This window comes from Pantoea sp. Ep11b (assembly GCF_040783975.1).
Taxonomy (GTDB): Bacteria; Pseudomonadota; Gammaproteobacteria; order Enterobacterales; family Enterobacteriaceae; genus Pantoea.
Genome location: NZ_CP160631.1, coordinates 1,599,596 through 1,714,938 on the forward strand (window position 1 = coordinate 1,599,596; position 115,343 = coordinate 1,714,938).

Annotated in this window: 101 protein-coding genes (2 of these 101 running past the window's edge); 62 read left to right on the plus strand and 39 right to left on the minus strand. The window is 57.8% G+C overall.

Features of this window, described 5'->3' with window-relative positions; translation table 11 throughout:
* The 3 genes from AB1748_RS07515 to hutH all read right to left on the minus strand — a co-directional run.
* Positions 1–189 carry the start of a M20 aminoacylase family protein gene (locus AB1748_RS07515; RefSeq protein WP_367396196.1) on the minus strand. 969 nt of this gene lie to the left of the window's left edge, so 189 of the gene's 1,158 nt are visible here — the first part of the coding sequence; its start codon is at positions 187–189; its stop codon lies off the left edge, out of view.
* Between the two features lie 195 nt (positions 190–384).
* Positions 385–2,070, minus strand: a complete 1,686-nt coding sequence (gene hutU / locus AB1748_RS07520) for a urocanate hydratase (RefSeq protein WP_367396197.1) — start codon at positions 2,068–2,070, stop codon at positions 385–387.
* 15 nt (positions 2,071–2,085) lie between these two features.
* The gene (gene hutH, locus AB1748_RS07525) at positions 2,086–3,636 is read right to left on the minus strand and encodes a histidine ammonia-lyase (RefSeq protein ID WP_111140577.1); all 1,551 of its coding nucleotides are present in this window, start codon (positions 3,634–3,636) and stop codon (positions 2,086–2,088) included.
* A gap of 326 nt (positions 3,637–3,962) precedes the next feature.
* Between hutH and hutC the strand changes: the two genes are divergently transcribed.
* Entirely contained in the window at positions 3,963–4,718 is a 756-nt protein-coding gene (hutC, locus tag AB1748_RS07530; RefSeq protein ID WP_128086764.1) for a histidine utilization repressor, read from the plus strand.
* Here hutC and AB1748_RS07535 read toward each other — a convergent pair.
* A complete protein-coding gene (locus AB1748_RS07535) occupies positions 4,702–5,244 on the minus strand; it encodes a HutD family protein (RefSeq protein WP_367396198.1) in 543 nt (180 codons plus the stop codon). The two genes, hutC and AB1748_RS07535, sit on opposite strands and share 17 nt — an antisense overlap.
* Positions 5,241–6,596, minus strand: a complete 1,356-nt coding sequence (locus tag AB1748_RS07540) for a formimidoylglutamate deiminase (protein ID WP_367396199.1) — start codon at positions 6,594–6,596, stop codon at positions 5,241–5,243. The genes AB1748_RS07535 and AB1748_RS07540 overlap by 4 nt, the downstream gene beginning before the upstream one ends.
* A gap of 80 nt (positions 6,597–6,676) precedes the next feature.
* Between AB1748_RS07540 and hutI the strand changes: the two genes are divergently transcribed.
* Both hutI and hutG read left to right on the plus strand, forming a co-directional pair.
* Positions 6,677–7,894, plus strand: a complete 1,218-nt coding sequence (hutI, locus tag AB1748_RS07545; RefSeq protein ID WP_367396200.1) for an imidazolonepropionase — start codon at positions 6,677–6,679, stop codon at positions 7,892–7,894.
* Positions 7,891–8,682 carry an N-formylglutamate deformylase gene (hutG, locus tag AB1748_RS07550; RefSeq protein WP_367396201.1) on the plus strand — a complete coding sequence of 264 codons (792 nt, stop codon included), beginning with the start codon at positions 7,891–7,893 and terminating at the stop codon, positions 8,680–8,682. The genes hutI and hutG overlap by 4 nt, the downstream gene beginning before the upstream one ends.
* A gap of 127 nt (positions 8,683–8,809) precedes the next feature.
* Here the strand turns inward: hutG and AB1748_RS07555 are convergent, their stop codons facing one another.
* Positions 8,810–9,442 (minus strand): flavin reductase family protein, encoded by a 633-nt coding sequence (locus AB1748_RS07555; RefSeq protein WP_111140571.1) that lies wholly within the window; start codon positions 9,440–9,442, stop codon positions 8,810–8,812.
* 140 nt (positions 9,443–9,582) lie between these two features.
* Between AB1748_RS07555 and rlmF the strand changes: the two genes are divergently transcribed.
* Positions 9,583–10,542 carry a 23S rRNA (adenine(1618)-N(6))-methyltransferase RlmF gene (gene rlmF / locus AB1748_RS07560; RefSeq protein WP_367396202.1) on the plus strand — a complete coding sequence of 320 codons (960 nt, stop codon included), beginning with the start codon at positions 9,583–9,585 and terminating at the stop codon, positions 10,540–10,542.
* Positions 10,543–10,603: 61 nt separating this feature from the next.
* On the opposite strand, the gene glnQ is transcribed toward rlmF, so the two are convergent.
* The 5 genes from glnQ to rhtA form a co-directional block, all read right to left on the minus strand.
* Complete coding sequence (gene glnQ, locus AB1748_RS07565) at positions 10,604–11,326, minus strand: glutamine ABC transporter ATP-binding protein GlnQ (RefSeq protein ID WP_111140569.1); 723 nt, start codon at positions 11,324–11,326, stop codon at positions 10,604–10,606.
* Positions 11,323–11,982 (minus strand): glutamine ABC transporter permease GlnP, encoded by a 660-nt coding sequence (gene glnP / locus AB1748_RS07570; RefSeq protein ID WP_111140568.1) that lies wholly within the window; start codon positions 11,980–11,982, stop codon positions 11,323–11,325. The genes glnQ and glnP overlap by 4 nt, the downstream gene beginning before the upstream one ends.
* A 77-nt stretch (positions 11,983–12,059) precedes the next feature.
* On the minus strand, positions 12,060–12,806 hold the full coding sequence (glnH, locus tag AB1748_RS07575) for a glutamine ABC transporter substrate-binding protein GlnH (protein WP_111140567.1): 747 nt from the start codon (positions 12,804–12,806) through the stop codon (positions 12,060–12,062).
* 317 nt (positions 12,807–13,123) lie between these two features.
* Positions 13,124–13,627: a DNA starvation/stationary phase protection protein Dps gene (gene dps, locus AB1748_RS07580; protein WP_111140566.1), complete on the minus strand. Its 504-nt coding sequence runs from the start codon at positions 13,625–13,627 to the stop codon at positions 13,124–13,126.
* A gap of 324 nt (positions 13,628–13,951) precedes the next feature.
* Positions 13,952–14,866 carry a threonine/homoserine exporter RhtA gene (gene rhtA, locus AB1748_RS07585; protein ID WP_111140565.1) on the minus strand — a complete coding sequence of 305 codons (915 nt, stop codon included), beginning with the start codon at positions 14,864–14,866 and terminating at the stop codon, positions 13,952–13,954.
* Between the two features lie 368 nt (positions 14,867–15,234).
* Between rhtA and ompX the strand changes: the two genes are divergently transcribed.
* Positions 15,235–15,747, plus strand: coding sequence for an outer membrane protein OmpX (ompX, locus tag AB1748_RS07590; RefSeq protein WP_111140564.1), 513 nt, complete (start codon positions 15,235–15,237; stop codon positions 15,745–15,747).
* A 226-nt stretch (positions 15,748–15,973) separates the two neighbouring features.
* Here the strand turns inward: ompX and AB1748_RS07595 are convergent, their stop codons facing one another.
* Positions 15,974–16,165, minus strand: coding sequence for a hypothetical protein (locus tag AB1748_RS07595; protein ID WP_111140563.1), 192 nt, complete (start codon positions 16,163–16,165; stop codon positions 15,974–15,976).
* A 252-nt stretch (positions 16,166–16,417) separates the two neighbouring features.
* On the opposite strand from AB1748_RS07595, the gene mntR reads away from it, so the two are divergent.
* The 7 genes from mntR (at position 16,418) to AB1748_RS07630 (ending at position 25,428) form a co-directional block, all read left to right on the plus strand.
* Positions 16,418–16,876 (plus strand): manganese-binding transcriptional regulator MntR, encoded by a 459-nt coding sequence (gene mntR / locus AB1748_RS07600; protein ID WP_003850512.1) that lies wholly within the window; start codon positions 16,418–16,420, stop codon positions 16,874–16,876.
* A 20-nt stretch (positions 16,877–16,896) separates the two neighbouring features.
* Positions 16,897–18,006 carry an SLC13 family permease gene (locus tag AB1748_RS07605; RefSeq protein WP_293773828.1) on the plus strand — a complete coding sequence of 370 codons (1,110 nt, stop codon included), beginning with the start codon at positions 16,897–16,899 and terminating at the stop codon, positions 18,004–18,006.
* Positions 18,007–18,155: 149 nt separating this feature from the next.
* On the plus strand, positions 18,156–19,301 hold the full coding sequence (locus AB1748_RS07610; protein ID WP_111140561.1) for an HlyD family secretion protein: 1,146 nt from the start codon (positions 18,156–18,158) through the stop codon (positions 19,299–19,301).
* Positions 19,298–20,866: a DHA2 family efflux MFS transporter permease subunit gene (locus AB1748_RS07615; RefSeq protein WP_111140560.1), complete on the plus strand. Its 1,569-nt coding sequence runs from the start codon at positions 19,298–19,300 to the stop codon at positions 20,864–20,866. The genes AB1748_RS07610 and AB1748_RS07615 overlap by 4 nt, the downstream gene beginning before the upstream one ends.
* A gap of 1 nt (position 20,867) precedes the next feature.
* Positions 20,868–22,397, plus strand: a complete 1,530-nt coding sequence (locus AB1748_RS07620) for an efflux transporter outer membrane subunit (RefSeq protein WP_367396203.1) — start codon at positions 20,868–20,870, stop codon at positions 22,395–22,397.
* Positions 22,398–23,256: 859 nt separating this feature from the next.
* Complete coding sequence (locus AB1748_RS07625) at positions 23,257–23,658, plus strand: H-NS family nucleoid-associated regulatory protein (RefSeq protein WP_111140558.1); 402 nt, start codon at positions 23,257–23,259, stop codon at positions 23,656–23,658.
* A 177-nt stretch (positions 23,659–23,835) separates the two neighbouring features.
* Positions 23,836–25,428 carry an ABC-F family ATPase gene (locus AB1748_RS07630; protein WP_111140557.1) on the plus strand — a complete coding sequence of 531 codons (1,593 nt, stop codon included), beginning with the start codon at positions 23,836–23,838 and terminating at the stop codon, positions 25,426–25,428.
* Between the two features lie 284 nt (positions 25,429–25,712).
* Here AB1748_RS07630 and moeB read toward each other — a convergent pair whose 3' ends face one another.
* Positions 25,713–26,471 carry a molybdopterin-synthase adenylyltransferase MoeB gene (moeB, locus tag AB1748_RS07635; RefSeq protein ID WP_111140556.1) on the minus strand — a complete coding sequence of 253 codons (759 nt, stop codon included), beginning with the start codon at positions 26,469–26,471 and terminating at the stop codon, positions 25,713–25,715.
* Complete coding sequence (moeA, locus tag AB1748_RS07640) at positions 26,472–27,707, minus strand: molybdopterin molybdotransferase MoeA (protein ID WP_293773834.1); 1,236 nt, start codon at positions 27,705–27,707, stop codon at positions 26,472–26,474. It lies immediately after the preceding gene.
* 255 nt (positions 27,708–27,962) lie between these two features.
* Here moeA and AB1748_RS07645 point away from each other — a divergent pair, with 255 nt between their 5' ends.
* The 8 genes from AB1748_RS07645 to AB1748_RS07680 all read left to right on the plus strand — a co-directional run bounded on the left by AB1748_RS07645 (position 27,963) and on the right by AB1748_RS07680 (position 37,036).
* Entirely contained in the window at positions 27,963–28,922 is a 960-nt protein-coding gene (locus tag AB1748_RS07645) for an isoaspartyl peptidase/L-asparaginase family protein (RefSeq protein ID WP_293773836.1), read from the plus strand.
* A 9-nt stretch (positions 28,923–28,931) separates the two neighbouring features.
* Positions 28,932–30,788 carry a dipeptide ABC transporter ATP-binding protein gene (locus AB1748_RS07650; protein ID WP_293773838.1) on the plus strand — a complete coding sequence of 619 codons (1,857 nt, stop codon included), beginning with the start codon at positions 28,932–28,934 and terminating at the stop codon, positions 30,786–30,788.
* A gap of 54 nt (positions 30,789–30,842) precedes the next feature.
* Complete coding sequence (gene gsiB, locus AB1748_RS07655) at positions 30,843–32,375, plus strand: glutathione ABC transporter substrate-binding protein GsiB (protein WP_293773840.1); 1,533 nt, start codon at positions 30,843–30,845, stop codon at positions 32,373–32,375.
* 46 nt (positions 32,376–32,421) lie between these two features.
* Complete coding sequence (gene gsiC, locus AB1748_RS07660; protein ID WP_111140551.1) at positions 32,422–33,351, plus strand: glutathione ABC transporter permease GsiC; 930 nt, start codon at positions 32,422–32,424, stop codon at positions 33,349–33,351.
* Positions 33,348–34,253, plus strand: a complete 906-nt coding sequence (gene gsiD, locus AB1748_RS07665; RefSeq protein WP_111140550.1) for a glutathione ABC transporter permease GsiD — start codon at positions 33,348–33,350, stop codon at positions 34,251–34,253. The genes gsiC and gsiD overlap by 4 nt, the downstream gene beginning before the upstream one ends.
* Positions 34,254–34,255: 2 nt before the next feature.
* The gene (locus AB1748_RS07670) at positions 34,256–34,705 is read left to right on the plus strand and encodes a DUF4385 domain-containing protein (RefSeq protein ID WP_111140580.1); all 450 of its coding nucleotides are present in this window, start codon (positions 34,256–34,258) and stop codon (positions 34,703–34,705) included.
* A 440-nt stretch (positions 34,706–35,145) separates the two neighbouring features.
* Positions 35,146–35,781 (plus strand): carbonic anhydrase, encoded by a 636-nt coding sequence (locus AB1748_RS07675; protein ID WP_128085280.1) that lies wholly within the window; start codon positions 35,146–35,148, stop codon positions 35,779–35,781.
* A 118-nt stretch (positions 35,782–35,899) separates the two neighbouring features.
* A complete protein-coding gene (locus tag AB1748_RS07680; RefSeq protein WP_367396204.1) occupies positions 35,900–37,036 on the plus strand; it encodes a PQQ-dependent sugar dehydrogenase in 1,137 nt (378 codons plus the stop codon).
* A 111-nt stretch (positions 37,037–37,147) separates the two neighbouring features.
* Here AB1748_RS07680 and AB1748_RS07685 read toward each other — a convergent pair whose 3' ends face one another.
* Positions 37,148–37,804, minus strand: coding sequence for an HAD family phosphatase (locus AB1748_RS07685; RefSeq protein ID WP_293773845.1), 657 nt, complete (start codon positions 37,802–37,804; stop codon positions 37,148–37,150).
* A 271-nt stretch (positions 37,805–38,075) separates the two neighbouring features.
* Between AB1748_RS07685 and AB1748_RS07690 the strand changes: the two genes are divergently transcribed.
* A complete protein-coding gene (locus AB1748_RS07690) occupies positions 38,076–39,278 on the plus strand; it encodes a serine hydrolase (protein ID WP_367396205.1) in 1,203 nt (400 codons plus the stop codon).
* A gap of 234 nt (positions 39,279–39,512) precedes the next feature.
* On the opposite strand, the gene ybjG is transcribed toward AB1748_RS07690, so the two are convergent.
* Both ybjG and AB1748_RS07700 read right to left on the minus strand, forming a co-directional pair.
* Positions 39,513–40,118 (minus strand): undecaprenyl-diphosphate phosphatase, encoded by a 606-nt coding sequence (gene ybjG, locus AB1748_RS07695; RefSeq protein WP_111141210.1) that lies wholly within the window; start codon positions 40,116–40,118, stop codon positions 39,513–39,515.
* A gap of 412 nt (positions 40,119–40,530) precedes the next feature.
* Positions 40,531–42,219 carry an aspartate:alanine antiporter gene (locus AB1748_RS07700; protein WP_293773849.1) on the minus strand — a complete coding sequence of 563 codons (1,689 nt, stop codon included), beginning with the start codon at positions 42,217–42,219 and terminating at the stop codon, positions 40,531–40,533.
* A gap of 259 nt (positions 42,220–42,478) precedes the next feature.
* Between AB1748_RS07700 and ybjM the strand changes: the two genes are divergently transcribed.
* Positions 42,479–42,844 (plus strand): inner membrane protein YbjM, encoded by a 366-nt coding sequence (gene ybjM / locus AB1748_RS07705; protein WP_367396206.1) that lies wholly within the window; start codon positions 42,479–42,481, stop codon positions 42,842–42,844.
* Positions 42,845–42,927: 83 nt separating this feature from the next.
* Here the strand turns inward: ybjM and AB1748_RS07710 are convergent, their stop codons facing one another.
* On the minus strand, positions 42,928–43,191 hold the full coding sequence (locus AB1748_RS07710) for a GrxA family glutaredoxin (protein ID WP_111141213.1): 264 nt from the start codon (positions 43,189–43,191) through the stop codon (positions 42,928–42,930).
* Between the two features lie 255 nt (positions 43,192–43,446).
* Here AB1748_RS07710 and AB1748_RS07715 point away from each other — a divergent pair, with 255 nt between their 5' ends.
* The 10 genes from AB1748_RS07715 (at position 43,447) to rlmC (ending at position 52,206) form a co-directional block, all read left to right on the plus strand.
* A complete protein-coding gene (locus tag AB1748_RS07715) occupies positions 43,447–43,698 on the plus strand; it encodes a DUF1418 family protein (RefSeq protein ID WP_293773851.1) in 252 nt (83 codons plus the stop codon).
* A 16-nt stretch (positions 43,699–43,714) separates the two neighbouring features.
* Positions 43,715–44,437, plus strand: a complete 723-nt coding sequence (gene nfsA, locus AB1748_RS07720; RefSeq protein ID WP_111141215.1) for an oxygen-insensitive NADPH nitroreductase — start codon at positions 43,715–43,717, stop codon at positions 44,435–44,437.
* 20 nt (positions 44,438–44,457) lie between these two features.
* Entirely contained in the window at positions 44,458–45,360 is a 903-nt protein-coding gene (rimK, locus tag AB1748_RS07725; RefSeq protein ID WP_111141216.1) for a 30S ribosomal protein S6--L-glutamate ligase, read from the plus strand.
* An 87-nt stretch (positions 45,361–45,447) separates the two neighbouring features.
* Positions 45,448–45,927 carry a YbjN domain-containing protein gene (locus tag AB1748_RS07730; RefSeq protein WP_111141217.1) on the plus strand — a complete coding sequence of 160 codons (480 nt, stop codon included), beginning with the start codon at positions 45,448–45,450 and terminating at the stop codon, positions 45,925–45,927.
* 383 nt (positions 45,928–46,310) lie between these two features.
* On the plus strand, positions 46,311–47,420 hold the full coding sequence (gene potF, locus AB1748_RS07735) for a spermidine/putrescine ABC transporter substrate-binding protein PotF (protein ID WP_111141237.1): 1,110 nt from the start codon (positions 46,311–46,313) through the stop codon (positions 47,418–47,420).
* A gap of 123 nt (positions 47,421–47,543) precedes the next feature.
* The gene (gene potG, locus AB1748_RS07740; RefSeq protein WP_111141218.1) at positions 47,544–48,677 is read left to right on the plus strand and encodes a putrescine ABC transporter ATP-binding subunit PotG; all 1,134 of its coding nucleotides are present in this window, start codon (positions 47,544–47,546) and stop codon (positions 48,675–48,677) included.
* A 9-nt stretch (positions 48,678–48,686) separates the two neighbouring features.
* On the plus strand, positions 48,687–49,649 hold the full coding sequence (gene potH, locus AB1748_RS07745; protein WP_111141219.1) for a putrescine ABC transporter permease PotH: 963 nt from the start codon (positions 48,687–48,689) through the stop codon (positions 49,647–49,649).
* Positions 49,646–50,491: a putrescine ABC transporter permease PotI gene (gene potI / locus AB1748_RS07750; RefSeq protein ID WP_111141220.1), complete on the plus strand. Its 846-nt coding sequence runs from the start codon at positions 49,646–49,648 to the stop codon at positions 50,489–50,491. Before potH ends, potI begins: the two co-directional genes overlap by 4 nt.
* 75 nt (positions 50,492–50,566) lie before the next feature.
* Positions 50,567–51,034, plus strand: a complete 468-nt coding sequence (locus tag AB1748_RS07755; protein ID WP_111141221.1) for a YbjO family protein — start codon at positions 50,567–50,569, stop codon at positions 51,032–51,034.
* A gap of 41 nt (positions 51,035–51,075) precedes the next feature.
* Positions 51,076–52,206 (plus strand): 23S rRNA (uracil(747)-C(5))-methyltransferase RlmC, encoded by a 1,131-nt coding sequence (gene rlmC / locus AB1748_RS07760; RefSeq protein WP_367396207.1) that lies wholly within the window; start codon positions 51,076–51,078, stop codon positions 52,204–52,206.
* Between the two features lie 35 nt (positions 52,207–52,241).
* On the opposite strand, the gene AB1748_RS07765 is transcribed toward rlmC, so the two are convergent.
* The 6 genes from AB1748_RS07765 to AB1748_RS07790 form a co-directional block, all read right to left on the minus strand.
* Positions 52,242–52,973 carry an arginine ABC transporter substrate-binding protein gene (locus AB1748_RS07765; protein WP_367396208.1) on the minus strand — a complete coding sequence of 244 codons (732 nt, stop codon included), beginning with the start codon at positions 52,971–52,973 and terminating at the stop codon, positions 52,242–52,244.
* A 116-nt stretch (positions 52,974–53,089) separates the two neighbouring features.
* Complete coding sequence (gene artM / locus AB1748_RS07770; RefSeq protein ID WP_111141224.1) at positions 53,090–53,758, minus strand: arginine ABC transporter permease ArtM; 669 nt, start codon at positions 53,756–53,758, stop codon at positions 53,090–53,092.
* Positions 53,758–54,474, minus strand: a complete 717-nt coding sequence (gene artQ / locus AB1748_RS07775) for an arginine ABC transporter permease ArtQ (RefSeq protein WP_367396209.1) — start codon at positions 54,472–54,474, stop codon at positions 53,758–53,760. Before artQ ends, artM begins: the two co-directional genes overlap by 1 nt.
* A 6-nt stretch (positions 54,475–54,480) precedes the next feature.
* A complete protein-coding gene (gene artJ / locus AB1748_RS07780; RefSeq protein ID WP_111141226.1) occupies positions 54,481–55,212 on the minus strand; it encodes an arginine ABC transporter substrate-binding protein in 732 nt (243 codons plus the stop codon).
* A gap of 15 nt (positions 55,213–55,227) precedes the next feature.
* Positions 55,228–55,956 (minus strand): arginine ABC transporter ATP-binding protein ArtP, encoded by a 729-nt coding sequence (artP, locus tag AB1748_RS07785; protein WP_367396210.1) that lies wholly within the window; start codon positions 55,954–55,956, stop codon positions 55,228–55,230.
* A 221-nt stretch (positions 55,957–56,177) separates the two neighbouring features.
* Complete coding sequence (locus tag AB1748_RS07790; protein WP_367396211.1) at positions 56,178–56,717, minus strand: lipoprotein; 540 nt, start codon at positions 56,715–56,717, stop codon at positions 56,178–56,180.
* Positions 56,718–56,823: 106 nt separating this feature from the next.
* Here AB1748_RS07790 and AB1748_RS07795 point away from each other — a divergent pair, with 106 nt between their 5' ends.
* Positions 56,824–57,144 carry a heavy metal-binding domain-containing protein gene (locus tag AB1748_RS07795; RefSeq protein WP_111141229.1) on the plus strand — a complete coding sequence of 107 codons (321 nt, stop codon included), beginning with the start codon at positions 56,824–56,826 and terminating at the stop codon, positions 57,142–57,144.
* Positions 57,141–57,965 carry an N-acetylmuramoyl-L-alanine amidase gene (locus tag AB1748_RS07800; RefSeq protein ID WP_111141230.1) on the plus strand — a complete coding sequence of 275 codons (825 nt, stop codon included), beginning with the start codon at positions 57,141–57,143 and terminating at the stop codon, positions 57,963–57,965. The genes AB1748_RS07795 and AB1748_RS07800 overlap by 4 nt, the downstream gene beginning before the upstream one ends.
* A gap of 5 nt (positions 57,966–57,970) precedes the next feature.
* Here AB1748_RS07800 and ltaE read toward each other — a convergent pair whose 3' ends face one another.
* The 3 genes from ltaE to AB1748_RS07815 all read right to left on the minus strand — a co-directional run bounded on the left by ltaE (position 57,971) and on the right by AB1748_RS07815 (position 61,899).
* On the minus strand, positions 57,971–58,975 hold the full coding sequence (ltaE, locus tag AB1748_RS07805) for a low-specificity L-threonine aldolase (RefSeq protein ID WP_293773866.1): 1,005 nt from the start codon (positions 58,973–58,975) through the stop codon (positions 57,971–57,973).
* Positions 58,976–59,040: 65 nt separating this feature from the next.
* A complete protein-coding gene (gene poxB, locus AB1748_RS07810; RefSeq protein WP_111141232.1) occupies positions 59,041–60,762 on the minus strand; it encodes a ubiquinone-dependent pyruvate dehydrogenase in 1,722 nt (573 codons plus the stop codon).
* Positions 60,763–60,999: 237 nt separating this feature from the next.
* Positions 61,000–61,899 carry a lysine exporter LysO family protein gene (locus AB1748_RS07815; RefSeq protein WP_111141233.1) on the minus strand — a complete coding sequence of 300 codons (900 nt, stop codon included), beginning with the start codon at positions 61,897–61,899 and terminating at the stop codon, positions 61,000–61,002.
* 127 nt (positions 61,900–62,026) lie between these two features.
* Here AB1748_RS07815 and AB1748_RS07820 point away from each other — a divergent pair, with 127 nt between their 5' ends.
* Positions 62,027–63,664, plus strand: coding sequence for an ATP-dependent endonuclease (locus AB1748_RS07820; RefSeq protein ID WP_293773871.1), 1,638 nt, complete (start codon positions 62,027–62,029; stop codon positions 63,662–63,664).
* A gap of 71 nt (positions 63,665–63,735) precedes the next feature.
* Here the strand turns inward: AB1748_RS07820 and cspD are convergent, their stop codons facing one another.
* Positions 63,736–63,957 (minus strand): cold shock-like protein CspD, encoded by a 222-nt coding sequence (gene cspD / locus AB1748_RS07825; RefSeq protein WP_111141235.1) that lies wholly within the window; start codon positions 63,955–63,957, stop codon positions 63,736–63,738.
* A gap of 315 nt (positions 63,958–64,272) precedes the next feature.
* Here cspD and clpS point away from each other — a divergent pair, with 315 nt between their 5' ends.
* On the plus strand, positions 64,273–64,593 hold the full coding sequence (gene clpS / locus AB1748_RS07830; RefSeq protein WP_003849318.1) for an ATP-dependent Clp protease adapter ClpS: 321 nt from the start codon (positions 64,273–64,275) through the stop codon (positions 64,591–64,593).
* A gap of 52 nt (positions 64,594–64,645) precedes the next feature.
* Positions 64,646–66,922, plus strand: a complete 2,277-nt coding sequence (clpA, locus tag AB1748_RS07835; protein ID WP_293773874.1) for an ATP-dependent Clp protease ATP-binding subunit ClpA — start codon at positions 64,646–64,648, stop codon at positions 66,920–66,922.
* A gap of 85 nt (positions 66,923–67,007) precedes the next feature.
* Here the strand turns inward: clpA and infA are convergent, their stop codons facing one another.
* From infA to trxB, 5 genes are all read right to left on the minus strand, one after another.
* Positions 67,008–67,226: a translation initiation factor IF-1 gene (gene infA / locus AB1748_RS07840; RefSeq protein ID WP_002211347.1), complete on the minus strand. Its 219-nt coding sequence runs from the start codon at positions 67,224–67,226 to the stop codon at positions 67,008–67,010.
* A 342-nt stretch (positions 67,227–67,568) separates the two neighbouring features.
* Positions 67,569–68,261, minus strand: coding sequence for a leucyl/phenylalanyl-tRNA--protein transferase (aat, locus tag AB1748_RS07845; protein WP_111138825.1), 693 nt, complete (start codon positions 68,259–68,261; stop codon positions 67,569–67,571).
* 33 nt (positions 68,262–68,294) lie between these two features.
* Positions 68,295–70,025 (minus strand): cysteine/glutathione ABC transporter ATP-binding protein/permease CydC, encoded by a 1,731-nt coding sequence (cydC, locus tag AB1748_RS07850; RefSeq protein WP_367396327.1) that lies wholly within the window; start codon positions 70,023–70,025, stop codon positions 68,295–68,297.
* Positions 70,025–71,794, minus strand: a complete 1,770-nt coding sequence (gene cydD / locus AB1748_RS07855) for a cysteine/glutathione ABC transporter permease/ATP-binding protein CydD (RefSeq protein ID WP_367396212.1) — start codon at positions 71,792–71,794, stop codon at positions 70,025–70,027. Before cydD ends, cydC begins: the two co-directional genes overlap by 1 nt.
* Positions 71,795–71,937: 143 nt before the next feature.
* Positions 71,938–72,906, minus strand: a complete 969-nt coding sequence (trxB, locus tag AB1748_RS07860; protein WP_111138822.1) for a thioredoxin-disulfide reductase — start codon at positions 72,904–72,906, stop codon at positions 71,938–71,940.
* 520 nt (positions 72,907–73,426) lie between these two features.
* On the opposite strand from trxB, the gene lrp reads away from it, so the two are divergent.
* The 6 genes from lrp (at position 73,427) to AB1748_RS07890 (ending at position 82,625) form a co-directional block, all read left to right on the plus strand.
* On the plus strand, positions 73,427–73,921 hold the full coding sequence (gene lrp, locus AB1748_RS07865; RefSeq protein WP_006118610.1) for a leucine-responsive transcriptional regulator Lrp: 495 nt from the start codon (positions 73,427–73,429) through the stop codon (positions 73,919–73,921).
* 118 nt (positions 73,922–74,039) lie between these two features.
* Entirely contained in the window at positions 74,040–77,630 is a 3,591-nt protein-coding gene (locus tag AB1748_RS07870) for a DNA translocase FtsK 4TM domain-containing protein (protein WP_367396213.1), read from the plus strand.
* Positions 77,631–77,808: 178 nt separating this feature from the next.
* The gene (gene lolA / locus AB1748_RS07875) at positions 77,809–78,420 is read left to right on the plus strand and encodes an outer membrane lipoprotein chaperone LolA (RefSeq protein WP_367396214.1); all 612 of its coding nucleotides are present in this window, start codon (positions 77,809–77,811) and stop codon (positions 78,418–78,420) included.
* Between the two features lie 7 nt (positions 78,421–78,427).
* Entirely contained in the window at positions 78,428–79,771 is a 1,344-nt protein-coding gene (locus AB1748_RS07880; RefSeq protein ID WP_111138820.1) for a replication-associated recombination protein A, read from the plus strand.
* A 91-nt stretch (positions 79,772–79,862) separates the two neighbouring features.
* On the plus strand, positions 79,863–81,155 hold the full coding sequence (serS, locus tag AB1748_RS07885; RefSeq protein WP_111138819.1) for a serine--tRNA ligase: 1,293 nt from the start codon (positions 79,863–79,865) through the stop codon (positions 81,153–81,155).
* Positions 81,156–81,473: 318 nt separating this feature from the next.
* On the plus strand, positions 81,474–82,625 hold the full coding sequence (locus AB1748_RS07890; RefSeq protein ID WP_111138818.1) for an MFS transporter: 1,152 nt from the start codon (positions 81,474–81,476) through the stop codon (positions 82,623–82,625).
* Positions 82,626–82,675: 50 nt separating this feature from the next.
* On the opposite strand, the gene pflA is transcribed toward AB1748_RS07890, so the two are convergent.
* The 4 genes from pflA to ycaO form a co-directional block, all read right to left on the minus strand.
* Complete coding sequence (gene pflA, locus AB1748_RS07895; protein WP_111138817.1) at positions 82,676–83,416, minus strand: pyruvate formate lyase 1-activating protein; 741 nt, start codon at positions 83,414–83,416, stop codon at positions 82,676–82,678.
* A 162-nt stretch (positions 83,417–83,578) separates the two neighbouring features.
* Positions 83,579–85,861 carry a formate C-acetyltransferase gene (gene pflB, locus AB1748_RS07900; RefSeq protein WP_111138816.1) on the minus strand — a complete coding sequence of 761 codons (2,283 nt, stop codon included), beginning with the start codon at positions 85,859–85,861 and terminating at the stop codon, positions 83,579–83,581.
* Positions 85,862–85,932: 71 nt separating this feature from the next.
* A complete protein-coding gene (focA, locus tag AB1748_RS07905) occupies positions 85,933–86,793 on the minus strand; it encodes a formate transporter FocA (RefSeq protein WP_111138815.1) in 861 nt (286 codons plus the stop codon).
* Positions 86,794–87,170: 377 nt separating this feature from the next.
* Positions 87,171–88,934 (minus strand): 30S ribosomal protein S12 methylthiotransferase accessory factor YcaO, encoded by a 1,764-nt coding sequence (ycaO, locus tag AB1748_RS07910; RefSeq protein WP_111138814.1) that lies wholly within the window; start codon positions 88,932–88,934, stop codon positions 87,171–87,173.
* A 312-nt stretch (positions 88,935–89,246) separates the two neighbouring features.
* Here ycaO and serC point away from each other — a divergent pair, with 312 nt between their 5' ends.
* From serC to AB1748_RS07970, 12 genes are all read left to right on the plus strand, one after another.
* Positions 89,247–90,332 (plus strand): 3-phosphoserine/phosphohydroxythreonine transaminase, encoded by a 1,086-nt coding sequence (gene serC, locus AB1748_RS07915; RefSeq protein WP_367396215.1) that lies wholly within the window; start codon positions 89,247–89,249, stop codon positions 90,330–90,332.
* Between the two features lie 82 nt (positions 90,333–90,414).
* Positions 90,415–91,701: a 3-phosphoshikimate 1-carboxyvinyltransferase gene (aroA, locus tag AB1748_RS07920; RefSeq protein ID WP_367396216.1), complete on the plus strand. Its 1,287-nt coding sequence runs from the start codon at positions 90,415–90,417 to the stop codon at positions 91,699–91,701.
* Positions 91,702–91,898: 197 nt separating this feature from the next.
* Positions 91,899–92,585, plus strand: a complete 687-nt coding sequence (cmk, locus tag AB1748_RS07925) for a (d)CMP kinase (protein WP_111138811.1) — start codon at positions 91,899–91,901, stop codon at positions 92,583–92,585.
* Between the two features lie 108 nt (positions 92,586–92,693).
* Positions 92,694–94,367, plus strand: coding sequence for a 30S ribosomal protein S1 (gene rpsA, locus AB1748_RS07930; RefSeq protein ID WP_003849352.1), 1,674 nt, complete (start codon positions 92,694–92,696; stop codon positions 94,365–94,367).
* A gap of 82 nt (positions 94,368–94,449) precedes the next feature.
* Positions 94,450–94,734 (plus strand): integration host factor subunit beta, encoded by a 285-nt coding sequence (ihfB, locus tag AB1748_RS07935; RefSeq protein WP_003849360.1) that lies wholly within the window; start codon positions 94,450–94,452, stop codon positions 94,732–94,734.
* A 197-nt stretch (positions 94,735–94,931) separates the two neighbouring features.
* Positions 94,932–97,187, plus strand: coding sequence for a DNA internalization-related competence protein ComEC/Rec2 (locus tag AB1748_RS07940; RefSeq protein ID WP_367396217.1), 2,256 nt, complete (start codon positions 94,932–94,934; stop codon positions 97,185–97,187).
* A 34-nt stretch (positions 97,188–97,221) separates the two neighbouring features.
* Positions 97,222–98,970, plus strand: coding sequence for a lipid A ABC transporter ATP-binding protein/permease MsbA (msbA, locus tag AB1748_RS07945; RefSeq protein ID WP_111138809.1), 1,749 nt, complete (start codon positions 97,222–97,224; stop codon positions 98,968–98,970).
* Positions 98,967–99,953, plus strand: a complete 987-nt coding sequence (lpxK, locus tag AB1748_RS07950) for a tetraacyldisaccharide 4'-kinase (RefSeq protein WP_293773895.1) — start codon at positions 98,967–98,969, stop codon at positions 99,951–99,953. The genes msbA and lpxK overlap by 4 nt, the downstream gene beginning before the upstream one ends.
* A 39-nt stretch (positions 99,954–99,992) precedes the next feature.
* Positions 99,993–101,207 (plus strand): winged helix-turn-helix domain-containing protein, encoded by a 1,215-nt coding sequence (locus AB1748_RS07955; protein ID WP_293773897.1) that lies wholly within the window; start codon positions 99,993–99,995, stop codon positions 101,205–101,207.
* 104 nt (positions 101,208–101,311) lie between these two features.
* Positions 101,312–101,494, plus strand: a complete 183-nt coding sequence (locus AB1748_RS07960) for a Trm112 family protein (protein WP_009091101.1) — start codon at positions 101,312–101,314, stop codon at positions 101,492–101,494.
* Positions 101,491–102,240, plus strand: coding sequence for a 3-deoxy-manno-octulosonate cytidylyltransferase (gene kdsB, locus AB1748_RS07965; protein ID WP_111138806.1), 750 nt, complete (start codon positions 101,491–101,493; stop codon positions 102,238–102,240). Before AB1748_RS07960 ends, kdsB begins: the two co-directional genes overlap by 4 nt.
* Before the next feature lie 106 nt (positions 102,241–102,346).
* Positions 102,347–103,240 (plus strand): phosphotransferase, encoded by an 894-nt coding sequence (locus AB1748_RS07970; protein ID WP_111138805.1) that lies wholly within the window; start codon positions 102,347–102,349, stop codon positions 103,238–103,240.
* Here the strand turns inward: AB1748_RS07970 and elyC are convergent.
* A complete protein-coding gene (gene elyC / locus AB1748_RS07975) occupies positions 103,220–104,005 on the minus strand; it encodes an envelope biogenesis factor ElyC (protein ID WP_367396328.1) in 786 nt (261 codons plus the stop codon). The genes AB1748_RS07970 and elyC overlap by 21 nt on opposite strands.
* A gap of 125 nt (positions 104,006–104,130) precedes the next feature.
* Between elyC and cmoM the strand changes: the two genes are divergently transcribed.
* The 7 genes from cmoM (at position 104,131) to AB1748_RS08010 (ending at position 114,780) form a co-directional block, all read left to right on the plus strand.
* Positions 104,131–104,916, plus strand: a complete 786-nt coding sequence (gene cmoM / locus AB1748_RS07980) for a tRNA uridine 5-oxyacetic acid(34) methyltransferase CmoM (protein ID WP_293773903.1) — start codon at positions 104,131–104,133, stop codon at positions 104,914–104,916.
* A complete protein-coding gene (gene mukF, locus AB1748_RS07985) occupies positions 104,913–106,235 on the plus strand; it encodes a chromosome partition protein MukF (RefSeq protein WP_111138802.1) in 1,323 nt (440 codons plus the stop codon). The genes cmoM and mukF overlap by 4 nt, the downstream gene beginning before the upstream one ends.
* Positions 106,216–106,941: a chromosome partition protein MukE gene (mukE, locus tag AB1748_RS07990; RefSeq protein WP_111138801.1), complete on the plus strand. Its 726-nt coding sequence runs from the start codon at positions 106,216–106,218 to the stop codon at positions 106,939–106,941. The genes mukF and mukE overlap by 20 nt, the downstream gene beginning before the upstream one ends.
* Positions 106,938–111,425, plus strand: a complete 4,488-nt coding sequence (gene mukB, locus AB1748_RS07995) for a chromosome partition protein MukB (RefSeq protein WP_367396218.1) — start codon at positions 106,938–106,940, stop codon at positions 111,423–111,425. The genes mukE and mukB overlap by 4 nt, the downstream gene beginning before the upstream one ends.
* Before the next feature lie 149 nt (positions 111,426–111,574).
* Positions 111,575–113,386 carry a L,D-transpeptidase gene (gene ldtD / locus AB1748_RS08000; protein ID WP_111138799.1) on the plus strand — a complete coding sequence of 604 codons (1,812 nt, stop codon included), beginning with the start codon at positions 111,575–111,577 and terminating at the stop codon, positions 113,384–113,386.
* 176 nt (positions 113,387–113,562) lie between these two features.
* Positions 113,563–114,111 carry a YcbK family protein gene (locus AB1748_RS08005; RefSeq protein WP_111138798.1) on the plus strand — a complete coding sequence of 183 codons (549 nt, stop codon included), beginning with the start codon at positions 113,563–113,565 and terminating at the stop codon, positions 114,109–114,111.
* Positions 114,112–114,150: 39 nt separating this feature from the next.
* Positions 114,151–114,780 carry an MBL fold metallo-hydrolase gene (locus AB1748_RS08010; RefSeq protein WP_111138797.1) on the plus strand — a complete coding sequence of 210 codons (630 nt, stop codon included), beginning with the start codon at positions 114,151–114,153 and terminating at the stop codon, positions 114,778–114,780.
* A gap of 68 nt (positions 114,781–114,848) precedes the next feature.
* Here AB1748_RS08010 and AB1748_RS08015 read toward each other — a convergent pair whose 3' ends face one another.
* A protein-coding gene (locus AB1748_RS08015; RefSeq protein WP_111138796.1) for an amino acid aminotransferase crosses the window boundary here: on the minus strand, positions 114,849–115,343 show its 3' end. The gene runs 696 nt beyond the window's last position; 495 of the gene's 1,191 nt are visible here — the last part of the coding sequence; its start codon lies beyond the right edge, outside the window; it ends in the stop codon at positions 114,849–114,851.

The window sequence follows — 115,343 nt, forward strand, 5'->3', positions numbered from 1 at the left end:
GGGGCCGTTTTCCAGCGTGCCGATCACCCCGGTGCCCGCCAGACCACGAAACACCTGCAATCCGGCCCGCGCCAGCTCTTCTGCAATAAACTGGCTGGTGCCATGTTCCTGGTAACCGAGTTCAGGCTGGCGATGAAAATCACGGCGCCAGCGCAGGGCATCTTCAAGCAGGGCAGGGGAAAGGGTCATGCAGAGTCGCGCTCCATACAGAATGAGAAGATTTCACTTTAGAGATCGGGTGGCGCGGCGTCTATCGCCGTCGGGATGAAATCGGGCTATAGGCTAAACCAAAATGGAATAAGTAATAAGAAAGCGATGTCAGAGGCGGGCGAAACGGCGACGGGGATCAGAAGCGGGGTAAGCGGCTGCTTACCCCGTAAACAGCTATTTCAGCATCGGCAGGTTCAGGCCATGCTCTGACGCGCACTGCTGCGCCAGCTCATAGCCGGCATCGGCGTGACGCATCACCCCGGTAGCCGGGTCGTTCCACAGCACGCGGCCCAGACGCGCATCCGCCTCTTTGCTGCCGTCGCAGACGATCACCACGCCGGAATGCTGCGAGAAGCCCATGCCAACCCCGCCGCCATGATGCAGGCTGACCCAGGTCGCGCCGCCAGCGGTGTTCAGCAGCGCATTCAGCAGCGGCCAGTCAGAGACCGCATCCGAGCCATCTTTCATCGCTTCGGTTTCGCGGTTCGGTGAGGCGACAGAACCACAGTCGAGATGGTCGCGGCCAATCACCACCGGCGCTTTGAGTTCGCCGTTGCGCACCATTTCGTTGAAGGCCAGACCGGCCAGATGCCGCTCACCCAGCCCCAGCCAGCAGATACGGGCAGGCAGCCCCTGGAAAGCGATGCGCTCCTGCGCCATATCGAGCCAGCGATGCAGCGTTTTGTGGTGCGGGAACAGCTCTTTGAGTTTTGCATCGGTCTTGTAGATATCTTCCGGGTCGCCCGACAGTGCGACCCAGCGGAACGGGCCTTTACCTTCACAGAACAGCGGACGGATATAGGCCGGAACAAAGCCAGGGAAATCGAAGGCGTTGCTGACACCCTCATCCAGCGCCACCTGACGGATATTGTTGCCGTAATCCACGGTCGGGATGCCCATATGACAGAAGTCGAGCATCGCCCGGACGTGGACCGCCATCGAAGCGCGCGCCGCTTTTTCAACCGCTTTCGGCTGTGAAACGCGCGCCTGCTGCCAGCGCGCCAGATCCCAGCCAATCGGCAGATAGCCGTTGATCGGGTCATGCGCCGAGGTCTGGTCGGTCACGATGTCCGGCTTCGGCCCGCCCGCCTGCGCGCGTTTTACCAGCTCCGGCAGGATCTCCGCCGCGTTCCCCAGCAGGCCGACCGAAATGGCTTTCTTCGCCGCGGTCGCCTCGCCGATCATCGCCAGCGCCTCGTCCAGGGTCGTAGCCTTGTAGTCGAGATAGCGGGTTCGCAGGCGGAAATCGATGCGCGACTCCTGACATTCGATCGCCAGCACACAGGCCCCGGCCAGCACGCCCGCCAGCGGCTGCGCGCCACCCATGCCGCCCAGTCCGGCGGTGAGGATCCAGCGTCCGCTGAGGTCGTTGTTGTAGTGCTGACGTCCCGCCTCGACGAAGGTTTCATAGGTGCCCTGCACGATGCCCTGCGCGCCAATGTAGATCCAGGAGCCGGCCGTCATCTGGCCATACATCATCAGGCCCGCTTTATCGAGTTCGTGGAAGTGATCCCAGGTTGCCCAGTGGGGCACCAGGTTGGAGTTGGCCAGCAGCACGCGCGGGGCATCCGCATGGGTGCGGAAGATGCCGACCGGCTTGCCGCTCTGGATCAGCAGCGTCTCGTCGGGCTGCAGAACCTGCAGCGAGCGCAGGATCTGTTCGAAACAGGCCTGGTTACGCGCGGCCTTACCGATGCCGCCATAAACCACCAGATCTTCCGGCCGCTCGGCGACGTCGGGATCGAGGTTGTTCTGAATCATGCGGTAAGCCGCTTCGATCAGCCAGTTGGCGCAGTGCAGCGTGGTGCCGTGCGGCGCACGAATCTCGCGCGCTACAGCCTGAGAAAGGGTTTCGCTCATGAAAGATTCCTTTAATTAAGAAGTCGTGCGCATGCTCGGCAGCAGCGCGGTCAGTGCCTGAGGCCAGTCAGCGCGGCTTGCCCACTGACGCATGGCCTCAATATCAGGTGCCATCAGGCGGTCCGCCTCCAGAAAAGCGACCTGCTCGCGGAGGGTGGCCAGCGCCTGCTCAATCAGCGAGGAGCTTTGCAGCGGCCGGTTAAATTCAATGCCCTGTGCGGCGGCCATCGCCTCGATGCCGACAACCGCCGCACTGTTGAAGCACATGCTGCCGAGACGGCGCGCGGCGTAGGTGGCCATCGAAACGTGGTCCTCCTGGTTCGCGGAGGTGGGCAGGCTGTCGACGCTGCCGGGATGCGCCAGCGATTTGTTTTCCGAGGCCAGCGCGGCGGCGGTCACCTGCGCGATCATAAAGCCGGAGTTGACGCCGCCATCCCGCACCAGGAAGGGCGGCAGGCCTGACAGGCCGCTATCCAGCAGCAGCGCCAGTCGCCGCTCAGAGATGGCGCCCACTTCAGCAATTGCCAGCGCCAGGATATCTGCGGCAAAGGCCACCGGCTCGGCATGGAAGTTGCCGCCGGAGATCACATCGCCGCTGTCGCTGAAGACCAGGGGATTGTCAGAGGCGGCGTTGGCCTCAATTTCCAGGATCCGCGCCGCGTGGCATATATTGTCCAGGCAGGCACCCATCACCTGCGGCACGCAACGGATGGAGTAGGGATCCTGAACCCGGCCGCAATGGGTATGTGAAGAGAGGATCTCGCTGCCTTCGATCAGGGCGCTGACCGCCGCCGCCACGGCAATCTGCCCCTGCTGACCGCGCGCCTGATGGATGCGGGCGTCGAACGGTTTCAGCGAACCTTTAATCGCTTCCAGCGACAGGGCACCGGCCATCAGGCCCGCGGCAAACAGATTCTCGCCCTCAAACAGGCCGCGCAGCGCCAGCGCGGTCGAGACCTGGGTGCCGTTGAGCAGGGCCAGTCCCTCTTTCGGGCCGAGCACAAATGGCGACAGCCCGACGCTGGCCAGCCCCTGGGTTGCCGGGATCAGTTCGCCATTGTGGCGGACCTGACCTTCCCCCAGCAGCATCAGCGACATGTGCGCCAGCGGTGCCAGATCGCCAGACGCGCCCACCGATCCCTTCTCCGGGATGCAGGGCATCACACCCGCGTTAAACAGCGCCAGCAGCGCCTCGACCAGCTCGATGCGCACGCCAGAGTGGCCGCGCGCCAGGCTGATAATTTTGGTCGCCACCACCAGTCGGGTGACATTGTCGGGCAGCAGGTCGCCCAGGCCGACGCTGTGTGACAGCACCAGATTACGCTGCAGCTCCGCCAGACGACTGGCCGGGATCTGCGTCTGCGCCAGTTTGCCAAAACCCGTGTTGATGCCATACACCACGTTGCCGGAGGCAACAATCGTCTCTACGGTCTGCTGGGCTGCGGCAATCGCCTGACGCGCGCCCTCATCGAGTGTCAGTGTGACCTGACCCTGATAGATAGCGCGTAATGTGGCGAGATCCACCTCGCCTGGCACCAGGCGTAATGCCTGAAACGAACCTGACATAGTCTGCTCCTCTCTGTACGTGTGTGCTGGCGTGGCTGAGCTGCTCTCCTTGCCCTGACCAGCGGGATAATGCGAGTGAATCATAAGCCGTCATTCCTGTCTATGCTTGTCTATACAATTAAACAGATTAAGCAAGAGGCATGCCAGACCGATCACAAAAATGGATCGCCCGGCAGCGGCGGGGAAAGGGAGGATCGCCTTGCTGGCGCTGCACGATAAGGAGGCAGACGCTGCCCTGAAAAAGGCACAGCGCCCGCTACTGGATGTATATACATTCATGCTATGAGACAGTAAACTGAACGTATTATCAGCATAAGGAACAGCACATGGTTGAGCACACGGCACTGGCACAACTGGCGGCGGCGATGAGCGACGAACCCGCGCCGATCTATCAGCGGGTCAAGCAGGCGATTATCAGTCAGATCCGCGAAGGATTATGGAAGGCGAATCAGCGCGTGCCGTCAGAGAGCGAACTGGTCAATGAGCTGGGCGTCAGCCGGATGACCATTAACCGGGCGCTGCGGGAACTCACCAGCGAAGGCTTTCTGGTGCGGATGCAGGGCGTGGGAACCTTTGTGGCGGAGATGAAGGGATATACCGCGATGCTGGAGGTGCACAATATCGCCGATGAGATCGCCCAGCGTGGTCACCAGCACAGCTGTAAAATTCTCGCTATCGGCCAGACCAAAGCCGATCCTGAGCAGGCCGCCGTGCTGGGCATGACCACCGGGCAGATGCTCTATCACTCGCTGATTGTGCACTATGAAAACGAGCTGCCGGTGCAGCTGGAGGATCGGCTGGTCAATCCACTCGTCGCGCCTGACTACCTGACGCAGGATTATCAGCAGATGACCCCTTATACCTATCTGATGCGGGTCGCCCCCCTGACCGCGGGTGAGCACATTGTTGAAGCCGTGCTGCCCGATGCGCGTCAGCGTAAACATCTGTCGCTGGATGAGCACGAACCCTGCCTGCTGATTCGGCGTCAGACGTGGAGCGACACCCGCATCGTGACCTATGCGCGGCTGCTCTATCCCGGCTCACGCTATAAGCTGCTGGGGCGCTTCAGGGGACACGGCTGAGGCGGGTAAACAGCACTCGGGCATCCGCTTCGCACGGGCTGAGGCGGGTCTCTTCATCCACCCACCACACGCCCTGCTGCGCGGTCAGCTTTTCCCCGTCCGCCGTCTGCCATCTGCCAGCCAGCACCCAGGCGACTCCGTGCAGACTCTGTACGGAGGTGGTGACCACATCCACGCTGGCCTGCCACGCATCCCGCCGCGTCATGATATTAAAATCTTCGCTGACGCCGCCCTGCAGCTGAGCCGTTAAAGCCAGTTCACCGGCAAACGCCCAGGGCTGGTGAGGGAGCAGCAGCTGCTGCACATCGGGTGCGGTCAGTAACACCGGGTCGCCGTGCAGCAGGGTAATGACCCGATCGATGCCCGGAAAGGCGGAGAAGGGGCCATCCTGCGCGAGGGTGGCGATGCTGGCGCGCCAGCCGAAGCGTTCCTCACCTGGCGGAAAAGTGACGATTTCGCGGGTCTCGCCGCCGCCGTTACGCCAGCGGCTGACCTTCAGCGCCGGATAGGCAAAGCGGGCGATCATCGCAGCACCGCCATTGCCTGAGCAAAGCGCGCCGCACATGCCGCCTGCTGCGGATGAACCCCCTCTTTGATCACCGCCTTGCCCGCGACATAGACATCCCGAATCTGGTCGCGCTGCCCGGCAAAGAGCCAGCGGTTCAGAAGCGCCGGGGAATCCACGCTGCCAAGCCAGGCCTCATCCCGCAGCACCAGCCAGTCGGCGCGCTGTCCCACCGCCAGCGTGCCCTGCCGGATCCCGCACGCCTGCGCACCGCCTGCGGCCGCCTGCTGCCACAGCAGATCACCTACCGATGGCTGGTCGGGCAGGGTAATCCGGTTACGGCGCTGGTCGCGCAGCCGCTGAGCATACTCCAGCCAGCGCAGCTCCTCCTGCGCACTCAGCGAGACGTGGCTGTCGGAGCCGATGCCCCAGCGTCCGCCCTGCGCGATATAGGCCACCGCCGGAAAGATGCCGTCACCGAGGTTAGCTTCGGTGGTCGGACAGAGACCCGCCACCGCGCCGCTGCGGGCGAGGCGGGTGCGTTCATCCTCATCCAGATGGGTGGCGTGGATCAGGCACCAGCGCGCATCCACCGCAAAGCGGTTCAGCAGCCAGGCGACCGGACGCTCGCCGCTCCACGCCAGCGAATCGTTGACCTCTTTCTGCTGCTCAGCCACATGAATATGCACCGGCAGCGCGGGATCGCTGGCCGCCAGCACCTCCCGCATCTGACTTTCACTTACCGCGCGCAGCGAATGGAAACAGAGGCCGCGATTCAGCAGCGGTCGCTGCTGCTGCCACTTCTCCAGCCTCGCCTGCTGTTGCAGATAACGATCGGTCTGCTGGATAAAGCGTTTCTGACCGGCCGTCGCGGGCTGGCTGCCAAAACCGCTGTAGCTGTAGAGCACCGGCAGCAGCGTCTGACCGATGCCTGCGATCCCGGCCGCGTCGATCAGCTGTTGCAGCATCCTGTCGTCGCTGTAAGGCGTCCCCTCGGGGTCGTGATGCAGATAGTGAAACTCCGCCACCTGGGTGTAGCCGCCTTTCAGCATTTCGATGTAGAGCAGGGCGGCGATATCCCCCACCTGTTGTGGCGTCAGGCGCTGCACCATGCGGTACATCCGGTCCCGCCAGGTCCAGAAGCTGTCCTGTGGATCGCCCGCGACTTCCGCCAGGCCCGCCATAGCGCGCTGGAAGGCGTGAGAGTGCAGGTTGGCGATCGCCGGGATCACTTCGCCGTCGAGCCGGATCGCCTGGTCCGCGTGGCTGTCCGGCGTGATCGCGTCGATAAAACCGGTCTCACTGACCGTGATCCGTACCTGCTGCTGCCATCCCGTCGCCAGCAGGGCGCGGGAAGCAAAAAAAGTCGCCATGGTTGATCCTCACTGGATGTGGTTGTATATACATATACATACTTTGAAGCAGCCTGTAAACGACGAGGCGGGAGCGCGCGATGGGAAATGAGATGCACGTAGAGACGGTGTGGACCGGGGCCGACCTGGTTACCATGCGTGACGGGAAGTACCATCTGATACCAGCGGGGGCGCTGGCGGTGCGGGCGGGCAGGCTGGTGTGGGTCGGGCCGGAGGCGGAGATGCCCGCTTTTGTCGCCGATCGGCACCATCATCTGCCGGGCGGCATCGTGACGCCGGGGCTGGTGGATTGTCACACCCATCTGGTCTTTGGTGGTGACCGCAGCCAGGAGTTTGAGCAGCGCCTGAATGGCGTCAGCTATGCGGAGATCGCCGCACAGGGCGGGGGTATCCTCTCTACCGTGCGCGCCACCCGTGCCGCCACCGAAGAGGCGCTGGTGGCGTCGGCCCGCTGGCGTCTCGATCGCCTGCTGGCGGAAGGGGTCACCACCGTGGAGATCAAATCCGGCTACGGGCTGGATGAAGAGAGCGAACTGCGGATGCTGCGGGCAATTCGCCAGCTCGGGGAGCGCGTGCCCGCCGATGTCCGGGCCACCTGTCTGGCGGCCCACGCCTTTCCGCCGGAGTTCAGAGAGGATCCGGAGGGCTGGGTCGATATTATCTGTGAGAGGCTGCTGCCGCGCGTCCAGGCGCTGGGGCTGGCGGACGCGGTAGATGCGTTCTGCGAGCACCTCGCTTTTTCGCCGCAGCAGGTAGCGCGGGTGTTTGATCGGGCAGTGGCGCTGGGGATGCCGGTGAAGCTCCATGCGGAACAGCTCTCCGCTCTGGGCGGGGCGGCGCTGGCGGCCCGCTATGGTGCACTCTCGGCGGACCATCTTGAATATGCCACCGAAGAGGACGCGCGGGCGATGGCGCAGCATGGCACTGTCGCGGTGCTGCTGCCCGGTGCCTTTTATCTGCTGCGCGAAACGCAGCGTCCGCCGGTCGATCTCTTCCGGCGCCACGGCGTGCCGATGGCGCTGGCCAGCGATGCCAACCCCGGAACCTCACCTGCGCTGTCGCTGCGCCTGATGCTGAACATGGGCTGCACCCTGTTTGGCATGACGCCGGAAGAGGCGCTGGCGGGCGTGACCCTGTGGGGCGCAAAGGCGCTGGGGCTCGCAGAGAGTCACGGCTCGCTGGAAAGGGGCAAGGTGGCAAACTTCGTTCACTGGCCGCTGGCCCGTCCGGCGGAACTGGTTTACTGGCTGGGCGGTGAACTGCCCTGTACCGTTGTCTATCGTGGAGAAATGCAATGAATCCCTTTGATTTTACCCAGGGCACGCTGCCGCTGCTGGTCAGTATCCCCCACGCCGGCACCCGGCTGACGCCGGAGGTGGAGGCGGGATTAAGTGAGGCCGCGCGCGGCTTACCCGACACCGACTGGCATATTCCGCTGCTCTACGATTTTGTCCGCGATCTGGGCGCCAGCGTCTTGATCGGTCACTACTCCCGCTTTGTGGTCGACCTTAACCGTCCGCCCGACAACCAGCCGCTCTACAGCAGCGCCACCACCGGCCTGTTTCCGGAGACGCTGTTCGACGGCACGCCGACCTTTGCGCCAGGCAAAACGCCGGATGCCACCACGCGGCAGGGCTACATCGACGGGATCTGGCAGCCTTACCATCAGCAGATGCAGCAGGAGCTGGCGCGGCTTAAGGCGCAGCACGGCTACGCGCTGCTGTTTGACGCGCACTCTATCGCCAGCGAAATTCCCCGGCTGTTTGAGGGACGGCTGCCCGACCTCAACATGGGCACCAACGATGGCGCCAGTTGCACGCCTGAAATGAGCGCGGCTATTGAGGCAGTATGTGCAGCGCAGCAGGCGTACAGCTGGGTGATCAACGGACGCTTTAAGGGCGGCTATATCACCCGCGCTTACGGCCAGCCGCAACAGCGGATCGAGGCCGTACAGCTGGAGCTGGCGCAGCTCAACTACATGGATGAGAGGCCGCCTTACGCCTGGCAGCAGGCACGGGCGGCGCAACTCCAGAAAGTGCTGAAGGCGCTGATCCACGCCATGCTGGCACAGGCGGAATCGCGCTGAATCGTGGGCGGTCCACGTTCAGGATAAGCATGCTGACTGGCAGCCGGAAGCGGGGCCGCCAGTGTCAGACATCACTGGAAAGAGGGCAGGAGAAGCGCATCGGGCCGATGCGCTTGTGGCACGAGGATTACTTAGGGCGCGCGTCCGGGCGGACCAGATCAAAGCGCTGCGCCTCGCTGATGCCGTAATAGGCGCTGGGGCCGCCCGCGCGCAGAACCGGCTCGGCTCTGGCCGTCTGGTAGATCCCCTCTTCCAGCAGCGACTCATCGATGTGGATCGCCACCGCTTCACCCAGCACCAGCCAGCTGTCGAGCGGATTGCCGCTGGCATCCTGCAGCTGAATCAGCTGTGTCAGGCGGCACTCGAAGTTCACGGGGCTTTCGGCTACCAGGCTGGCAGCGACCTGAGAAGCCGCCAGCGGCGTTAAGCCGGCAAAGGCAAACTCATCCTGGTCGGCAGGCAGTGACGCTGAGGTTTCATTCATCGCTTCAGCCAGCGAGCGGGTCGCCAGGTTCCAGACAAACTCTTTCGTTTCTGCGATATTCCTGACGCTATCCTTCCAGCCGCTGCTGGCGAAACCGATAATCGGCGGCTGATAATTAAAGCAGTTAAAGAAGCTGTAAGGGGCCAGATTGCGCTGGCCGCTGGCACTGATCGAACTGATCCAGCCTATCGGTCGTGGCCCGATAATCGCATTCAGGGGATCGTGCGGCAGACCGTGCCCGGCACGGGGTTGATAGGAATAGCGCTTGGTGGTCATAACGTCTCCGGCAGAGGATTTTATTTATCTTAGCCCGACAGCATCGCCCACGAAAACAGAAAGCGGTTAGCGGATGGTGCGGGTTTATTTTCCGTCGCCTACAGCGTATTGTACGCGCGCCTGAATAACTGAGAGAACGTATGAAAAAGTCAGCCCGCACGTCGCCTTTCCACGCCCGCAATCGCCATCAGGGTGAATACGATTTTGCCGCGTTAACCGCTGCTCATCCGCCGCTGGCGGCGAAAGTGCGGCCTAACGGTTACGGCGTGCAGTCCGTGGATTTTGCGGATCCGGACGCGGTGATGCTGCTGAATCAGGCGCTGATTAAGCTGTTTTACGATATCGACTGGCAGCTCGCACCCGGTTCACTCTGTCCGCCGGTGCCAGGCCGTGCCGACTATCTGCACTATCTTGCCGATCTGCTGGCGCTGGACAATAACGGGGTGATCCCTGCCGCAGACATACTGGATATCGGCTGCGGGGCCAACTGCATCTATCCGCTGATCGGCGCGGCGGAATATGGCTGGCGCTTCACCGGCACCGATATTGACGAGGCCGCCATTAAAGCCGCAAACCGCATTGTCGCGGCCAATCCGCGCCTGACACGGCAGATCCGCTTGCGCCGGCAGAAAAACAGCGACGCGATTCTGGCCGGCGTGGTCAGCAAGAATGAGTTTTTCAGCGCGGTGATGTCTAACCCGCCGTTCCATGCATCGGCCGAGGAGGCGGCGATGGGTACACAGCGTAAGGTGCGCAATCTCGGTCTGGATAAGAGCGCGCCGCTGAACTTTGGCGGGCAGCACAATGAGCTGTGGTATCCCGGTGGCGAAAAGGCGTTTATCGGTAAGATGATTGCCGAGAGCGTTGCGCTGGGTCGCCAGATTGGCTGGTTTACCTCGCTGGTGTCGCGCAAAGAGAACTTACCGGCGCTGGAAAAACAGCTGCAGGCGCACGATGTGGCTGAACTGCGGGTAGTGAATATGGCGCAGGGACAGAAGCAGAGCCGCTTCCTGGCGTGGAGTTTTATGCCTGCCGCCGCGCGCAGCAAACTGCTGAGTCGCACGGGAAACCCGGGGCAGCCCGGAGCAGGCAGGGTCTAACCGCCGCGTCAGGCAAATGTCGTCACTCAACAAAACGGGCCGCTTAGCGGCCCGTTTTTGATCAGGAGACGTGCTGCAGGAATTCGCGCAGACGTTCGCTGGGCGGATTACTGATCAGGCTGTCGGGGTCGCCATCTTCCGCAATCCGTCCTTTGTCGATGAAGAGCAGGCGCGAGGCCACTTTCTGTGCAAAGCCCACTTCGTGCGTCACAATCACCATCGTCATGCCTTCTTCCGCCAGATCCTGCATCACCTTCAGTACTTCATGGCGCAGCTCCGGGTCCAGCGCAGAGGTCGGCTCATCGAACAGCATCATCTTCGGCTTTACCGCCAGCGCACGGGCAATCGCCACACGCTGCTGCTGACCGCCAGAAAGTTCAGACGGGAAGTGGTGCGCCCGCTCGGCGAGACCCACTTTGCCCAGCAGCTCACGCGCCAGCTGGCGTGCCGCCTCTTTGCTGGCGCCGCGCACCCGAATCGGGCCAAACGCGACGTTATCCAGGGCGCTCATCTGAGGGAACAGGTGAAACTGCTGGAACACCATGCCCGCTTCCTGACGGATCAGGCGATCGTCTACCTTCGGATCGTTAACGTGCAGACCATCAACAATCAGGTCACCGCTGGTGATCTCTTCCAGCTTATTGATGCAGCGCAGCAGGGTTGATTTACCGGAACCGGATGGGCCGATAATCACTACCACTTCGCCCTGGTTAATCTTCAGATCGATATTGTGCAGCACCTGGGTCTGGCCAAAGTGCTTGGAAACGTTTTTAAACTCAATCACAGGATTTTCACCCTTTTCTCAATGCGGCGCAGCACAAAGCTCAGCACCAGCGTAATCACCAGATAGATAATCGCTACGGCGCTCCAGATCTCCAGTGCGCGGAAGTTGCCGGCAATGATCTCCTGACCCTGACGCGTCAGTTCAGCCACACCGATAACGATGAACAGCGAGGTATCTTTGATGCTGACAATCCACTGGTTGCCCAGCGGCGGCAGCATACGGCGCAGCGCCAGCGGCATAATCACGTAACGCAGCGTTTCGCGGCCCGACAGGCCCAGCGCCAGTCCGGCTTCACGGAAGCCCTTATTGATCGACAGCACCGCACCACGGGTAATCTCGGCAATATAGGCGCCGGAGTTGATCATGATAGTCACCACGGCCGCGGTGAAGGGGTCGATACGCAGGTCGGGGAACGCCATCGGCAGCGCAAAGTAGATGAACATTACCTGCACCACGATAGGCGTACCGCGGATAATTTCGATAAAGACCAGGGCGATATTGTTGGCAATCCAGCCACCGTAAGCGCGCGCAAAACCGGCGATCAGTCCGATGATCAGTCCACCAATCAGGCCAATGATTGAGATAATTAAGGTCAGTTTGGCGCCTTCAAGCAGCGCTGGCATGGCGGGCCAGATGACGCTCCAGTCAAACTCCATGGTGTCACTCCAGATAGGTTGCAATGGAAAAAAGCAGGGAAAAAGTTTCCCTGCCGAAAGCCGGATACAGACATTTATTATTTAGGTTCGGTGCCGAACCATTTTTTATAAAGCGTGTTGTAGGTACCGTTCTCTTTCAGGGTCTTCAGCGCGCCGTTGACCTTTTCACGTAAATCGTCGCTGCCTTTCGGGAAGGCGATGCCGTACTGCTGTGCTTCGATCGAGTCGCCTACTGCTTTAAAGCGACCTTTACCGGCGGTGTGGATGAAGTAAAGGATGTTAGGCGTATCGTGCAGCACGGCGTCGGCACGGTTTGTACCCAGCTCCATGTAGGCGCTGTCGATGTTCGGGAACTGACGCAGATCTTTAGATTTGATATGGGCTTTCGCGTATTCCACCGAGCCGGTGCCGCTTTTCACTGCCACTACTTTGCCGTCGAGATCGCTGATGCCTTTAATATCGTTTTCGTTGTTACGCACCATCACCTGCAGACCACTTTTGTAGTAGCCGTCAGAGAACGCGATTGCTTTTTTACGCTCTTCGGTGATGGTGATGCCCGCCAGCGCCAGATCGACATTGCGCGTCTGCAGTGCAGGGATGATGCCGCTGAAATCCATCGGCTTCAGGGTGTAATCGAGCTTCAGCTCTTTCGCAATGGCATCCCACAGATCCACATCGAAACCGACATATTTGTCACCCTGTTTAAATTCAAACGGAACAAAAGCGGTATCTGTTGCAACAACCAGCTTCTTTTCTGCTGCAGTCGAAGAGAGGGAGAAGGCCAGCGCCAGCGCGGCCACAGAAACGTTAAACAGTGACTTCATCATTTTTTCCTTATAAGGATCAGGCGGCAGGGCCTGCGTTTGCGGCTTGTCATATGAAAGAATTATGCCAACTTTGCAAAATCCGCGAAATCAGAGAGTTAAACAACACAGCTGACACGATTTTGCAGTTAATTCTGCCTTTGCACCATTATGGTGATCAAGTTTGGTGCAGGTGACTGTTTTGGTGCAAGCGGTAGTTTGCCTGAGATGTTAAGGCTGTGAAGCAGAGGAGGGAAGAACTGTTAACAGGGTCATAAAATGCGGTAACGCAGACGTAAAAAAGGCGGGTTTCCCCGCCTGATAGCTTCTGCTTACGCTTATTCAATGTTGGCTTCGATGAACCACAGGAATTTATCCAGGTCACGTGATGCCGCGGTGAAGATGTCAGCGGTATCTTCATCTTTGACTTCGTCGATCGCTTTGCGGGTGTCGTTAGCCACGACGCTGTAGCGGTCGGCCAGCGCTTTCAGGTGATCCTGAACGCTGTGAATATTCAGCGGATAGCTTTTCAGCGGGGTCTGGTCGTTAACCACCTGAGTCGTACCCAGTGCCACGCCGCCCAGCTGAACAACACGTTCTGCAATGGTATCCTGGTGATCGGTGATGGTGGTGCGGAAACCATCCAGCATCTCATGCACACCGATAAAGTTGGCACCGCGCATGTTCCAGTGCGCCTGCTTAGTGATCAATGACAGATCGATAAATTCGACAACCAGACGGTTCAGCACCGCAATCGTGGCTTTCTTTTCTTCATCGCTCACGTCGTTGCGGGTGTAAATCAGGTCGGAAGATTTAGTTTTAACCAATTTAGCGGTACTCATCGTTTCAGTCCTCTCTTTGATGGTTGTCCTAATCAAGTACCGGATAAGTATAGCAGCGCTTTTCGGTTTTGCAGGAACGGCTTCAACGATGACTGAAATAGCGTATTTCTTTACTCAGGACGCTGCGGAATCCGTAGGGTTAACTATTTGTTAAAATATAATAGCCTGTTTTATGTAATCAAATCAAAGCGTTATATTTAGTTGTCGCGTAAGAGTAAATGTCTGTTTCAAATAGAAAAAGTCGTTGAGGATGCAGAGGCGGGAATAATTCTCATGATAATCATGATTGTTATTCAGCCCATCGGGGGGATGGGCTGAAAGGCGTTATTGAGGTTTATCGTCTGATAATTCAACGCTGTTTAACTGGCTCTTTTTGGGTCGCATCGTCAGCGTTGATCCGGCCGACGCGGCAATGATCGCCAGCAGGGCAAGCCACTGCAGCGCAGTCAGGGTCTCACCCAGAAAGAGCATACCTGAAAAGGCGGCCATCGCCGGCTCCAGGCTCATCAGCGTGCCAAAGATACGCGCCGGTAAGCGGGTCAGTGCAATCATCTCCAGAGAGTAGGGGATGGCACTGGAGAGCAGAGCAATCAGCAGGGCGAGCGGCATGACTTCCCACTGCCAGAGGCCACTTTCTGCGAAAAACACGCCCAGCGGCACAAAAATCACCGAAGCGATCAGTGAACCGAGGGCGACCGTGGCCGGGCCATGCTCTGCGCCCGCCCGCTGACCTGCCAGAATATAAACCGCCCAGCAGGCACCGGCGCCGACGGCCAGCGCCGCGCCCAGCGGATCGATTGCCGTCATATCGGAGCCAAACGGCAGCAGAAACCATAAACCCGCCACAGCGAGCAGCACCCAGATGAAATCCAGCGGCCGGCGCGACCCAAACAGCGCCAGCGCCAGCGGGCCGGTAAATTCCAGCCCGACGGCAACACCCAGCGGCACGGTGCGGATCGCCAGATAGAACATAAAGTTCATTCCACCTAATGCCACGCCATACATCAGCAGCGGCAGACGCTGTTCCCGCCGGAAGTGCAGACGCCAGGGTTTGAAGATGACGCAGAGAATCAGGGTGCCAAAGGTCAGACGCAGCGCGGTAATGCCGGTGGCCCCGACGGCGGGAAAGAGGCTTTTCGCCAGCGACGCGCCACCCTGAAGCGACAGCATCGCGATCAGCAGTACGGCCACAGGCATCACTATCGGGGTAAGATTTTTAGAAGCGGGAGAGGCAGACATCCTGTGTACTTTTCCTGGTCATCAACATAGTGAGAGAGCCAGTGTAAAGGAAATAACGAACAAAAAATCACAGTTTTGCGTTTTAAATTTGCGTTAACTGTACGATTTTTAGTCAGGATCAGGGCCATCAAGGTAAAGAAATGTCAGGATTTTTTAGGAATTTACTTAAAGCACGAAATGAGCACAAAATGATTGTTGCAGGAAGATGACGGATTTTATAAGAAAAATGAATGACATAGGATGTCGCATTAACTTCCTGTTACACCAAACATTCCATTAGACAACAAAATCCGGGCAGAGTTTCTCGCTATTTTTTGTTATATTTTTAGCGTTGTCAGGAGAGAAGTACTTTCACATTTGAGGTGGTTATGAAAAAAATTGCATGTCTTTCAGCATTAGCCTGTGTACTGGCAGTATCTGCAGGTTCAGCAATGGCACAGAGCACCGTAACTGGTGGCTATGCTCAGAGCGACTATCAGGGCGTGGCTAACAAAGCTAACGGCTTCAACCTGAAATACCGCTACGAAGACGGTTCTAACCCACTGGGCTGGATCGGTTCATTCACCTACACCGAAAAAGATCGCACTGACGCTGGCGTATACAACAAAGGTCAGTACTACGGTGTGACGGGTGGTCCTGCTTACCGTCTGAACGACTGGGCAAGCATCTACGGTGTTGTAGGTATCGGCTACGGTAAATTCCAGCAGAACGATACTGCATCACGCGCTAAAACTGATTCAAGCGACGTAGGCTTCTCTTACGGCGCAGGCCTGCAGTTCAACCCAATCGAAAACGTTGCACTGGATGTGGGCTACGAGCAGAGCCGTATCCGCAGCGTCGACGTGGGTACCTGGATTGCTGGCGTAGGTTACAGCTTCTAATCTTAGCTGACCTGCCAGAAAACGGCCCCTTGCGGGCCGTTTTTTATTGCCTGCAATTTATGTCCGCCTCTGGCGCGCACCGCTTTTTCCCTGTGCTACCTCAACGTACTTTTTGGACGTGACTGTGCCGCCGCTGAACGCGTTACCTTGTGCACTGAGAAAGAAATCTGAGAATGAGAAAGAAGAGGGGCCTCTCAGCCAGGGGCTGAAAGGCGCTGAATCATGCTTAGCCGCGCCAGATCAGATTCTGACAGCGGGGGTCGGCAGGCTTATGGCCCAGCAGTTTTTCAATCAACATCAGACGCAGTGTAAAGGGGGAACGCGTCAGCAGGCAGAGCCAGGATTTCATCTCTGTGGATGTTTTCTTCTCCATCTGGAAGCATTTGCTGCAATCCAGGCAACATTTCAGGGTGCTCATAGAATCACCTCCCAATCATTGTCGACGCAATCGTCAGCAGCCGGGGTGAGAGACATGCTCAACACCATTGTTACCGGGGATCCCGCAGGATCGTCGTTTTGCTGCTTACATTATCATCAAATATAGCACTGGCTATATCCCTTAGCCAAGGCTAATGACGAAAAATTTGAGCTTCTTTGCGGCTGGTTTACAATAAGCGCAGCTAAATCCGTACAGCCGCAGTCGTACGGAAAATAATAATGAGGAAACTTAATGAGTCGTCGTGCTAAGAGCGTGGTTTCTGCGCCGAAAGGACCACTGAAAGATATTGAAGAGCATGTCGAAGGGTTTCGGCAGGTGCGCGAAGCGCATCGTCGCGAGTTAATTGATGACTACGTTGAGTTAATCTCTGATTTAATTGGCGAATTTGGCGAAGCGCGTCAGGTTGATATGGCGGCCCGTCTGGGCGTTTCGCAGCCTACCGTAGCAAAAATGCTGAAACGGCTTGGCAGCGCCGGGCTGGTTGAGCAGGTGCCTTACCGCGGCGTCTTTCTGACCAGTGAAGGCGAAAAGCTGGCGGAAGAGAGTCGCGCCCGTCACCATATTGTGGAAAGTTTTCTGCTGGCGTTGGGCATCAGCCCTGAAACGGCCCGACGCGATTCAGAAGGTATTGAACATCACGTCAGTGATGAAACTCTGGCTGTATTTAAGAAATTCTCCGAAACCCGCTAACGCTAAGGCGTACCCTCATCATGCCTCAACTGCTTCGATCTTTTTTGCATGACTCAATTTTGCATTTATTAATCGTGATTGGTGTTGTTCTGGCATGTCTGGCGGATTTTCGCTGGGCTGATCTGCCGGGCGCCGTAGACTGGCACACCATTATTACGCTCACCGGCCTGTTAATTCTGACTAAGGGGCTGGAAACCAGCGGCTATTTTGATGTGCTGGGAAGCCGGCTCATTGCACGTTTCCGTCACGAACGGGCGCTGGCACTGTTTATGGTGCTGGCGGCGGCGCTGCTCTCTACCTTTCTGACCAACGACGTGGCGCTGTTTATCCTGGTGCCGTTAACGCTGACGCTGCGCAAGTTTTCGCATCTGCCGATTTCGCGTCTGATCATCTTTGAAGCGCTGGCGGTGAATGCCGGATCGCTGCTGACACCGGTCGGCAATCCGCAGAATATCCTGTTATGGAGCCACGGCAAACTCAGCGTGATCGCGTTTATCGTGCAGATGCTGCCGCTGGCCGTCTGGCTGCTGCTGAGTCTGGTGGTGTTGACCTGGTTCAGCTTTTCAAAGCGTTCGATTGATAAACATGAGAACCCGGAACAGCCTCAGTGGCAGAAACCGCTGTTTATCGTCAGCGTGGCTCTCTATCTGCTGTTTATCGCCGGACTGGAGCTCGAAATCACAGGCTGGATCCTGCTGCTGATTCTGGCCACTTTCCTGGTGATGGCCCGTCCGGTGCTGATGCGCATCGACTGGAGTCTGCTGGCGGTGTTTATCGCCATGTTTATCGATGTCTTCCTGCTGACGCGCCTGCCGGTGATGCAGGCTCATTTTGATGCGGTGTCACACTTTGGTCAGGGACAACTCTACCTGCTGGCGATTGGCCTGTCGCAGGTGATCAGTAATGTGCCCGCGACCATTCTGCTACTGCAAAAAGTGCCGCCAACGGATCTGCTTGCCTGGGCGGTTAACATTGGTGGTTTCGGTCTGCTGCCGGGATCGCTCGCGAATCTGATCGCCCTGCGAATGGCGAAAGATCGGGCCGTCTGGTGGCGCTTCCATCTCTTTTCCCTTCCTCTGCTGGCCTGGTCAATGGCCAGCGGCTGGCTGCTGCTGCGGCTGCTCAATTAGCACTGACACGTCCTGCCACCCCGCACAGGTGGCAGGATGTGCGCCATTTCTCAAGTTTCGTAAAGTTGCGCTGGATTTTGTCAGTTTCCGATATAAGGTTAACAGGACCTTTATGCCCGGAATCAGGGCCTTAGCCAGTGATGGAAACTATGAGCGAGAACAAGCAACGCGATCCACACCAGCAGGACGCAGATAACGAGACGGAGAACAACTCTCAGTCAGACGATAATCAGGACAACGACCAGCAGCCGGAGCGTAAACGCCCCGGTAAAAAGCCGCTGATTATTCTGGCGGTAGTGGTGGTGATTATGCTGATTGTCGGCTTCTGGTTCTGGTTTGCTAACCGGAATCTGGAAACCACCGATGATGCTTTCACTGAGGGCGATGCGGTGACCATTGCGCCTAAAGCGTCTGGCTACGTCGTGAAGTTACTGGTGAACGATAACCAGCGGGTGAAGAAGGGCGATCTGCTGGTAGAGATCGATCCCAGCGACAACCGTGCCCAGCGTGAACAGGCGCAGGCGCAGCTCGGTCTGGCCGTGGCGCAACTGCATCAGGCGCAGGCGCAACTGGCCCTGTCGCGGGTTCAGTATCCGGCGCAGCGCGATCAGGCGCTGGCTGAGCAGGCGAAAGCTGAGGCTAACCTGCTTAACGCGCAGGCGGATTACCGTCGCCAGCGCGGTGTTGATCCCCGGGCCACAAGCCAGCGCAATATCGACAGCGCCTCTGCGCAGTTACGTTCGGCGCAGGCGCAGCTCCAGAGCGCCAAAGCGCAGGTCGAAGTCGCCTCTCAGGTTGCCCTGCAGATTCGTCAGCAGCAGACCAATGTTGAAGCGCGTCAGCAGCAGGTTGAGCAGGCGAAAGCCCAGCTGAGCACCGCCGATCTCAATCTCTCTTACACCCAGGTGCGTGCGCCCTATGACGGGTTCATCACCAAACGTAACGTCCAGCTGGGTACGCTGGTGCAGGCGGGCTCCTCGCTGTTTTCACTGGTTTCACCCGATATCTGGATCACCGCGAATTTTAAAGAGTCGCAGCTGGAGCGCATGAATCCGGGCGACAAAGTGGAAATCAGCGTGGATGCCTGGCCGGACATGAAGCTGGAAGGGCATGTCGACAGCATCCAGATGGGGTCCGGTTCACGCTTCTCCACCTTCCCGTCTGAAAACGCTACCGGCAACTACGTGAAGATCGTACAGCGCGTGCCGGTCAAGATCGTCATCGACAAAGGTCTGGACCCGAACCATCCGCTGCCGCTGGGCCTCTCTGTCGAACCTAAGGTCACAGTGGAATGAGTACGGCGCAGAGCTGGAAACCCGCCAGCAATCCGTGGTTAGTGGCGATCACGGTGACGCTGGCAGTGTTTATGGAGATCCTCGACACCACCATCGTTAACGTGGCGCTGCCGCACATCGCCGGTTCACTCTCCTCCAGTTACGATGAGTCAACCTGGGTGCTGACCTCCTATCTGGTGGCGAACGGCATCGTCCTGCCTATCTCTGCGTTTTTCAGCCGACTGTTTGGCCGGAAACAGTTTTTCCTGATCTGCATCGTGATGTTCACCATCTGCTCTTTCCTGTGCGGTATCGCCACCGAACTGTGGCAGATCATTCTGTTCCGTGTGCTGCAGGGCTTCTTCGGCGGCGGTCTGCAGCCGGTTCAGCAGTCCGTGCTGCTGGACTACTTTAAGGCGGAGGATCGCGGCAAGGCCTTTGGTCTCTCCTCTATCGCCATTATCGTTGCGCCGGTCATCGGCCCGACATTAGGCGGCTGGATCACCGACAACTACAGCTGGCGCTGGGTATTCTTTATTAACATTCCGGTGGGCGTGCTGACGGTGCTGGCGATTTATCAGCTGCTGGAAGATCCGCCGTGGGAGCGTAAATGGGCCAAAGGCAAACTGAATATCGATTATATCGGTATCGGTCTGATTACCCTGGGGCTGGGCTGTCTGCAGGTGATGCTGGATCGCGGCGAGGATGAGGACTGGTTCGGCTCACACTTTATCGTTCTGTTTGCGGTGCTGGCGCTGGTCGGTATCGTCGGTGCGATCTACTGGCTGATGTATGCCCGCAAACCGGTGGTTGATATCCTGGTGATGAAGGACCGCAACTTCTGGGTCGCCGGGCTGCTGATGGCGGGTATGGCGATGATTCTTTATGGCAGCTCCGTGGTGCTGCCCCAGCTGGCGCAGCAGGATCTGGGGTATACCGCTACCTGGTCAGGTCTGGTGCTCTCGCCGGGTGCGATACTGATCGTTCTGACCATCCCGCTGGTCCTGAAACTGATGCCAGTCGTGCAGACGCGCTACATCATCGCCTTTGGTTTCAGCTGTCTGGCGATGGCGTTTTTCTACTCCTCGACCCTGACGCCGGATGTGGATTTCACTACGCTGGTGATGATGCGCAGCGCGCAGTCTATCGGACTGGGCTTCCTGTTTGTGCCGCTGACGACCATCGCCTTTATCACCATCCCGCAGCGGCTCAACGCTGACGCCTCGGCGCTGTTCACCATGTTCCGTAACGTGGCAGGATCCATCGGGATCTCGCTCTCAACGGCGGCAATTACAGAGCGCGAACAGGTACGGTCGGCTCACATGGTGCACAACATGACGCCACTGAACGAGCCGTTCAACATTACGCTGCAGCACTGGGCACAGGCGATCCGTGACTTTACTTCAGCGGTGGGCGATCCGATTACGCTGGCCACCGGTCAGCTCTATAAGGAGATGATCGTCCAGTCGCGCATTCTCGCTTATATCGATGTCTTCTCAGGCCTGAGTATTGTCGCCCTGATTTTGATTCCATTTTGTTGGCTGCTGTCGCCGATTAAGAGCGAAGGCAGTGCAGGAGCACACTAACATGAAGGTTTTTTACTCTCATCGCCTGAAACCCCTGAGCCTTCTGCTCGCCCTGGTGCTGGCGGGGTGCGCCGTCGGACCGGACTATCAGGCGCCGAAACCGGTGGTGCCGGGAAGCTATCACGGCCTGGATTCACAGGAGGGGTCGAAGCCGCAGACCCGCGCGATCAACACCCGCTGGTGGCGCAGCTTCAACGATCCGCAGCTCGACAGCCTGATCGAACGGGCAATAGCGGGCAACCTGAGCCTGCAACAGACGGTACTGCGCATTGCCGGTGCGCGTGAACAGCTGACACAGGCGCAGGGCAGCCTGTTCCCCAGCCTGGGCGGCTCAGCGAAGGTGACGCGTCAGCAGCTCGGGCTGAAAGGATTACTGGAGGCCAATGGTGCAACCGACCAGCTGGACAGCAGTGTGGCCAGCCAGCTTAACGGATTAACCCAGCCGGTTAACCTTTACCAGGGCAGTTTCGATGCCAGCTGGGAGCTCGATCTGTGGGGCAAAGTACGCCGCCAGGTTGAGGCTGCCAATGCTCAGCAGCAGGCGGCGATTGAGCAGCGTAACGACGCGCTGGTTTCACTGGAGGCGGAAGTGGCGCGCGCCTGGCTACAGCTGCGCGGCGCGCAGAGCACCATTCAGACGCTGCAGCAGCAGATTGATGTGGCACAGCAGACGACCGAGCTGACCCGGAGTCAGCAGCAGAATGGTCTGGCTCCGCTGACTGATGTAGAAAATGCGCGTGCCCAGCTCAGTTCGCTGCAGGCGCAACTGCCGCAGTATCAGTCACAGGCGCGGCAGGCGATGAATGGATTAGCGGTATTGCTCGGGAAAACGCCCGGAGCGCTGGATGCAGAGCTCGCGACCCCGAAAGCCCTGCCGACGCTGCCACAGTTTGTGCCGGTGGGCATTCCCGCCACGCTGGCCCGGCGTCGGCCCGATATTCGTCAGGCTGAAGCGACCTTGCATGCACAAACCGCGGAGATCGGGGTTTCTGTGGCGCAGCTTTTCCCAAGCCTGTCGCTGACCGGGCAGCTTGGGGTCCGCAACACCGACGTCAGTTATCTGGATAACTGGAGCAGCCATTTCTACAGTTACGGTCCATCGTTATCGATACCCATCTTCCAGGGGGGACAGCTGGTATCGAGCGTGAAGCTGGCGCGGGCGCAGCAGGCCAGCGCCGCGCTGGAATATCGGAAGACGGTTCTGACGGCGTTGCAGGATGTGGAGAACGCGCTGGTGAGCTACCGCGCCGATCAGCAGCGTGTTACGGCGCTGGATGAGACTACCGGCGCCCTGCAGCGCACCTTCGATCTTGCCAGCGACAGTTATCGTCAGGGGCTCTCCACCTTCCTGGAGGTGCTGGATGCGCAAAGGCAACTCGCCCAGGCGCAGGAGCAGGCGACACAGGCACGGATGCAGAGCGCGCTCGACCTTGTGGCGCTCTATAAAGCCCTGGGTGGCGGCTGGGAAACCTATCAGAACGTTGATATGCCGCAGTTCCCGGTCTTTGGCCCGGCCACGCAGGCGAATTAACCCTCTGGCGGTCGCGGCTGACAGGCCCTGACCGCCCGACCTCCTTCGCTTCACTCTCCCCGCTGATTTTCCAGGTTATTCTTACGCGAGTATTGATCTAACCTGTTGAATAAAGGGCCATCTCAGTGCAACTGCCCCGGCAGGTGACGAAAAATAACGCCGTGTAACGCACCCGTTTATTATCCGTCTCTGCCGCCCGGATTTATTTTTAAGTCACCGGCCTGTGTCGATTCAGGATTTTGAACCCTGTCACTTTTCTGAATTTATTTGACTGAAGATTTGTTCAGTGCGCCTTAAGACTCCGTGAAGAGGAAGCCTGGCGCTATTCGTTCTGCGGCACCGGATGCGACTGTTATTGTCCTGCTTAGCAAACTGCGAATAATCTGACCCTGCCGGAAACCGCAGCGGCAGGAAAAAGTTAACAGGCGGTAAGTCGTATTATAAAAAAACCGCACAGCGTTAATTCTTTTGCGCTATTTACCGGCAGCGGGGGCGGTTTTTTAAGCATAATATGTAAGGTATTGTGACTGAGATCGCGTTTGCTACGCTTTTTTTATCGGTGCAGACCGGGCCGTTGCACGAAATATTCTGGCTGCGCAGCCCGCTTTTTGCCACGCCGTTTTAAGACCCGCAGGCGGGATAAAGAGGCTGAAATCGTTTTCAATCCCGGAGCAGAAACGCAGTTCGTTGTTAATTAGCCGTTAATAAAACGTCAGGCCAGCGCGATTTTAATAGTCCTGTTTCAGCGCAATTAATAGTTAAGAATTATCTGTAGCGTAAAAATAATTTATTTTTTTATTTGAATTAGGTAGTCTTGGCGCTACAGTTTTATTAACCTCCCTTAATCAAGGACATTGTGATGAGTGACGCATTTAAGGTTCTGAACAATATTCGCACATTACGTGCCCAGGCTCGTGAACTTCCACTTACCGATCTCGAAGAGATCCTGGAAAAATTAACCGTCGTTGTTACTGAACGCCGTGAAGAAGCAGAAGCGGAAGAGACGCAGAATCGCGAAAAAGAAGAAAAGCTGTCGAAATATCGCGAAATGCTGCTGGCTGACGGCATCGACCCTAATGAATTATTAGGCGCGCTGGAAAGCGGAAAAAAACGTACCAAGCGTGCGCCGCGTCCGGCTAAATATTCTTACACCGACGAAAACGGTGAGCAGAAATCCTGGACGGGTCAGGGCCGTACCCCGGCAGCGATTAAAAAAGCGCTGGATTCCGGCAAAACCCTGGAAAGTTTCCTGATCGATTGATCGACACAATCCTTGTAAGCGGGAGCCGGGGGGCCACAATGGCCTCCCGGCTTTTTTATTTCTGCCGGGATATCAATCGCCCCGCGAGGAATCCACGCCTGGCGCTGGCGTGCGCTGCGTCACATCTGGCATAATAGCCGCCGTTTTTTCATCCATTTCTTCACAAAGGTCAATGCCGTGTTAGTTAGCAGCAATATCACCATGCAGTTTGGCAGCAAGCCACTGTTCGAAAATATCTCCGTTAAATTTGGCGGCGGTAATCGTTACGGTTTAATCGGTGCGAACGGCAGCGGAAAATCCACCTTCATGAAGATTTTGGGTGGCGATCTGGTGCCGACAGGCGGCAACGTCTCTTACGATCCCAATGAACGCATTGGTAAGCTGCGTCAGGATCAGTTCGCCTTCGAAGAGTTCAGCGTTCTCGACACCGTTATCATGGGTCACCATGAATTATGGGAAGTGAAGCAGGAGCGCGACCGTATCTATTCTCTGCCGGAGATGAGCGAAGAAGAGGGATATAAGGTTGGCGATCTGGAGGCGCTTTACGGTGAGATGGATGGCTACAGTGCCGAGTCTCGCGCCGGTGAGTTATTACTCGGCGTGGGCATTCCGGTTGAGCAGCATTATGGCCCGATGAGTGAAATTGCGCCGGGCTTTAAATTACGTGTGCTTCTGGCGCAGGCGCTGTTTTCGAATCCCGATATTTTGTTACTCGATGAACCGACGAACAACCTGGATATCGATACCATTCGCTGGCTGGAGCAGGTGCTGAACGAGCGTGACAGCACCATGATTATCATTTCGCATGACCGTCACTTCCTTAATATGGTCTGCACGCACATGGCCGATTTGGATTATGGCGAGCTGCGCGTCTATTCCGGTAATTATGACGAATATATGACCGCGGCGACCCAGGCGCGTGAACGTCTGTTAGCCGATAACGCCAAGAAAAAAGCGCAGATTGCCGACCTGCAATCGTTTGTCAGCCGCTTTAGCGCCAACGCCTCTAAATCACGTCAGGCGACATCACGCGCTAAACAGATGGATAAAATTAAGCTGGATGAAGTCAAAGCCTCCAGTCGTCAGAACCCGTTTATCCGCTTTGAGCAGGACAAAAAATTGTTCCGTAATGCGCTGGAAGTGGAAGGAATAACCAAAGGGTTTGATAATGGTCCGCTGTTTAAAAATTTAAATCTGCTGCTGGAAGTGGGTGAAAAGCTGGCGATCATCGGGGCGAACGGTATTGGTAAATCGACACTGCTGAAAACGCTGGTGGGTCAGCTTACGCCGGAGAGCGGCAGCATTAAATGGTCAGAGAATGCGCGTATTGGTTATTACGCTCAGGATCACGCCGACGATTTTGCTAATGACCTGACGGTATTTGACTGGATGAGTCAGTGGAAGCAGCCCGGCGATGATGAGCAGACCATTCGCGGTATTCTGGGGCGTCTGCTGTTTTCCCAGGACGATATTAAGAAGCCGGCGAAAGTGCTGTCGGGTGGTGAAAAGGGTCGTATGCTGTTCGGTAAGCTGATGATGGAAAAACCGAACATCCTGATTATGGATGAGCCGACCAACCACCTCGATATGGAGTCGATTGAATCGCTCAATATGGCGCTGGAGATGTATGAAGGCACGCTGATCTTTGTTTCGCACGACCGTGAGTTTGTCAGCTCGCTGGCAACCCGCGTGATCGAGCTGAAAGAGGATCGCGTGATCGACTTCACCGGTAATTATGAGGATTACCTGCGGAGTCAGGGCATCGTCTGATGAAAACGGGGTGGCGCGGGCCACCCCGTTTTTTTGGGCTGATGAGTGGGGCAGCACAGGCTTTTCCCGGTTTAGTTGACCCAGGCTGAGCAATCGGCTGCTCCTGTGCGGGCTTCAGGAAGCATACGCCTTCCGCAAAGACGCAGTAGCGCCATCCCTGGCCCGCTATGCTTTTCTTCAGGCGTATGCTTCCCTGGCTTTGGACATTGAGCTGGCTGAAAAGGGCAGTGCGGGCGATGACATATCCCATCCCTGAGTTGCGCCTGTGGCCGGGCCCACGCAGGTTAAGCCCCATTGCCACAGACTTCACAGTGCGCGTCCTGCGCCACCTTCATGCTGCGGAATTCCGCGCTCATGGCATCGTACATCAGCAACCGGCTGGTGGCGGGTGAGCCAAAGTCGGTCAGCACCTTAATCGCCTCCATCGCCTGCATCGCGCCGACGACACCCACCAGCGGCGCCATGACCCCCGCTTCCACGCAGCTCAGCGTTTGCTCGCCAAACAGGCGGCTGATGCAGCGATAGCAGGGGGTGCCGGGCTGCCAGCTGAATACGCTAATCTGACCTTCCATCCTGATCGCCGCACCGGACACCAGCGGAACCTGCTGCTGACGACAGAGCCGGTTAAGCTGTTCGCGCACCGTAACGTTGTCGGTGCAGTCCAGCACCACCTGCTGTCGGGCAATCAGCGCCAGCAGAGCCGCATCGTCCAGCTGCCCGTTGATCGGACTGAGCTGGCAGTGGGGATTGATGGCGGCCAGACTCTGCGCGGCTGAATCCACTTTGGCACGGCCGATATCGGCATCATGATGCAGGATCTGCCGTTGCAGGTTAGAGTGCGAGACGGTGTCAAAGTCGAGCAGCGTCAGGTTGCCGACACCGGCCGCCGCCAGATAGGGCGCAGCGGCACAGCCCAGTCCACCCAGTCCGACGATAAGGGCATGACTCGCTTTCAGCCGCTCCTGCCCGTCAAAATCGAAGCCGCGCAGGACAATCTGCCGGTTATAGCGCAGCATCTCCTCATCGCTGAGTTCGGGCAGCATTTACGCCTCCAGCAGGGTGTTGAAGGGTTCTACTTCCACCCACTCGCCCGGTTCCACGTTGCCGCGATCCCGTTCCAGCACAATAAAGCAGTTAGCCTGAGCGAACGAGCTGAAGACGTGGGAACCCTGCATTCCGGTGGTTTCCACTTCCGGTTCACCCCGGGCGTTCTGCCGCAGGATGCCGCGCTGGAAGTCGAGCCGGCCGGGTGACTTTTTCAGGCGCGAGGCACAGCGCACTTTCTGACGCGGCGGCAGAGCCGGTTTCTGCTGGCCGGTGAGGGTGGCAAGCAGCGGCTGCACCAGCTGATAGAAGGTGACGGCGGCAGAGACCGGATTGCCCGGCAGTCCGCAGAACCAGCTGCTGCTGAGGCGGCCAAAGGCAAAGGGCTTACCGGGTTTGATCGCCAGTTTCCAGAAGCTGATGGCGCCCAGCTCTTCCAGCATACTTTTGGTGAAATCCGCTTCACCGACGGAGACGCCGCCGGTGCTGATCACCACATCCGCCTGCCGATCCGCCTCTTTAAACGCGGCGCGAAGCGCGGCGGGTTCGTCTTTGATGATGCCCATGTCGATCACGTCGCAACCCAGCTTCTGCAGCATCAGCGACACCGCAAAGCGGTTGGTGTCGTAAATCTCGCCTTCCGCCAGCGGTTCACCGACCGGCCGGAGTTCATCACCGGTGGAGAAAATCGCGACCCGCAGTTTTCGCAGCACGCTGACCTGGGCGATGCCGAGCGAGGCGAGCAGCGGCAGCTCTGCTGCGCCCAGGCGCGTTCCCGCCGCCAGCACCACGTTGCCGGGCTGAATATCGTCACCCGTCAGGCGGATATTCTGTCCCGGACGCACCGGGGCGGTAATCACAATCGCGTTGCCCTCGGTTTCGGTCTGCTCCTGCATCACCACCGCTTCACAGCCTGCGGGAACCGGCGCGCCGGTCATAATGCGGATCACGCTGCCCGCTGGCCATTCACCGCTGAACGGAGCGCCGGCAAAGGCTTTTCCTGCCACGGGGAGCGGCTGACCGCTGCTGGCGTCGGCCAGCCGGACGGCGTAACCATCCATCGCGGAGTTATCAAAGGGTGGCACAGCAATCGGGGAGGTGACGGCACTGGCCGTAATACGGCCGGCGGCCTCCGCCAGCGTCACGCTGAGCGAGTCAGTGATGGGCGTCAGCTGTGACAGCATTTTTTGTTGCGCCTCCTCAAGGGAGATTAAACCTGCGGTAAAACTTTCCATGAACAGTCCAGCCTGGTGGTTTCAGATGCTGCCTATTATGGTGGGAATTGGCCGCTGAGTCACATCGGTGTCGGCCTGATGCCGCTGTTGTTATGGCAAAAATAACCGGGATGGTAAGAAAAGGTTATAACCCCGGGGAGAGTTTCCGCTTTACAACACTTAGCAGGCTTCCTATAGTCAAAATCCACCCAAAAAAGATGAAACTCATTTTAAATCAGTGTTTTTCGTCCGGATGCAACCACAGGACAGAGCCTTATGGTCAATGCAGTGATCGCCATTCATGGGGGCGCAGGTGCCATCACGCGCTCAGCAATGAGCGCCGAAAAGGAGCAGGCATTTCGTCAGGCGTTACAGGATATCGTCACCCAGGGGCAGCAGATCCTGGCGCAGGGCGGCAGCGCACTTGATGCGGTGACTGAGGCGGTGCGTCTGCTTGAAGAGTGTCCGCTGTTTAACGCCGGAAAAGGCGCGGTGTTCACGCATCAGGGCACGCATGAACTGGATGCCTGCGTGATGGATGGCCGGACGCAGAATGCGGGCGCGGTCGCGGGCGTCACGCGGGTGCGTAACCCGGTGCTGGCGGCGCGCGCGGTGCTGGAACACAGCGAGCATGTGCTGTTTATCGGCGAAGGCGCTGAGCAGTTCGCCCTGGCACAGGGACTGGAGCCGGTGGCGACTGACTTTTTCTCGACGCCGGCGCGCCGGGAGCAGTTACAGCGCGCTCTGAACAGTGATGCTGCGGTGCTGGACCACGATGGCGTCGCGCACAGCGATGACCCACTCGACCCGGACCTCAAGTTTGGCACCGTCGGCGCGGTGGCGCTGGATCTGGCGGGCAATCTCGCCGCAGCCACCTCGACGGGCGGCATGACCAATAAGCAGGCCGGACGGGTCGGCGACTCGCCCCTGCCGGGTGCGGGTTGCTATGCCAGCAACGACAGCGTGGCCGTCTCCTGTACCGGCACGGGCGAAGTCTTTATGCGTACGCTGGCCGCCTACGATGTTGCCGCGCAGATGCGCTACGCCGGACGCTCGCTGCAGCAGGCCAGCGTCAATGTCATTCATGACAGCGTGCTGGAACTGGGCGGCAGCGGCGGGCTGATAGCCGTGGATCGCGCTGGCAACGTGGCGCTGCCGTTTAACAGTGAAGGCATGTACCGGGCCGTGGCGCGGGTCGGCGAAGCGGCGGACGTCGCTATCTATCGCGAAAATTAAGGAGCTGAGATGAGCGACAGGCAAACGTTACCGCCGCTGGCACCGGATCAGGTGCTGGCAGTGCGCGATCTCAGTGTGCGCTTCCGGCACGAAAGCAGCGTGACGGACGCGGTGCGTCACCTGTCGCTCGATCTGTTTCGCGGCGAAACGCTGGCGCTGGTGGGGGAGTCCGGTTCCGGGAAATCAGTGACCTCGCTGGCGCTGATGCGCCTGATTGAGCAGGCGGGCGGAAGCGTCAGCGGCGATGTCCGGCTGCGCCGTCGCAACGGCGAGGTGCTGGATCTGATGCGGGCTTCTACCGCTCAGATGCGGCGGGTGCGTGGCGCAGACATGGCGATGATTTTTCAGGAGCCGATGACCTCGCTGAATCCGGTCTTCTCTGTGGGCGAGCAGATCGCCGAATCAATCCGGCTGCATCAGGGGCTGAGTCACGCCGGGGCGCTGGCGGAGGCGCGCCGGATGCTGGACCTGGTGCGCATTCCCGATGCGCAGCGTGTCCTGTCCCGTTTTCCGCATCAGCTGTCGGGCGGGATGCGCCAGCGCGTGATGATCGCGATGGCGCTCTGCTGCAAACCGGCGCTGCTGATTGCCGACGAGCCGACGACCGCGCTCGACGTGACGATTCAGGCGCAGATTCTGCAACTTATTCGCGTACTGCAGAAAGAGATGCAGATGGGCGTGATTTTCATCACGCACGATATGGGCGTGGTGGCCGAAATGGCGGATCGGGTGCAGGTGATGTATCGCGGCGACGTAGTCGAAAGTGCCCCGGTCGCCGATCTGTTCAGCGCCCCGCAGCAGCCCTATACCCGGGCGCTGCTGGCGGCGGTGCCAAAGCTTGGCTCAATGCAGGGCCAGCCTCTGCCAGCCCGATTCCCGCTGCTGCACGGCAACGCGGCGGATGAGCCCCCTCAGGACACCGTCCGTCGCCAGCAGCCGCCCATCCTGCAGGTGCGCGATCTGGTCACCCGTTTTGATATTCGCGGCGGCCTGCTGAATCGCGTAAAAAGCCGGGTTCACGCCGTGGAAAAAGTCAGTTTTGATCTCTATGCCGGTGAGACGCTGGCGCTGGTGGGGGAGTCGGGCTGTGGTAAATCGACCACCGGACGATCGCTGCTGAAGCTGGTGGCCAGCCAGGGCGGCACCCTGACATTTGATGGACAGCGGATAGACCACCTCTCAGGGGCGGCGCTGGCACACCTGCGGCGCGATATTCAGTTTATTTTTCAGGATCCCTACGCCTCTCTCGATCCGCGGCTGACGGTTGGCTTTTCGATTATGGAGCCGCTGCTGGTACACAAGGTGATGCCGCGCCGCGAGGCCGAACAGCGTGTCGCCGCGCTGCTGGAGAAGGTCGGACTGCTGCCGGAGCACGCTCAGCGCTATCCGCATGAATTTTCCGGCGGACAGCGTCAGCGCATCTGTATTGCCCGCGCGCTGGCGCTGAACCCGAAAGTGGTGATCGCTGATGAGTCTGTTTCCGCGCTGGACGTGTCGATTCAGGCGCAGATTATTAATCTGATGCTCGATTTGCAGCGTGAGCTGGGCATCGCCTTCCTGTTTATTTCTCACGATATGGCGGTGGTGGAGCGTATCAGCCATCGCGTGGCGGTGATGTATCTCGGTCAGATTGTCGAGATGGGGCCGCGTCAGGCGGTGTTTGAGCGGCCTCAGCACCCCTATACCCGAAAACTCATGGCGGCCGTGCCGGTAGCCGATCCGGCTCACCGGCGTCGTGAACGAGCCTTACTGGTCGATGAGATCCCCAGCCCGATCCATGCGTTAGGGGATGAACCTGAAGTGGCGCCGCTGATAGAGGTGGCTCCGGGCCATTTCGTCGCCCGCCATGTTATCAGCGCGACCTGAACAGTGACGATGTCGCCCCGGCGACCAACCCGACAGGGATTACAGGAGAACAAGATGCAGATGACGATGCGTAAAGGGGTAGTGGCGGCTGGCGTGTTGAGCGCAATGACCCTGCCCGCCTGGGCAGCACAGGATGCGGTGATTGCCGTGGCCTCCAGCTTCACCACCCTCGACCCCTATGATGCCAACGACACGCTGTCGCAGGCGGTGGCGAAATCTTTCTATCAGGGACTGTTTGGCTTCGATAAAGAGATGAAGCTGACCAATGTGCTGGCAGAGAGTTATCAGGCGAGCCCTGATGGCCTGACCTACACCATAAAATTGCGCCCGGGCGTGAAATTCCAGGATGGCACCGACTTCAACGCGGAGGCGGTGAAGGTCAACCTCGACCGCGCCAGCAACCCGGACAATCACCTCAAGCGCTATAACCTGTTTAAAAATATCGCCAGCACGGAAGTGGTGGATCCGACCACGGTGAAGGTGACGCTGAAGACGCCATTCTCTGCCTTTATCAACAACCTGGCGCATCCGGCGGCGGCGATGATTTCGCCTGCCGCGCTGAAGAAATATGGCAAAGAGATCGGTTTCCACCCGGTGGGCACCGGCCCGTTTATTTTCGACACCTGGAACCAGACCGATTTCGTTAAGGTGAAGAAGTGGGATGGCTACTGGAAGAAAGGCTATCCGAAGCTGGACAGCATCACCTGGCGTCCGGTGGTGGACAACAACACCCGTGCCGCGATGCTGCAGACTGGTGAGGCGAACTTTGCTTTCCCGGTGCCCTATGAGCAGGCGAAGCGTCTGGAGAGCAACAGCAAGCTCGATGTGGTGACCACGCCGTCCATTATGCAGCGCTACATCAGCCTGAACGTGACGCAGAAACCGTTCGACAATCCAAAGGTCCGTGAAGCGCTGGAGTACGCCATCAACCGTCAGGCGCTGGCGAAAGTGGCCTTCTCCGGTTACGCCACGCCGGCCACCGGCATCGTGCCGCCCGCCATCGATTTTGCCCAGACCTATCCGGCCATCAGCTACGATCCGGCCAAAGCCCGGGCGCTGCTGAAAGAGGCGGGCTATCCGAATGGCTTTGAAACGACGCTCTGGTCGTCCCATAACCACAGCACCGCGCAGAAAGTCTTGCAGTTCACCCAGCAGCAGCTGGCGCAGATTGGTGTGAAGGTAAAAGTTACGGCGATGGATGCAGGTCAGCGTGCCGCCGAAGTGGAAGGCAAAGGCCAGAAAGAGAGCGGGGTGCGGATGTTCTACACCGGCTGGTCTGCATCCACCGGTGAGGCGGACTGGGCCCTGACGCCGCTGTTTGCGACCGCGGCCTGGCCACCGGCGATCTTTAATACCGCGTTTTACAGCAATCCAAAGGTCGACAAAGATCTGGCCGATGCGCTGAAGACCACCGACCGGGCAGAGAAAGCGCGCCTCTATAAAGACGCACAGGACACCATCTGGCAGGACCATCCGTGGATCCCGCTGGTGGTCGAACAGCTGGTTTCTGCCAACAGTAAAAACCTCAGTGGTTTTTATGTGATGCCCGATACCTCATTCAATTTCGATGAGGCCACTCTGAAGTAACGGAGCCGGCCAGCCCGTGTGGCTGGCCGCAGCTGCAGGATGTTACATGCTTAACTATTTTCTCAAACGGCTCTTAGGGCTGATCCCCACGCTGCTGATTGTGGCGGTGCTGGTGTTCCTGTTTGTCCATCTGCTGCCGGGCGATCCGGCACGTCTGATTGCCGGACCGGAAGCCGATGCCTCGGTGGTGGCGCTGGTGCGTCAGGAGCTGGGGCTGGATCTGCCGCTGCCGCAGCAGTTCGGGCACTTTATGCTGAACGCGCTGCAGGGCGATTTTGGTCAGTCGATGGTTTCGAAGCGGCCGGTTGCCGAAGAGATCGCCACACGCTTTATGCCGACTCTGTGGCTGACGCTGGCCAGCATGGTCTGGGCTGTGATCCTGGGTATGGCTATCGGCATCATCTCCGCCGTCTGGCGTAACCGCTGGCCTGACCGGCTGGGCATGACGCTGGCGGTGTCGGGCATCTCCTTTCCCGCCTTTGCGCTGGGGATGCTGCTGATGCAGGTCTTCTCAGTGGAGCTGGGCTGGCTGCCCACCGTCGGGGCGGAGAGCTGGCAGCACTACATCCTGCCCTCCATTACCCTGGGTGCGGCGGTGGCGGCCGTGATGGCGCGCTTTACCCGCGCCGCCTTTGTCGAGGTGATGCAGGAAGATTATATGCGTACCGCCCGGGCCAAAGGGGTCCGGGAGTCGCTGGTGGTTGTGAAACATGGCCTGCGCAACGCCATGATCCCGGTGGTGACGATGATGGGGCTGCAGTTCGGCTTTCTGCTGGGCGGCTCGATCGTCGTCGAAGTGGTGTTTAACTGGCCGGGTCTGGGGCGTCTGCTGGTGGACTCGGTGGCGATGCGCGACTATCCGGTGATTCAGGCCGAAGTGCTGCTCTTTTCGCTGGAGTTTATTCTGATCAATCTGTTTGTCGACATGCTCTATGCGGTGATCAACCCCGCTATTCGCTTTAAGGAGTCGCGATGAAAAACTGGCGACGTGAAGCGGCACTGAAAACGATGCCGCCCATCGCGGAGAACCGGGTGCGTACGCCGTGGCGTGAGTTCTGGCGGCGCTTCAGGCGTCAGCCGGTGGCGATGCTGGCGGGAGCCTTTGTCCTGCTGCTGATTGTCCTGGCAGTGATCGCGCCGTGGATTGCCCCTTATGATGCAGAAAACTACTTCGATTATGACCGGCTTAATGACGGGCCGTCGCTGATGCATCTGTTTGGCGTCGATTCACTGGGGCGCGATATCTTCAGCCGGGTGCTGGTGGGTACGCGCATCTCCCTGATTGCCGGCTTCTTCTCGGTGGTGATCGGCGCGCTGATTGGCACGCTGTTCGGGCTACTGGCAGGCTATTACGAAGGCTGGTGGGATCGCATCACCATGCGCATCTGCGACGTGCTGTTTGCCTTTCCCGGCATCCTGCTGGCGATTGCGGTGGTGGCGATCATGGGCAGCGGCATGAGCAACGTGATTGTGGCGGTCGCGATTTTCAGTATCCCGGCCTTTGCCCGTCTGGTGCGCGGCAATACGCTGGTGCTGAAGCATCAGACCTATATCGAGTCGGCGCGCAGTATCGGGGCCTCAGACTGGACCATTCTGATGCGCCATATCCTGCCCGGCACCGTCTCGCCGATCGTGGTCTATTTCACCATGCGGGTCGGCACCTCGATTATTACGGCGGCCAGCCTGTCGTTTCTCGGCCTGGGGGCGCAGCCGCCCACGCCGGAGTGGGGCGCGATGCTCAATGAGGCGCGGGCCGACATGGTGATCGCCCCGCACGTCGCCATTTTCCCCAGCCTGGCGATCTTCCTCACTGTTCTGGCATTTAATTTACTCGGCGACGGGCTGCGCGACGCGCTTGATCCTAAACTGAAACGATGACAATAAAACCTTTTGATTATGACCAGGACTTCAGCACGATCGACTTCCGCCAGCATCCCGAACGTTATCAGGTCGGGCGTGGCGAGCAGGGTGTGCTGATGGTCGAGCCCTATAAGAGCGAAATCCTGCCGCACTGGCGATTTCGTACCGTTCCCATTGCTGAAGCGTCGGCAGAAAAGATCATGGCGCTGTTTGAGGCGTACCGGCGTCAGGATGATTTTGTTGGCATGGATATGGCCCGCAAATTTATCCAGATGGGCTACACCCGAGCGCGCCGCTACAGCAACCATAAAGGGGGACGAAAATATGATGCCGACGGCAGGGAGCTGCCGCGCGGCGTCAACGAAGAGAAGGCGGCGGCGGCGGCAATTTTCAAAAGCTACTGGGACAGACTGCGTGAGGATGAGGACTACCTGCGCCGCAAGAAGGCGCACCAGCAGCAGTATGGCTAACGGCGGAACCGGCTGGCTCTTTTCCTCCGTGCACGCGACGCCTCTGGCCGTGCGTCTCTGCATTCTCCTCTTTTCGCAGCCCCCCATGACCGTCTGAGCCAGCCACGCTGTCAGGGCCAGGGTGGCGCATAAAACGTTCCCCTGCGACCCTCCACGGCGTAAAGTAGTGAAAAAACGCGTAAAAGCCCGTCACCTGACCGGGAGAGCGATGAGGCAGGATTGCATCCCCTCATGTCCAGTAACCTGCGGTGCTGTAAAAAGAAATTGGTGCGAAAGCCTCTGAACGGCGGATAAGCGAAACGCTGACCGCCGTGGCGTTTTCGCGCTTACTGAAAAACGCGGGTTGATATTCACTTGTTTTCATTAATAATAAACCGGCTAACCCCACTGAGGGGGCTATGCCCCTCAGGTAATGAAATGGATAATGTGAGAGCTAAATAATGAAAGAGATCATCAACGGATTTCTGAATTTCCAGCAGAATGTGTTTCCTGAAAGGAAGGATCTTTTCAAAAGCCTGGCGTCAAATCAAAATCCGAAAGCGCTGTTCATCTCCTGTTCAGACAGCCGTCTGGTGCCTGAACTGGTCACGCAGCAGGAGCCAGGAGAGCTGTTCGTTATCCGCAATGCGGGCAACATCGTTCCCTCTTTTGGTCCCGAGCCAGGCGGTGTCTCGGCCACGATCGAATATGCCGTGGTGGCGCTGGGCGTGTCTGACATCATTATCTGCGGTCACTCCAACTGCGGCGCGATGAACGCTATCGCCTCCTGCGCCTGCATGGATACCATGCCTGCCGTTGAGCACTGGCTGCGCTACGCTGATGCGGCGAAAGCCGTGGTCGAGCAGCGTGAGTATGACTCGCCAGAGAAGAAGCTGAACGAGATGGTTAAAGAGAACGTTATCGCTCAGCTCAACAACATGAAAACCCATCCTTCGGTTTCCGTTGCGCTGCGTAACGGCAAGCTGCGCCTGCACGGCTGGGTTTACGATATCGAAAGCGGCACCATTATGGCGCTGACCCAGGGCGGCAAGCAGTTCATCACCCTGTCTGACAACCCTGACACCTGCTTCGAATAGTGCCTCTTGCCCGCTGCAACCGGCAGCGGGCTTCCTGTTTAATCTTTTGTAAATCCTCAGGTTCACTGCACGGCGCGTGACTACGCTTAAGGGCACGCTATCCCGTCAGGAGAACCCTATGTCCCGTCTTTCAACTATCCTGCTGCTAGGCAGCACGCTGTTCTGCGTCTCGCCGCTGTTTGCCGCTGACGTCAACGTGGAGGTATTGCAGGATAAGTTACAACATCCATGGTCGGTTGCCTTCCTGCCCGATAATAAGACCCTGCTGATTACTGAACGCAGCGGCCAGCTGCGCAGCTGGAACCCGCAGGAGGGGCTGTCGCAGCCGATCGGGGGCGTGCCTGCGGTCTGGGCAGAGCGGCAGAGTGGCCTGCTGGATGTGGTGCTGGCACCCGATTTCGCCACCAGTCGTCACGTCTGGCTGAGCTACACCGAAGCGAACAGCAACGGCAAAGCGGGCGCGGTGGTCGGCGTGGGCACGCTGAGCCAGGATAACCGCAGGCTTAACGATTTCCGCGAGGTGATCCGTCAGACGCCACAGCTCTCCAGCGGCAATAACATCGGCACCCGGCTGGCATTTGATACCCAGGGCTACCTCTGGATCGCCTTTGGCGACAACTTCGTCAGCAGCGCAGCGCAGGATCTCGATAAGCTGCAGGGCAAACTACTGCGGCTTAACGCGGATGGCAGCGTGCCGGACGATAATCCGTTTGTGAAACAGCGTGGTGCGCGGCCAGAGATCTGGGCGTATGGCCTGCGTAATCCGCAGGGGCTGGCGCTTAATCCCTGGACCGGGATGATATGGGAGAGTGAGCATGGCCCGCGCGGCGGCGATGAAGTGAATATCATGGGCCGGGGAAAAAATTATGGCTGGCCACTGGCAACCTACGGCATCGATTACAGCGGTGATAAGGTGCCGGAGTCGCAGGGCACTCACGTTGCGGGCACCGAACAGCCTCTCTGGCACTGGAAGGTGTCGCCCGCGATCAGCGGCATGGCCTTCTACAACAGCGCCCGTTTTCCGCAGTGGAAAAACTCGCTGTTTATCGGCGCGTTAAAAGAGAAAAACCTGATCAGGCTGACGCTCAACGGCGAAAAAGTGGTAGAGGAGCAGCGCCTGCTGGACGATCAGAAGGCGCGGATCCGCGATGTGCGACAGGGGCCGGATGGGTATCTCTATGTGCTGACCGATGAGGCCAATGGTAAGCTGCTGAAGGTGGGTTTAGCGCAGGATGCTGGCGCGTCACGCGGCTAATCGCCTGTTTTATCTGTCAGTCCGGGCCGGACAGTGTTCACCCTCCCTGCGTGCAGGACGGGCTGTTTTGCGCGCTTCCTGCCCGGACCGTTTGCCAGTGCAGACTTCAGGTCAGCGCGACCAGTGGCAGACCTGCCATCCACGGTTAACGGCTTCCTGATGCAGTTGTTCATCCGGGTTGATGACATGGGCGTGGTCGGCCTGCTCCAGCAGCGGCAGATCGTTCATCGAATCGCTGTAGGCCCAGGTGCGATCGAAGATCTCATCCTGCTGCAGCGCTTTCCAGTCGCCCAGCCGCGTCACTTTGCCCTGTTTGTAGGTCATAGTGCCGTAAGTGTTGCCGCTGTAGCGTTCGTCGACGATCTCCACGCCAATCGCCAGCGCGCCGCAGGCACCCAGTTTCTCCGCAATCGGCACCACCAGATGTTCACCGCTGGCGGAGATGATCATCACTCTGTCACCGCGCGCGCGATGCCACTCAATCCGTTCACGGGCGGCAGGGAAGACGCGGGGCAGGATGTCACGATGGATAAAGCGGCGCACCCAGCCTTCGACGGTCAGCGTTGCCATACCGGCCAGCGGGGAGAGGGTTGTGTTCATATACTCTTCAATCGACAGCGTACCGGCATAATAGTGACTCATTAATGCCTGTTCCTGATCGATCAGTTCGCTGGGGGCGAAACCCTGTGAGACCAGCCAGCGCAGCCACAGACTGGTGCTGTCTTCACAAATCAGGGTTTCATCGAGATCAAAAAGGGCTAAGTCCATGGTCGGTCTCCTCGGCTGAGTGGCTTTCAGGTTAGCCGAAAATTGTGACGGGCTTAACTCTTCTGCGAAAAATCGGAATTTCACGCAGTTCTGATGGCGCTACTATGGTGGCTGAGTACCCTGCAGCGGCGACCCTGTCAGGCTGATTCGACCGAACTTTAAAAAACTTTACGATTCGACGGTTTTTTTCGCCGCCGCCAACGGTTAGCGTTTGAGTAAGAATTTTCTGCCTCGGGAATTTCGTTTCAACAAGGACAATCCGGCCAAACCCATGACAAACACTCGCTTTACATCTCGCCTCCGGCAGCTCGCTGCCACCTCCATACTGATCCTTGCCCCCGTCAGCGTATTTGCTGAGCAGGCTCCCGCCGCGCCAGGCATCGACGCGAAGGCGTGGATCCTGATGGACTACGCCAGCGGCAAAGTGTTAACCGAATCGAGCGCCGATCAGCGTCTCGACCCCGCCAGCCTGACGAAAATGATGACCAGCTACGTCGTCGGTCAGGCGATCAAGGCGGGCAAAATCAAGCCGGATGATATGGTCACCGTCGGTCAGGATGCCTGGGCTACCGGCAACCCTAAGCTGCGCGGCTCTTCGCTGATGTTCCTCAAGCCGGGCGATCGCATCCCGGTACACGAGCTGAATAAAGGTATCGTGATCCAGTCCGGCAATGACGCCTGTATCGCGCTGGCGGACTATGTGGCGGGCAGCCAGGACTCCTTTATCGGCCTGATGAATAACTACGTGAAGGCGATGGGGCTGCAGAATACCCACTTTATGACGGTGCACGGTCTGGATGCCGAGGGGCAATACAGCACCGCGCGCGACATGGCGCTGATTGCGCAGGCCCTGATCCGCGATGTGCCCGAAGAGTATGCGCTGAACAAAGAGAAAGAGTTTACCTTCAACAAAATCCGCCAGATTAACCGTAACCGTCTGCTGTGGAGCACCAACCTCAACGTGGATGGTGTCAAAACCGGGCATACTTCCGGCGCGGGCAATAACCTGGTGGCGTCGGCCACCGAAGGCGACATGCGTCTGATCTCGGTGGTGCTGGGCACCGCCAGCGATGCAATCCGCTTCCGGGAGAGCGAAAAGCTGCTGACGTGGGGCTTCCGTTTCTATGAAACCGTGACGCCGATTAAGGCCGATGCGCCTTTTGCGCAGCAGCGGGTCTGGTTCGGCGATCGCAGCCAGGTCAATCTGGGCGTGGCGAAAGATGCCGCGCTGACCATCCCGAAAGGGCAGATGAAGAACCTCAAGGCAAGCTACAAACTCACTACGCCGCAGCTGGAAGCGCCGCTGAAGAAAAATCAGGTGGTCGGCACCATCGATTTCCAGCTGGATGGGAAGACGATCGAACAGCGGCCGCTGGTGGTGATGCAGGATGTGCAGGAAGGGGGGTTCTTCAGCCGGATGTTTGACTTCGTGATGATGAAGTTCAACGGCTGGTTCGGGAAGTGGTTCTCATAAGTGAACAGGGACGCTGAGGCGTCCCTGCACCGGTGTAATTTCCCGATCAGAATCTGGTAACAGCGCAGGCGTTTATTATGCAGGTAATCGGGTCAGATGAGGAAAGCGGCCTGCGACAGTAACAGCACTTTCGCCTCCTTCCAGCCTGATCCCATTTCCGGTGCGGGCGTCACCTTACCGCCAGATGACGCCCCTTTTCCCGACAATCCAGGGGGACGCTATCGCGTCCCTTTCTTAATTCTGCGTCCAGCCTTTGCGAATCGGCACGGCAAACAGCGCCCGATAGAGCGGGTTGATCACCGCCAGCAGGCGTTCGCCGTAGAACTGCCACGCCAGATGCGAAGCCAGACAGCTCAGCAGACCCACCAGGAAGCCGCCCAGCATATCCATTGGCCAGTGCACGCCCAGATAGACCCGCGACCAGGCGATCGCGCAACCCACCACCATCAGCACTACACCTGACCAGAGGCGATGCCAGAAGATAAAGGCCAGCGCAAAGGTAAAGATGGTGGTGCCGTGATCGCTGGGATAGGAGTCATCGGCAGCGTGATGCAGGAACTGATAACCAAAACCAATGGCGAAAGGGCGGGGATGCGGTAACAGCTGGCCGACACACCAGGAGATTGCCAGCGCATAGATCAGCGCCATACCGGTTTTCAGGACCAGCACCCGCTGTGAAGAGACCTGATCGCGCGGGCCCCAGAGCCACATCGCCACGATTAACAGCGGAACGATAGCGATCAGATCTTTGGCAATAAAGGTCGCCAGGTGCAGTAACCAGGCAGGCGATGCTGGTGTGGCGTTGATGGCAGTAAACAGGGCGTGATTCAGCTCTTCCATTTCGGGATAAATTCCTCAGCAGGCAGTGCGGTTAACGACAGCGGACGACATGGCGTCGGCCCGCCCGATAACCACGGCAAAAACGATCGGCGACAGCGCGCTCCCCCAATTAATCAGCACAAATTGCTAATCAAACAGCGATCCATCCTGCTTTTAACGGCGCAGTTCGTCCATAGAAAGGCTCTTAATCTGGGGGGAAGTTGTGGAATGGTTTAAGTTTTATGACGGTTCAGAGACAGTAAGATGAGGAGCAGGCGGCGTCAGCGCAGGCTGGCGGCGAAAAAAAGCCATAAAAAAACCCGCCGGGAAAAAGACCAGCGGGCTCCACAATTTGGGGATTTTCAAAGAAAAGCAGTGGCACTTATTATGACTGCGGCTTAACAATAAAGTTCTGGACGCCGTCAAAATAATTTTATAAGGGCAATATCGGCCAGATAATCACAATCAGCGTGCCTGCCAGCGTCAGTAACACATTGGCGATGGCATAGGTTCCGGCATAGCCCAGCGCCGGAATATTACTGCGCGCCGTGTCGCTGATGATCTCCATAGCGGGCGCGCAGGTGCGTGCGCCCATGATAGCGCCGAACAGCAGGGCGCGGTTCATCCGCAGCACGTAGGCCCCAAACAGATAGCAGATGATCACCGGCACCAGGCTGACCAGCAGCCCGCACAGCAGCATCAGCGCACCGTCGCTGCTGATGCCGTGATTAATGCCGCTGCCGGCACTCAGGCCGACGCCCGCCATAAATACCATCAGGCCGAACTCTTTAACCATCGTCAGGGCGCCCTGCGGAATATAGCCAAAGGTCGGATGGTTGGCGCGCAGGAAGCCGAGCATGATCCCGGCGAACAGCAGGCCCGCCGCGTTGCCGATACCAAAACTGAAGTTGCTGAACTGGAACGTAATCAGCCCAATCATCAGCCCGACAATAAAGAAGGCGCAGAAGGCCAGCAGATCGGTCATCTGACTGTGAATGGCGATAAAGCCGATGCGATCGGCCACGCTTTTCACCCGTCGCGCCTCGCCGCTGACCTGCAGCACATCCCCTTTGTTGAGCATGATGCTGTCGTCAATCGGCATCTCAATCTGACTGCGGATAACCCGGTTCAGGAAGCAGCCGTGATCGGTGAGATTTAACTTGCTCAGGCGCTTGTTCACCGCATTGTGGTTCTTCACCACGATCTCTTCGGTGACGATGCGCATATCCAGCAGGTCGCGGTCGAACACCTCTTTGCCGTTGCGGAAGCTGGGGTCAAGCCGGGCGTGGGCATCGGGATAACCGACCAGCGAAATATCATCGCCGAGCTGCAACACCGCATCTCCGTCGGGGCTGGCAAGAATCCCGTTGCGGCGGATGCGCTCAATGTAGCAGCCGGTCTGACGATAGATACCCAGCTCGCGCAGGTTTTTGCCGCCGCTCCACGCCACCAGCTCCGGGCCGACACGATAAGCGCGGATCACCGGCAGGAAGACTTTGCGCTGGCTGTCGGCATCCAGGCCACGCTCACGGGCAATCTGCTGGGCGCAGGTCGGGAGATCCTGATGTTGCAGGCGGGGCAGGTAGCGCGCGCCGAATATCAGGCTGACCAGCCCGATCAGATAGGTCACGGCATAGCCGAGACTCAGCTGATCCTGCATCATGCCGAGCTGTTTCGGATCGCCGATGCTCTGTCGCAGGGTGTCGCCCGCCCCGACCAGCACCGGCGTAGAGGTCATCGACCCGGCCAGCATCCCCGCGGTGAGGCCGATATCCCAGCCAAAAAGTTTGCCCAGTCCCAGCGCCAGTAATAGCGCGCTGACCACCATGACGATGGCGAGCATGAAATAGTTTTTGCCGTCGCGAAAGAAAATAGAAAAAAAGTTAGGGCCGGCTTCCACACCTACACAAAAAATAAACAGCATAAAGCCCAGACTCAGGGCATCCGTATTGATGGTGAAGTGCTGCTGGCCTAATAACAGGGAAACCACTAATACCCCAATTGAATTTCCCAACTGAACCGAACCAAGGCGCAACTTACCCAGACAGAGGCCGAGCGCTAAAACGACAAATAATAACAAAATGTCGTTTCCGCTTAACAATCCTGCGACGTTAATATTCACTGTTTAACTTCTTGTTTACATGTAACCTGTTGAAGAGTGGCCTGTTTTTCGCTATCGTGAGCAGGCCGTTGAGGAACCGTTGTATCAGCACTGCAAAGGGAACCTTGAGTGCGGCGCTATTCTAATCACAAATATCATCCTCAGCCATTGGCTCTTTCTTTTCGTTGCCACGGCGAACTGTTTCTTTTTATTTCCATCTGAACGCATCAGGGTTAACAAGCAGGTTATTGTCAGAATTACTTTTTCTCAGTGGGGTGATATGCCGCAGCGTTCTTATCTCTGGACTACCCGCCTGTGCGGCGTGGTGCTGTACAGTCTGGTGTTTGTCTTTACCTGTCATTTCTGGCAGGTCGGTCCCGACCCGCTTCGGGGTCAGCCCGAACTTCTGCTTTTTATGTTACCCGGCATCGTAATGGCCCTGCTGCAGGTGGAAAGCCCGTTAAAAAGCACGCTGATGATGGGGTTGTGGGGAACGTTGCTGGGCGCACTGCTGTTAAATAACAGCCTGTTTGTTCACAGCAGCCCACTCTTTGTGCTCGCCTGGTGCCTGAGTGCACTCTTCTGGGCGGGCTGCGGTGCTCTGCTGGTACGGCTGATGCAGATCGTGATGGCGTCACTGCATTAATCGCTGCCGCTCATTTCCGGCGGACAAAGAAAAAGGCGAGACAGGATTTCCTGCCTCGCCTTTTCTGTTTCTGAGATCACGGCTTACGCGACAAAGCCCAGATTTTCTTTGGTCCAGGCGGCAAACTCGGTATAGCCACCGATATGCTTCTCATCCACAAAAATCTGCGGCACGGTGCTGACCGGTTTACCGGCGCTTGCTTCCAGATCGGCTTTGGTGATGCCTTCCGCCTGAATATCAACATACTGGTAGCTGAAATCATCACGTTCAGCCGTCAGTTTATCGGCCAGTTCATGAGCACGGACACAGTAGGGACAGCCGGGACGGCCAAAAATTACAGCAATCATTGAGAACTCCTTACAGCGGCTATTATGTGATGGGTATCACACAACAAAACAGAGAATGGCAACCATGATGCCCGCTCGTATCGCTTAAAGAAAGCAGGAATTGCCTGTTAGTCTGATGCCCGCTCGCTATGACCGTGCGATCAGGAAGCGTCTGAATCTGATGCTTTTTCGTCGCGCGGCGCGGCGTATCCCGCGCAATTTTTGGGTTGTTGACCATAATTGACGCTCAGTCACCCGCGAAGGCAGGAGGTTGTGATGCAGAGTGTAGCCCGATTACCGCGTGTTGTGCTGCTGCTGGAGGCGGCTGGCGGCCTGCTCATCCTGGGCGCGCTGCTGCTGATCAATCACTGGCTGCCGCTGCCCGGTCAGATGGATGCCGGAACGCTGGCCACCGTGCTGTTTATGGCTGGCGTGCTCCTGATGTTGCCCGCGGCCTGGCTGTTAATGTGGCGCACCGCGAAAGCGATCGCCCCACAGCTGTTCAATCAGATTGATAAAAAAAGATAATATTGCTGGAGATTTTATGACACCGACCATCGATTTACTGTGTAGCCACCGTTCTATCCGTGCGTTTACTGACCAGCCGGTCAGCGACGCGCAGCGTGAGGCGATCATTACTGCGGCGCAATCGGCCTCCACCTCCAGTTTTTTACAGTGTTCTTCCATCGTCCGTATCACCGATAAGGCCCTGCGCGACAAGCTGGTGCCCCTGACCGGCGGCCAGACCTGGGTGGCGGACGCGGCGGAGTTCTGGATCTTCTGCGCTGACTTCAATCGTCACCTGCAGATCTGTCCGGATGCGCAGCTGGGCCGTGCCGAGCAGCTGCTGCTGGGCTGCGTGGACACCGCGCTGATGGCGCAGAATGCGATGGTCGCCGCCGAATCCCTTGAGCTGGGTGGCGTCTTTATCGGCGGGATCCGCAACAGTATCGCGGAAGTAACCGAACTGCTGGGTCTGCCAAAATTTGTTCTGCCGCTGTTTGGCTTCTGCCTGGGTCACCCGGAGTCAAAACCGGACGTCAAACCGCGTATGCCGCACGCGATGCTGGTGCATGAGAACCGCTATCATCCGCTGGATCCGGCGGTGCTGGCAGAATACGATAGCCGCACCGAACTCTACTATCAGCAGCGCGACAGTAACCAGCGTAGCGAAACCTGGAGCGAGCTGATCCAGCGCCTGATTATCAAAGAGACGCGCCCGTTCATGCTGGATTATCTGCATCAGCAAGGCTGGGCCACACGTTAAGCCTGAAACGGAGAGCGGAGATGAAGATAGCCATTCTGTCACGCGATGAGACGCTCTACTCCAGTCGGCGACTGCGTGACGAGGCGGCGGCGCGCGGCCATGCTGTGCAGATCATTGATCCGCTCTCCTGTTATATGAATATCAACCCGGCCTCTCCGGCGGTTCACTACCGGGGTGAACCGCTGGCCCATTTTGATGCGGTGATCCCGCGTATCGGTAACGCCATTACCTTTTATGGTGCGGCGGTGCTGCGGCAGTTTGAGATGTGCGGCAGCTATCCGCTTAATGAGTCCGCCGCCATTACCCGTACCCGCGATAAGCTGCGCTCGCTTCAGCTGCTGGCGCGGGAGGGGATCGACATGCCGGTCACCGGCTTTGCCTCTTCACCCGATGACACCCACGATCTGATCGCGATGGTGGGCGGGGCGCCGCTGGTGGTTAAACTGGTCGAAGGCACGCAGGGCATCGGCGTCGTACTGGCGGAAACCCGCCAGGCGGCGGAGAGCGTGATCGATGCCTTTCGCGGCCTGAATGCGCATATCCTGGTGCAGGAATTTATCAAAGAAGCTGAAGGGCGCGATATCCGCTGTCTGGTGATCGGCAATCAGGTGGTGGCCGCCATCGAACGGGTGGCGAAAGAGGGCGATTTTCGCTCAAACCTGCATCGTGGTGGCACGGCGCATCCGGTAACGATCACGCAGCAGGAGCGGCAGATCGCTGTGCAGGCGGCGGCAACGCTCGGGCTGGAAGTGGCGGGCGTCGATATTCTGCGCGCCCGTCGTGGCCCGCTGGTGATGGAAGTTAACGCTTCGCCTGGTCTGGAAGGCATTGAGCACTGCTGTGAGCTGAACATCGCCGGCCTGATGATTGCGCATATTGAGCAGCAGGCCATCCCCGGGCTCCGTCCTAAAACCGCTGGCTGACACGCGCTTTTCAGTAGTTTTCGTGGCATCGTCGTGCATTTTTCCGTAAGCTAAGTCGCCTGTTTATCACCCCACTGAGATTTTACGATGGATTCTCTTGTCGTTCCGGATATCGACCTGTTGCGTCGCTGGCTGGATCAGCAAAATATCACCTGGTTCGAATGCGATGCCTGTCAGGCACTTCATCTGCCACACATGCAAAACTTCGATGGGGTGTTTGACGCCAAAATCGATCTGGTCGACAACGTCATTCTCTTTTCGGCGCTGGCGGAAGTGAAACCGACGGCGCTGATCCCGCTGGTCGGCGATTTGTCGCAAATCAACGCCAGTTCACTGACGGTAAAAGCGTTTATCGACATTCAGGATGACAATCTGCCGAAGCTCATTGTCTGTCAGTCTATGGTCACGACTGCCGGATTGACCTTTGGTCAGTTCTCGCACTTTATGAAACAGAGCGAAGAGCAGATCTCTATGGTGATCCTGGAAGCCTTTGCCAACAATCTGCTGATTGTCGGCGAAGAAGAGGAGCACGTTCCGGTGACCAGCGTCCATTCCGTGCTGCACTAAGCCTGACACTGTCATCCACTCAGCCGTCCACGAGACGGCTTTTTTATACCCGCCGCCCGCCGTCGCCTTTTTTTATTCTGCATTTTGCCCTTTAATGCCAGATATTTGTCGTGGTTTATGCCATCAAAGCCGAACCTCATAGCTCAAACATGCATAAAATATCGGTTTCAGGCGTTTTTTACGCTGGGGTCTGGTACAGCCAGACCGGGGGGGCTATGCTTGCGGGGCTGTAACAGGCGCGTAACTTCGCCCCGGCTATAGGTTTTTGCTATTAAACTCCCGCTGAATAATGATTCATTGTGTCACTGACGTCTTGTACAGAACGCAATGCAGGGATCTCTGATTTGCAGCGTTGTAATGACCCGCTCAGGAGGATGGAAAATATGTTCAACTCACGTCAGAAATGGCTGTCAGCTGTGGTAGCTGCTGCGCTGATGGCCACCTCGGCCAGCAGCATGGCGGAAGATAAAACGCTGCATGTCTACAACTGGTCCGACTATATCTCGCCAGACACGGTGCCGAACTTCGAAAAGCAGTCCGGTATTAAAGTGGTCTACGATGTGTTTGACTCCAACGAAGTGCTGGAAGGCAAACTCATGGCGGGCAGCACCGGCTACGATGTGGTGGTGCCATCCTCCAGCTTCCTGGCGCGTCAGCTGCAGTCTGGCGTCTTCCAGCCGCTGGATAAGAGCAAACTGCCGAACTACAAAAACCTCGATCCGGCGCTGATGGAAAAAGTCGCGCAGCACGATCCGGGTAACAAATATGCCATTCCTTATCTGTGGGGCACCACCGGCATCGGCTACAACATCGACAAGGTGAAAGCCGCGCTGGGCGCGGATGCACCGGTCAACAGCTGGGATCTGGTGCTGAAGCCGGAAAACCTGGAGAAGCTGAAAAGCTGTGGTGTCTCCTTCCTGGATGCGCCAGAGGAGATCTTCGCTACGGTGCTCAACTATCTCGGCAAAGATCCGAACACTTCCGATGCGAAAGAGTATTCCGGTGCGGCCACGGATCTGCTGCTGAAGCTGCGTCCGAATATCCGCTATTTCCATTCGTCGCAGTACATTAACGATCTGGCGAACGGCAACATCTGCGTAGCGATCGGCTGGTCAGGCGATATTCTGCAGGCGAAAAACCGTGCCGATGCCGCGAAAAACGGTGTGCATCTGGGTTACAGCGTGCCGAAAGAGGGGGCGCTGGCCTTCTTCGACATGATGGCGATTCCGAAAGATGCGAAAAATCTGGACGGTGCCTACGCCTGGCTCAACTACATCATGGATCCGAAAGTGATCGCTGATGTCTCTAACAAAATGAACTATGCCAACGGCAACAAAGCCTCGCTGCCGCTGATCAACGCCGACATCCGCAACAATCCGGGTATCTTCCCGACGCCGGAAGCGATGTCGAAATTGTTTGTGCTGAAAGTCCAGGATCCAAAACTGGATCGTGTGCGTACGCGCGCATGGACTAAAGTAAAAAGTGGTAAGTAGTTCGTCCCGAGCGGATTGACCTGTCACGCATCAGCAACAGAGGCGCAGTGTCGGCCTCTGTTGTGCCATTTTTAGCGGCGGATTTTGCCGCCATGTTCCGCCTGGCTCCGGAGAGAACCCTTTGTGAACGATGCTATTCCCCGTCCTCACCATAAAACCGCAAAGGCATTAACGCCCCTGCTGGAAATTCGCAACCTGACCAAATCCTTTGACGGCCAGCACGCTGTGGATGATGTCAGCCTGACCATCTACAAAGGTGAGATTTTCGCGCTGCTGGGTGCCTCGGGCTGCGGAAAATCGACCCTGCTGCGCATGCTGGCCGGTTTTGAACCGCCCACCAGCGGTCAGATTGTGCTGGATGGTCAGGATCTGTCGCATGTGGCGCCCTATCAGCGCCCGATTAACATGATGTTTCAGTCCTACGCCCTGTTTCCCCACATGACCGTGGAGCAGAATATCGCCTTTGGTCTGAAGCAGGATCGGCTGCCGAAAGGGGAGATCGCCAGCCGCGTCGCCGAAATGCTGGCGCTGGTGCACATGCAGGAGTATGCGAAACGTAAACCGCATCAGCTCTCCGGCGGACAGCGTCAGCGTGTGGCGCTGGCCCGCAGCCTGGCGAAACGCCCTAAGCTGCTGCTGCTGGATGAACCCATGGGCGCGCTGGATAAAAAACTGCGTGACCGGATGCAGCTCGAAGTGGTCGATATTCTGGAGCGCGTCGGCGCTACCTGCGTGATGGTGACCCATGACCAGGAAGAGGCGATGACGATGGCTGGCCGCATCGCGATTATGAATCGCGGTAAGTTCGTGCAGATTGGCGAGCCGGAGGAGATCTATGAGCATCCGACCAGCCGCTACAGTGCGGAGTTCATCGGCTCCGTGAACGTCTTCGAAGGCTTACTGCGCGAACGTCAGGCGGATGGCCTGGTGATCGACAGTCCCGGCCTGATGCATCCGCTGAAGGTCGACTCCGATGTCTCCGTGGTGGATAACGTGCCGGTGCATGTCGCACTGCGGCCGGAAAAAGTGATGCTGTGCGAAGAGGTGCCTGCCGATGGCTGTAACTTTGCGGTGGGTGAAGTGGTGCATATCGCCTATCTCGGCGATCTTTCCATCTACCATGTTCGTCTGCACAGCGGACAGATGATCAGCGCACAGTTGCAGAACGCGCATCGCTATCGCAAAGGGTTGCCGACCTGGGGAGATGAAGTACGTCTCTGCTGGGAAAGCGACAGCTGCGTGGTGTTGACGGTTTAAGGAGCGGCTATGAGCCAGATTTTTCAACGCGCCAAAGCGCCTGCCCGCCTGGTTGGCACGCCGCTGCAGCGCTGGGCCACGCGGGTTAAAATGCAGCATGGCCGCAAACTGGTCATCGCCCTGCCTTATGTCTGGCTGGTGCTGCTGTTTCTGCTGCCGTTTCTGACGGTGCTGAAAATCAGCTTCGCCGACATTGCGCGAGCGATTCCCCCGTACACCGAGCTGGTGAGCTGGGCCGACGACCAGTTCAGCATCGTGCTGAATTTCGGCAACTATCTGACGCTGACTGACGATCCGCTCTATATCGACGCCTATCTGCAGTCGCTGAAAGTGGCGGCGATCTCCACGGTAATCTGCCTGCTGATTGGCTATCCGCTCGCCTGGGCGGTGGCGCACAGCAAGCCGTCGATGCGTACCATTCTGCTGCTGCTGGTGATCCTGCCGTCGTGGACCTCCTTTCTGGTGCGCGTCTACGCCTGGATGGGGCTGCTGAATAACAACGGGATTCTGAACCGCTTCCTGATGTGGCTTGGCGTGATCGACCATCCGCTGGTGATCCTCTACACCAACACCGCAGTCTACATCGGTATCGTCTACTGCTATCTGCCGTTTATGGTGCTGCCGATCTACACCGCGCTGACCCGCATCGACTACTCGCTGGTGGAGGCGTCGCTGGATCTGGGTGCGCGCCCGCTGAAGACCTTCTTCAGCGTGATCGTGCCGCTGACCAAAGGCGGTATTATTGCCGGCTCGATGCTGGTGTTTATTCCGGCGGTGGGGGAGTACGTGATCCCGGAACTGCTGGGCGGGCCGGACAGTATCATGATTGGCCGTATCCTGTGGCAGGAGTTCTTTAACAACCGCGACTGGCCGGTGGCCTCGGCGCTGGCGGTGATCATTCTGCTCATCCTGATTCTGCCGATTATCTGGTTCCACAAGCATCAAAACCGTGAAATGGGAGAGAAGGCATGACTAATCTGCCCACCATCCGCTCGCCCTGGCGGACCGCCATCCTGGCCTGCTGTTTTCTGTTTCTCTATGCGCCGATGCTGCTGCTGGTGGTCTACTCCTTCAACAGCTCACCGCTGGTGACCGTGTGGGAGAGCTTCTCGTTCCACTGGTATAAGGTGCTGTTCCAGGACAGCGCGATGATCGATGCGGTGCTGCTGAGCCTGAGCATCGCCGGGCTTTCCGCGACGATGGCGGTGGTGCTCGGCACACTGGCGGCGGTGATCATCGTGCGCTTTGGCCGCTTTCGCGGGCACAACGGCTTTGCCTTTATGCTGACCGCGCCGCTGGTGATGCCCGACGTCATCACCGGCCTGTCGCTGCTGCTGCTGTTTGTCGCGATGGGTAACGCTTTTGGCTGGCCGTCTGAACGCGGTATGCTGACCATCTGGCTGGCGCACGTCACCTTCTGTACGGCGTATGTGGCGGTGGTGATCAACTCGCGTCTGCGTGAGCTGGACCGCTCAATTGAGGAGGCGGCGATGGATCTGGGTGCCACCCCGCTGAAGGTCTTTTTCGTGATAACGGTGCCCATGATTGCCCCGGCGATTGTCACCGGCTGGCTGCTGGCGTTTACCCTGTCGCTCGACGATCTGGTTATCGCCAGCTTTGTCACCGGGCCGGGGGCGACCACGCTGCCGATGGCAATCTTCGCCACCGTGCGACGCGGCGTTAACCCGGAAATCAATGCCCTGGCTTCCCTGATCCTGTTTGTGGTCGGCCTTGTCGGTTTTATCGCCTGGCGGTTTATGGCACACGAAGAAAAGCAACGTTTAAGCGATATTCAGAAAGCTAAACGTGGCTGAAATGGCTAACCTTTGCCACTATATGAACGGGCCGGTTTAACCGGCCCGTTTTTTGATCCGGTGGAGCCAGGGACTATGTCAGACATCTTCAAAAGCAGCGTTACGCTGGACAGCGCGCCGGTGCCGGTGACGGTAGCGGGCATTGCGATTATTGCGACCCGCTGCCTGAGCGTTCTGATGCTGGCAAACGAGCTGGGCTACAGCGAACTCGCCAACTTTGTGCACCGCAGCGCCCAGTCCTGGGACGCAACCCTGATCTTTATTGCCAGCCAGCTGATCTTCCTGTTTGAGCTGCGCTGCGCCTTTACCCTGATGCGCGGCAGTAACCGTGGACGCTGGGGCTATGTGGCGACCCAGGTGATTGTGCTGATCTACATGCTGTTTGCCTCGCTGGGTGGGATCTATCCGGAGATATTCAGTATTCATGGCGACAATAACGTCCAGATCATCCACCACACGCTGGCGCAGAAAATCCCCGATCTGCTGGTGCTGATGCTGCTGTTTCTGCCCGCCAGCAGCCGCGCATTTTTCGGAAAGCGGTGATAGAATCGCGCTCCGCCCGACCCGATCGTTAAGGCTTTACCATGCACTGCGCACTTTATGACGCTAACCGTTGCCGCTCCTGTCAGTGGCTGGAAAAACCCTATCCCACGCAGCTGAGCGACAAACAGGCAATCCTGGCGCAGCTACTGGTCGGGCAGCCGGTCGCGGCCTGGCTGCCGCCGGTGGCGTCCCCGCAGCAGGCGTTTCGCAATAAAGCCAAGATGGTGGTCAGCGGCAGCGTCGAGCGGCCGGTGCTGGGTCTGGTCCGGCCCGATGGCGAGGCCGTTGACCTCTGCGAATGTCCGCTCTATCCCGCCTCCTTTCAGCCACTTTTTGCGGCGCTGAAGCCGTTTATCGCCCGGGCCGGGCTGACACCCTATAACGTGGCACGCAGACGCGGCGAACTGAAGTTCCTGCTGATCACCGAAAGTCAGCAGGGGGGCGTGATGCTGCGCTTCGTTCTGCGTTCGGCCGCCAAACTGGACCAGCTGCGCGCCGCGCTGCCGTGGCTGCAGCAGCAGCTGCCACAGCTGACGGTGATCTCGGCCAATATTCAGCCGGTGCATATGGCGATTCTGGAAGGGGATGAGGAGATTGCGCTGACGCCCGCCCAGGCGCTGCCGGAGAACTTCAACGGCGTGCCGCTCTGGATCCGGCCGCAGAGCTTCTTTCAGACCAACCCGCAGGTGGCGAGCGCCCTCTATGCCACCGCGCGTGACTGGGTGCGGGCGCTGCCGGTCAGCAGCATGTGGGATCTCTTCTGCGGCGTGGGCGGTTTCGGTCTGCACTGTGCGACACCGGAGATGACGCTGACCGGTATCGAAATTAGCGCCGAGGCGATCAAATGCGCCCGGCGTTCCGCTGAGATGCTGGGGCTGGAAAAGGTGCAGTTTGCGGCGCTGGACTCCACAGCGTTTGCGACCACGCGTGATGCGGTGCCTGAGCTGGTGCTGGTGAATCCGCCTCGTCGCGGTATTGGTGAGGCGCTGTGTCACTATCTGAGCCAGATGGCCCCGGATTATCTGCTCTATTCGAGCTGCAATCCGCAGACGATGGCGCAGGACATTGCCCGGCTGGACGCCTATGAGATAACCAGGGTGCAGCTGTTCGATATGTTTCCGCATACCGCCCATTTTGAAGTGCTGACGCTGTTAACCCGCCGTCAGCACTGAGCCGGCCATGCGCCCGCATGGGGCGCGGCCTGACATTACTCCGGGAACCACTTCTGATTAAGCTGCTGCCAGCGACCGCTGGTTTTGAGCTCAGCCAGCGCCTGATTGAACTCATTAAGCAGCGCGGTGTTGCCTTTGCGCACGGCGATACCCAGGCCGGTGCCGAAATAGTCTGCATCGGTCACATGATCGCCGACTGTGGCAAGCTCCGGGTTGCTCTTCAGCCACTGATTCACGACTGCGCTGTCGCCAAATACGCCATCCAGCCGGCCACTCTTCATATCCAGAATCGCATTCTGATAGCTGTCATACGCCACGACTTTCACTTCAGGATGCTTATCCTGCAGGTACTTCTGGTGGGTAGTACCGTTCTCAACGCCGATACGCTTGCCTTTCAGGTCAGCGAAGCTGCTGAATTTATCTTTGGGGGCAATCACGATGGCGGAGTTCGCGTAATAGGGCTGGGTAAAATCGACCTGCTTGCTGCGCTCGGCGGTAATATCCATGCCGGAGATCACCGCGTCATAACGGCGGAACTTGAGTGACGGGATCAGGCTGTCGAAGGCGTTGTTGGTAAAGGAGCACTCCGCCTTCATCTGCTGACACAGGGCTTTGGCCAGATCGATGTCGAATCCCACCAGGTTATTCTCCTGGTCCAGCGATTCAAAAGGCGGATAGGTCGCTGAAGCGGCAAAGCGAATTTTTTCGGCGGCCTGGGCGCTCATAGCAAGGGAAACCAGTGCGGCGGCGATAATCCATTTTTTCATTTTATGAGTCCTGTGATGAGGTCAGCCAGAGAAGGCGATACCCTGCCATAAAATGAATTTCTATGCAATTGGTGTGATTTTTCAGGCGAAAAAGGGCGGGGGATCCCGCCCGCCTGTCAGTGACGACGTTCAAACGCCAGGGCGCGCTTCTCGATCAGTCGCATCATCAGCGTCAGCAAGCCGTTAACGCAGAGATAGATCAGACCTGCTGCGGCATAGACCGTGATGTCATAGGTGCGGCCATAGAGCAGCTGACCGTGGCCCATGACTTCCATCAGTGTGATGGTGTAGGCAAGCGAGGTGCCCTTAAACACCAGCACCACCTCATTGGAGTAGGAGGAGAGGGCGCGTTTAAATGCATAGGGCAGCAGAATGCGCAGCGTATCTTTGCGGCTCATGCCGAGCGCCGCGCACGACTGCCACTGTCCGGCCGGAATGGCGCGCACGGCTCCGTAAAAGAGCTGCGTGGTGTAGGCGGCACTGTTGAGCGACAGTGCCAGCATGGCACAGAGCCACGGCTGCGACAGTAAGTGCCACAGCCACGGCACCTGCTGCAGCGAGGGGAATTGTCCCGGCCCGTAGTAGATCAGGAAGATCTGCACCAGCAGCGGCGTGCCGGTAAACAGCGTGATAAAGCCTTTGACCAGCGGCGAAAACAGCGGCGTTTTCAGGGACAGTACCACGGTGAAAAGCAGCGCAAGCAGCAGGGCGACGATCAGCGAGGCGGCTGTCAGCGTCAGACTGGTGTGCAGGCCTTTCAGGAGTTCGGGCAGATAGGCGAGCATCAGCTGTTCCCCCGTTCAAAGCGCGTCGTGCGCAGTTCGATGCGACGCAGCACCGCCTGGCTTAACAGGGTAATCACTAAATAGATCGCAGCGGCCACCAGAAACCAGGTAAAGGGCTCCTGGGTGCGGGTCGCGATACTTTTGGTCTGCAGCATCAGGTCATTCACGCTGATCAGCGACACCAGCGCGGTATCCTTGAGCAGCACCAGCCACTGATTGCCCAGACCGGGCAGGGCGTGACGCCACATCTGCGGCATAATCAGTCGCATAAAGATGGCCGACTTCTTCATGCCCAGCGCCTGACCCGACTCCCACTGTCCCACCGGCACCGCTTTCAGGGCACCGCGCAGGGTCTGCGAAGCATAGGCCGCATAGAGCATCGCCAGCGAAATCACACCGCACAGGAAGGGACTGACATCGAAGTTTTCGATCTGCATCTGAACCGGCAGCTGAAACAGCCCGAAGTTGAGCGTGAAGCCGTCGGAGAGCGTGAGCAGAAGCTGCGAGGCACCGAAATAGATAAACAGCACCACCAGGATTTCCGGCAGGCCGCGGATCAGCGTCACCAGTCCGGTGCCTGCCCACGCCAGCGGTTTCAGGCGCAGCGACTCCCAGCCAGCGAAAATCATCGCCAGCACCAGGCCAGCGATGAGAGCACAAACAGCAAGGCCGACGGTCATACCGGCGGCGCTTGCGAGGGTCATCATTTCATTCATCAGGAATTACTGCTGGAACCATTTGCTGTAGATGGTTTTGTAGGTTCCGTCGGCTTTGATCTTATCCAGCGCGCCATTGAATTTCGTCTGCAGATCGGTGTTACCGGTACGGACCGCAATACCCAGGCCGGTGCCAAAGTAGGCTTTATCCGTCACTTTGTCGCCAACGGCGGCCAGCGCAGGGTTCTTCTTCAGCCACTCGTTGACCACGGCGGTGTCACCAAATACCGCGTCGATACGGCCATTTTTCAGATCCAGCACCGCATTCTGATAGCTGTCGTAAGGAACGATGGTGATCTCGCTGTGTTTGTCCGTCAGGTATTTCTGATGCGTGGTGCCGTTCTGCACACCGACACGCTTGCCTTTCAGCGCGTCAACGCTGGCGACTTTGCCTTTCTGTGCCACAAACAGCGCCGAGTTGTCGTAATAAGGTTTAGTGAACAGCACCTGCTTTTCGCGATCCGGGGTGATATCCATGCCCGCCATCACCGCATCGAAGCGGCGGAATTTCAGGCTTGGGATCAGGCTGTCGAACGCCTGGTTGGTGAAGGTACAGGTGGCGTCGATCTCTTTACAGAGCGCATTGGCCAGATCGACATCAAAACCCTGAATCTTGTTGTCAGCGTCCACGAACTCAAAAGGAGGATAGGAGGCTTCGGTCGCAAAACGAATCGTCTGCGCCGCTGTGGCGCTCAGGCTGAAACCAGCAAGCAGTGCAGCAAGTACCATTTTTTTCATTTTTAGCATCCTGACTTAGTGCGAAAGATAGTGAGCAAACGCCTCGGTTTGCGGCTGTGTAAAACGGCTGGCATCGCCCTGTTCCACAATATGACCGTTCTCCATATAGACGACGCGGCTGGCCGTTTTGCGGGCCACTTCCACCTCATGGGTTACGATCACCTGGGTAATACGGGTCTGGGCCAGCTCGCGAATGATACTGACAATCTGTGCGGTAATTTCAGGGTCCAGCGCGGCGGTCGGCTCGTCGAACAGCAGCACCTGCGGCTCCATCATCAGTGCGCGGGCAATCGCCACACGCTGCTGCTGACCACCCGAGAGGTGCAGCGGAAAACGATCGCTGTAAGGGGTCAGACGCAGACGATCGAGCAGCTTGTCGGCGCGGGCGCGGGCCTCACCTTTACTGAGGCCTAAGACCCGGCAGGGCGCTTCGATCAGGTTCTGCAGCACGGTGAGGTGCGGCCAGAGATTGTATTGCTGAAACACCATGCCGACATTCTGCCGCAGTTCGCGGATCGCAGCGTCAGAGGGTTTCTGGCTGAAATCAAACTGATTGCCGGCAATCTGCAACTGACCTGAACGGGGCTGCTCCAGCAGGTTAAGCACCCGTAACAGGGAGCTCTTCCCGGCACCGCTGGGACCCAGCAGCACAAGCGTTTCGCCTTGCGGACACTCAAGGTTGATGTCGAACAGCGCCTGATGAGCACCGTAGAAGCAGTTTATTGCGTTTAGTTGAATACTCATGCGCCAGATTTGAATAGCTATTAGTGTCGCGGATTTTAACGTCACCAGAATAGTTATGCAAATAAGGTGGGTTAAAATTTGTAAAACAGTCCTGAACACCTAAAGTTTAGCACAATATCGTGCGCTGTCTGACGCCATGGCGGGGCCGCCGACGGATGACAGACACAAAAAAAGCGCAGTGCCGGAGGGCAGCTGCGCTTGTCTGAGCGTCAGGCCGGAGATTATTTTTTCGCCTGCTCAAGCATCTGGCTCAGGCTGCCGCCGGTGGCGTGAGCAGGATTAGCCATATAGCGCACGTCATCCACGACCCAGCAACTGCCCTGGTGGATCATCAGCACTTCATCCTGCCACTTTTTACCGTCACGGCTCAGATCGACCCGCAACGGGATATTGCGCGCATCGCGGTTCGGGATGGTGGAGGCGTCAGCCACACTGGCCGCCGTCGGACCCTGTGACAGGCTGGAGAAGAGATCGCCGTTGCGCCACTGTGCGCCCACGGTGCCACTGCTGGCGGTCTGCAGCGAGTGGTAGACCGCATCACTCAGGTAAGGGCGATATTTTGCCAGGGTGTTGCTGTCAGGCACCCCCTGGACAGGCTGCGCGATACGCAGGTCGTAAAACTGCTGGGCCACCTGGTCAGGACCGCCTTCGATGCAGGGTGCGGTACGCGGGCCATTATCCTTTGTCACGGGCTCAACGGTCGTACAGGCGCTGAGCAGCAGCGCCGCTGGGATCAGGAGCGCAAACGCATTGTTTCTCATCTCGATTTCCTTATGGTTCTCTGGCAAGGTGCCCTTTTTAGCATAGAGTATAGTCGTGCTTTTTAGTCGAAAGAGCCCTGGTCCGGTTTTCAACGAGGAGAATACGATGAAATTTTCAACAACCCCCACGCTGGAAGGTCACAGCATCAGCGAATATTGCGGTGTGGTCACCGGTGAAGCGATTCTGGGTGCCAATATCTTCCGCGATTTCTTTGCGGGCATCCGCGACGTGGTCGGTGGCCGTTCCGGTGCCTATGAGAAGGAGCTGCGCAAAGCGCGGGAGATCGCCTTTGAGGAGCTGGAGCAGCAGGCTAAATCGCTGGGCGCAAATGCGGTGGTCGGTATTGATATCGACTACGAAACGGTGGGCAAAGAGGGCAGCATGCTGATGGTCAGCGTTACCGGAACGGCGGTGATTATCCGTTGAAACGCGGCCTGCTGCTGATACTGGCGCTGCTGCTGGCAGGCTGCCACGCCGGAATGGAATCTCGTGAAGGCTACTGGGCCGATCAGCGTTATCCGGCCCAGGGGGCGCGGCCGCGGGTGAAAGTGATTGTGGTTCACTATACCGCTGAGGATTTCTCCTCATCGCTGGCAACTCTCACCGATCGTGAGGTCAGCGCCCACTATCTGATCCCGCGTAATCCGCCGCAGCGCGCCGGAAAAGGGATCATCTGGCAGCTGGTGCCGGAGCAGCAGCTCGCGTGGCACGCCGGTCCCAGCTTCTGGCGCGGGGCCACCCGCATCAATGACACCTCGATTGGCATTGAGCTGGTCAACCGGGGCTATCGCCGGACCCTGACGGGTCTGGAGTGGCAGCCCTTTACCGCTGCGCAGATCGCCGCGCTGGAGGCGCTGCTGCGCGACATTACGCAGCGCTACGGTATCGGGGCGGAAAACATTGTCGGCCACAGTGATATAGCGCCGCAGCGCAAGCAGGATCCGGGACCGCTGTTTCCCTGGCAGCAGCTGGCGCAGCACGGCATCGGTGCCTGGCCCGACGCCAGCCGGGTCGCCTTTTATCTGGCCGGGCAGGATCCGCATGCCGCGGTGCCGGCTGACGCCTTACTGGCGCGCCTGCAACGCTATGGCTATCCGGCTTCCGCCGGGATGAGCGCGCGTGAGGCGCAGAAGGTGATCGCCGCGTTTCAGATGCATTTCCGGCCTGCGGATTATCGCGGTCTGCCGGACGCAGAAACTGCTGCGATCGCCGCCGCGCTGCTGGAGAAGTATGGCGCGGCGGAGTAGTGCGGTTAGCGCTGCTGCAGGAAAGCCTTCCAGTGGGCGACAACCTGCGTCAGCGCCGCCCGGTCCACATCCAGATGAGTGACCAGCCGGGTGCGGGTGCCGACACTGATTAACACGCCGTGCGCTTTCATCCAGTCACCCAGGGCGCTGACCTGATCTTCCGGCACCGCTACAAACAGCATGTTGGTCTGCTGATCGATGACGCTGACACCCAGCGCCTGCAACTGCTCGCCCAGCCAGGCGGCATTGTCATGATCCTCCTGCAGACGCGCCACATTGTGCCCGAACGCGTAGAGACCGGCGGCCGCCAGGATACCCGCCTGGCGCATGCCGCCACCGGTCATTTTGCGCCAGCGACGGGCGCGCTCAATCAGCGCCGTGTCGCCACACAGCAGGGAGCCAGCCGGTGTGCCGAGCCCCTTGGAGAGACAGATGGTCAGGGTGTCGCAGTAACGCGCGATCGCCGCCAGCGTAGTCTGCTGAGCGACCACCGCGTTGAAAATGCGCGCGCCATCAATATGCAGCGCCAGCTGATGCTGGCGGGTAAAAGCCCACGCCTGCTCCAGATAGGCCAGCGGCAGGACCTTGCCGTGATGGGTGTTCTCCAGGCTCAGCAGACGGGTGCGGGCAAAGTGAATATCGTCCGGCTTGATGGCAGCCGCCACCACGTCGAGCGGCAGTGTGCCATCCTCTGCGGCCAGCACAGGCTGTGGCTGAATGCTGCCCAGCACCGCCGCACCGCCCGCCTCATATTTGTAGTTGTGCGCCTGCTGGCCCACGATATATTCATCGCCCCGTTCGCAGTGACTCAGCAGCGCCACCAGGTTGGCCTGGGTGCCGGTCGGAAAAAACAGCGCGGCAGCTTTGCCGCTCAGTCGTGCCGCTTCCGCCTCCAGCGCATTCACGGTAGGGTCGTCACGATAGACGTCATCACCGGTTTCGGCAGACATCATGGCGCTTAACATGGCGGCGCTGGGCCGGGTCACGGTATCACTGCGTAAATCGATCACCTTATGCTCCTGAACGTGGCGGAAAAAAAGGCGGGCCTCGCGCCCGCCCTGATGGCCTCTCTGTTTTACCGCAGCCAGTTGGTTTTCGCCAGTTCTACCACCTCGTCGCCACGGCCATTCATAATGGCGCGCAGCATATAGAGGCTGAAGCCTTTGGCCTGCTCCAGCTTGATCTGCGGCGGCATCGCCAGCTCCTCTTTGGCGGTGATGACATCCACCAGCACCGGGCCGTCATGGGCAAAGGCCTCTTCCAGCGCGCCGTTGAGATCCGACGCTTTCTCCACGCGGATCCCCCGGATGCCACAGGCCCTGGCGATAGCGGCGAAATCGGGATTACTTAGCTCCGTGCCGTCGGTCAGATAGCCGCCCGCCTTCATCTCCATCGCCACGAAGCCCAGCACGCTGTTGTTGAAGATCACGATCTTCACCGGCATGTTCAGCTGCGCCAGCGAGATAAAATCGCCCATCAGCATACTGAAGCCGCCGTCGCCGCACAGCGCGACGACCTGACGATCGCGATCGATCGACTGCGCCCCCAGCGCCTGCGGCATCGCATTCGCCATCGAGCCGTGGTTAAACGAACCCAGCAGGCGGCGTCTGCCGTTCATCTTCAGATAGCGCGCCGCCCAGACGGTCGGGGTGCCGACGTCGCAGGTAAAAATGGCGTCGTCGCTGGCGTAGTGGCTGATCTGCTGGGCCAGATATTGCGGATGGATCGCCTGCTTATCGTTGGGCTGCGCCAGCTCGTCCAGACTTTTACGCGCCTCGCCGTAGTGCTTCACCGCGCTGTCGAGATGGCGGCTGTCGCTTTTCGGCGTCAGCTGAGGGAGCAGCGCCTGCAGCGTGCTTTTCACATCGCCGACATAGGCCTGGTCGACGTGACAGTGCGACCCCAGGCTGCCAGGGTTGATGTCGATCTGGATAATCCGCGCCTTTTCCGGATAGAAGGCGCGATAGGGAAACTGGGTGCCCAGCAGCACCAGCGTGCTGGCGTTCATCATGGCGTGAAAGCCGGATGAGAAGCCGATCAGGCCGGTCATGCCCACATCATAGGGGTTGTCATATTCGATATGCTCTTTCCCGCGCAGCGCATGAACGATCGGTGCCTGCAGCGCCTCAGCCAGCGCGACGACTTCCTGATGCGCTCCGGCACAGCCACTGCCGCACAGGAGAGTAATCTCTGAGGCTTCGTTCAGCGTCTTGGCCAGCTGCGCCAGTTCGGCGGGCTGGGGCAGGACCTGCGGCAACTGCGGCGGATACCACTCCGCGCGGGCGCTTTCCGGCGCCAGCTGCAGGGCGATATCCCCTGGCAGTACCACCACCGAGACCCCGCGATTCAGGATCGCCTTTCGCATCGCGATACCCAGCACCTGCGGTAGCTGCTCCGGGTTCGACACCAGTTCACAGTAGTGGCTGCACTCACGGAACAGCTCCTGAGGATGCGTTTCCTGGAAATAGCCGCTGCCGATCTCGCTGGAGGGGATGTGTGCCGCGATTGCCAGGACCGGCACGCGATTGCGGTGGCAGTCGAACAAACCGTTGATCAGATGCAGGTTACCCGGCCCGCAGGATCCGGCACAGACCGCCAGTTCTCCGCTGATATGCGCTTCCGCACCGGCCGCAAAGGCGGCGACCTCTTCATGACGCGTAGGCATCCATTCGATGGTGCCCATGCGATTCAGGCTGTCGCTCAGGCCGTTCAGGGAGTCCCCGGTGACGCCCCAGATGCGTTTTACACCTGCGCTTTCCAGCGTTTTAGCGACCAGTGCCGCTACGGTTTGTTTCATGCGCTTCTCCTTTATCGATCCGTCCGGCAACGTGACGTGACCAGAACTGAAAAAAGAAGCGTAGACGACACGGCAGAAAAGCAGGCGTGAAAAAATGCGCTGGCAGGGCTGGCCGGATAACCGCAGGCGCTACTGGCAATCAGCCGCCGGACGCCAGAAGAAAGCGGAGCGGCTGATCCCGACCGCCCGATGACGCCCCCGGGTTTAAGGAGCGTCCGTAGCGGGGCTGGCTTGCGGTCAGGCGGAGAAGAGAGCGATAAGAATCGGCGCCAGCAGGCTCATCACAAAGCCATGCACGATGGCGGCCGGGACAATCTCATTGCCGCCCGCCCGCTGCAGCACCGGCAGGGTAAAGTCCATGGAGGTGGCACCGCACAGGCCCAGCGCGCTGGAGCGATGACGGCCAATCAGCGCCGGAATCAGCATGATCGCCACCAGCTCCCGAATCAGATCGTTAAAGAAAGCGGCGCTGCCGGTGACCGGGCCAAAGGCTTCGGTCATCAGGATCCCGGAGAGCGAGTACCAGCCAAAGCCGCTGGATAAGGCCAGCCCGGTTTTCACCGGCATCCCCAGTAGCAGCGCCGCGATCACGCCGCCGATAAGCGCACTGACCAGCACCACGCTGGCCACCAGCATACCGCGGCGATTGAGGATAATCTGGCGCAGCGTCATGCCGCTGCCGCGCAGCTGAATGCCCACCAGGAACAGCAGGAAAATCAGCGCATATTCGCTGGCCGTTGCGGCGTGATGCAGGAGGGGCCACTGGGTCAGGCCAAGCAGAAAACCGATGACCACGACGCCGCAGAGTTTCAGGGAGTCCAGCGCCATATTGAGCCGCGAGGGCAGCTTCTCCTGTCGGTGAAGATGCTGCCAGGGGACAAACTTTTCCAGACCGCGCAGCGCCAGCAGGTTGCAAAGCAGAATGCAGAAGGCCGCCACCAGCGCGGTGTGAAAGATCGCCAGCAGATTGCTGCCGAGGTTATCGAGAAACGCCAGGCTGATGCCCATAAAGAACAGGATGACATAGACCATCCAGCCCAGCAGCTGATTGACGCGGCGCAGCATCGCCGTCTGACGGAAGGGTAACAGCCAGCCCGCGATCAGGGGCAGCAGAATAATCAGAAGTCCGGAATACATAGCAGAAGCCATCCGTGGAGGAAAGAGGCCACACGCTAGCGAAAAAGCGTAACGGAGTAAACCCCGTTACTGCTTGACCGGCTGGCTGACGGCAACCATGCTCTTTATAACCGGAGGAAGGACGCCTATGATTCTGGAACATATCGACATTCGCGGTTTCCGCGGCATCAATAAGCTCTCACTGCCCCTGACCCGGACCAACCTGCTGATTGGTGAAAACGCCTGGGGGAAATCCAGCCTGCTGGATGCCCTGAGCCTGCTGCTTTCGCCCCATGAACCGGCCTACATCTTTACTCAGGGCGACTTTCACTTCACACCGGGCGACGTCACCGACGCCATGCGCCGCCTGTCGGTGGTGTTTCACTACCGGGACGATGGCCGCGATCCCGACGCGATCTTCTCCCCCTTCTGGCAGCAGGATGCGCAGGGCCAGCGCTGGCTCTGTTACAGCGTCAGTGCGACCTGGCGGGAGAGCGGCATCGAATCCCGTCGCCGTTTCGTGGACGTGAAGGGTCAGCGCTTACCGGAGCAGAACTGCGCGGCGGCGATTGCGCTGTTGCTGAAGCGCTATCCGGTGCTGCGTCTGCGCGACGCCCGCTTCAGTAAACGGACGCGGAATCGTGCGCCTGTCACCGCCGCCCATCCCGAGTTGCTGGCGGGCATGGAGCGTCTGGCGCGTGACCTGGAGCGCCATCCGCAACAGCTCAGCGATGAGGTGCTGCGGCAGGGGCTGAAAACCATGCAGCAGCTGATGCAGCACTACTTTCTGGTGCAGTCGCCGGAGGCCGTTAACGCGCCGCGCGACCGGGAATCGCACACGCGCGATGGCATGCACGGCTGGCGGGCGCTGGATCATCTGAATCAGCTGATTGCCGGCACCGATTCCCGCAGCCGTCAGCTGATCCTGCTGCAGATGTTTACCCTGTTGATAGCGGCGCGGGGCGAGGTGCCGCTGGCCGCCGATGCCCGGCCGCTGCTGCTGATTGAAGATCCGGAAACCCGGCTGCATCCGATTATGCTGTCAGTTGCCTGGAACCTGCTGAGGCTGTTACCCCTGCAGAAAATCGCCACTACCAATTCCGCCGAACTGCTGTCGCAGGTGCCGGTGGAGCACGTCTGCCGGCTGGTGCGCGGTCCGTCGCGCGTCGCGGCCTGGCGCATCGGCCCGGAAGGGCTGAGTGCAGAGGAGAGCCGTCGCATCGGCTTTCATATCCGGGTCAACCGGCCAGCCGCGCTTTTTGCCCGCTGCTGGTTGCTGGTCGAGGGCGAAACCGAGGTCTGGATCATGCATGAGCTGGCACAGCAGTGCGGCTACAACTTCGCCGCTGAAGGGGTGAAAGTGATCGAGTTTGCGCAGTCGGGCCTGAAGCCGCTGCTGAAATTTGCCCGGCGAATGGGCATAGCCTGGCATGTCCTGACGGATGGCGATCAGGCGGGTAATAAGTATGCCAGCACGGCGCGTGCGCAGCTGCAGCCCGGTGAGCCCGAACCCCGCTTTCTCACACAGCTGCCCGCCCTGGATATGGAGAACTTTCTTTATCACCAGGGGTTTCAGGCTGTCTATCATCAGATGGCGCACCTGCCGTTAAACGTTCCGATGAGTTCCCGGCGTATTATTACTAAAGCTATCCATCGCAGTTCGAAGCCAGAACTGGCGATCGCCGTCGCCAGCGCCGCCGCAGAACGGGGCACGCAGGCTATCCCGGCGCTGCTGCGGCAGATGTTTGATCGGGTCGTCGGGCTGGCACAGGGGCAGGCAGACTAATGTCTGGTGCACAGGAAAATGCCAGCGGCACTGGCTGGCATTTGTGGATCGGGTTCAGCGACGGGCGGCGGTCAGGCGACGGCCTGTGCCTCAACCGGGACGATGAGGCTGGCGTGATTGCCTTTCGGGCCTTCATGCACATCGAACTGAACCTGCTGGCCTGCCTTCAGCGTTCGGTAGCCCTCCATCTGAATGGTGGAGTAGTGCGCAAAAATATCTTCGCCACCGCCGACCGGACAGATAAAGCCAAAGCCTTTGGAATTGTTGAACCATTTAACTGTGCCCGTTTCCATGCTTTTACTTCCCTCGCAAGACATTTTATAAGTAGGTGAGGTCTTTAGCGCCGTGAGTCGCATTTGATTAAAACTCAATCAGCCTGTGCAGGTAGAATGTAGAGTAAGCGCCGCTGGCGTCAAGCAAACCACCGGGCCAGGTGGGGAAAAATTCATCAAAATTTGAGGCAGTTAACGCTATTACGAATTTTGTGATGCAGGTCGCGCAGGGAAATTTCTGAATAAATTTTCAGCAGCGATCTGCCGCTTGACAGGCATGTTAAACTTGCAACATGAAGCCTCAGAAAGGCTAAAGCACAATCTCAACGGAACACTATGGCAAACACAAACGACTGGCTTAACTTTGAACATCTGGCCGAAGATAAAGTACGCGAAGGATTAAAGCCACCTTCAATGTATAAAGTCATTCTGAATAATGACGATTATACACCTATGGAATTTGTTATTGACGTTGTACAAAAGTTCTTTTCTTATGATGTTGAACGTGCAACGCAACTGATGTTGAAAGTTCACTATCACGGCAAAGCGATCTGTGGTGTATTTACTGCAGAAGTCGCGGAAACAAAAGCGGCCCAGGTGAACAACTATGCGCGGGAAAACCATCATCCGTTGCTGTGTACGCTGGAAAAAGCCTGAACCCGTCTCCATATAGGAAGCTGGTAAGGGCGATAATTGGGGGAGGTGCCTAATGCTCAATCAAGAACTGGAACTCAGTTTAAATATGGCTTTCGCCAGAGCGCGTGAGCACCGTCATGAGTTTATGACCGTCGAGCATCTGTTACTGGCGTTGCTCAGTAACCCGTCGGCCAGAGAGGCACTGGAAGCCTGTACGGTGGACATGGTGGCTCTGCGGCAGGAACTCGAAGCCTTCATCGAACAGACCACACCGGTGCTGCCCGCCAGCGAAGAGGAGCGCGATACCCAACCCACGCTCAGCTTCCAGCGCGTCCTGCAGCGTGCGGTTTTCCATGTCCAGTCATCCGGTCGCAGCGAAGTGTCCGGGGCAAACGTGCTGGTCGCCATCTTCAGCGAGCAGGAGTCGCAAGCGGCTTATCTGTTACGCAAACATGAAGTGAGCCGCCTTGATGTGGTGAACTTTATCTCTCACGGTACACGCAAAGATGAACCGGGCCAGGCGCCAGGCGCTGAAAATCCGGTTAACGAAGAGCAAGCAGGCGGGGAGGAGCGTATGGAAAACTTCACCACCAATCTTAATCAGCTTGCTCGCGTCGGTGGGATCGATCCACTGATTGGTCGCGATAAAGAGCTGGAACGTACCATTCAGGTCCTGTGCCGTCGTCGTAAAAATAACCCCCTGCTGGTAGGCGAATCGGGTGTGGGTAAAACCGCTATCGCAGAGGGTCTCGCCTGGCGTATCGAGCAGGGCGACGTTCCGGAAGTGATGAAAGAGTGCACCATCTACTCGCTGGATATTGGTTCCCTGCTGGCGGGCACCAAGTACCGTGGTGACTTTGAAAAACGTTTCAAAGCGCTGCTGAAGCAGCTGGAGCAGGACGAGCACAGCATCCTGTTTATCGATGAGATCCATACTATCATCGGTGCGGGTGCGGCATCAGGCGGCCAGGTCGATGCGGCTAACCTGATCAAACCGCTGCTCTCGTCGGGCAAGATCCGGGTAATGGGCTCCACCACCTATCAGGAGTTCAGCAACATCTTCGAAAAAGATCGTGCGCTGGCCCGTCGTTTCCAGAAGATCGACATCACGGAACCTTCTGTCGAAGAGACCGTGCAGATCCTGAACGGCCTGAAAACCAAGTACGAAGCGCATCACGATGTGCGTTATACCGCGAAAGCGGTGCGCGCCGCCGTGGAGCTGGCGGTGAAGTATATCAACGATCGTCATCTGCCCGACAAGGCGATTGACGTGATTGATGAGGCGGGTGCCCGTGCGCGCCTGATGCCAGCCAGCAAGCGTAAGAAAACCATCAACGTCTCTGACATTGAAACGGTCGTGGCGCGTATTGCCCGTATTCCGGAGCAGAGCGTGTCGGCAACCGACCGCGATACGCTGAAAAATCTGGGCGAGCGCCTGAAAATGCTGGTGTTTGGCCAGGACAACGCTATCGAGGCGCTGACCGAAGCGATCAAGATGAGCCGCGCCGGTCTGGGTCAGGATCGCAAGCCGGTCGGTTCCTTCCTGTTCGCCGGTCCGACCGGTGTGGGTAAAACGGAAGTCACCGTGCAGCTGGCGAAAGCACTGGGCATTGAGCTGCTGCGTTTCGACATGTCCGAGTACATGGAGCGTCACACCGTCAGCCGCCTGATCGGTGCGCCTCCGGGCTACGTCGGTTTTGATCAGGGCGGTCTGCTGACCGATGCCGTGATTAAGCATCCGCACGCGGTCGTGCTGCTGGATGAGATCGAGAAAGCGCATCCGGATGTCTTTAACCTGCTGCTGCAGGTGATGGATAACGGTATGCTGACCGATAACAACGGTCGCAAAGCGGACTTCCGTAACGTGGTACTGGTCATGACCACCAACGCCGGTGTGCGCGAGACCGAACGTAAATCGATCGGCCTGATTCATCAGGACAACAGCAGCGACGCGATGGAAGAGATCAAAAAGATCTTTACGCCAGAGTTCCGCAACCGTCTCGACAACATCATCTGGTTCAGTCACCTGTCACCAGAGGTGATCCATCAGGTGGTCGACAAGTTTATTGTCGAACTGCAGGCGCAGCTGGATGCGAAAGGCGTATCGCTGGAAGTCAGCGACGAAGCGCGCGACTGGCTGGCTGAGAAGGGCTATGACAAAGCGATGGGCGCCCGTCCGATGGCACGCACCGTTCAGGACAGCCTGAAAAAACCGTTAGCCAACGAACTGCTGTTTGGTTCACTGGTGGATGGTGGCTCAGTGTCAGTGGCGCTGGATCGTGAGAAGGGTGAACTGACCTATCACTTCCTGAGCGCAGAAAAACGTAAAACGGAAGGCACGGTGCACTAAGCCCCGCTGCAGAGATGAAAAAGGCCGGATGATTATCCGGCCTTTTTTTTCGCTGCATAACGCAAGGCGATGAGATCACTGCAAATTAGCGACTACGGAAGACAATGCGGCCTTTGCTCAGGTCGTACGGGGTCAGCTCAACGGTCACTTTGTCACCCGTCAGGATGCGGATGTAGTTTTTGCGCATTTTACCGGAGATGTGAGCAGTAACCACGTGTCCGTTCTCAAGTTCTACGCGGAACATGGTGTTAGGTAACGTATCCAGTACGGTACCTTGCATTTCAATATTGTCTTCTTTGGCCATCGAATCCTCTGGGTGTACTACCTTTCAGTTGAACCGGCAAGATAATGCCCAATCCAACGATTTATGTAAAGAACCGTCGGCGATTTTGCCAACGCTTTGCTGGGGTGCACGCCAGGGCGCGCATCCGGTAAAATTAGGGTGTTTATGTGACGTCTGCAGGGGATTAGCGGGCTAAGAATCTGTATCAACCGTTACACGCGCACGATTGAAAACAGTTCCGAGAGTGCGTTGAGATTCCCAGCCTGGCAATTCCGGCTCAGGAATGCGAAGCGCGGACGACATACCAAACCTGACCATTATACCACTTAACCGCCTTTATGTGTGCAAAACATCTCGACACGGCTAAAAAAGGGTTTGTGTCTGCCAGCAGCCTTCGCTGACCGGCTGGCTCGCAAGGCGTTGTACATACTGCAGATAGTCAGCCCGCGGGATCTCCTGCGCGCCCAGCGAGGCCGTATGAGGATTGAGCACCTGGCAGTCGATCAGCTGTCCCTGGTGTCGGATAAAATGCTGACAAAAGACCCAGAGTGCGGTTTTAGAAGCATTCTGCTGACGGCTGAACATCGATTCGCCGCAGAAGATTTGTCCCAGCGCAAGGCCATACAGGCCGCCGACCAGCTGCTGCTCATCCCAGACCTCGATGGAGTGTGCGTGGCCCAGTTCATAGAGTCGTAACCAGGCGCGTTTCATCTCAAAGGTAATCCAGGTGCCTTCATCGCGACCGCTGGCACAGCCCTCAATCACGGCGGCAAACGACTGATTCATGGTGACGCGATAGGGTGATCGGCTGTGAAACCGTTTCATGCTGCGGCTGAGATGAAACTGATCAGGCAGCAGCACCGCGCGGGGATCGGGTGACCACCAGAGAATTGGATCGCCGGACGAAAACCAGGGAAAGATGCCGTGCTGATAGGCGTTAAGTAACCGGGCAGGGGAGAGATCGCCCCCCATAGCCAGCAGACCATTCGGCTCGCGCAGGGCCATTTCAGGAGGGGGGAAGTGCAGAGATTCCCGTGACAGTTGAACCAGTCTCATTGCGTTATGTTACCCATCAGCGTTTCGCTATGACTATAACGCAATACGCTGCCGGAAACGCCAGTAGCGACCTGCTTTTGAGATTAATTCGGCATGGCTGCCCTGTTCGATAATTTCGCCATTATCCATCACGCAGATACGATCCATCTGTTCCAGACCGCTGAGCCGATGGGAAACCATTACCACAGTCTTACCTGCCGTTAACTGCTGCAGAAGCGCGAGGATGTGCTGCTCGGTAGTAGCATCCAGGCCTTCGGTCGGTTCATCCAGCAGCCAGAGATCGCCATCATGCAGCAGCGCGCGTGCCAGCGCGAGACGACGCAGTTCGCCGCCGGAAAGCGGGCGACCGCCTTCGCCCATCCAGGCGTTCAGCCCTTCCGGGGTCTCATGCAGACGCTGCAGGCCGACATCATTCAGGGCGCGGATAAGCCGGTCGTCGCTGGCGTCCGGGCAGGCCAGCAGGAGGTTATCGCGCAGGCTCTGACTGAAAAGGTGAACCCGCTGCGTGACCACGCTGATACCCTGACGCAGTTCAGACTCTGACCAGGTTGCAACGGGCCGATCGTTAAGGCTGATTACGCCGTGCTGACTCTCCCAGCCACGGGTTAACAGCGCCAGCAGCGTAGATTTCCCGCAGCCGGTCGGCCCCAGAAGCGCAATGCGTTCGCCTGCACCCACCTCAAGGCTACAGCGGTTCAGCACCTTCTCAGGACGGCCGGGGTAGCTGAAGTCAACCTGGTCGATGTGGACGGTCAGGCTGCCGGGCCGGGCCGTTGAGTCTGCCGGAAAAGCGATCGTGGGGGGCTGATCGATCACCTCACTGACCCGCTGCGCGGCCGCGATCACCTGCGACATCGGCAAAAACGCCCCGGCGATCGGGGCCAGTGCTTCGAAGGCTGCCAGCGAACAAAACACCACCAGCGCAATCAGCGAACCGGGTAGCTGCTGGTCGCTGATGGTCGCGGCGCCGAGCCAGAGCAGCAGAGTGACCGTCACGCCGCTGATCAGCAGCAGCAAACTCTGTGCCGCCGCCTGCAGATGCTGTTGCTGGCGCTGAGCCTGCTGCCAGCGCTGTTCATCCTCATCGAGCTGCTGACGCCACGGCTGCGAAGCGCCATACAGCGTCAGTTCCGCCTGCGCCGACAGCCACTGCGTCAGCTGTAAACGCCAGCGGGCGCGGCCACGGGCAATTGCCGTGCCGGCAGGTGAGCCGAAGCGATAAAACAGCGCGGGCATCAGCACCAGGGTGGCGAGCATGATCCCGCCCAGCGTCAGTGCCAGCGGAACAGCGATCAGGCTCAGCCCGAGCGTCACCACCACAATCACCACAAAGGCGCCCGTCAGCGGCGAGATGACACGCAGATAGAGATGATCCAGCGTATCGACATCGGCCACAAAGCGGTTAAGCAGATCGGCCTGGCGGAACAGCGACAGCTGGCCCGGCGAGAGCGCCATCAGACGGCCGAACGTATGAACACGCAGATGCTGCAGAACCCGGAATGTCGCGTCGTGGCTGACCAGGCGTTCGGCATAGCGTGCGGCCGTGCGAATGATCGCGGCTCCGCGTACGCCCGCCGCAGGCAGCATATAGTTAAAGGTATAGAGTCCGGCAACGCCCGCCACGGATGAGGCGGCAAGAAACCAGCCGGAAAGGGTCAGCAGGCTGATGCTGGCCAGCAGGGTCACCATCGCCAGCACGATACCCAGCGCCAGGCGGAACGGGTGGCGCTGCCAGAGACGAAGAAAAGGACGCAGGGCGGACATCACTGGATCTCCTGTTGACGATGCTTCAGCATCTCGCTGAAGGCACCCGGCTGTTGCGAGAGTTGCTGCCAGCTTCCCTGCTGCACCAGTTTACCTGCTTCCATGACCCAGAGGGTCTGCCCGTGGCTCAGCGTGTCGATCTGATGGGTAATCATCAGCGTGGTCTGACGGGCTGCGGCCTGGTTCAGCGCCATCATCACATGACGTTCACTCAGCGCATCCAGGCTGGCGGCAGGTTCATCCAGCAGTAAAAGATGGGCGGACTTATAGAGTGCGCGCGCAACCGCGATGCGCTGCGCCTGGCCCACAGAGAGCTGATGGCTCCCTTCGCCTGGCGGCGTGTCGATGCCCTGCGGGAGACGGGGCAGAAACTCGGTAATGCCGCATGATTCAAGCAGTGCGTTAAAACGGTCGGGCTCACAGGCGGCACCCATCAGAATGTTGTCGCGCAGGGTGGCGGCCGGTAACTGAGGATTCTGCCCCACCCAGCTAAGCTGCTGATGCCAGTCCGTTCGCCGTATTTCACGCAGTTCCGTGCCATTGACCCTCAGGGATCCCTGATAGGGCAGGAAACCCAGCAGGGCGTTCATCAGGGCGGTTTTACCGGCCCCGCTCTGGCCAACCAGCGCAATCTGTTCATACGGGGCGATGGAGAAGGTGAGGGGACCACACAGCAGCTGGCCATCGGGGGCGCAGACGCGCAGATCCGTGGCGATCACCGAGACAGCGTCACTGGCGGAAAAGGGCTGCTGGCCCTCCTGCGGGGCGGCGTCGGGTGTGGCCTGCATAAAAGCTTCAAGCGCATCGGCACCGCCGACCGCCTGCGCTTTAGCATGATAGAACGTGCCAAGATCGCGCAACGGCTGGAAAAACTCCGGGGCGAGGATCAGTACCAGAAAACCGGCGAACAGCGTGACGCCCTGGCCGTAATCGCCGAAATGGAGTTCGCCCAGATAGGAGAAGCCAAAGTAGACGGCCACCACCGCAATCGCTAACGAGGCAAAGAACTCCAGCACCGCAGAGGAGAGAAAGGCGAGGCGCAGCACCTCCATCGTCCGCTGACGAAAATCGGTGGTGGCGGCGGCAACGGCCTGCTGCTCGGCGGCGCCGCGATTAAAGAGCCGCAGCGTTTCGCGGCCGCGCAGGCGATCAAGAAAGTTCCCACTCAGCCGGGCCAGCACCAGGAAGTTGCGGCGGTTCGCCTCGGCTGCGCCCATTCCCACCAGCGCCATGAAGAGCGGAATCAGCGGCGCGGTAACAAACAGGATCAGACCGGCTGTCCAGTTCAGCGGGAAAACGGTCAGAAGAATGCAGCAGGGGATCAGCGCCGCCAGGGTCATCTGCGGCAGATAACGCGCGTAGTACTCCTGCATCTCTTCAATCTGCTCCAGCAGCAGCGTTGCCCAGCTTCCGGCGGGTTTTCCCTGAATCCATGCCGGGCCCAGCTCAGTCAGCCGATCCAGTACCTGCTGGCGTAACGCCTGGCGGATGGCCTGTCCGGCCCGGAATCCGGTCAGTTCGCGGGCATAGTTGATCAGGGCGCGCAGGACAAAGCAGAGCAGCAGCAACATGATGCTGAACGTCAGGGTTTCGCGCGGTTGCCCGTCGATAATCAGGGCCTGCAGCAGCGAGGCCAGCAGGGCCGACTGGGCGATAATCAGCAGGGCTCCTGCCATGCCCAGCAGCGTATTGAGCCGCAACCAGCGACCGGCGAAACGACGTTGCTGACGAAGCCAGCGGGTAAGATGCTGCTGCCGCGATTTGTCCATGCAAGACCATGATAAATGTCGATGAGGGGGAAAACAGCAAGCGCGTCTCGCGCGCTTCAGAGGCAAGAATCTAGCATGAGGGCAATAAAAAAGGCGACTGAAAAACCGTCGCCTGGAACATTTGAGATCAGAGAGTTAACAACTTACTGATCGTTTTTAACCAGTCCGTCAAGAAAACGCTCAGCGTCTAACGCAGCCATACAGCCGGTGCCCGCTGACGTGATCGCCTGGCGATAAATATGGTCCATTACATCGCCTGCCGCAAAGACGCCGGGGATGCTGGTCTGGGTGGCATTGCCGTGCAGACCTGACTGTACTTTGATGTAACCGTTCTCCAGCGCCAGCTGGCCCTCAAAGATGGCCGTGTTCGGGCTGTGTCCGATAGCGACAAAGAGACCAGCTACTTCCAGTGCTTCCGTCTCATCGCTGTTCTGGGTAGAACGCAGCGTCAGGCCGGTTACACCCATCTGATCGCCGGTTACCTCTTCCAGCGTGCGATGGGTGTGCAGCACGATATTGCCGTTACGCACTTTTTCCATCAGACGGTCGATCAGGATCTTCTCGGCGCGGAAGCTGTCGCGACGGTGAATCAGATGCACTTCAGCGGCGATGTTCGCCAGATAAAGGGCCTCTTCAACCGCCGTGTTACCCCCACCGATGACCGCCACTTTCTGATTGCGGTAGAAGAAACCGTCACAGGTTGCACAGGCGGAGACGCCTTTGCCTTTGAACGCCTCTTCAGAAGGCAGGCCCAGATAGCGCGCTGACGCACCGGTCGCGATGATCAGGGCATCTGCGGTGTACTCGCCGCTGTCGCCCGTCAGGCGGAACGGACGGTTCTGCAGATCCACGGTGTGGATATGATCAAAAATGATCTCAGTATTAAATTTTTCGGCATGCTCGTGCATACGCTCCATCAGCGATGGACCTGTCAGATCGTGCGGGTCGCCCGGCCAGTTTTCCACCTCAGTGGTGGTGGTCAGCTGTCCGCCTTTCTCCAGACCCGTGATCAAGACCGGATTCAGGTTGGCGCGTGCAGCATAAACGGCTGCGGTATAACCCGCTGGGCCGGAGCCCAGAATGAGTAACTTACTGTGTTTGGCCGTACTCATGCGTTCCTCAGTTTCATTCGGCTGACATAGCCTGCGATTGTAGGGAATATCCGGCGGCAATGACAAGGCTTAGCCAATTTTGTTAACGATAGCTGCAAACGGCGTAGACGATGAGTGACCTTTTTGCCTGGCCAATGCGCCAATAGGGGGCAAAACTCGGGTTAAAGCGGTGCAGGAGTGGAAAAATACTCATTTAAAAACAGATACCCAGCGGTCTGTCTGGCATCTTGTCCTGAATTTGGTGATTTTACTTTGACAATCGCCTGCGCATTTGCGAAAACATTATCAGAAGTGAATAACATTTATCGGCACAAAACAGGTTTTCCTCGCCTGTTTTGCACGTAACGCCGGATAAAAGCAGCCTGATATGGATAATGACGCATGATGTGGACAGACAACATGCGTCATATCGATAGGTCTCACCACACAGGTTCTGTTAGCTCACTTCAGAAATGCCCCGAACAATGAGCGTTTTCAGGGCGTGGCAGGTAAAGGGAAGGAATTAAGAGAGACAATAATAATGGTAGACAATAAGAAACGCCCCGGGAAAGACCTCGACAGAATTGACAGGAACATTCTGAACGAACTTCAGAAAGATGGTCGCATTTCAAACGTAGAGCTTTCCAAACGCGTAGGCTTATCGCCTACGCCATGCCTTGAGCGCGTGCGCCGCCTCGAACGTCAGGGATTTATTCTTGGCTATACTGCGCAGCTGAACCCGCACTATCTGGATGCCTCTCTGCTGGTATTCGTTGAGATTACTCTGAATCGTGGCGCGCCGGATGTGTTTGAACAATTTAACGCCGCGGTGCAAAAACTTGAGGAAACTCAAGAGTGTCACCTCGTTTCTGGTGATTTCGACTACCTGCTGAAAACGCGCGTACCTGATATGTCTGCCTATCGTAAGCTGCTGGGTGAAACCCTGCTGCGCCTGCCGGGCGTAAACGACACGCGAACCTATGTGGTGATGGAAGAGGTCAAACAGAGCAATCGGCTGGTGATCAAAACCCGCTGATGCGGCGCAGGTGCAAAACCTGCGAGATTTCGGTACACTCCTGTGAATTCATACAGGATCAGCGTCGGGCTTGCCCGACGCTGTTGCTTCTTACTTTACAGGCACCTGGAGAGTCCTCTTGAGCCAGGAATATACAGAAGATAAAGACGTTTCGTTACAGTCGCTGAGCAGTGGACGCCGTCTGCTGGAAGCGATGCTCATTCTGGTGGCGCTGTTTGCCATCTACCTGATGGTTTCTCTGGTCAGTTTTAATCCTTCCGACCCGAGCTGGTCGCAGACGGCCTGGCATGAACCCATTCACAATCTCGGCGGCAGCCCCGGTGCCTGGCTGGCCGACACCTTACTCTTCATCTTTGGTGTGATGGCGTATGCCATTCCGCCCGTTATCCTGGGGCTGTGCTGGATTGCTTTCCGGCAGCGCGATAACCAGGACTATTTCGACTACTTTGCGGTCGGACTTCGCTTAATTGGCGTGCTTGCGCTGGTGGTGACAACCTGTGGTATGGCGGCGCTGAATGCCGATGATATCTGGTACTTCGCCTCCGGCGGCGTGATTGGCAGTCTGGTCAGTAATGCCATCGCCCCGTGGTTCAGCCCGGCGGGCGGCACGCTGATGCTGCTCTGCGTCTGGGCGGCGGGCATCACGCTCTATACCGGCTGGTCATGGCTTACCATTGCCGAGCGGATTGGTGGCGTGGTGATGGGCGTACTGACGTTTGCCAGTAACCGCTCACGTCACGATGAGCCGTGGCAGGAAGAGGATGACGAGCGCGATACGCGTGAATATGCCGATCTGCCTGAGATGAGCGGGGCGGATCAGGACGACGATGTCCTGCTCTCTGCGCCGCGCGCGGCGTCACAGCCCGATCCGCTGCTGGCGAAAGCCGCCGCAGCAACCAGCGCCGCCGTCGCAGCGACCACCGAAGCGGCTGGCGTCGCACCTGCCGTCGCCGCTCCGGCTGCTGCGGGCACACCTGCGCCTGCGGCTGTGGATACCGCGCCAGCGCCGGTTGCGGCAACCACACCAGCCCCGGTTGCCCCTGCTGCCGCTATTCCTGCCTCGCAGCCTGTGACTGCCGCCGGGCAGAGTGCGCCTGCGTCTTACAGTGCTCCAGCGGCTGCACCGAGCGCACCCGAACCTTACACTGCGCCAGTGGCTGCGGAAGCACCCGAACCTTACCGCGCGCCGTCAGCAGCGCAGACTGCATCTGCTCCGGCAACCTCTCCGCCGCTTTATCATTTCGAAATGCCGGACGAGGCACCCGCCGCGCCAGCGTTCAGTGCTTATGACGATGATGAGCCCCGGATGGGCAACTGGCGGGATGCGACTGCGGTCCCTGCCGCCGCGACCGCAACAGCGGCCGCAGCCGCATCGGCCACACGAACTGCGCCTGTGTTTGACTTAGCCCCTGAAACCCCGGTTAATCCGCAGGTTAAACAGGGCATCGGTCCAGCATTACCACGCCCTAACCCGGTCAAACTGCCTACCCGCCGCGAACTGGCTTCGTACGGTATCAAGCTGCCGTCTCAGCGCATGGCAGAAGAGAAAGCCCGGGCGGAAGAGCGTGAATCAGCACCGGCAGAGAGTCAGACTTCGGTTGCTGAGGCTGAAGAGGCGCAGCAGCAGGCTGAACTGCGCCAGGCCTTCCAGTCTGAACAGCAGCAGCGTTACGGCACCAGCTGGCAGCAGGATGAGGAAGAGGAGCAGGATGCACAGCAGCAGGATGCGCTGGCGCGTCAGTTTGCTGAGCAGCAACAGCAGCGCTATCAGCCTGACGTGAAGAAAGAGCCGGTACTCAATATCGATACCGCCTCTGCGTTTGATTTTTCACCGATGAAAGATCTGGTGGATGATGGCCCGACCGAACCGCTGTTTACTATCGCGGCGACACCGGAACCGGAAGCGCCAGCGGTTTCACATGAGCCCTGGCAGCAGGTGAGCGAGGTTGCAGAACCTCAGGCTGCGGCTCAGGTGCCTGCGCCGACCCATTTAGCCCCTGCGGAGCCCGTTTACCGTGCCCCGGCTGAACCCGCTTACAGTGCCCCGGCTGAACCCGCTTACCGGGCACCGGTCGCGCCCGCTGCAGCTGACTATACGACGCCTGCGTCTTCGTCTGCGTATGGTGCACCTGCCGCGCCTGAACCTGTTGAAGAAGCGAAGCCGTCACTGCATGACAGCCTGATTCACCCGTTCCTGATGCGTCATGAACAGCCGCTGGAGAAACCCTCTACACCACTGCCTTCGCTGGATCTGCTGACCGCGCCTCCGGCAGAGGAAGAGCCGGTGGATATGTTCTCGCTGGAGCAGACTGCCCGTCTGGTCGAAGCGCGACTGGGCGATTATCGCGTGAAGGCGGAAGTCGTCGGTATCTCGCCCGGCCCGGTCATCACCCGGTTCGAGCTGGATCTGGCACCCGGTGTGAAAGCCGCGCGTATCTCCAATCTGTCGCGTGACCTGGCGCGTTCACTCTCCACCGTCGCCGTGCGCGTGGTAGAGGTGATCCCCGGAAAACCTTATGTGGGTCTGGAACTGCCGAACAAACATCGTCAGACCGTCTACCTGCGTGAAGTGCTGGACTGCCCTAAATTCCGCGATAACCCGTCACCGCTCTCTGTGGTGCTGGGTAAAGATATTGCCGGGCAGCCGGTCGTCGCCGATCTGGCCAAAATGCCGCACCTGCTCGTCGCCGGTACTACTGGTTCCGGTAAGTCTGTCGGCGTCAACGCTATGATTATCAGCATGCTCTACAAGGCCACGCCTGAAGAAGTGCGCTTCATCATGATCGACCCGAAAATGCTGGAGCTGTCGGTCTATGAAGGCATTCCGCATCTGCTGACCGAAGTCGTCACGGACATGAAGGATGCGGCCAATGCGCTGCGCTGGAGTGTGGGTGAGATGGAGCGTCGTTATAAGCTGATGTCAGCCCTGGGCGTGCGTAATCTGGCGGGCTACAACGAAAAAGTAGAGCAGGCAGAGGCGATGGGTCGTCCGATTCCCGATCCGTTCTGGAAGCCGGGCGACAGCATGGATATGACGCCGCCGGTGCTGGAAAAACTGCCTTACATCGTGGTGATGGTCGATGAGTTTGCTGACCTGATCATGGCCGTGGGCAAAAAGGTTGAAGAGCTGATTGCGCGTCTGGCACAGAAAGCCCGAGCCGCCGGTATCCACCTTGTGCTGGCGACCCAGCGTCCTTCGGTGGATGTGATTACCGGGTTGATCAAAGCGAACATCCCGACGCGTATCGCCTTTACCGTCTCCAGCAAAATTGACTCCCGTACCATTCTCGATCAGGGCGGTGCCGAATCTCTGCTGGGCATGGGTGACATGCTCTATATGCCGCCGAACTCCTCCCTGCCGATTCGCGTTCACGGTGCATTTGTGCGTGACCAGGAAGTGCATGCCGTGGTGCAGGACTGGAAAGCCCGTGGCCGACCACAATATATCGACAGCATTACCGCAGGCGAAGAGAGCGAAAGCGCGGGGGGGATGGACAGTGATGAAGAGCTGGATCCGCTGTTTGATCAGGCCGTCAGCTTTGTGATCGATAAACGCCGGGCGTCGATTTCAGGCGTTCAGCGTCAGTTCCGCATCGGTTACAACCGCGCGGCGCGTATCATTGAGCAGATGGAAGCGCAGGGTATCGTCTCTGCACCTGGCCACAACGGCAACCGTGAAGTGCTGTCGCCTCCGCCGCACGATATGTAGCAAGCGATATATTTTGAAACATGATTCAATGAGCCAGTTTCGACTGGCTCATTGTTTTCAGGGGGCTAACCCCCATATTTTAATCAGCTTTCGGTTTTTTCCTCTGTTCTGATGGCGGAACGGCGACCAGGCTTAATGCAGTAATCGATGGGAACGTTTAAATAAGGAATTGCAGCAGATGAAACTACGCGTAATCGCTCTGGGCCTGTTGGCCACCTTTTCTTCAGCCAGCGTTCTGGCTGATGCTTCCAGTGACCTGCAACAGCGTCTTAACAAGGTCAGCAGCTTCCATGCCAGCTTCACGCAAAAAGTGACCGACAGCAGCGGCGCTAACGTTCAGGATGGCGAAGGCGAACTGTGGGTGAAACGTCCCAGCCTGTTTAACTGGCATATCACTGCACCAGATGAAAGCATCATCATCTCCGACGGCAAATCGCTGTGGTTCTACAATCCGTTTGTTGAGCAGGCGACCGTCAGCCTGTTGCAGAATGCGACCAGCAACACGCCGTTTATGCTGATTGCCCGCAACCAGTCAAACGACTGGAAGCAGTACAACATCAAACAGCAGGGTGACAACTTCGAGCTGACGCCGAAAAACAGCGACGGCAATCTGAAGCAGTTCACTATCCAGGTTACGCCTGGCGGCACCATTAATCGCTTCAGCGCGATTGAACAGGATGGTCAGCGCAGCGACTACCAGCTGAAGAGCCAGCAGAACGGGGCTATCAGCCCGGATAAATTTACGTTCACACCGCCTAAAGGCGTCACGGTGGACGACCAACGTCAGTGAGGTCACGGTGAGTAACCTGTCCCTGGATTTTTCCACCGAAAATTTCAAACCTCTGGCCGCGCGGATGCGGCCAGAAACATTGAAACAGTACATTGGTCAGCAGCATCTGCTGGGCGCGGGCAAACCTCTGCCGCGCGCGATTGAAGCAGGGCACCTGCACTCAATGATCCTGTGGGGACCGCCCGGGACCGGCAAGACCACGCTGGCCGAGATCATCGCGCATTACGGTAACGCCGATGTGGAGCGCATCTCGGCGGTGACTTCTGGCGTAAAAGAGATCCGTGAGGCGATCGAACGCGCCCGGCAGAACAAACATGCCGGGCGGCGCACCATCCTGTTTGTGGACGAGGTGCATCGTTTTAACAAAAGCCAGCAGGATGCCTTTTTACCGCACATCGAAGATGGCACCATCACCTTTATTGGTGCGACCACCGAAAACCCCTCGTTTGAACTCAACTCGGCTTTGCTGTCGCGCGCTCGCGTCTACCTGCTTAAATCCCTGACGCAGGCGGATATTGAGCAGGTGCTGGATCAGGCGATGCAGGACAAAACCCGTGGGTATGGCGACAGTGACATCGTGCTGCCGGAGAATACGCGCCGGATGATCGCTGAACTGGTCAACGGCGATGCCCGCCGGGCGCTGAATACGCTGGAGATGATGGCGGACATGGCGGAAGCCGACGCCACCGGCCAGCGACAGCTGACGCCGCAGTTGCTCAATGAAGTGTCGGGTGAGCGCGCTGCGCGCTTTGATAACAAGGGCGACCGTTTCTACGATCTCATCTCGGCGCTGCACAAATCGGTGCGTGGCTCCGCACCCGACGCGGCGCTTTACTGGTATGCACGAATCATTACCGCAGGCGGCGACCCGCTCTATGTCGCGCGACGGTTGCTGGCTATTGCTTCAGAAGATGTTGGCAATGCCGATCCCCGCGGGATGCAGGTGGCGATTGCGGCCTGGGATTGCTTCACGCGCGTGGGACCGGCAGAAGGGGAGCGCGCGATTGCGCAGGCGATTGTTTATCTGGCCTGCGCACCGAAAAGTAACGCCGTCTACACCGCCTTCAAGGCCGCGATGCGCGATGCGCGCGACCATCCCGATTACGATGTGCCGGAACATCTGCGCAATGCGCCGACGAAGCTCATGAAAGAGATGGGGCTGGGTAAAGAGTACCGTTACGCGCATGATGAAACCCATGCCTACGCCGCGGGCGAAGTCTATTTTCCCCAGGCGCTGGCCGGTGCGCGCTATTACACCCCGACCACGCGCGGACTGGAGGGTAAGATTGGCGAAAAGCTAAGCTGGCTGGCTGAGCAGGATCAAAATAGCCCGACAAAACGCTACCGCTGAAACAGACGTTACGGTAATGTGAGCAATGTTTTCAACGCATTCCACGGAGTGCGCGCCTTCTTTTAACCAACTTTTAATACACAGGATAAGCATGCTCGATCCCAATCTGCTGCGTAATGAGCCAGACGCAGTCGCAGAAAAACTGGCACGCCGGGGATACAAACTGGATGTAGACACGCTGCGCTCGCTCGAAGAGCGTCGTAAGGTGTTGCAGGTGGAAACAGAAAATCTGCAGGCAGAGCGTAATGCCCGATCCAAATCCATCGGTCAGGCCAAAGCGCGTGGGGAAGACATCGAGCCGCTGCGTCAGGAAGTGAACGCACTGGGCGAACGCCTGGATAGCGCAAAAGCAGAACTGGACGAACTGCAGAATCAAATCCGTGACTTCGCGCTGGCGCTGCCGAACATTCCGGCAGATGAAGTGCCGCTGGGCAAAGATGACAGTGAAAACCAGGAAGTGAGCCGCTGGGGTACCCCGCGCGAATTCAGCTTCCCGGTTAAAGATCATGTTGAACTGGGCGAAGCAGCCAAAGGTCTGGATTTTGCGGCAGCCGTGAAGCTGACCGGCTCGCGCTTTGTGGTGATGCAGGGTCAGATTGCCCGTCTGCATCGCGCACTGAGCCAGTTCATGATCGACCTGCACACTGAGCAGCATGGCTACCTCGAAACCTACGTGCCTTATCTGGTAAACCATGAAACGCTCTATGGTACCGGCCAGCTGCCGAAGTTTGGCGAAGACCTGTTCCACACCCGTCCGCTGGAAGAGGAGTCAGACAGCAGCCACTATGCGCTGATCCCTACCGCAGAAGTGCCGCTGACTAACCTGGCGCGTGACGAGATCCTCGAAGAGGAGAGCCTGCCGGTTAAACTGACCGCGCATACGCCATGCTTCCGTTCTGAAGCGGGATCCTACGGTCGCGACACGCGCGGCCTGATCCGTATGCATCAGTTCGACAAAGTGGAAATGGTGCAAATTGTCAGCCCGGAGCACTCTATGGAGGCGCTGGAAGAGCTGACCGGTCACGCTGAGAAAGTGCTGCAGCTGCTGAACCTGCCGTATCGTAAGGTGTTGCTCTGCACCGGTGACATGGGCTTCGGGTCAACCAAAACCTACGATCTGGAAGTCTGGCTTCCGGCGCAGAATACCTACCGTGAAATCTCATCCTGCTCAAACATGGGCGATTTCCAGGCGCGTCGCATGCAGGCGCGTTGCCGCAGCAAGCAGGATAAGAAGCCACGCCTGGTGCATACCCTGAACGGTTCAGGCCTGGCTGTCGGCCGTACGCTGGTCGCGGTGCTGGAAAACTATCAGCAGGAAGATGGCCGCATTGCGGTGCCAGAGGTTTTACGCCCCTATATGAACGGCGTCGACATGATCGGCTAAGCGATACCGACACGCTAAACCCGGCTCCGGCCGGGTTTTTTTATGCGGACGGAACGCTGTGACCCGTCGAGCCAGACCAGAATTTATCACAAATAAACGTTATCGATATCAGACCCGCCCAAACGCTTAAAAATCTCATTTTTCATAGAGATAGCAATTAACCTCCCAATAGTTATAACGTTTGTAACCCACTGAAGATTAGTAAATTAAATTGTCGGGCAGCAAAATGTGCTGCGGTTAAATGTCGCCCATTGACTTTAAATAAGCGGATGGCAAACTGCGCGCAATTTCCTTTATCTGCTCTGGTTTTTATCCTCTATGTCAACCTGGTCACGCCCCGTGATATTTCTGCTTTGCGGCCTGATGTTAATGACCGTCGCCATCGCCGTGCTGAATACGCTGGTTCCTCTGTGGCTGACCCATGATCTTCTGACAACCTGGCAGGTCGGCATCGTCAGTTCCGCCTATTACACCGGAAATCTTGCCGGTACGCTGCTGGCGGGGTGGCTGATCAGTCGGTACGGTTTTAATCGCAGCTACTACCTGGCGACCGGGCTTTTTGCGCTGGCAACGGTGTGTCTGGCGATGATGCAGGGGTTCTGGATATGGAGCACGCTGCGTTTTATGGCGGGCGCAGGCTGTGCGCTGATGTGGGTGGTGGTGGAGAGCGCACTGCTTTGCAGCGGTACCGTCCGTAATCGTGGACGGCTGCTGGCAGCTTATATGATTGTTTATTACCTGGGCACCGTTGCCGGTCAGCTGCTGGTCAGCAGGCTTTCTACTGAGCTGCTGAGCGTGATCCCCTGGGTCACTGCGCTGGTGCTGTGCGCGGTATTACCGCTGGTCTTTACCCGGGTTTCCGCCAGTGGTGAAGCGGCGGAAGCGGCCCCGACGCGTATCTGGCCGATGCTTCGTCGCCGCAGTTCACGCCTGGGTATCAATGGCTGCATTATTTCCGGCATCGTTTTAGGCTCACTCTATGGCCTGATGCCGCTCTACCTGTCACATCAGGGCATGAGCGATGCGAATGTTGGTTACTGGATGGCACTGCTGGTGAGTTCAGGGATTGTCGGACAGTGGCCGGTAGGACGTCTGGCCGATCGCTTTGGCCGTATGCTGGTGCTGCGTGTGCAGGTCTTTGTGGTCATCCTCGGCGCGATGGCGATGTTAAGCAATGCCGCCATGGCTCCGGCCCTGTTTGTTCTGGGGCTGGCGGGCTTTACGCTCTATCCGGTGGCGATGTCTTGGGCGTGTGAAACCGTGGCACATCACGAGCTGGTCGCAATGAACCAGGCGTTACTGATGAGTTATACCGTGGGCAGCCTGCTCGGCCCGGCCATGACCTCGGTGCTGATGCAGAACTATTCTGATCGCCTGCTGTTTGTGATGATCGCCGCGGTGTCGCTGATCTATCTGGTGATGCTGCTGCGCAAAGCGGATCAGCATGCTACACCGGTGGCGCATGCCTGAGGGCTGAAACATAAAAAGGGAGCTCAGGCTCCCTTTTTGCGGTTAAGACGTCAATACATCACTTCATGGCCATAGCTGGCGAGAATATTTTTTACCCGCTCCATGGTCTCTTTGTTCGGTGGTTTGACCCCCTCCAGTTTGTACTCTTCACCCATCGCGATCCATTTGTGTTTACCCAGCTCGTGGTAGGGCAGCAGCTCAATTTTCTCTACGTTTTCCATATCCCGCGTGAACTCGCCCAGACGGTGCGCCGTGTCATCATCATCGGAATAACCTGGCACCACGACAAAACGGATCCAGGTGCGTTTTCCCTTTTTCTGCAGGTAGCGGGCAAAGTCCAGCGTACGGTGATTGGAGACGCCAACCAGAATCTGATGGACATCATCATTCATCTGCTTCAGGTCGAGCATCACTAAATCTGTCACGTCGAGCAGTTCATCGATCACCGGGTCGTAACGGCGGACAAAGCCGTTGGTGTCGAGGCAGGTATGGATGCCTTCTGCTTTACAGGCGCGGAACCAGTCGCGGACAAATTCAGCCTGAAGAATCGCTTCTCCTCCTGATGCCGTTACGCCGCCACCCGAGGCGTTCATAAAGTGGCGATAGGAGAGCACGTCGGCCATCAGCGCGTCGACGCTGATCTCTTTGCCGCCGTGGGTATCCCAGGTATCGCGATTGTGGCAGTAGAGGCAGCGCATCAGGCAGCCCTGGAAGAAGGTGATGAAACGGATGCCGGGACCATCGACGGTTCCGCAGGATTCAAATGAGTGGATACGACCGTTAACTGACATTGCGATGTTTTCTCCAGTAGGTCTGCCGGGACAGACGGCGCAATCTCTGTTGCGCTCAGGGCAGGAAATCGATTCTGGTAGGCACCCCGAAAAGATGACGACCAGAACAGACTTTTTAAATAAAAGGCTCCGCGAGGAGCCTTTTATCACTCAGAACGGTGATTACAGGGACTGTGTGAAGGTACGGGTAATCACATCCTGCTGCTGCTCTTTGGTCAGCGAGTTAAAGCGTACAGCGTAACCGGAGACGCGAATGGTCAGCTGTGGATATTTTTCCGGATGCTCCATCGCGTCCAGCAGCATCTCACGGTTCATCACGTTGACGTTAAGGTGCTGACCGCCTTCGATGCTGGCTTCGTGATGGAAGTAACCATCCATCAGACCGGCAAGGTTGGTTTTACGCACGTTGTCATCTTTACCCAGCGCGTTTGGCACGATAGAGAAGGTGTAGGAGATACCATCTTTCGCATAAGCAAACGGCAGTCTGGCAACGGATGTCAGCGAGGCTACGGCGCCTTTCTGGTCGCGGCCATGCATCGGGTTAGCACCGGGTCCAAATGGCGCACCCGCGCGGCGTCCGTCCGGGGTATTACCGGTTTTCTTACCATAAACCACGTTGGAGGTAATGGTCAGAACAGACTGTGTTGGAACAGCATTGCGATAGGTGGTCAGCTGCTGAATTTTCTTCATGAAGCGTTCAACCAGATCACAGGCCAGGTCATCCACCCGTGGGTCGTTGTTACCGAACTGCGGATATTCGCCTTCGATATCAAAGTCGATAGCCAGGCCATCTTCGTCACGTACTGGTTTCACTTTGGCATATTTAATGGCAGAGAGTGAGTCTGCAGCCACGGAGAGACCGGCGATACCGCAGGCCATGGTGCGGTAAACATCGCGATCGTGTAAGGCCATCAGTGACGCTTCATAGCTGTATTTATCATGCATGTAGTGAATGATGTTCAGTGAAGTCACATACTGCTTGGCCAGCCAGTCCATGAAGTGGTCCATACGCGCCATGACGGTATCGAAATCCAGCACGTCGTCGCTGATTTTGTCACCTTTTGGTCCAACCTGCATTTTCAGCTTCTCATCCACGCCGCCGTTGATTGCGTAGAGCAGGGTTTTTGCCAGGTTGGCGCGGGCGCCAAAGAACTGCATCTGTTTGCCGACGACCATCGGGCTTACGCAGCAGGCGATGGCGTAGTCATCGTTATCGAAATCAGGGCGCATAAGGTCATCGTTCTCATACTGCAGGGATGAGGTGTCGATAGAGACCTTAGCGGCATATTTTTTGAAATTAACCGGCAGTTTTTCAGACCACAGAATGGTCATGTTCGGCTCAGGTGAAGGCCCCATGGTGTAGAGGGTGTTCAGGAAGCGGAACGTGCTTTTTGAGACCAGGGTACGGCCATCGACGCCCATACCGGCCAGGGATTCTGTCGCCCAGATAGGGTCGCCTGAGAACAGCTCATCATATTCCGGCGTACGCAGGAAACGCACCATACGCAGTTTCATGACCAGATGGTCAATCAGTTCCTGTGCCTGCTCTTCGGTCAGCTTACCGGCTTTGAGGTCACGTTCGATGTAAACATCGAGGAAGGTCGAGACGCGGCCGAAGGACATCGCCGCACCGTTCTGTGATTTCACTGCGGCCAGGTAGCCGTAGTAAGTCCACTGCACGGCTTCCATCGCATTGGTTGCCGGGCCGGAAATATCGTGACCATATTTTGCCGCCATCTCTTTGATCTGCGCCAGCGCACGATGCTGATCGGAGATCTCTTCACGCAGACGGATAGTGGCTTCCAGATTGACGCCGTTCTCTAAATCCTGCTGCAGTGAGGTGAACTGAGCGAATTTATCGGCCATCAGGAAGTCGATGCCGTATAACGCCACACGACGATAGTCGCCGATGATACGGCCACGGCCATAGGCGTCAGGCAGACCGGTCAGAATACCTGATTTACGGCAGCGCAGAATTTCAGGAGTGTAGACATCGAAGACGCCCTGGTTGTGGGTTTTACGGTACTCGGTGAAGATTTTTTTGAGTGAAGGATCAAGTTCACGGCCATAGACTTTGCAGGAGCCTTCAACCATCTTGATGCCACCAAAAGGAATGATGGCACGTTTCAATGGTGCTTCAGTCTGCAGACCAACGATTTTTTCCAATGACTTGTTGATGTAACCGGCGTCGTGGGAAGTGATCGTTGAGGCGAGGTCGGTGTCAAAATCGACAGGAGCGTGAGTGCGGTTCTCAATTTTGATGCCTTCCAGCACGCTTTCCCACAGTCGGGTGGTCGCTTCAGTCGCGCCCGCCAGGAATGATTCATCACCTTCATAAGGGGTGTAGTTTTTCTGAATGAAGTCGCGCACGTTGACGCTATTCTGCCATTCGCCTTCAGCAAATCCTTCCCATGCTGAAGCCAGTTTTGCATTAAGTTCGGTCATAATATACCTGCCTTATATGAGGAGACTTTACGGTCGGGCACAGCTCTCGTTCTGTGCCGTCAGATTCAGAATCAGTGTGTCTGGCTGCCTTTGCGGAGATAGATAACCCAGTAGGTCAGCCCAACCAGCACGCCGCCGCCGATGATGTTGCCGATCGTCACAGGAATCAGATTGTCGAGAATAAAGTGACTGACGGTAAGCGATGGAAACTGTGCAGCCGATGAGCCAGCAGCCTGCCAGAACTCCGGTGTCGCGAAGTCGCGGATGGTAATGGCGTAAGGGATAAGAAACATATTGGCGATGCTGTGTTCGAACCCGCTGGCGACAAACATGCCAACAGGCAGAATCATCACAACCAGCTTATCGGTCAGAGTCCGGCCTGAATAACTCATCCAGACGGCGAGGCAGACCAGCAGATTAGCCAGCGTGCCTAAACAGACCGCTTCCAGAAACGTGTGATGCATCTTGTGATCGGCGGTTTGCAGGACGTTCAGACCCCATGCGCCGTTTGCCACCATGTGCTGACCGGCGAACCACATCAGCGCCACAAAGAAGAGGGCGCCTGCAAGGTTACCGGCGTAGACGTTAATCCAGTTGCGGGCCAGCTGGCCCCAGCTGATGCGTCCACTGGCTTTGGCGACCACGATTAGCACCGTAGAGGTGAAGAGGTCGGCACCGCAGACCACCACCAGCATCAGGCCGAGGGAGAAACAGACACCCCCAATCAGTTTGGCCAGACCGTAAGGCATCGCACCGCTGCCGGTGGTCGCTGTAATGTAAAATACGAACGCGATTGAGATAAATACGCCGGCGTTTATTGCCAGAAAGAAGGTGGTGAAGGGGGACTTGGTGGCTTTATAGATACCGGCCTCTTCGGCCACTTTCGCCATTGCGGCGGGTAATAAAAGATTAAAAGGGTTGTCAGTTTTCACACTAACTTACTCCTGAAGTTGTCTGAAAAAATACTAACAAAGGCGTAGTGGGTGGTAATTGATATAGATCATGTTTGCCGAAATGATCGACAGCGGAAAGCGGAGATGAAAAAGCAATAACTATCTAATTTATTGAAAATAATGAATTAAATAAATTTTAAAAATACAAAAAATATTTTAAAGGCTGGAGGCGGAACCTTTTACTGAAAGAGGGGGCGTCAGGATTGAAACGATTGCATGTTAAATAAAATGATGCACTGTAATAAATAAGAATTTTAATGACGCTAATGTTTCAGTAAAAAAAGAGGCGGGAATAATGGCACCAGATAAATCCGGTGCCATGTCGTGCTGATGGTGTCAGGTTGCCCTGTCAGGCATTACGCGTTTTTCCAGAACTGACGTTTAGCCGCTTGCAGTTTTTCGTAGGCGGCAAGCAGGGACTGATGCGCAGGGAATGCCTGCAGCGTGTCATCAACTGGCTGAAGGCCATAGAATGGACTCTCACCACTGATAGCCGCTGAAGCCGCCTCCATTGCACTTTCACCATACATCCGCAGGAAAGCGTGATGATACTGCAGCGGATCGCGCTCATCTTCCATCGCCAGTAACAGCAGCGTCTGCAGGCAACGATAATAGTTTGCCCGCTCAGGCGTGAAGATTGAGCTGTTGAATTCCATTGTCCATTCAGTCCAGATCAGCGCCTGATCCAGATCGCCGCCTGCCAGCGCCAGCATCGCTTTTAACTCGCCCACGCGCAGCGTGTACCAGCCATTGTCTTTACCGGTCGCCAGACCCAGCAGCTCACGCACGCGCGTGAAGTCGTCAAAGCCTTCATCGTCAAGCTGACCGATCAGGTCCAGATACTCTTCCGGATTCCAGTTGCTGTCAGGCAGGGAGAGCAGGGTTTCACGGATACCCGCGCCCATGCTGTTGTTCGCCAGCACCAGATCTTCCGCCGGATAGATGTCTGACATGCCCGGTACGATGATACGGCAGGCGTATACGCCCAGATGCTCGTAATCGGCGATGTAGACTTCCTGATCTTCAGCGGCAAAGATCGCCATCAGTGTGGCAAATTCCTGCTCGGTGCTGCCCGCAAATGACCAGTCAACAAAGTCGTAATCGGCCGTCTCTTTGAACAGATCCCAGGAGATCAGACCGCTTGAATCGATGAAGTGCGTTTCGAGGTTGGCATGTTCAGCGACTTCCTCGTCGTCAAAAGTCGGTGGCGTAAACACGTCCAGATCTTTGAGGCTGCGGCCCTGCAGCAGTTCGGTCACGGTACGCTCCAGCGCCACACCAAAATCCGGGTGCGCGCCAAAGGAGGCAAAACAGGTGCCATTGGCAGGGTTGAACAGCACCACGCAGATGACCGGGTATTTTCCGCCCAGCGAGGCGTCATAGGCGAAAATCGGGAAGCCTTCGGCTTCCAGACGGGCAATCGCTTCTGTCACGTCAGGATAACGCTGCATGACGGCATCCGGGATGGCAGGCAGACTGATGGCTTCAGCAATAATGCGATTTTTAATGTAGCGTTCAAACACTTCCGACAGGCCCTGAACACGCGCTTCATTCGCCGTGTTACCTGCTGACATGCCGTTTGAAACATAGAGGTTGCCGATAATGTTCATCGGGATGTAGACGGTCTGCTGGTCGGACTGACGGGTAAAGGGCAGGGCACAGATCCCCCGCTCGGTATGACCAGACTGCAGATCAATCAGGCCGGACGCCGTCAGCGCCTGGTCAGGATCGTAAAACGCCCGCAGGCGCGGGTCCAGAATCCCTTCAGGCAGTGACTCATCGTCAGGGACGGCGAACCATTTCTCATTGGGATAGTGCACGAAATCGCCGTTAGCGATCTCTTTTCCCAGCCAGAAGTCAGCAAAAAAGTAGTTGGTTGAGAGACGCTCAAAATATTCGCCCAGCGCAGACGCCAGCGCCGCTTTTTTGCTGGCCCCTTTGCCGTTGGTAAAACAGAGCGGGCAATCGCGGTCGCGGATATGCACTGACCAGACATGGGGAACAGGATTAAGCCAGGATGCTTCTTCAATATTAAAGCCAAGATCCTGCAGCTTGTTCTGGAAACGCGCAATGGAGTCTTCCAGTGCGGCATCTTTGCCCGGGATAAATGTTTGCGTCATTGTGGCGCTCTCTCAGTTGTCATAGGGTGCGTAAAGCGCGCCATGATACGGACTTTGCTGACTGACCGCTATCAGGGCGGATAATTTTACCGGCTTAGTTTTCATCAGGCCCGCCTGCCAGCCAAATGCGGATTCACGGGGCCGGATGACGCCTCACAAAATTCCGTGCCGGTTTGCATTGGTAACATAACCTCCGGCGAGCCGGATTCAGAAAATGTGACCGCGCCCTGATTTATGATTGCAGCTATCAGAATGCAGTGATAAAACCGGATGATTATTCATAACCGTTCGATATGACAGTGGTGAGGGGAAATGACGCAGGTTTATAATTTTAGCTCTGGCCCGGCGATGCTACCGGTTGAAGTCCTTCGTCGTGCAGAACAGGAGCTGACGAACTGGCGCGGTCTGGGTACCTCTGTAATGGAGATCAGTCACCGCAGCAAAGAGTTTATTCAGGTGGCTGAAGAGGCAGAACAGGACTTCCGTGATCTGCTAAAAATACCGTCGAATTACAAAGTTTTATTCTGTCATGGCGGGGCGCGTGCGCAGTTTGCCGCCGTGCCGGGGAACCTGCTGGGGAATGCGACCCGCGCCGACTATGCCGACGGCGGCTACTGGGCGCATAGCGCAATTAAAGAAGCGGAAAAATATTGTTCTCCACGCACGCTGGATGTCAAAACGACCCGCGACGGCAAACGTGCCATTCTGCCGCTGCGCGAGTGGGCGGTCAGTGAAGACGCCGCTTACCTGCATTTCTGCCCCAATGAAACCATTGATGGCATCGCCATTGATGAACAGCCCGACTTTGGCAGCAAAACAGTCGTTGCTGATTTCTCTTCGACCATTCTGTCACGCCCTATCGACGTCAGCCGCTATGGCGTCATCTACGCAGGTGCACAGAAAAATGTAGGGCCAGCCGGCTTAACCCTGGTGATTGTGCGCGAAGACCTGCTGGGCCAGGCGCACGCCTCCGTGCCTTCTATTCTCGATTACAAAGTGCTGGCCGATAACGATTCAATGTTTAACACCCCGCCCACTTTTGCATGGTATCTCTCCGGGCTGGTGTTTAAGTGGCTGAAAGAGAAGGGCGGTGTAGCCGAAATTGATCGCATCAACCAGGCAAAATCTGACCTGCTGTATGGGGTTATCGACCACAGCGGCTTCTATCGCAATGATGTGGCGGCGGAGAACCGTTCCCGCATGAATATTCCTTTCCAGCTGGCTGATGCTTCTCTGGATGCGCTCTTCCTGGAAGAGTCGTTCAGGGCGGGCCTGCATGCGCTGAAAGGGCACCGTGTCGTAGGCGGTATGCGCGCCTCTATTTATAATGCGATGCCGCTGGAAGGCGTAAAAGCGCTGACGGATTTCATGGTTGATTTCGAACGCCGTCACGGCTGATTATTAAGATCTCAGCAATTATGCTGATGCCAGACCTCGTCATACGGCGAGGTCTCTGTATTTTTTGAGGATTTCGTTTCACATGCAGGACTCCCTGACTCTCCAGCCCATTGCCCGCGTCAATGGCACCGTAAATCTGCCAGGCTCAAAGAGCGTTTCCAATCGTGCTTTGCTGCTGGCTGCGCTGGCTAACGGCACCACGCGTCTCACCAACTTACTCGACAGCGATGATGTCCGGCACATGCTGAATGCGCTGACCGCGCTGGGCGTGAGCTATACGCTTTCCAGCGATCGCACGGTGTGTGAAGTCACAGGTAATGCCGGGCCGCTGCATGCTGCACAGCCGCTGTCACTGTTCCTGGGGAATGCCGGCACCGCAATGCGTCCGCTGGCTGCGGCGCTCTGTCTGGGCGAGCACGATCTGGAGCTGACCGGCGAACCGCGCATGAAAGAGCGTCCTATCGGCCATCTGGTGGATGCCCTGCGTCAGGGCGGCGCGACCATCGAGTACCTGGAAAACGAAAACTATCCGCCGCTGCGTTTACGGGGTGGGTTCACCGGCGGTGACGTCAGTGTGGATGGCAGTGTCTCCAGCCAGTTCCTGACCGCACTGCTGATGACCGCACCGCTGGCGCAGCAGGATACCTGTATCACCATTAAAGGCGATCTGGTTTCCAAACCTTACATTGATATCACCCTGAACCTGATGCAGTGCTTCGGCGTCACTGTGGAGAATCAGAACTATCAGCGCTTCCTGATCAAGGGACAGCAGCAGTACCAGTCGCCAGGTGACTATCTGGTTGAAGGCGACGCCTCTTCCGCCTCCTATTTTCTGGCTGCAGCCGCCATCAAAGGTGGCACGGTGCGGGTCACCGGGATTGGTCGCCAGAGCGTGCAGGGCGATATCCGGTTTGCAGACGTGCTGGAAAAAATGGGCGCAACCATCGAGTGGGGCGATGATTACATTGCCTGTACTGCGGGGAAACTGCAGGCGATCGATATGGACATGAACCATATTCCGGATGCCGCCATGACCATTGCGACTACCGCCCTGTTTGCTGAAGGCACAACCCAGTTGCGTAACATCTATAACTGGCGGGTTAAAGAGACCGATCGACTGAGCGCCATGGCCACTGAGCTGCGCAAAGTGGGGGCAGAGGTTGAAGAGGGACATGACTACATTCGTATCACGCCGCCGGCCACGCTGATCCATGCCGATATCGGTACCTACAACGATCACCGTATGGCGATGTGCTTCTCTCTGGTGGCGCTCTCCGATACGCCGGTGACCATTCTGGATCCCGGCTGCACCGCTAAAACCTTCCCGGACTATTTTATTCAGCTGGCAAAAATCAGCCAGCCTGCCTGATATCTCCTCTCCGGTGCGGTTTCGCACCGGATCCCCCCGGTTTGATCTGGCTGTCATTCCGCAGAGATCCTCTGAATTAACTAAGATTTCGAACCCTGTCAGTGCGAAAGGGTAACCAAGCCATGCTATGCAGCGTATAATGCTAAGCATTATTGGTGACCAGATGGTCATAAGGCACGCAGCAACAGGAGGGAATAATGACAGTAACTGCCCCGGTCATAACTATTGATGGGCCAAGTGGAGCGGGAAAAGGAACCCTGTGCAAAGCCATGGCGGAATCGCTGCAGTGGCATCTGCTGGACTCCGGTGCGATTTACCGCGTGCTGGCGTTAGCCGCACTGCATCATCAGGTGGATATCGAGTCTGAAGAAGCACTGGTGCCGATTGCAGCGCATCTTGATGTGCGTTTCGTGTCACAAAACGGTGAAATGCAGGTTATCCTCGAAGGCGAAGATGTTACCGGTGAAATCCGCACGCAGGAGGTGAGCAATACCGCTTCCCGCGTAGCCGCTTTTCCGCGGGTGCGTGAGGCGCTGTTGCGCCGTCAGCGTGGTTTCCGTGAAATGCCGGGCCTGATTGCAGATGGTCGTGACATGGGCACCGTGGTTTTTCCGGATGCGCCGGTGAAAATTTTCCTCGATGCCAGCCCGGAAGAGCGTGCTCAGCGCCGTATGCTACAGTTGCAGGATAATGGCTTTAATGTTAACTTTGACCGCCTTTTAGCCGAGATAAAAGAGCGCGACGACCGCGATCGCAATCGCGCAATTGCCCCTTTAGTGGCTGCTGCTGATGCACTGGTGCTGGACTCTACCGCGATGTCTATCGACCAGGTCATTGAAAAAGCACTACATTATGCCCGCGAAAAGCTGGGCATTCCGGCTTAACTGAATTTATCACCCCGTACCACGGACCCGGTGCAGGGCATGTGAAACAACCCCATCCGACATGAAGTCAGATGGACGTTAAATTGAAGAATCCTGAAGATTATCAATATGACTGAATCTTTTGCTCAACTATTTGAAGAATCCTTAAAAACAATCGAAACCCGCCCGGGTTCTATCGTTCGTGGCATCGTCGTTTCTATTGACAAAGATGTCGTTCTGGTTGATGCGGGTCTGAAATCTGAATCTGCAATTCCTGCAGAGCAGTTCAAGAACGCAGCCGGCGAACTGGAAATCCAGGTAGGCGACGAAGTTGATGTTGCTCTGGATGCAGTGGAAGACGGCTTCGGTGAAACCCTGCTGTCCCGTGAGAAAGCGAAGCGCCATGAAGCATGGATCACGCTGGAGAAAGCTTACGAAGACGCTGAAACTGTTACCGGTGTTATCAACGGCAAAGTTAAAGGCGGCTTCACAGTTGAGCTCAACGGTATCCGTGCGTTCCTGCCAGGTTCACTGGTAGATGTGCGCCCGGTGCGCGATACGCTGCACCTGGAAGGCAAAGAGCTTGAGTTCAAAGTGATCAAGCTGGATCAGAAACGCAACAACGTCGTGGTTTCACGTCGTGCGGTTATCGAATCCGAAAACAGCGCAGAGCGCGATCAGCTGCTGGAAAACCTGCAGGAAGGCATGGAAGTTAAAGGTATCGTTAAGAACCTCACTGACTACGGTGCATTCGTTGATCTGGGCGGCGTTGATGGCCTGCTGCACATCACTGACATGGCATGGAAGCGCGTTAAGCATCCTAGCGAAATCGTCAACGTGGGCGACGAAATCACCGTTAAGGTGCTGAAGTTCGACCGCGAGCGTACCCGTGTTTCTCTGGGTCTGAAGCAACTGGGCGAAGATCCATGGGTGGCTATCGCTAAACGCTATCCGGAAGGCACCCGCCTGACCGGTCGTGTGACCAACCTGACTGATTACGGCTGCTTCGTAGAAATCGAAGAAGGCGTTGAAGGTCTGGTACACGTTTCTGAAATGGACTGGACCAACAAAAACATCCATCCGTCTAAAGTTGTTAACGTAGGCGACGTGGTTGAAGTTATGGTTCTGGACATCGACGAAGAGCGTCGTCGTATCTCCCTGGGTCTGAAGCAGTGCAAATCTAACCCATGGCAGCTGTTCGCTGAGACGCACAACAAAGGCGATCGTGTTGAAGGTAAAATCAAGTCAATCACTGACTTCGGTATCTTCATCGGCCTGGACGGCGGCATCGACGGTCTGGTTCACCTGTCTGACATCTCCTGGAACGCGACTGGCGAAGAAGCCGTTCGTGAGTACAAAAAAGGCGACGAAATCGCTGCCGTTGTACTGCAGGTCGATGCAGAGCGTGAGCGTATCTCTCTGGGCGTTAAACAGCTGGCAGAAGATCCGTTCAACAACTACATCACTCTGAACAAGAAAGGTGCCATCGTCACCGGTAAAGTGACTGCAGTTGACGCTAAAGGTGCTACAGTTGAATTAGCAGACGGCGTTGAGGGTTACCTGCGCGCTTCTGAAGCTTCACTTGATCGCATTGAAGATGCAACTCTGGTTCTGAACGTTGGCGACGACGTTGAAGCTAAGTTCACCGGCGTTGATCGTAAAAACCGTGTCGTAAGCCTGTCTGTCCGTGCGAAAGACCAGGCTGATGAGAAAGAAGCTATCAATACTGTTAACACCAAACAGGAAGAAGGCAATTTCTCCAGCGCCATGGCTGAAGCGTTCAAAGCGGCTAAAGGCGAGTAATCGACCTGAAGCACCGGGTGGGCAACCACCCGGTTTCGGTAAAAGCTGTCATTCATTCCAACAGGGATAAACCGGAGGTTACATGACCAAGTCAGAACTGATTGAAAGACTGGCGGGACAGCATACTCATATACCGGCGAAAGTCGTTGAGGATGCAGTAAAAGAGATGCTGGAGCACATGGCCACTACGCTGGCACAGGGCGAACGTATCGAAATCCGGGGATTCGGCAGTTTTTCTTTGCACTATCGTGCTCCGCGTACTGGACGTAACCCGAAAACGGGTGACAAAGTGGATCTGGAAGGTAAATACGTTCCCCACTTTAAGCCAGGCAAAGAGCTGCGCGATCGCGCAAACATCTACGGCTAAGCTGATACCGAACCAGATAAACGACATCTCCGGATGTCGTTTTTTTTTGCCTGCGATCCACCCTGTGGCCTGATAGCCGTCGCGCGGTCATCCGCAACCTCACTTTTTTTGCGAGGCATCCCGAACCTCCCCGATCCTCTCCTGTTTCTTTTCTGGCCTTTGCGCACAATAGCCGGAGTGAATGATGGGACGCGATTATGCTGACATGGACCGTTCTGGCGCGACTGGCAATCGCTGCCACACTCCCTTTACTGCTGATGCCCAGCCTGCCTTCGGGAGAGGTGATTGGGGCGCTGCTGCTTACAGGCCTGCTATTGCAGCATTCTCCTTATCCATCTATTCGTCTGGTCGCTATCACGCTGCTGTTGCTGGCATGGGCCTGCAACGATGCCCGCCTGATGGTGCGGGATATTGAGCGGCTCTCCGCACGTCCAGCAGCCTTTACGGTTCAGGTCAGTGAGGTTCGCACGGAGCGTAAACAGATTCGGGTTCGTCTGTTAACTGAACAGGGGAGGATGATCTTTCCGCCTCGCTTTGCCTGGATCGGGTTCGACGCTGACCTGGAAAATTACTGCCCGGGTCAGCGCTGGAAGATGCGGCTCACTCTGCGACCGATTCATGCCCGACTTAACGAGGGCGATTTCGATGCGCAGCGTTTTGCACTGGCTAACAATACGCCGCTACAGGGCCGCATTCTCAGCCAGCTTGCGGTCGATGAGCGTTGTGACGGCCGCTGGCGTTTCATTCTGAAGCAGCGTGAGAGAAATCGCGCTACCTCCACACAGGCGACGCTGGAGGCGCTGGCGTTTGGCATCAGGGATGGGATGAGCCCGCAGACGCGCCAGCTTCTGCGGGAAACCGGCACCGCGCATCTGATGGCGATATCCGGCATGCATATCGCGCTGGCCGCCAGCACCGGCTGGCTGATGGCGCGCGGCGTACAATTTTTTCTGCCCGCCCGCTGCATCGGCTATCTCTTTCCTCTTGTCGTGAGCTGGCTGATTGCGGCTCTCTATACCTGGCTTTCAGGTGCACAGCCTCCCGCTGAACGCTCGCTGCTGGCTCTGTCGCTGTGGGCGCTCACCCGGTTTGCCGGCGTTCAGCTGAACAGCTGGCAGGTCTGGACGTTCTGTATTGCGCTGCTGCTGGTGACGGATCCTTTAACGGTACTCTCCGACAGCTTCTGGCTCTCGGTGCTGGCTGTCGGCATGCTGCTGATCTGGTATCACTGGTTTCCGCTGCCGGCAGCGTTCCGTTTTCAGCGGCGCTGGCTGCCCCTGCAACTGCTGCATCTGCAGGCAGGCATGATGATTTTGATGGTGCCGCTGCAGGTGGCGATTTTTAACGGCATCAGCCTGACCGCGCTGGTGGCGAATGTTGTTGCGATTCCGATTGTCTCATTTCTCACCATGCCGCTGGTCACGCTCGCCATACTGATGCCGCTTGCTTCTCTGTCGGCTTTCTTCTGGCAGGCCGCCGATTACTCGCTGCGCGCCCTGTTTTATTGTCTGAAACTACTGCCCGACGGATGGTGGCCGCTGAATGGCACCACCTGGTTTGCGGTGATGGTATGGGGCGGGCTGATTCTCTGGCGTGCGCAGCTCTTCTTTTCTCTGCCGTTCAGCAGTGGTGCGCTGGCGCTGTCAATGATACTGAGCCGCCAGCCCACGGCAGAGCAGGGCTGGCGAATCGACATGCTGGATATCGGCCACGGCCTCAGCCTGGTGATCAGCCAGGGCAATGAGGCCGTGATGTATGACACCGGCCCACGCTGGGAGAATGATAATGCGGGCAGCCGGATTATCGTTCCGTGGCTGGATCGCAGGCAGTTACGGTTAAAGCAGATCATCCTGAGTCATAAACATCTGGATCATACCGGCGGGCTGGCGGCGATCACGCAACGCTGGCCAGGCGCGCAGATCAGAAGTGCATTGGGAGAAAAGACGCATCTGCCCTGTGTGCGCGGCACCCGGTGGCAGTGGCAGCAGCTCAGTTTCCGGGTGGTCTGGCCGCTGACGGCTGCCGGGGCGGGCGATAATAACGACTCCTGTGTCATCATTGTCGATGATGGCCGGGTCCGGCTGATGCTGACCGGGGATATTGAGGCGAAAGCGGAGCGTCAGCTGGTCGCGCTGGAGAAGCAGGCGCTGAAGGTCGATATTCTGCAGGTCCCGCACCACGGCAGCCGCACTTCATCCACTTCGCTGCTGCTGCGCAAGACGGCAGGCCACACCGCTCTTGCCTCTCTGGCGCGCTACAATGCCTGGCGAATGCCAGCGAAAGGGGTGCTGGAAAACTACAGAAGGGCCGGTTTTTGCTGGCTGGATACCGGGCAGTCCGGGCAAATCACGCTCCGGATAGCGCAGGGCAGAGTGCAGATTTTTAGCCTGCGGGAACAATTAATGCCCCGCTGGTATCATCAGTGGTTTGGCGTCAAACGCGAATCCAGGTAGAATGGCCGGCTATTTCCAACAGCGTGAATAAATAATGCATCAAGATAAAGATCTCTCTACGTGGCAGACGTTTCGCCGACTCTGGCCGATGATCGCGCCTAATAAAGCGGGATTGATTGTGGCCTCGGTCGCCCTGATTATTAATGCTGCGGGCGACGCCTTAATGCTCTCCCTGTTGAAACCGTTACTGGACGATGGCTTTGGTAAAGCAGACAGGTCGGTGATGCTGTGGATGCCGTTAGTGGTAATTGGCCTGATGCTGGTTCGCGGCGTAACCAGTTATGTCTCCAGCTACTGCATCTCCTGGGTCTCTGGCAATGTCGTGATGAACATCCGCCGTCGGCTGTTCAGCCATATGATGGGCATGCCGGTGTCGTTTTTTGACCAGCAGTCCACCGGGACCCTGCTGTCACGCATTACTTACGACTCTGAGCAGGTCGCCTCATCCTCTTCCGGCGCACTGGTCACCGTAGTGCGTGAAGGGGCCTCCATCATTGGCCTGTTTATCATGATGTTCTACTACAGCTGGCAGCTGTCGTTAATCCTGATTGTTCTGGCGCCCATCGTCTCATTTGCCATCCGTACCGTCTCTAAACGCTTCCGCTCAATCAGCAAAAGCATGCAGAACACCATGGGACAGGTCACGACCAGCGCCGAACAGATGCTGAAAGGGCATAAAGAGGTGCTGATCTTTGGCGGTCAGGAGATTGAAACGGAACGTTTCTCCCGCGTCAGTAACCGTATGCGTCAGCAGGGTATGAAGCTGGTTTCGGCATCCTCCATCTCCGATCCGGTTATTCAGCTGATTGCTTCGCTGGCGCTGGCGTTCGTACTCTACGCCGCCAGCTTCCCCAGCGTCATGGATACCCTGACCGCCGGTACGATCACCGTCGTCTTCTCCTCAATGATCGCGCTGATGCGACCACTGAAATCCCTGACCAACGTCAATGCGCAGTTCCAGCGTGGCATGGCGGCCTGTCAGACCCTGTTCTCTATTCTGGACAGCGAGCAGGAAGTGGACAACGGTACGCGCGAAATAACCCGTGCGAAAGGGGATATCGAATTCCGCGATGTGACCTTTACCTATCCGGGCCGCGACATACCGGCGCTGCGCAATATTAACCTGTCGCTGCCGGCAGGCAAGACGGTGGCGCTGGTGGGCCGTTCCGGTTCCGGTAAATCGACGATGGCAAGCCTGCTGACCCGTTTTTATGACATTCAGGCGGGAGAGATCCTGCTGGACGGTCACGATCTGCGTGAGTACAGCCTGCGCTCGCTGCGTAATCAGGTCGCCCTGGTGTCGCAGAATGTCCATCTCTTCAACGATACCATCGCCAATAACATCGCGTATGCGCGCAGTGAGCAATACAGCCGTGAAGAGATCGAGCGGGCGGCCACTATGGCGCATGCCATGGACTTCATCAACAAGATGGACAAAGGTCTGGACACCGTGATCGGTGAGAATGGCGTGCTGTTGTCCGGCGGTCAGCGTCAGCGTATTGCGATTGCCCGTGCGCTGCTGCGTGATTGCCCTATCCTGATCCTGGATGAAGCTACCTCTGCGCTGGATACGGAGTCGGAACGTGCCATCCAGTCGGCACTGGATGAGTTGCAGAAGAACCGCACCTCCCTGGTGATTGCGCACCGGCTCTCCACGATTGAAAAAGCGGATGAGATCGTGGTGATCGAAGATGGTCAGATTGTCGAACGTGGCACGCATCAGGCGCTGCTGGAAGAGCGCGGTGCTTATGCCCAGCTGCACAAGATGCAATTCGGCCAATGATTGAACGTATCTGGAGCGGTCGCTCACCGCTGTGGCTGCTGCTGTGGCCCTTCAGCCTGCTCTATGGGGCGATCACGGCTCTGATACGGCTTAGTTACCGGCGCGGCTGGCGTAAAAGCTGGCGCGCGCCGCTGCCGGTGGTGGTGGTAGGAAACTTAACGGCAGGGGGCAATGGCAAAACGCCGGTCGTGATCTGGCTGGTCGACGCGTTGCAACAGCGCGGTCTGCGCGTGGGCGTCGTCTCACGAGGCTATGGCGGCAGGGCAGAACACTATCCTTTACTGGTCACCGCGCAGACCAGCACGAAACAGGCCGGGGACGAACCGGTCCTGATCGCCCAGCGCACTGCGGCCCCGGTTGCGGTTGCCCCGAAACGGCGACAGGCGATAGAGGCATTACTGGCGCAGGGCCCGCTGGATTTGATTATTACGGACGACGGCCTGCAGCATTATGCTTTGCAGCGCGATCGGGAAATTGTGGTGGTGGACGGTGTGCGTCGCTTCGGGAACGGCTGGTGGTTGCCTGCCGGTCCGATGCGCGAACGTGCCGACCGACTGCGGCAGGTCGATGCTGTGATCGTCAACGGAGGCGAAGCGCAGCCTGGCGAGATCACCATGCAGCTTCAGCCCGGCCTGGCCACCAACCTGCTGACCGGTGAAACCCGTCCGCCTGAAGAACTCGGAGAAGTGGTGGCAATGGCCGGGATCGGTCATCCTCCCCGTTTCTTCACCACGCTGAAACAGCAGGGCATAACGCCGGTGGCCGAGATCGCCTTTGCCGATCATCACGCCTACAGTAAAGAAGAGCTGACCCGACTGGTGCAGCCCAGCCAGCAGTTGCTGATGACTGAAAAAGATGCGGTGAAATGCCGCGACTTTGCTCAGCCAGAGTGGTGGTATCTGCCGGTCGATGCCCGTTTAACCGGCAACGCCGTCACACCGCTGCTGGACGATATCGAACAACTCTGCCGCCGTCAGCCCTGACGGCGTCACCCATTCAGGTAACGCCTGATAAGGAAGAGGATGAACACCCCGCATTCACTTTCGTTACAACAGGCACGTCACCTTCATCTCGCCGCGCAGGGCCTGCTGCGTCCGCCGGCAAAGCGTGCGGTTTATCAGGATCTGATTGACTGCATCTCCCGCATGTCGCTGCTGCAAATTGACACGATTCATGTGGTGGCCCGCAGCCCCTATCTGGTCCTCTTCAGTCGTCTGGGAGACTATCCTCAGGCCTGGCTCGAACAGGCGCTGGCCCAGGGTGAGATTTTTGAGTACTGGGCACACGAAGCCTGTTTTATTCCCCGGTCTGATTACAGGCTGCTGCGTCATCGTATGTTGTCACCGGAACGTCTGGGGTGGAAATATAATGCGCAGTGGGTTGCCGAACATCAACAGGAGATAGCGGAATTACTGCAACAGATCAGGGATAACGGCCCGGTGCGCGCCGCCGACTTCACCCGGACGGTTAAGACGCCAGCGGGATGGTGGGCATGGAAACCGCACAAGCGTCATCTGGAAAACCTCTTCAGCGCCGGTGAACTGATGGTCGCCGAACGCCGCAATTTCCAGCGCGTCTACGATCTGCGCAGCCGCGTAATGCCAGAGTGGCAGGATGCGAAACATGGCATCAGCGAGGCCGAAGCAACCCGTCAGATGCTGCTGAACAGTGCCCGCAGCTTAGGGGTTTTCCGCGCGGCCTGGCTGGCCGATTACTATCGCCTGAAACGGACCCCCGTGAACGCTTTTATCGCGGAGGCCGAAGCGGCGGGCGAGCTGGTCGCCGTTAATACCCAGAGGCTGGGTGCGATGTGGCTGCATCGTGACCTTCTGCCGCTGCTGGAAACGCCTCTGCAGGCGACGCACAGTGCGCTGCTGTCGCCGTTTGATCCGGTCGTATGGGATCGGAAACGCGCGCTGGAACTGTTTGGCTTTGACTACCGTATCGAGTGTTACACCCCGGCTGAAAAGCGCAAATTTGGCTATTTCGTTTTGCCTCTCCTTCATCGCGGCGAGATAAAAGGGCGGCTCGATGCCCGCATGGTGCGCCAGGCCAGACAGCTGGAGATTAAAAACATCTGGCTTGAAGAGGAGACGCGCGTTACGGCACGCTTTGGCACCGACATCCGGCGGGCAATTGAACGCTTTGCGGCCTGGCAGGGGGCAGAGAGCGTCACGCTCCTGCAGATGCCCGATTCACTAAAAGAACACTGGCCCGCGCACTGGACGCTGAGGTGAGCGTTTTTACGGCGGCCGCCGCCGAAGACGTTTTCCCCCATCCCGCCTGCGTCACGCTATGGTATGCTTGAGCTCTCAAGCATTCGGTCCCTGATGGAGGACATATGGATCATCGTTTACTCGAAATCGTTGCCTGCCCGGTTTGTAATGGCAAACTCTACTTCAACAATGCTCAGCAGGAGCTGATCTGCAAACCTGACGGCCTGGCCTTCCCGGTCAGAGAGGGCATTCCGGTGCTGCTGGAAACGGAAGCGCGCACCCTCTCTGTTGAAGAGATTCATCCATGAGTTTTACCGCCATCATCCCGGCGCGTTATGCCTCAACCCGCCTGCCTGGCAAGCCCCTGCTCGACATTCACGGTAAACCGATGGTGGTGCATGTGATGGAGCGTGCCCGCGAATCGGGCGCCAGCCGGGTCATTGTCGCGACCGATCATCCTGACGTGGCGCAGGCAGTGGAAGCGGCAGGCGGCGAAGTCTGCATGACGCGCGTCGATCACCAGTCCGGCACAGAGCGGCTGGCCGAAGTGGTCGAAAAATATCAGTTTGCCGACGATGAAATCATCGTCAACGTTCAGGGCGACGAGCCGATGATCCCGGCTGAGATTGTGCGGCAGGTGGCCACCAACCTGGCGGGATCCTCTGCCGGCATGGCGACGCTGGCCGTACCGATCACCGATGCCGAAGAGGCCTTTAATCCTAACGCGGTGAAAGTCGTGATGGATGAGAAAGGTTACGCGCTCTACTTCTCACGGGCGACCATTCCCTGGGATCGTGAGCGTTACGCCGCCTCGCGCGAACAGATCGGCGATACGCTGCTGCGCCACATTGGCATCTACGCCTATCGTGCCGGTTTTATCCGGCGCTACGTCGCCTGGGCGCCCTGTCCTCTGGAGCAGATTGAGCTGCTGGAGCAGCTGCGTGTGCTGTGGTATGGCGAAAAAATCCATGTTGCCGTAGCGAAAGCGATCCCCAGCGTCGGCGTTGATACGCCAGAGGATCTGCAACGCGTCCGCGAGGCGATGCAATCCTGAAAACCGGGGAGCCCGTCTCCCCGCTTCAGTGCAGAATTTTTGATCCGCCGCTAAACGCCCGACCTTCCTTCAGGATAGTGTGATCTTCATCTGAGGAGGATGCCGTATGGAACAACTCAAAACGGAACTCACGCTGGCGCTGGGTGAAACCATCAGCCGCCTCGAAGTTATCAGCGAACATCCGCCAACCCGGCTTTATGCGCTCTACGATCGGGAAGGGCGTCCGATGCCCGTGGTGGCCAGATATTTTCGTCATCAGGGCCGGGCGGCGATGGAAGCCAGAAAGCTGGCGCTGCTGGGGCAGGCCGGGCTGATCGCCGTGCCCGCCGTCTATGGTCTGGTGATGAGCCAGCGGCCACCCGTTCATGAAATGCTTCTGCTGGCGCGGCTGGATGGCGTGACGGCGGAAGCGCCTGCGCGGAATGCCGGACGCTGGGATCAGTTCTGCGAACAGGTGGTCGAGGGGCTGCTGGCTTGGCACCGCCTCGACAGTCACGGCCTGGTGGGAACGGTAGACAGCACGCAGCAGAATCGCTGGCCCGCCTGGTATGCGCAGCGGGTGGAGGTATTGTGGGCCACGCTGGGCTACCTGCGGCCGCCCGCCTTCACGCTGGAGGATCGGCAGGTGCTGTTTCGCTGCCGGGCACGGCTGGCGCATCTGTTCCGCGACTTCGACGATCCCTGCGTGATGGTGCACGGCAACGTACGGCTGCAGAGTATGCTGAAAAGCAGCCGCAGCGATCAGTTAATTGCAATGACGCAGCCGGGCACGATCCTCTGGGCGCCGCGTGAATATGATCTGATTCACCTGGGCGGCTCGCCCGCCGAAACGGCGCTGCTGCACGCTTATTTGCAGCGGGCACCGGTTTCCGAGGGCTTTCTCTGGCGGCGATGGCTCTATCAGCTCTGGGACTGCATCGATCAGATGATTCAGACCGGTCTTTTCGATCGTGCCCGTTTCGACCACGCGCGGGCGCAGCTACTGCCCTGGCTCGGTTGAGCCGACGTTTTCGCCTCTGAGCCGCTGCAGCAGCGTGCCCAGTGTTTCATAGACGGCCCGTTCACTGTGACTCAGCCAGATTGACGAGGGAATAGCCCGTTCCCATCCATTCAGGGGGGACGTAATCGCCAGCTGATTGGCGGGCGCGGCGATTGGCTGCAGCCCGACCGCGTGGAAAAAGCGGATGGCCCGCGGCATATGGTTCGCGGAGGTGACCAGCAGGAATGGGCGTCCACCCACCACCTCTTTTACCGCCAGGGCTTCATCCGCCGTGTCGCGCGGCTGATCGAGAATCTGAATATGTTCGCGGGCAACGCCCAGACTCTCCGCCACCTGCGCGGCCACCCAGGCGCTGCTTCTGGGATTGGTGCCACCGGCGGCGCCGGTAAAGATCAGGGTGGCCTGCGGATTTCGCTGCCACTGGCGGATGCCCTCCGCCACGCGCGGCAGGCTGTTACTGAGCAGGTTCGAGCTGGGTGCCCAGGCCGGGTTAAACGTATAGCCCCCGCCGAGCACCACAATGTAATCGACCTTCGCTGTACCATTCCAGGTCGGATAGCGGCTGTCCAGCGGCAGCAGCAGACGATCGGCCAGCGGTTGCAGGCTCAGCAGCAGCATGAGCAGCCAGCTGACGGAGATCACGGTTTTGCCGCTTTTCTGCCAGCCAGTAAACCAAAGCAGTAAAATGCCCAGCGCCATCAGCGAAAGCAGCAGCGGCAGGGGTAAAAGCAGCCCGCCAATGACTTTTTTCAGGGTAAATAACATCAAAAACGCGTCCTGTTGTCCGAAAATAGAGCACCCGGAAGGGAAGATGGGGATGAAAGGTTCATTCTTCTGGTGCCTGTGACAAAATAGCACAAGTCTCACCGCAGCATACCGGAGCGCATGCCATGCAGGATCGTAACTTTGACGATCTCGCGGATAAATTTTCGCAAAATATTTACGGCACCACGAAAGGGCGAATACGCCAGGCCATCCTCTGGGACGAGCTGGAAAAGATCGTGCCCAGCCTCTCTTCATCCCCGCTCACCGTGCTGGATGCAGGCGGCGGTGTGGGGCAGGTCTCCAGTGGCCTCGCCGCGCAGGGGCATCAGGTTCTGTTGTGCGATCTCTCTGGCGAAATGCTGCGCCGGGCCGAAGAAAATGCCGCAGCACAGGGTGTGAGCCACAACATGCAATTCAGACAAATCAGCGCTCAGCAGGTGGGCGAACATTTGGATAAGCCGGTGGATCTGGTATTGTTCCACGCTGTGCTTGAGTGGGTCGCTGAACCGGAGGCAGTGCTGAAGGCGCTGTTTGATTCGCTGCGTCCGGGCGGCGTTATGTCGCTGATGTTTTACAATCTGCACGGCCTGACACTGCGCACCCTGACGCTGGGAAACTTCGGCTATCTGCGCACGAATCTGACCAAACGCAAAAAGCGCACGCTGTCGCCTGATTATCCGCGCGACCCCGAACAGGTCTACCGCTGGCTTGAAGCGTGTGGCTTTGTGATTGAGCAGCGCGCCGGTATCCGGGTGTTCAGCGACTATATGAAGCCGCCCAAAGGCGAGCCGAAAAGCGACGATGAAATCATTGAGATGGAGCGGCGTTACTGCCGTCAGGAACCCTTTTTGAGCTTAGGGCGTTACATTCACGTAACCGCGCGTAAACCCGGGCAGAAGGACGAATTATGAGTGAATTTTCCCAGACGGTACCTGAACTGGTCTCCTGGGCGCGCAAAAATGACTTTTCTCTTGCGCTGCCGGTGGAACGTCTGGCCTTTTTGCTGGCTATCGCCACCCTCAACGGTGAGCGAATGGATGGCGAAATGAGCGAGGGCGATCTGATCGATGCTTTTCGCCACGTCAGTAAAGCTTTCGAACAAACCCATGAAACTGTGCTGGTCCGTGCCAACAACGCCATCAACGACATGGTGCGACAGCGTCTGCTCAACCGTTTTACCAGCGAGCTGACCGAAGGCAACGCCATCTATCGTCTGACGCCACTGGCAATCGGCATCACTGACTACTACATCCGCCAGCGTGAGTTTTCAACGCTGCGCCTGTCGATGCAGCTTTCGATTGTCGCCAGTGAGCTGAAACGGGCCGCCGATGCCGCTCAGGAAAATGGCGATGAGTTTCACTGGCACCGCAACGTTTTCGCGCCGCTGAAATATTCGGTGGCGGAGATCTTCGACAGCATTGATATGACCCAGCGTCTGATGGATGAACAGCAGCAGGCGGTGAAAAACGACATCGCCGAACTGCTGAACAAAGACTGGCGCGCGGCTATCTCCAGCTGCGAAATGCTGCTCTCTGAAACGTCCGGCACGCTGCGTGAACTGCAGGATACGCTGGAAGCGGCAGGGGACAAACTTCAGGAAAATCTGCTGCGCATTCAGGATGCCACGCTGGACAGTCCCGATCTGGGCTTCGTCGATAAGCTGGTGTTTGATCTGCAAAGCAAGCTCGACCGTATCACCAGCTGGGGCCAGCAGGCGATCGACCTGTGGATCGGCTATGACCGTCATGTCCATAAATTTATCCGTACCGCCATCGACATGGATAAAAACCGCGTCTTTGCGCAGCGTCTGCGGGTCTCGGTGCAGAACTACTTCGATTCCCCCTGGGCACTGACCTACGCCAACGCCGACCGCCTGTATGACATGCGTGACGAGGCGCTGACGCTGCGGAATGATGAAGTCATGGGCGAACTGCCGCCGGAGATGGAGTACGAAGAGATCAATGAAATTCGCGAACAGCTGGCAGCGATGATCGAAGAGGCGCTGCAGGTCTATAAAGCGCAACAGAAACCGCTCAACCTCGCGTCAGTGATGCGTGACTACCTGGCTCAGTACCCACGCGCCCGCCATTTCGATCTGGCGCGGATTGTGGTCGACCAGGCGGTGCGTCTCGGCGTAGCGGAAGCTGATTTAGCCGGTTTGCCTGTGGAATGGCAAGCCATCAATGATTACGGAGCCAAGGTGCAGGCACATGTCATCGACAAATATTGAACAAGTGATGCCGGTTAAACTGGCACAGGCACTGGCCAACCCGATTTTCCCAGCGCTGGACAGTCAGTTACGCGCCGGACGTCATATCGGTATCGAAGAGCTGGATAACCACGCTTTTCTGATGGATTACCAGTCATACCTCGAAGAGTTTTACACCCGCTATCACGTTGAGTTAATTCGTGCTCCGGAAGGGTTTTTCTATCTGCGTCCGCGTTCAACCACGCTGATCCCGCGTTCGGTACTCTCTGAGCTGGATATGATGGTCGGCAAGATCCTCTGCTACCTCTATCTCAGCCCGGAAAGGCTGGCCAATGAGGGGATCTTCACCCAGCAGGAGCTGTATGACGAACTGCTCTCTCTGGCCGACGAGAACCGTCTGCTGAAGCTGGTCAATCAGCGTTCGACCGGCTCCGATCTGGACCGCACCAAACTGCAGGAGAAAGTGCGCGCTTCCCTGAGCCGCCTGCGTCGCCTGGGCATGGTGTGGTTTTTCGGCAACGACAGCAGCAAATTCCGCATCACCGAATCGGTGTTTCGTTTTGGTGCCGACGTGCGCGGCGGCGATGACGCGCGTGAAGCGCAGCTTCGCCTGATTCGGGATGGCGAAGCCATGCTACTGGAAAACGCGACAGCAGCGGTCGACACCGACGAAGGTGAAGGGCAGGAAAGCGACGCGAGTGAGAACGCAGAGGAAGAACAGGCATGATTGAGCGCGGAAAATTTCGTTCGCTTACGCTGATCAACTGGAACGGCTTTTTTGCCCGTACCTTTGATCTTGATGAATTAGTCACCACGCTGTCCGGCGGTAACGGTGCAGGCAAGTCCACCACGATGGCCGCCTTCGTGACGGCGCTGATCCCCGATTTGACGCTGCTGCACTTCCGTAATACCACCGAAGCGGGCGCCACCTCCGGCTCCCGCGACAAAGGTCTGCACGGTAAACTGCGCGCCGGGGTCTGCTACTCGATGCTGGATGTGGTTAACTCACGTCATCAGCGTGTGGTGGTCGGCGTCCGCCTGCAGCAGGTGGCGGGACGCGATAAAAAGGTCGATATCAAGCCCTTCAGTATTCACGGCCTGCCCACCGACACCAATCCGACCGACATGCTGACGGAGGTGCTTAACAGCCGTCAGGCGCGCGTACTGCCGCTGAACGAGGTCAAAGAGCGCGTCGAGGCGCAGGAGGGCGTGCAGTTCCGCGCCTATAACTCAGTCACTGACTATCACGCCATGATGTTTGATCTCGGCGTGGTGCCGCGTCGTCTGCGCTCTGCCAGCGATCGCAGCAAGTTCTATCGCCTGATTGAAGCCTCGCTCTATGGCGGGATCTCCAGCGCCATCACCCGATCGCTGCGTGACTACCTGCTGCCTGAAAACAGCGGGGTGCGCAAAGCGTTCCAGGATATGGAAGCCGCGCTGCGCGAGAACCGCATGACGCTGGAAGCGATTCGCGTGACGCAGTCTGACCGCGATCTTTTCAAGCACCTGATCTCCGAGGCGACCAGCTACGTCTCAGCGGACTATATGCGTCACGCCAACGAGCGACGGGGGCACCTCGACAGCGCGCTGCAGCTGCGCAACGAGCTGTTCAGCAGCCGCAAGCAGCTGGCAACCGAACAGTATCGTCACGTTGAGATGGCGCGCGAACTGGCTGAGCACAGCGGCGCAGAAAACGATCTTGAAGTCGATTATCAGGCCGCCAGCGATCACCTGAACCTGGTGCAGACCGCGATGCGTCAGCAGGAGAAGATTGAACGTTACGACGCGGATATCGAAGATCTGACCCTGCGGCTGGAAGAGCAGACCGAAGTGGTCGCCGAAGCGCGCGAAATTCAGGAAGAGAACGAAGCCCGCGCCGAAGCAGCCGAGCTGGAAGTGGATGAGCTGAAAAGCCAGCTGGCCGATTTCCAGCAGGCGCTCGATGTGCAGCAGACCCGTGCTATCCAGTATCAGCAGGCCTTGCAGGCGCTGGAGCGCGCCCGGACGCTCTGTCAGCTGCCCGAACTGAACATTGATAATGCGGCAGAGTGGCAGGAGAGCTTCCAGGCTAAAGAGGAAGAGGCGACAGAACGTCTGCTCCATCTGGAACAGAAGCTGAGCGTGGCGGAAGCGGCGCACAGTCAGTTTGAGCAGGCGCTGGCGCTGGTCACCAGCATCGCCGGTGACGTGACGCGACAGGATGCGTGGCAGATCGGCCGCGAACTGCTGCGCGATGCGAGCAATCAGCGTCACCACGCCGAGCAGCTCTCGTCGCTGCGTCTGCGTCTTAATGAACTGGAACAGCGTCTGCGCGAGCAGCATGAGGCGGAGCGTCTGCTGGCCGAGTTCTGCAAGCGTCAGGGACAGCACTACGAACCCGATGCGCTGGCGGATTTGCAGCAGGAGCTGGAAGCCCGGATCGAGCAGCTGAACAGCAGCGTGTCGGACGCCGGTGAACAGCGCATGAAGATGCGTCAGGAGCTGGAGCAGCTGCGTGAGCGCATCACCAGCCTGACCGCCCGTGCCCCTCACTGGCTGGCGGCGCAGGAGATCCTGACGCAGCTCAGTGAGCAGACCGGTCAGGCGCTCAGCAGCAGCCAGGATGTCACCGAATATATGCAGCAGCTGCTGGAGCGTGAGCGTGAAACCACCGTCGAACGCGACGAAGTGGCTGCCAGCAAACGCGATATTGAGCAGCAGATTGAGCGACTGAGCCAGCCAGGCGGTGCGGAAGATGCGCGTCTGACCCAGCTGGCCGAACGGTTTGGCGGCGTTCTGCTCTCTGAAATTTATGATGATGTGACACTGGATGATGCGCCTTACTTCTCGGCGCTTTACGGTCCGTCGCGTCATGCGATTGTGGTGCCCGATCTCTCGCAGGTGCGCGAGATGCTGGACGGGCTGGAAGAGTGCCCGGAAGATCTCTATCTGATCGAAGGGGATCCGCAGTCGTTCGATGACAGCGTTTTCAGCGTCGATGAGCTGCAGAATGCCGTTGTCGTGAAGGTCGCGGATCGTCAGTGGCGCTACTCGCGCTTCCCGAAAATACCGCTGTTTGGCCGCGCAGCGCGTGAGAATCAGCTTGAGCAGCTGCACCTTGAGCGCGACAAACTGGCTGAACGCTACGCTACGCTGTCGTTTGATGTGCAGAAAACCCAGCGTCTGCATCAATCCTTCAGCCGCTTTATCGGTTCACATCTGGCTGTCGCCTTTGATGACGATCCGGAAGCGCAGATCCGTCAGCTGGGCGCGCGGCGGGGCGAGCTGGAGCGGGCGCTGAATCAGCATGAAAGCAACAACCAGCAGCAGCGTCAGCAGTATGAGCAGGCGAAAGAGGGCGTGTCGCAGTTAAACCGTCTGCTGCCTCGCGTTAATCTGCTGCTGGACGATACCCTGGCCGACCGCTGCGAAGAGATCCGTGAGCAGGTCGATGCCGCGCAGGACGCGGCGCGCTTCCTGCATCAGCATGGCGCTAAGCTGGCGAAACTTGAACCGATCCTCGCCGTATTGCAGAGCGATCCGGAGCAGCATGAGCAGCTTCAGGCCGATTATCAGCAGGCGCAGCAGCAGCAGCGCAGCGCACGTCAGCAGGCCTTTGCACTGACCGAAGTGGTACAGCGCCGAGCACACTTCAGCTATGAAGACTCTGCGGGCATGCTCAACGGCAACAACGATCTCAGCGATAAACTGCGCCAGCGTCTGGAACAGGCGGAAAGCGAACGCAGCCGCTGTCGCGATCGCCTGCGGGAACATCAGGCCCAGCTGACGCAGTTCACTCAGGTGCTCGCCTCGCTGAAGAGCGCCTGGGATGCCAAACGCGACATGCTGAAGGAGTTGCAGCAGGAGATGCAGGATATCGGCGTTCAGGCCGATAGCAGCGCAGAAGCCCGTGCACGCGTACGTCGTGATGAGCTTTACACGGCCCTGAGCCACAACCGTGCCCGCCGCAATCAGCTGGAAAAACAGCTGACCTTCTGTGAAGCGGAGATGGACAACCTGCAGAAGCGACTGCGTCAGCTGGAGCGAAATTATCATCAGGTACGTGAGCAGGTGGTCAGCGCGAAAGCGGGCTGGTGTACCGTGCTGCGTCTGGTCAAAGAGAATGGGGTGGAGCGCCGTCTGCATCGACGCGAACTGGCCTATCTGAGCGGCGATGAGCTGCGTTCGATGTCCGATAAAGCACTGGGTGCGCTGCGTCTGGCGGTGGCGGACAACGAACATCTGCGGGATGTGCTGCGGCTGTCGGAAGATCCCAAACGTCCGGAACGTAAAATTCAGTTCTTTATTGCGGTCTACCAGCATCTGCGCGAGCGTATCCGTCAGGATATTATTCGCACGGACGATCCGGTGGAAGCGATCGAACAGATGGAAATTGAGCTGAACCGGCTGACGGAAGAGCTGACTGCGCGTGAGCAGACGCTGGCGATCAGCTCCCGCAGTGCGGCGAATATCATCCGTAAGACCATCCAGCGTGAGCAGAACCGTATCCGCCAGCTTAACCAGGGCCTGCAGACCGTCAGCTTTGGTCAGGTTCGCAGCGTGCGGCTCAACGTGAACGTGCGTGAAACCCATTCAATGCTGCTGGACACCCTCTCGGAAGAGCATGAACAGCATCAGGATCTGTTTAACAGCAACCGCCTGACCTTCTCGGAGGCGCTGGCGAAACTTTATCAGCGCCTGAATCCGCATATCGACATGGGACAGCGCACGCCGCAGACCATCGGTGAAGAGCTGCTGGACTACCGCAACTATCTGGAGATGGAAGTGGAAGTGAACCGTGGGTCGGATGGCTGGCTGCGGGCAGAGAGCGGCGCGCTGTCAACCGGTGAGGCGATCGGTACCGGTATGTCTATCCTGGTGATGGTAGTACAGAGCTGGGAGGAGGAGTCACGTCGTCTGCGCGGCAAAGATATATCGCCATGCCGTCTGCTGTTCCTCGATGAGGCAGCCCGTCTGGATGCCCGCTCCATCGCCACGCTGTTCGAGCTGTGCGAGCGACTGGAGATGCAGCTGGTGATTGCCGCGCCAGAAAACATCAGCCCGGAGAAAGGCACGACCTATAAGCTGGTGCGTAAAGTGTTCAATAATACCGAGCACGTCCATGTGGTCGGGCTGCGCGGTTTTGCCGCCGATCCCTCACCGGTGCGGCCGGGCAGCGACGCGGATGCGCTGCCTGATTTAACTGCTGAAAATTCCCAGGCAGAGACGTAGTCAAAAACTGAACCATTGGTTAATCTGGTTACGGCATTTGTCACAGAAGGCAAATGCCGTTTTTGTTTGTATACTCAACATTATGAGTAGCAGCCCGAACGCAGTCGTTACAGGGAACGCTGCGTAGTTGAGAAGATAAGGGGGCAGGGATGTTGCTGGTAAAAAAGGTTAATCATCATCGCGTTGTATCATTGTTAGCGCTGGCGCTAACCGCTGTTCCATTTACGCTACCACAAGCCGCGATTATCGCTGCACTGCCCGGCAAAACGCATGCGGCACTCTCCGTCACTGAAAGTCAGCAACGTATCCGCCAGGCTTTTTCCGGCGCCGATCAGCCATTCTATCAGGCGCCGCTGGCGGCGCTCTATGCGTCCCGCAATATGCAGCCGCTCTGGCAGGATGCCCAGGCAGTAGAAAAATTTCAGCAGCAGCTGGCTGAGGTGGCGCTGTCTGGCGTTCAGCCGCAGTTCACGCGCTGGATTGAGCGTCTGACTAACCCGGCTATTACCGGCTTTGCGCGGGATGTAACCCTTTCCGATGCGATGCTGGGTTATCTGCAGTTCGTCTCCAGTGTTCCGACCCAGGGGGAAACCTGGCTCTACAGCAATGTTCCTTACCGGCTGACGCAGCCGTCGGTCGCGGTAGTCAATCAGTGGCAGAATGCGGTCAATGCCGGAGCGGCCAGCCACTTTATAACCTCACTGCAGCCGCAGCATCCCCAGTATAAGCTGATGCACGCTGCGCTAAAGACGCTGCTCAGCGACAGACAGCCCTGGCCACAGCTGAAAAGCAGTGAAACGCTGCGTCCGGGTCAGGTCAGCGATGATGTACCGGCACTGCGTGAAATATTGCAGCGCAGCGGCATGTTAACGGCGCAGGTAAATGCACCGGCACCCGATGACGATGCGGTGCCCGTCGCACCCTCGCCGGTAACGCATAGCGACCAGCCGGTGGCGGTCAGCCCTTCTGCTGCGCCGATCAGCAATCTGATTTCCCCTGCACCGCAGTCGCCAGGTAACGTCCGCAGCCAGACACTCGAAGGCAACACGGCCAATATTTACGATGAGACGCTGGTAGCGGCGGTGAAACGTTTTCAGCAGTGGCAGGGACTGGATGGCGATGGCGCTATCGGGGCCAGAACGCGGCAGTGGCTCAACGTCTCTCCGCAGATGCGCGCGTCGTTGCTGGCGCTGAATATTCAGCGACTGCGTCTGCTGCCGGACGATATGCATAACGGCATCATGGTCAACATCCCCAACTATTCGCTGATCTATTACAACAACGGCAATAAAATTCTCTCATCGCGGGTTATCGTCGGCCGTCCCGATCGCAAAACGCCGTTGATGCGCAGCGCGCTGAACAATGTGGTGCTCAATCCGCCGTGGAACGTGCCGACGACGCTGGTGCGCAAAGATATCATTCCTAAAGTGAAGCAGGATCCAACTTACCTCTACAAGCATGGTTATACCCTGCTGTCGGGCTGGAGTGCGGATGCTGAAGTCATCGACCCCAGCATGATCGACTGGCGCATGGTAACCGCCTCCTCGTTTCCTTACCGGCTGATTCAGGCACCGGGTGAAGCCAATGCGCTGGGGCGTTATAAATTCAATATGCCCAGCTCGGATGCCATCTATCTGCACGACACGCCTAACCACAACCTCTTCCAGCGCGATATTCGTGCGCTGAGCTCAGGCTGTGTCCGGGTCAATAAAGCCTCTGAACTGGCGGGTCTGTTGCTGCAGGATGCAGGCTGGAATGATTCCCGCATTTCCAGCACCCTGAAAGAGGGCGATACCCGCTATGTGCCGATTCGCCATCGCATTCCCGTCAATCTTTACTATCTGACAGCGTGGGTCGCAGATGACGGCAAACCCCAGTTCCGTACAGATATTTACAATTATGATGACACGGCGCGTTCGGGCAGCCAGGCGCTGAGCCGGGCAGAGAAATTGCTGCTCTAGTGATTGATTTTGCATCGTTAGCGGTGGAGGGAGAAGAGGCAGCCAGAGGCGATCCTGGTGCGGGTCGCCTCGCAAACTGCTGGTGGATGGGTTGACGCTCCACTGAGAGAAAGTTATGGTTCGGCCTGTGCGCTTTTTGCACATGACTATGGCTTGACTCTCAGGTAATCCGCTACATGTCTACTATTGATTCTTTTCGTCGCAAACTACTGTTATGCGGTAGCGCCGCCGCCGGACTGGCACTCCTGCCAGCTTCTGCCAGGGCCTCACTTTCAACGTCTCGTCCGCGTGTGTTGATGCTCAATAACCTTCACACCGGTGAAACCCTTAAAACTGAATTTTTTAATGGTAAGAGTTACGACAAGGATGAGTTGTCACGATTAAATCACTTCTTCCGGGACTATCGCGCCAACAAAGTAAAAAGTATTGACCCCCATCTGTTTGACCAAATCTTTCGCCTGCAGGCCCTGCTGGGGACGCGTAAACCCATTCAGCTGGTGTCGGGTTATCGCTCTCTGGCCACCAATAATATGCTGCGGGAAAGTGGTCCCGGGGTAGCCAAGCATAGCTATCACACCAAAGGTCAGGCGATGGATTTTCATATTGAAGGGATTTCGTTAGCGAATGTACGCAAAGCGGCGTTATCTCTGCGCGCCGGTGGTGTAGGATATTATCCCCGCAGTAACTTTGTGCACATTGACACCGGGCCGATCAGGCACTGGTAACGACACCGGCAACGCTGCGTGAGCCGGTCATGGAGCGTTATGAATTACCACATTATTCCTGTTACAGCGTTTGCTCAGAACTGTTCCGTTATCTGGTGCGAGACCACGCGTGAAGCCGCGCTGGTCGACCCCGGCGGCGATGCTGAACTGATTAAGCAAACGCTGGAACAGCTTAGTCTTAAACCCGCTCAGATCCTCCTGACGCATGGCCATCTGGATCATGTCGGGGCCGCCGTGGAGCTGGCCGCCTTCTATGATGTTCAGATTGTGGGGCCGCAAAAGCGCGATGCTTTCTGGCTGGAGGCGTTGCCCACGCAGAGCCGGATGTTCGGACTGGAAGAGTGCGCGCCTTTTACCCCCGATCGCTGGCTGGAAGAGGGCGAGAGCGTGCAGGTCGGGCTGACCACGCTGGAGGTGCTGCACTGTCCGGGACACTCGCCCGGGCATGTTGTGTTCTTTGATCGTTTGGGGCGCTTGCTGATCTCCGGTGACGTCATTTTCAATGGCGGCATCGGGCGCACTGACTTCCCGCAGGGCGATCACCAGCAGTTAATCGCGGCTATCCGCAGCAAACTGCTGCCGCTGGGCGATGACGTGACGTTCCTGCCTGGTCACGGCCCAGTCTCTACGCTGGGACATGAACGCATCAGCAACCCTTTCCTGCAGTAAAGCGTCAGCGGTTTTCCTGCCATAAAAAAATGGGCCATCCGGCCCATTTTTTCGTTACGTCGTCTGCGTTACAGCACAGCGACAATCGCTTCACACAGCGCCGACATATTGTCTGGCGTCATGCCCGCCACGTTCACGCGGCCTGAGTTGACGGCATAAACCCCGAACTCTTCCCGCAGGCGGATCACCTGATCTTTGGTTAGGCCGCTGAACGAGAACATACCGTTCTGTCTGATGATAAAGCTGAAGTCGCGCTGTGCACCTTTTTCCGCCAGGGTGTTCACAAACAGCTGGCGCATGCGCTGGATGCGCTGACGCATATCCGACAGCTCCTGCTCCCAGATCGTGCGCAGCGTGTCATTGCCCAGGATCGTGGCGACCACCGCCGCACCATGCGCTGGTGGGTTAGAGTAGTTGGAGCGGATCGTATATTTCACCTGGCTGAACGCGGTATCGGCTACGCCCGCCTCCGCGGCCACCAGCGTGATGGCACCCACACGCTCGTTGTAGAGACCAAAGTTCTTGGAATAAGAGCTGGCGACAATCAGCTCCTGATGTGAGGC

Excerpts from the sequence above, each read along its gene's own strand:
- hutU (WP_367396197.1), bottom strand. The coding sequence starts at position 2,070 with ATGAGCGAAACCCTTTCTCAGGCTGTAGCGCGCGAGATTCGTGCGCCG.
- hutH (WP_111140577.1), bottom strand. The coding sequence starts at position 3,636 with ATGTCAGGTTCGTTTCAGGCATTACGCCTGGTGCCAGGCGAGGTGGAT.
- hutC (WP_128086764.1), top strand. The coding sequence starts at position 3,963 with ATGGTTGAGCACACGGCACTGGCACAACTGGCGGCGGCGATGAGCGAC.
- AB1748_RS07535 (WP_367396198.1), bottom strand. The coding sequence starts at position 5,244 with ATGATCGCCCGCTTTGCCTATCCGGCGCTGAAGGTCAGCCGCTGGCGT.
- AB1748_RS07540 (WP_367396199.1), bottom strand. The coding sequence starts at position 6,596 with ATGGCGACTTTTTTTGCTTCCCGCGCCCTGCTGGCGACGGGATGGCAG.
- hutI (WP_367396200.1), top strand. The coding sequence starts at position 6,677 with ATGGGAAATGAGATGCACGTAGAGACGGTGTGGACCGGGGCCGACCTG.
- hutG (WP_367396201.1), top strand. The coding sequence starts at position 7,891 with ATGAATCCCTTTGATTTTACCCAGGGCACGCTGCCGCTGCTGGTCAGT.
- AB1748_RS07555 (WP_111140571.1), bottom strand. The coding sequence starts at position 9,442 with ATGACCACCAAGCGCTATTCCTATCAACCCCGTGCCGGGCACGGTCTG.
- rlmF (WP_367396202.1), top strand. The coding sequence starts at position 9,583 with ATGAAAAAGTCAGCCCGCACGTCGCCTTTCCACGCCCGCAATCGCCAT.
- glnP (WP_111140568.1), bottom strand. The coding sequence starts at position 11,982 with ATGGAGTTTGACTGGAGCGTCATCTGGCCCGCCATGCCAGCGCTGCTT.
- glnH (WP_111140567.1), bottom strand. The coding sequence starts at position 12,806 with ATGAAGTCACTGTTTAACGTTTCTGTGGCCGCGCTGGCGCTGGCCTTC.
- dps (WP_111140566.1), bottom strand. The coding sequence starts at position 13,627 with ATGAGTACCGCTAAATTGGTTAAAACTAAATCTTCCGACCTGATTTAC.
- rhtA (WP_111140565.1), bottom strand. The coding sequence starts at position 14,866 with ATGTCTGCCTCTCCCGCTTCTAAAAATCTTACCCCGATAGTGATGCCT.
- ompX (WP_111140564.1), top strand. The coding sequence starts at position 15,235 with ATGAAAAAAATTGCATGTCTTTCAGCATTAGCCTGTGTACTGGCAGTA.
- AB1748_RS07595 (WP_111140563.1), bottom strand. The coding sequence starts at position 16,165 with ATGAGCACCCTGAAATGTTGCCTGGATTGCAGCAAATGCTTCCAGATG.
- mntR (WP_003850512.1), top strand. The coding sequence starts at position 16,418 with ATGAGTCGTCGTGCTAAGAGCGTGGTTTCTGCGCCGAAAGGACCACTG.
- AB1748_RS07605 (WP_293773828.1), top strand. The coding sequence starts at position 16,897 with ATGCCTCAACTGCTTCGATCTTTTTTGCATGACTCAATTTTGCATTTA.
- AB1748_RS07610 (WP_111140561.1), top strand. The coding sequence starts at position 18,156 with ATGAGCGAGAACAAGCAACGCGATCCACACCAGCAGGACGCAGATAAC.
- AB1748_RS07615 (WP_111140560.1), top strand. The coding sequence starts at position 19,298 with ATGAGTACGGCGCAGAGCTGGAAACCCGCCAGCAATCCGTGGTTAGTG.
- AB1748_RS07620 (WP_367396203.1), top strand. The coding sequence starts at position 20,868 with ATGAAGGTTTTTTACTCTCATCGCCTGAAACCCCTGAGCCTTCTGCTC.
- AB1748_RS07625 (WP_111140558.1), top strand. The coding sequence starts at position 23,257 with ATGAGTGACGCATTTAAGGTTCTGAACAATATTCGCACATTACGTGCC.
- moeB (WP_111140556.1), bottom strand. The coding sequence starts at position 26,471 with ATGCTGCCCGAACTCAGCGATGAGGAGATGCTGCGCTATAACCGGCAG.
- moeA (WP_293773834.1), bottom strand. The coding sequence starts at position 27,707 with ATGGAAAGTTTTACCGCAGGTTTAATCTCCCTTGAGGAGGCGCAACAA.
- AB1748_RS07645 (WP_293773836.1), top strand. The coding sequence starts at position 27,963 with ATGGTCAATGCAGTGATCGCCATTCATGGGGGCGCAGGTGCCATCACG.
- AB1748_RS07650 (WP_293773838.1), top strand. The coding sequence starts at position 28,932 with ATGAGCGACAGGCAAACGTTACCGCCGCTGGCACCGGATCAGGTGCTG.
- gsiB (WP_293773840.1), top strand. The coding sequence starts at position 30,843 with ATGCAGATGACGATGCGTAAAGGGGTAGTGGCGGCTGGCGTGTTGAGC.
- gsiC (WP_111140551.1), top strand. The coding sequence starts at position 32,422 with ATGCTTAACTATTTTCTCAAACGGCTCTTAGGGCTGATCCCCACGCTG.
- gsiD (WP_111140550.1), top strand. The coding sequence starts at position 33,348 with ATGAAAAACTGGCGACGTGAAGCGGCACTGAAAACGATGCCGCCCATC.
- AB1748_RS07675 (WP_128085280.1), top strand. The coding sequence starts at position 35,146 with ATGAAAGAGATCATCAACGGATTTCTGAATTTCCAGCAGAATGTGTTT.
- AB1748_RS07680 (WP_367396204.1), top strand. The coding sequence starts at position 35,900 with ATGTCCCGTCTTTCAACTATCCTGCTGCTAGGCAGCACGCTGTTCTGC.
- AB1748_RS07685 (WP_293773845.1), bottom strand. The coding sequence starts at position 37,804 with ATGGACTTAGCCCTTTTTGATCTCGATGAAACCCTGATTTGTGAAGAC.
- AB1748_RS07690 (WP_367396205.1), top strand. The coding sequence starts at position 38,076 with ATGACAAACACTCGCTTTACATCTCGCCTCCGGCAGCTCGCTGCCACC.
- ybjG (WP_111141210.1), bottom strand. The coding sequence starts at position 40,118 with ATGGAAGAGCTGAATCACGCCCTGTTTACTGCCATCAACGCCACACCA.
- ybjM (WP_367396206.1), top strand. The coding sequence starts at position 42,479 with ATGCCGCAGCGTTCTTATCTCTGGACTACCCGCCTGTGCGGCGTGGTG.
- AB1748_RS07710 (WP_111141213.1), bottom strand. The coding sequence starts at position 43,191 with ATGATTGCTGTAATTTTTGGCCGTCCCGGCTGTCCCTACTGTGTCCGT.
- AB1748_RS07715 (WP_293773851.1), top strand. The coding sequence starts at position 43,447 with ATGCAGAGTGTAGCCCGATTACCGCGTGTTGTGCTGCTGCTGGAGGCG.
- nfsA (WP_111141215.1), top strand. The coding sequence starts at position 43,715 with ATGACACCGACCATCGATTTACTGTGTAGCCACCGTTCTATCCGTGCG.
- rimK (WP_111141216.1), top strand. The coding sequence starts at position 44,458 with ATGAAGATAGCCATTCTGTCACGCGATGAGACGCTCTACTCCAGTCGG.
- AB1748_RS07730 (WP_111141217.1), top strand. The coding sequence starts at position 45,448 with ATGGATTCTCTTGTCGTTCCGGATATCGACCTGTTGCGTCGCTGGCTG.
- potF (WP_111141237.1), top strand. The coding sequence starts at position 46,311 with ATGTTCAACTCACGTCAGAAATGGCTGTCAGCTGTGGTAGCTGCTGCG.
- potH (WP_111141219.1), top strand. The coding sequence starts at position 48,687 with ATGAGCCAGATTTTTCAACGCGCCAAAGCGCCTGCCCGCCTGGTTGGC.
- potI (WP_111141220.1), top strand. The coding sequence starts at position 49,646 with ATGACTAATCTGCCCACCATCCGCTCGCCCTGGCGGACCGCCATCCTG.
- AB1748_RS07755 (WP_111141221.1), top strand. The coding sequence starts at position 50,567 with ATGTCAGACATCTTCAAAAGCAGCGTTACGCTGGACAGCGCGCCGGTG.
- rlmC (WP_367396207.1), top strand. The coding sequence starts at position 51,076 with ATGCACTGCGCACTTTATGACGCTAACCGTTGCCGCTCCTGTCAGTGG.
- AB1748_RS07765 (WP_367396208.1), bottom strand. The coding sequence starts at position 52,973 with ATGAAAAAATGGATTATCGCCGCCGCACTGGTTTCCCTTGCTATGAGC.
- artM (WP_111141224.1), bottom strand. The coding sequence starts at position 53,758 with ATGCTCGCCTATCTGCCCGAACTCCTGAAAGGCCTGCACACCAGTCTG.
- artQ (WP_367396209.1), bottom strand. The coding sequence starts at position 54,474 with ATGAATGAAATGATGACCCTCGCAAGCGCCGCCGGTATGACCGTCGGC.
- artJ (WP_111141226.1), bottom strand. The coding sequence starts at position 55,212 with ATGAAAAAAATGGTACTTGCTGCACTGCTTGCTGGTTTCAGCCTGAGC.
- artP (WP_367396210.1), bottom strand. The coding sequence starts at position 55,956 with ATGAGTATTCAACTAAACGCAATAAACTGCTTCTACGGTGCTCATCAG.
- AB1748_RS07790 (WP_367396211.1), bottom strand. The coding sequence starts at position 56,717 with ATGAGAAACAATGCGTTTGCGCTCCTGATCCCAGCGGCGCTGCTGCTC.
- AB1748_RS07795 (WP_111141229.1), top strand. The coding sequence starts at position 56,824 with ATGAAATTTTCAACAACCCCCACGCTGGAAGGTCACAGCATCAGCGAA.
- poxB (WP_111141232.1), bottom strand. The coding sequence starts at position 60,762 with ATGAAACAAACCGTAGCGGCACTGGTCGCTAAAACGCTGGAAAGCGCA.
- AB1748_RS07815 (WP_111141233.1), bottom strand. The coding sequence starts at position 61,899 with ATGTATTCCGGACTTCTGATTATTCTGCTGCCCCTGATCGCGGGCTGG.
- AB1748_RS07820 (WP_293773871.1), top strand. The coding sequence starts at position 62,027 with ATGATTCTGGAACATATCGACATTCGCGGTTTCCGCGGCATCAATAAG.
- cspD (WP_111141235.1), bottom strand. The coding sequence starts at position 63,957 with ATGGAAACGGGCACAGTTAAATGGTTCAACAATTCCAAAGGCTTTGGC.
- clpS (WP_003849318.1), top strand. The coding sequence starts at position 64,273 with ATGGCAAACACAAACGACTGGCTTAACTTTGAACATCTGGCCGAAGAT.
- clpA (WP_293773874.1), top strand. The coding sequence starts at position 64,646 with ATGCTCAATCAAGAACTGGAACTCAGTTTAAATATGGCTTTCGCCAGA.
- infA (WP_002211347.1), bottom strand. The coding sequence starts at position 67,226 with ATGGCCAAAGAAGACAATATTGAAATGCAAGGTACCGTACTGGATACG.
- aat (WP_111138825.1), bottom strand. The coding sequence starts at position 68,261 with ATGAGACTGGTTCAACTGTCACGGGAATCTCTGCACTTCCCCCCTCCT.
- cydC (WP_367396327.1), bottom strand. The coding sequence starts at position 70,025 with ATGTCCGCCCTGCGTCCTTTTCTTCGTCTCTGGCAGCGCCACCCGTTC.
- cydD (WP_367396212.1), bottom strand. The coding sequence starts at position 71,794 with ATGGACAAATCGCGGCAGCAGCATCTTACCCGCTGGCTTCGTCAGCAA.
- trxB (WP_111138822.1), bottom strand. The coding sequence starts at position 72,906 with ATGAGTACGGCCAAACACAGTAAGTTACTCATTCTGGGCTCCGGCCCA.
- lrp (WP_006118610.1), top strand. The coding sequence starts at position 73,427 with ATGGTAGACAATAAGAAACGCCCCGGGAAAGACCTCGACAGAATTGAC.
- lolA (WP_367396214.1), top strand. The coding sequence starts at position 77,809 with ATGAAACTACGCGTAATCGCTCTGGGCCTGTTGGCCACCTTTTCTTCA.
- serS (WP_111138819.1), top strand. The coding sequence starts at position 79,863 with ATGCTCGATCCCAATCTGCTGCGTAATGAGCCAGACGCAGTCGCAGAA.
- AB1748_RS07890 (WP_111138818.1), top strand. The coding sequence starts at position 81,474 with ATGTCAACCTGGTCACGCCCCGTGATATTTCTGCTTTGCGGCCTGATG.
- pflA (WP_111138817.1), bottom strand. The coding sequence starts at position 83,416 with ATGTCAGTTAACGGTCGTATCCACTCATTTGAATCCTGCGGAACCGTC.
- pflB (WP_111138816.1), bottom strand. The coding sequence starts at position 85,861 with ATGACCGAACTTAATGCAAAACTGGCTTCAGCATGGGAAGGATTTGCT.
- ycaO (WP_111138814.1), bottom strand. The coding sequence starts at position 88,934 with ATGACGCAAACATTTATCCCGGGCAAAGATGCCGCACTGGAAGACTCC.
- serC (WP_367396215.1), top strand. The coding sequence starts at position 89,247 with ATGACGCAGGTTTATAATTTTAGCTCTGGCCCGGCGATGCTACCGGTT.
- aroA (WP_367396216.1), top strand. The coding sequence starts at position 90,415 with ATGCAGGACTCCCTGACTCTCCAGCCCATTGCCCGCGTCAATGGCACC.
- cmk (WP_111138811.1), top strand. The coding sequence starts at position 91,899 with ATGACAGTAACTGCCCCGGTCATAACTATTGATGGGCCAAGTGGAGCG.
- rpsA (WP_003849352.1), top strand. The coding sequence starts at position 92,694 with ATGACTGAATCTTTTGCTCAACTATTTGAAGAATCCTTAAAAACAATC.
- ihfB (WP_003849360.1), top strand. The coding sequence starts at position 94,450 with ATGACCAAGTCAGAACTGATTGAAAGACTGGCGGGACAGCATACTCAT.
- AB1748_RS07940 (WP_367396217.1), top strand. The coding sequence starts at position 94,932 with ATGCTGACATGGACCGTTCTGGCGCGACTGGCAATCGCTGCCACACTC.
- msbA (WP_111138809.1), top strand. The coding sequence starts at position 97,222 with ATGCATCAAGATAAAGATCTCTCTACGTGGCAGACGTTTCGCCGACTC.
- lpxK (WP_293773895.1), top strand. The coding sequence starts at position 98,967 with ATGATTGAACGTATCTGGAGCGGTCGCTCACCGCTGTGGCTGCTGCTG.
- AB1748_RS07955 (WP_293773897.1), top strand. The coding sequence starts at position 99,993 with ATGAACACCCCGCATTCACTTTCGTTACAACAGGCACGTCACCTTCAT.
- AB1748_RS07960 (WP_009091101.1), top strand. The coding sequence starts at position 101,312 with ATGGATCATCGTTTACTCGAAATCGTTGCCTGCCCGGTTTGTAATGGC.
- kdsB (WP_111138806.1), top strand. The coding sequence starts at position 101,491 with ATGAGTTTTACCGCCATCATCCCGGCGCGTTATGCCTCAACCCGCCTG.
- AB1748_RS07970 (WP_111138805.1), top strand. The coding sequence starts at position 102,347 with ATGGAACAACTCAAAACGGAACTCACGCTGGCGCTGGGTGAAACCATC.
- elyC (WP_367396328.1), bottom strand. The coding sequence starts at position 104,005 with ATGTTATTTACCCTGAAAAAAGTCATTGGCGGGCTGCTTTTACCCCTG.
- cmoM (WP_293773903.1), top strand. The coding sequence starts at position 104,131 with ATGCAGGATCGTAACTTTGACGATCTCGCGGATAAATTTTCGCAAAAT.
- mukF (WP_111138802.1), top strand. The coding sequence starts at position 104,913 with ATGAGTGAATTTTCCCAGACGGTACCTGAACTGGTCTCCTGGGCGCGC.
- mukE (WP_111138801.1), top strand. The coding sequence starts at position 106,216 with ATGTCATCGACAAATATTGAACAAGTGATGCCGGTTAAACTGGCACAG.
- mukB (WP_367396218.1), top strand. The coding sequence starts at position 106,938 with ATGATTGAGCGCGGAAAATTTCGTTCGCTTACGCTGATCAACTGGAAC.
- ldtD (WP_111138799.1), top strand. The coding sequence starts at position 111,575 with ATGTTGCTGGTAAAAAAGGTTAATCATCATCGCGTTGTATCATTGTTA.
- AB1748_RS08005 (WP_111138798.1), top strand. The coding sequence starts at position 113,563 with ATGTCTACTATTGATTCTTTTCGTCGCAAACTACTGTTATGCGGTAGC.
- AB1748_RS08010 (WP_111138797.1), top strand. The coding sequence starts at position 114,151 with ATGAATTACCACATTATTCCTGTTACAGCGTTTGCTCAGAACTGTTCC.